The 115,343-nt window shown below is 61.6% G+C and carries 95 protein-coding genes, 2 tRNA genes and 1 riboswitch (2 of these 98 cut by a window edge); of the genes, 73 read left to right on the top strand and 24 right to left on the bottom strand.

Going from position 1 to position 115,343, the window contains the following annotated elements:
- From glnE to QCBJ_RS14900, 12 genes are all read left to right on the top strand, one after another.
- Positions 1-1,031: the end of a bifunctional [glutamate--ammonia ligase]-adenylyl-L-tyrosine phosphorylase/[glutamate--ammonia-ligase] adenylyltransferase gene (gene glnE / locus QCBJ_RS14845; protein ID WP_102061116.1), read on the top strand. The gene continues 1,909 nt to the left of window position 1, outside the view; the window shows 1,031 of its 2,940 coding nt (coding positions 1,910-2,940); its start codon lies beyond the left edge, outside the window; its stop codon occupies positions 1,029-1,031.
- 54 nt (positions 1,032-1,085) lie between these two features.
- Positions 1,086-2,120, top strand: a complete 1,035-nt coding sequence (gene waaF / locus QCBJ_RS14850; protein WP_102061117.1) for a lipopolysaccharide heptosyltransferase II — start codon at positions 1,086-1,088, stop codon at positions 2,118-2,120.
- Position 2,121: 1 nt separating this feature from the next.
- Complete coding sequence (waaC, locus tag QCBJ_RS14855; RefSeq protein WP_046033896.1) at positions 2,122-3,183, top strand: lipopolysaccharide heptosyltransferase I; 1,062 nt, start codon at positions 2,122-2,124, stop codon at positions 3,181-3,183.
- Positions 3,183-4,307, top strand: a complete 1,125-nt coding sequence (locus QCBJ_RS14860) for a glycosyltransferase family 4 protein (RefSeq protein WP_102061118.1) — start codon at positions 3,183-3,185, stop codon at positions 4,305-4,307. Before waaC ends, QCBJ_RS14860 begins: the two co-directional genes overlap by 1 nt.
- Entirely contained in the window at positions 4,304-5,110 is an 807-nt protein-coding gene (gene rfaP, locus QCBJ_RS14865) for a lipopolysaccharide core heptose(I) kinase RfaP (protein ID WP_012721865.1), read from the top strand. The genes QCBJ_RS14860 and rfaP overlap by 4 nt, the downstream gene beginning before the upstream one ends.
- Positions 5,110-5,844 carry a lipopolysaccharide kinase InaA family protein gene (locus QCBJ_RS14870; RefSeq protein WP_012721866.1) on the top strand — a complete coding sequence of 245 codons (735 nt, stop codon included), beginning with the start codon at positions 5,110-5,112 and terminating at the stop codon, positions 5,842-5,844. Before rfaP ends, QCBJ_RS14870 begins: the two co-directional genes overlap by 1 nt.
- Positions 5,841-6,593, top strand: a complete 753-nt coding sequence (locus QCBJ_RS14875; protein WP_102061119.1) for a lipopolysaccharide kinase InaA family protein — start codon at positions 5,841-5,843, stop codon at positions 6,591-6,593. The genes QCBJ_RS14870 and QCBJ_RS14875 overlap by 4 nt, the downstream gene beginning before the upstream one ends.
- Positions 6,593-8,044, top strand: coding sequence for a lipopolysaccharide kinase InaA family protein (locus QCBJ_RS14880; protein ID WP_102061120.1), 1,452 nt, complete (start codon positions 6,593-6,595; stop codon positions 8,042-8,044). The genes QCBJ_RS14875 and QCBJ_RS14880 overlap by 1 nt, the downstream gene beginning before the upstream one ends.
- 386 nt (positions 8,045-8,430) lie before the next feature.
- On the top strand, positions 8,431-9,411 hold the full coding sequence (locus QCBJ_RS14885; RefSeq protein ID WP_093542852.1) for a sugar ABC transporter substrate-binding protein: 981 nt from the start codon (positions 8,431-8,433) through the stop codon (positions 9,409-9,411).
- Positions 9,411-10,934 carry a sugar ABC transporter ATP-binding protein gene (locus QCBJ_RS14890; RefSeq protein ID WP_102061121.1) on the top strand — a complete coding sequence of 508 codons (1,524 nt, stop codon included), beginning with the start codon at positions 9,411-9,413 and terminating at the stop codon, positions 10,932-10,934. The genes QCBJ_RS14885 and QCBJ_RS14890 overlap by 1 nt, the downstream gene beginning before the upstream one ends.
- Positions 10,927-11,877, top strand: a complete 951-nt coding sequence (locus tag QCBJ_RS14895; RefSeq protein ID WP_102061122.1) for an ABC transporter permease — start codon at positions 10,927-10,929, stop codon at positions 11,875-11,877. Before QCBJ_RS14890 ends, QCBJ_RS14895 begins: the two co-directional genes overlap by 8 nt.
- Positions 11,874-12,800, top strand: coding sequence for an ABC transporter permease (locus QCBJ_RS14900; RefSeq protein WP_012721870.1), 927 nt, complete (start codon positions 11,874-11,876; stop codon positions 12,798-12,800). Before QCBJ_RS14895 ends, QCBJ_RS14900 begins: the two co-directional genes overlap by 4 nt.
- Before the next feature lie 6 nt (positions 12,801-12,806).
- Here the strand turns inward: QCBJ_RS14900 and QCBJ_RS14905 are convergent, their stop codons facing one another.
- Complete coding sequence (locus QCBJ_RS14905; RefSeq protein ID WP_102061123.1) at positions 12,807-14,195, bottom strand: hypothetical protein; 1,389 nt, start codon at positions 14,193-14,195, stop codon at positions 12,807-12,809.
- A gap of 75 nt (positions 14,196-14,270) precedes the next feature.
- On the bottom strand, positions 14,271-16,358 hold the full coding sequence (locus QCBJ_RS14910; protein WP_102061124.1) for a TonB-dependent receptor: 2,088 nt from the start codon (positions 16,356-16,358) through the stop codon (positions 14,271-14,273).
- 172 nt (positions 16,359-16,530) lie between these two features.
- On the opposite strand from QCBJ_RS14910, the gene QCBJ_RS14915 reads away from it, so the two are divergent.
- From QCBJ_RS14915 to QCBJ_RS14940, 6 genes are all read left to right on the top strand, one after another.
- Positions 16,531-16,902, top strand: a complete 372-nt coding sequence (locus tag QCBJ_RS14915) for a YceK/YidQ family lipoprotein (RefSeq protein ID WP_102061125.1) — start codon at positions 16,531-16,533, stop codon at positions 16,900-16,902.
- Positions 16,903-17,044: 142 nt separating this feature from the next.
- The gene (locus QCBJ_RS14920) at positions 17,045-18,802 is read left to right on the top strand and encodes a carbamoyltransferase (protein ID WP_003187998.1); all 1,758 of its coding nucleotides are present in this window, start codon (positions 17,045-17,047) and stop codon (positions 18,800-18,802) included.
- On the top strand, positions 18,803-19,699 hold the full coding sequence (locus QCBJ_RS14925; RefSeq protein WP_102061126.1) for an antimicrobial resistance protein Mig-14: 897 nt from the start codon (positions 18,803-18,805) through the stop codon (positions 19,697-19,699).
- Positions 19,696-21,096: a PIG-L deacetylase family protein gene (locus QCBJ_RS14930; RefSeq protein WP_102061127.1), complete on the top strand. Its 1,401-nt coding sequence runs from the start codon at positions 19,696-19,698 to the stop codon at positions 21,094-21,096. Before QCBJ_RS14925 ends, QCBJ_RS14930 begins: the two co-directional genes overlap by 4 nt.
- 59 nt (positions 21,097-21,155) lie before the next feature.
- The gene (locus tag QCBJ_RS14935) at positions 21,156-22,304 is read left to right on the top strand and encodes a glycosyltransferase (protein WP_093542843.1); all 1,149 of its coding nucleotides are present in this window, start codon (positions 21,156-21,158) and stop codon (positions 22,302-22,304) included.
- Complete coding sequence (locus QCBJ_RS14940) at positions 22,301-23,182, top strand: glycosyltransferase (protein WP_102061128.1); 882 nt, start codon at positions 22,301-22,303, stop codon at positions 23,180-23,182. The genes QCBJ_RS14935 and QCBJ_RS14940 overlap by 4 nt, the downstream gene beginning before the upstream one ends.
- A 54-nt stretch (positions 23,183-23,236) precedes the next feature.
- Here the strand turns inward: QCBJ_RS14940 and QCBJ_RS14945 are convergent, their stop codons facing one another.
- Positions 23,237-25,099 (bottom strand): bifunctional O-antigen ligase/aminoglycoside phosphotransferase family protein, encoded by a 1,863-nt coding sequence (locus QCBJ_RS14945; RefSeq protein WP_102061129.1) that lies wholly within the window; start codon positions 25,097-25,099, stop codon positions 23,237-23,239.
- Positions 25,100-25,258: 159 nt separating this feature from the next.
- Between QCBJ_RS14945 and msbA the strand changes: the two genes are divergently transcribed.
- The 3 genes from msbA (at position 25,259) to QCBJ_RS14960 (ending at position 29,659) form a co-directional block, all read left to right on the top strand.
- Positions 25,259-27,064: a lipid A export permease/ATP-binding protein MsbA gene (gene msbA / locus QCBJ_RS14950; RefSeq protein ID WP_012721879.1), complete on the top strand. Its 1,806-nt coding sequence runs from the start codon at positions 25,259-25,261 to the stop codon at positions 27,062-27,064.
- A 251-nt stretch (positions 27,065-27,315) separates the two neighbouring features.
- Positions 27,316-28,740 carry a bifunctional D-glycero-beta-D-manno-heptose-7-phosphate kinase/D-glycero-beta-D-manno-heptose 1-phosphate adenylyltransferase HldE gene (hldE, locus tag QCBJ_RS14955; RefSeq protein WP_012721880.1) on the top strand — a complete coding sequence of 475 codons (1,425 nt, stop codon included), beginning with the start codon at positions 27,316-27,318 and terminating at the stop codon, positions 28,738-28,740.
- The gene (locus QCBJ_RS14960) at positions 28,733-29,659 is read left to right on the top strand and encodes an NAD-dependent epimerase/dehydratase family protein (protein ID WP_012721881.1); all 927 of its coding nucleotides are present in this window, start codon (positions 28,733-28,735) and stop codon (positions 29,657-29,659) included. The genes hldE and QCBJ_RS14960 overlap by 8 nt, the downstream gene beginning before the upstream one ends.
- 1,192 nt (positions 29,660-30,851) lie before the next feature.
- Here the strand turns inward: QCBJ_RS14960 and QCBJ_RS14965 are convergent.
- The 4 genes from QCBJ_RS14965 to QCBJ_RS14980 are packed head-to-tail and all read right to left on the bottom strand — an operon-like array spanning position 30,852 to position 34,228.
- Positions 30,852-31,811, bottom strand: a complete 960-nt coding sequence (locus QCBJ_RS14965; protein WP_012721882.1) for a hypothetical protein — start codon at positions 31,809-31,811, stop codon at positions 30,852-30,854.
- Between the two features lie 41 nt (positions 31,812-31,852).
- On the bottom strand, positions 31,853-32,665 hold the full coding sequence (locus QCBJ_RS14970; RefSeq protein ID WP_012721883.1) for an aldo/keto reductase: 813 nt from the start codon (positions 32,663-32,665) through the stop codon (positions 31,853-31,855).
- Positions 32,662-33,837, bottom strand: a complete 1,176-nt coding sequence (locus QCBJ_RS14975) for an FAD-binding oxidoreductase (protein ID WP_093542837.1) — start codon at positions 33,835-33,837, stop codon at positions 32,662-32,664. The genes QCBJ_RS14970 and QCBJ_RS14975 overlap by 4 nt, the downstream gene beginning before the upstream one ends.
- A gap of 55 nt (positions 33,838-33,892) precedes the next feature.
- Positions 33,893-34,228 (bottom strand): multidrug efflux SMR transporter, encoded by a 336-nt coding sequence (locus tag QCBJ_RS14980; protein ID WP_012721885.1) that lies wholly within the window; start codon positions 34,226-34,228, stop codon positions 33,893-33,895.
- Positions 34,229-34,330: 102 nt separating this feature from the next.
- On the opposite strand from QCBJ_RS14980, the gene QCBJ_RS14985 reads away from it, so the two are divergent.
- Entirely contained in the window at positions 34,331-35,221 is an 891-nt protein-coding gene (locus QCBJ_RS14985) for a LysR family transcriptional regulator (protein WP_012721886.1), read from the top strand.
- Positions 35,222-35,244: 23 nt separating this feature from the next.
- Complete coding sequence (gene waaA / locus QCBJ_RS14990; RefSeq protein WP_102061130.1) at positions 35,245-36,522, top strand: lipid IV(A) 3-deoxy-D-manno-octulosonic acid transferase; 1,278 nt, start codon at positions 35,245-35,247, stop codon at positions 36,520-36,522.
- A gap of 122 nt (positions 36,523-36,644) precedes the next feature.
- Here the strand turns inward: waaA and QCBJ_RS14995 are convergent, their stop codons facing one another.
- Positions 36,645-38,084, bottom strand: a complete 1,440-nt coding sequence (locus tag QCBJ_RS14995) for a TolC family outer membrane protein (protein ID WP_012721888.1) — start codon at positions 38,082-38,084, stop codon at positions 36,645-36,647.
- Positions 38,085-38,280: 196 nt separating this feature from the next.
- A riboswitch (TPP riboswitch) is annotated at positions 38,281-38,386 on the top strand.
- A gap of 146 nt (positions 38,387-38,532) precedes the next feature.
- Here QCBJ_RS14995 and thiC point away from each other — a divergent pair.
- Both thiC and cytX read left to right on the top strand, forming a co-directional pair.
- On the top strand, positions 38,533-40,437 hold the full coding sequence (gene thiC, locus QCBJ_RS15000) for a phosphomethylpyrimidine synthase ThiC (RefSeq protein WP_012721889.1): 1,905 nt from the start codon (positions 38,533-38,535) through the stop codon (positions 40,435-40,437).
- A gap of 177 nt (positions 40,438-40,614) precedes the next feature.
- Complete coding sequence (gene cytX, locus QCBJ_RS15005) at positions 40,615-41,904, top strand: putative hydroxymethylpyrimidine transporter CytX (RefSeq protein ID WP_093542835.1); 1,290 nt, start codon at positions 40,615-40,617, stop codon at positions 41,902-41,904.
- On the opposite strand, the gene QCBJ_RS15010 is transcribed toward cytX, so the two are convergent.
- On the bottom strand, positions 41,873-42,619 hold the full coding sequence (locus QCBJ_RS15010) for an RsiV family protein (RefSeq protein ID WP_064053995.1): 747 nt from the start codon (positions 42,617-42,619) through the stop codon (positions 41,873-41,875). The two genes, cytX and QCBJ_RS15010, sit on opposite strands and share 32 nt — an antisense overlap.
- A gap of 193 nt (positions 42,620-42,812) precedes the next feature.
- Here QCBJ_RS15010 and QCBJ_RS15015 point away from each other — a divergent pair, with 193 nt between their 5' ends.
- From QCBJ_RS15015 to QCBJ_RS15055, 8 genes are all read left to right on the top strand, one after another.
- Entirely contained in the window at positions 42,813-43,430 is a 618-nt protein-coding gene (locus QCBJ_RS15015; protein WP_012721892.1) for an NUDIX domain-containing protein, read from the top strand.
- Positions 43,421-43,870, top strand: a complete 450-nt coding sequence (locus QCBJ_RS15020; RefSeq protein ID WP_012721893.1) for a DUF1249 domain-containing protein — start codon at positions 43,421-43,423, stop codon at positions 43,868-43,870. The genes QCBJ_RS15015 and QCBJ_RS15020 overlap by 10 nt, the downstream gene beginning before the upstream one ends.
- Before the next feature lie 98 nt (positions 43,871-43,968).
- On the top strand, positions 43,969-44,784 hold the full coding sequence (gene cpdA, locus QCBJ_RS15030) for a 3',5'-cyclic-AMP phosphodiesterase (RefSeq protein ID WP_102061178.1): 816 nt from the start codon (positions 43,969-43,971) through the stop codon (positions 44,782-44,784).
- 206 nt (positions 44,785-44,990) lie between these two features.
- Positions 44,991-45,599: a YqiA/YcfP family alpha/beta fold hydrolase gene (locus tag QCBJ_RS15035; RefSeq protein WP_064053993.1), complete on the top strand. Its 609-nt coding sequence runs from the start codon at positions 44,991-44,993 to the stop codon at positions 45,597-45,599.
- Positions 45,600-45,644: 45 nt separating this feature from the next.
- Positions 45,645-47,549 carry a DNA topoisomerase IV subunit B gene (gene parE / locus QCBJ_RS15040; protein WP_046033920.1) on the top strand — a complete coding sequence of 635 codons (1,905 nt, stop codon included), beginning with the start codon at positions 45,645-45,647 and terminating at the stop codon, positions 47,547-47,549.
- On the top strand, positions 47,549-48,544 hold the full coding sequence (locus QCBJ_RS15045; RefSeq protein WP_012721897.1) for an esterase-like activity of phytase family protein: 996 nt from the start codon (positions 47,549-47,551) through the stop codon (positions 48,542-48,544). The genes parE and QCBJ_RS15045 overlap by 1 nt, the downstream gene beginning before the upstream one ends.
- Positions 48,545-48,617: 73 nt before the next feature.
- The gene (parC, locus tag QCBJ_RS15050; protein ID WP_012721898.1) at positions 48,618-50,882 is read left to right on the top strand and encodes a DNA topoisomerase IV subunit A; all 2,265 of its coding nucleotides are present in this window, start codon (positions 48,618-48,620) and stop codon (positions 50,880-50,882) included.
- Between the two features lie 176 nt (positions 50,883-51,058).
- Positions 51,059-51,769 (top strand): membrane integrity-associated transporter subunit PqiC, encoded by a 711-nt coding sequence (locus QCBJ_RS15055; protein ID WP_043204688.1) that lies wholly within the window; start codon positions 51,059-51,061, stop codon positions 51,767-51,769.
- Positions 51,770-51,892: 123 nt separating this feature from the next.
- Here the strand turns inward: QCBJ_RS15055 and QCBJ_RS15060 are convergent, their stop codons facing one another.
- Positions 51,893-53,422, bottom strand: a complete 1,530-nt coding sequence (locus tag QCBJ_RS15060; protein WP_046033921.1) for an AhpA/YtjB family protein — start codon at positions 53,420-53,422, stop codon at positions 51,893-51,895.
- 133 nt (positions 53,423-53,555) lie between these two features.
- Between QCBJ_RS15060 and serB the strand changes: the two genes are divergently transcribed.
- The gene (gene serB / locus QCBJ_RS15065) at positions 53,556-54,770 is read left to right on the top strand and encodes a phosphoserine phosphatase SerB (RefSeq protein ID WP_012721901.1); all 1,215 of its coding nucleotides are present in this window, start codon (positions 53,556-53,558) and stop codon (positions 54,768-54,770) included.
- A gap of 122 nt (positions 54,771-54,892) precedes the next feature.
- Here serB and asd read toward each other — a convergent pair whose 3' ends face one another.
- From asd to QCBJ_RS15080, 3 genes are read right to left on the bottom strand one after another with little or no spacing between them, the layout of a single operon-like run.
- Positions 54,893-55,753: an archaetidylserine decarboxylase gene (gene asd / locus QCBJ_RS15070; protein WP_012721902.1), complete on the bottom strand. Its 861-nt coding sequence runs from the start codon at positions 55,751-55,753 to the stop codon at positions 54,893-54,895.
- Between the two features lie 16 nt (positions 55,754-55,769).
- Complete coding sequence (locus QCBJ_RS15075; RefSeq protein WP_012721903.1) at positions 55,770-56,585, bottom strand: rhodanese-like domain-containing protein; 816 nt, start codon at positions 56,583-56,585, stop codon at positions 55,770-55,772.
- A 57-nt stretch (positions 56,586-56,642) separates the two neighbouring features.
- Complete coding sequence (locus tag QCBJ_RS15080; protein WP_102061132.1) at positions 56,643-58,178, bottom strand: HDOD domain-containing protein; 1,536 nt, start codon at positions 58,176-58,178, stop codon at positions 56,643-56,645.
- A 166-nt stretch (positions 58,179-58,344) separates the two neighbouring features.
- Here QCBJ_RS15080 and motA point away from each other — a divergent pair, with 166 nt between their 5' ends.
- A complete protein-coding gene (gene motA, locus QCBJ_RS15085; protein ID WP_012721905.1) occupies positions 58,345-59,196 on the top strand; it encodes a flagellar motor stator protein MotA in 852 nt (283 codons plus the stop codon).
- Between the two features lie 3 nt (positions 59,197-59,199).
- Positions 59,200-60,219: a flagellar motor protein MotB gene (motB, locus tag QCBJ_RS15090; RefSeq protein ID WP_012721906.1), complete on the top strand. Its 1,020-nt coding sequence runs from the start codon at positions 59,200-59,202 to the stop codon at positions 60,217-60,219.
- 63 nt (positions 60,220-60,282) lie between these two features.
- On the opposite strand, the gene QCBJ_RS15095 is transcribed toward motB, so the two are convergent.
- Both QCBJ_RS15095 and rsgA read right to left on the bottom strand, forming a co-directional pair.
- Positions 60,283-60,678, bottom strand: a complete 396-nt coding sequence (locus QCBJ_RS15095; RefSeq protein ID WP_012721907.1) for a type II toxin-antitoxin system PemK/MazF family toxin — start codon at positions 60,676-60,678, stop codon at positions 60,283-60,285.
- Positions 60,679-60,964: 286 nt separating this feature from the next.
- A complete protein-coding gene (gene rsgA / locus QCBJ_RS15100) occupies positions 60,965-61,996 on the bottom strand; it encodes a small ribosomal subunit biogenesis GTPase RsgA (protein ID WP_003171340.1) in 1,032 nt (343 codons plus the stop codon).
- A 108-nt stretch (positions 61,997-62,104) separates the two neighbouring features.
- On the opposite strand from rsgA, the gene orn reads away from it, so the two are divergent.
- Positions 62,105-62,647, top strand: a complete 543-nt coding sequence (gene orn, locus QCBJ_RS15105; RefSeq protein WP_003171343.1) for an oligoribonuclease — start codon at positions 62,105-62,107, stop codon at positions 62,645-62,647.
- Positions 62,648-62,830: 183 nt separating this feature from the next.
- Entirely contained in the window at positions 62,831-63,445 is a 615-nt protein-coding gene (locus QCBJ_RS15110) for a trimeric intracellular cation channel family protein (RefSeq protein ID WP_102061133.1), read from the top strand.
- Here the strand turns inward: QCBJ_RS15110 and queG are convergent.
- The gene (gene queG, locus QCBJ_RS15115) at positions 63,442-64,506 is read right to left on the bottom strand and encodes a tRNA epoxyqueuosine(34) reductase QueG (RefSeq protein ID WP_012721909.1); all 1,065 of its coding nucleotides are present in this window, start codon (positions 64,504-64,506) and stop codon (positions 63,442-63,444) included. The genes QCBJ_RS15110 and queG overlap by 4 nt on opposite strands.
- Positions 64,507-64,569: 63 nt before the next feature.
- On the opposite strand from queG, the gene QCBJ_RS15120 reads away from it, so the two are divergent.
- From QCBJ_RS15120 to QCBJ_RS15175, 12 genes are all read left to right on the top strand, one after another.
- On the top strand, positions 64,570-65,430 hold the full coding sequence (locus QCBJ_RS15120) for an NAD(P)H-hydrate dehydratase (RefSeq protein ID WP_012721910.1): 861 nt from the start codon (positions 64,570-64,572) through the stop codon (positions 65,428-65,430).
- Positions 65,418-65,888 carry a tRNA (adenosine(37)-N6)-threonylcarbamoyltransferase complex ATPase subunit type 1 TsaE gene (tsaE, locus tag QCBJ_RS15125; RefSeq protein WP_046033925.1) on the top strand — a complete coding sequence of 157 codons (471 nt, stop codon included), beginning with the start codon at positions 65,418-65,420 and terminating at the stop codon, positions 65,886-65,888. The genes QCBJ_RS15120 and tsaE overlap by 13 nt, the downstream gene beginning before the upstream one ends.
- A 15-nt stretch (positions 65,889-65,903) precedes the next feature.
- The gene (locus QCBJ_RS15130) at positions 65,904-67,325 is read left to right on the top strand and encodes an N-acetylmuramoyl-L-alanine amidase (RefSeq protein WP_012721912.1); all 1,422 of its coding nucleotides are present in this window, start codon (positions 65,904-65,906) and stop codon (positions 67,323-67,325) included.
- Positions 67,325-69,241 (top strand): DNA mismatch repair endonuclease MutL, encoded by a 1,917-nt coding sequence (mutL, locus tag QCBJ_RS15135; protein WP_043204692.1) that lies wholly within the window; start codon positions 67,325-67,327, stop codon positions 69,239-69,241. Before QCBJ_RS15130 ends, mutL begins: the two co-directional genes overlap by 1 nt.
- A complete protein-coding gene (gene miaA, locus QCBJ_RS15140) occupies positions 69,241-70,212 on the top strand; it encodes a tRNA (adenosine(37)-N6)-dimethylallyltransferase MiaA (RefSeq protein ID WP_102061134.1) in 972 nt (323 codons plus the stop codon). The genes mutL and miaA overlap by 1 nt, the downstream gene beginning before the upstream one ends.
- Before the next feature lie 94 nt (positions 70,213-70,306).
- The gene (gene hfq / locus QCBJ_RS15145; RefSeq protein WP_003171355.1) at positions 70,307-70,567 is read left to right on the top strand and encodes an RNA chaperone Hfq; all 261 of its coding nucleotides are present in this window, start codon (positions 70,307-70,309) and stop codon (positions 70,565-70,567) included.
- Positions 70,568-70,579: 12 nt separating this feature from the next.
- Entirely contained in the window at positions 70,580-71,881 is a 1,302-nt protein-coding gene (gene hflX, locus QCBJ_RS15150) for a ribosome rescue GTPase HflX (RefSeq protein WP_012721915.1), read from the top strand.
- 96 nt (positions 71,882-71,977) lie between these two features.
- Positions 71,978-73,153 carry an FtsH protease activity modulator HflK gene (gene hflK / locus QCBJ_RS15155; RefSeq protein ID WP_012721916.1) on the top strand — a complete coding sequence of 392 codons (1,176 nt, stop codon included), beginning with the start codon at positions 71,978-71,980 and terminating at the stop codon, positions 73,151-73,153.
- Complete coding sequence (hflC, locus tag QCBJ_RS15160) at positions 73,153-74,019, top strand: protease modulator HflC (RefSeq protein ID WP_043204695.1); 867 nt, start codon at positions 73,153-73,155, stop codon at positions 74,017-74,019. Before hflK ends, hflC begins: the two co-directional genes overlap by 1 nt.
- 294 nt (positions 74,020-74,313) lie before the next feature.
- Positions 74,314-75,501, top strand: coding sequence for an ATP phosphoribosyltransferase regulatory subunit (locus QCBJ_RS15165; RefSeq protein WP_012721918.1), 1,188 nt, complete (start codon positions 74,314-74,316; stop codon positions 75,499-75,501).
- Positions 75,502-75,556: 55 nt separating this feature from the next.
- Entirely contained in the window at positions 75,557-76,846 is a 1,290-nt protein-coding gene (locus QCBJ_RS15170; protein WP_012721919.1) for an adenylosuccinate synthase, read from the top strand.
- A 139-nt stretch (positions 76,847-76,985) separates the two neighbouring features.
- Positions 76,986-78,920 carry a methyl-accepting chemotaxis protein gene (locus QCBJ_RS15175; RefSeq protein WP_012721920.1) on the top strand — a complete coding sequence of 645 codons (1,935 nt, stop codon included), beginning with the start codon at positions 76,986-76,988 and terminating at the stop codon, positions 78,918-78,920.
- A gap of 108 nt (positions 78,921-79,028) precedes the next feature.
- On the opposite strand, the gene QCBJ_RS15180 is transcribed toward QCBJ_RS15175, so the two are convergent.
- The 4 genes from QCBJ_RS15180 to QCBJ_RS15195 form a co-directional block, all read right to left on the bottom strand.
- On the bottom strand, positions 79,029-80,594 hold the full coding sequence (locus tag QCBJ_RS15180; protein WP_093542822.1) for an iron ABC transporter permease: 1,566 nt from the start codon (positions 80,592-80,594) through the stop codon (positions 79,029-79,031).
- Positions 80,594-81,619 carry an iron ABC transporter substrate-binding protein gene (locus QCBJ_RS15185; protein WP_012721922.1) on the bottom strand — a complete coding sequence of 342 codons (1,026 nt, stop codon included), beginning with the start codon at positions 81,617-81,619 and terminating at the stop codon, positions 80,594-80,596. Before QCBJ_RS15185 ends, QCBJ_RS15180 begins: the two co-directional genes overlap by 1 nt.
- Positions 81,620-81,777: 158 nt before the next feature.
- Positions 81,778-81,864 (bottom strand) — tRNA-Leu (locus tag QCBJ_RS15190).
- A 149-nt stretch (positions 81,865-82,013) separates the two neighbouring features.
- A tRNA-Leu gene (locus QCBJ_RS15195) sits at positions 82,014-82,100 on the bottom strand.
- A gap of 214 nt (positions 82,101-82,314) precedes the next feature.
- Here QCBJ_RS15195 and rnr point away from each other — a divergent pair.
- From rnr to QCBJ_RS15260, 13 genes are all read left to right on the top strand, one after another.
- Entirely contained in the window at positions 82,315-84,951 is a 2,637-nt protein-coding gene (gene rnr, locus QCBJ_RS15200; RefSeq protein ID WP_012721923.1) for a ribonuclease R, read from the top strand.
- Positions 84,948-85,703, top strand: a complete 756-nt coding sequence (gene rlmB / locus QCBJ_RS15205) for a 23S rRNA (guanosine(2251)-2'-O)-methyltransferase RlmB (RefSeq protein ID WP_012721924.1) — start codon at positions 84,948-84,950, stop codon at positions 85,701-85,703. Before rnr ends, rlmB begins: the two co-directional genes overlap by 4 nt.
- 307 nt (positions 85,704-86,010) lie before the next feature.
- A complete protein-coding gene (rpsF, locus tag QCBJ_RS15210; protein WP_003236224.1) occupies positions 86,011-86,433 on the top strand; it encodes a 30S ribosomal protein S6 in 423 nt (140 codons plus the stop codon).
- 28 nt (positions 86,434-86,461) lie between these two features.
- The gene (gene rpsR, locus QCBJ_RS15215; RefSeq protein WP_002551829.1) at positions 86,462-86,692 is read left to right on the top strand and encodes a 30S ribosomal protein S18; all 231 of its coding nucleotides are present in this window, start codon (positions 86,462-86,464) and stop codon (positions 86,690-86,692) included.
- A gap of 36 nt (positions 86,693-86,728) precedes the next feature.
- Positions 86,729-87,622 (top strand): hypothetical protein, encoded by an 894-nt coding sequence (locus tag QCBJ_RS15220; protein ID WP_012721925.1) that lies wholly within the window; start codon positions 86,729-86,731, stop codon positions 87,620-87,622.
- Positions 87,623-87,640: 18 nt separating this feature from the next.
- Positions 87,641-88,087: a 50S ribosomal protein L9 gene (gene rplI, locus QCBJ_RS15225; RefSeq protein ID WP_003171376.1), complete on the top strand. Its 447-nt coding sequence runs from the start codon at positions 87,641-87,643 to the stop codon at positions 88,085-88,087.
- Between the two features lie 110 nt (positions 88,088-88,197).
- Positions 88,198-89,595 (top strand): replicative DNA helicase, encoded by a 1,398-nt coding sequence (gene dnaB / locus QCBJ_RS15230; RefSeq protein WP_012721926.1) that lies wholly within the window; start codon positions 88,198-88,200, stop codon positions 89,593-89,595.
- Positions 89,596-89,691: 96 nt separating this feature from the next.
- Positions 89,692-91,995, top strand: a complete 2,304-nt coding sequence (locus QCBJ_RS15235) for a YgiQ family radical SAM protein (RefSeq protein WP_012721927.1) — start codon at positions 89,692-89,694, stop codon at positions 91,993-91,995.
- Between the two features lie 221 nt (positions 91,996-92,216).
- Positions 92,217-93,140, top strand: coding sequence for an NAD synthetase (locus tag QCBJ_RS15240; protein WP_093542818.1), 924 nt, complete (start codon positions 92,217-92,219; stop codon positions 93,138-93,140).
- On the top strand, positions 93,133-93,582 hold the full coding sequence (locus QCBJ_RS15245; protein ID WP_093542815.1) for a hypothetical protein: 450 nt from the start codon (positions 93,133-93,135) through the stop codon (positions 93,580-93,582). Before QCBJ_RS15240 ends, QCBJ_RS15245 begins: the two co-directional genes overlap by 8 nt.
- Positions 93,583-93,770: 188 nt before the next feature.
- A complete protein-coding gene (locus QCBJ_RS15250; protein WP_102061135.1) occupies positions 93,771-97,061 on the top strand; it encodes a DUF2126 domain-containing protein in 3,291 nt (1,096 codons plus the stop codon).
- Positions 97,062-97,219: 158 nt separating this feature from the next.
- Positions 97,220-99,706: a circularly permuted type 2 ATP-grasp protein gene (locus QCBJ_RS15255; protein ID WP_012721931.1), complete on the top strand. Its 2,487-nt coding sequence runs from the start codon at positions 97,220-97,222 to the stop codon at positions 99,704-99,706.
- Positions 99,706-100,596 carry a transglutaminase family protein gene (locus QCBJ_RS15260; protein ID WP_046033929.1) on the top strand — a complete coding sequence of 297 codons (891 nt, stop codon included), beginning with the start codon at positions 99,706-99,708 and terminating at the stop codon, positions 100,594-100,596. Before QCBJ_RS15255 ends, QCBJ_RS15260 begins: the two co-directional genes overlap by 1 nt.
- Before the next feature lie 46 nt (positions 100,597-100,642).
- Here QCBJ_RS15260 and QCBJ_RS15265 read toward each other — a convergent pair whose 3' ends face one another.
- Positions 100,643-100,831, bottom strand: a complete 189-nt coding sequence (locus QCBJ_RS15265; protein ID WP_043204701.1) for a hypothetical protein — start codon at positions 100,829-100,831, stop codon at positions 100,643-100,645.
- 332 nt (positions 100,832-101,163) lie between these two features.
- On the opposite strand from QCBJ_RS15265, the gene azu reads away from it, so the two are divergent.
- Entirely contained in the window at positions 101,164-101,610 is a 447-nt protein-coding gene (azu, locus tag QCBJ_RS15270; protein ID WP_010213586.1) for an azurin, read from the top strand.
- A gap of 195 nt (positions 101,611-101,805) precedes the next feature.
- Here the strand turns inward: azu and nadE are convergent, their stop codons facing one another.
- The 3 genes from nadE to QCBJ_RS15285 form a co-directional block, all read right to left on the bottom strand.
- A complete protein-coding gene (nadE, locus tag QCBJ_RS15275; protein ID WP_064053969.1) occupies positions 101,806-102,633 on the bottom strand; it encodes an ammonia-dependent NAD(+) synthetase in 828 nt (275 codons plus the stop codon).
- A gap of 3 nt (positions 102,634-102,636) precedes the next feature.
- Positions 102,637-103,851 (bottom strand): nicotinate phosphoribosyltransferase, encoded by a 1,215-nt coding sequence (gene pncB, locus QCBJ_RS15280; RefSeq protein ID WP_012721934.1) that lies wholly within the window; start codon positions 103,849-103,851, stop codon positions 102,637-102,639.
- A gap of 206 nt (positions 103,852-104,057) precedes the next feature.
- A complete protein-coding gene (locus QCBJ_RS15285; protein ID WP_012721935.1) occupies positions 104,058-104,948 on the bottom strand; it encodes a LysR family transcriptional regulator in 891 nt (296 codons plus the stop codon).
- Between the two features lie 153 nt (positions 104,949-105,101).
- Here QCBJ_RS15285 and QCBJ_RS15290 point away from each other — a divergent pair, with 153 nt between their 5' ends.
- From QCBJ_RS15290 to QCBJ_RS15340, 9 genes are all read left to right on the top strand, one after another.
- Positions 105,102-106,592, top strand: coding sequence for an aldehyde dehydrogenase family protein (locus QCBJ_RS15290; protein ID WP_046033931.1), 1,491 nt, complete (start codon positions 105,102-105,104; stop codon positions 106,590-106,592).
- 111 nt (positions 106,593-106,703) lie between these two features.
- Entirely contained in the window at positions 106,704-107,987 is a 1,284-nt protein-coding gene (locus QCBJ_RS15295; RefSeq protein WP_102061136.1) for an FAD-binding oxidoreductase, read from the top strand.
- Positions 107,988-108,362: 375 nt separating this feature from the next.
- Complete coding sequence (locus tag QCBJ_RS15300) at positions 108,363-109,496, top strand: branched-chain amino acid ABC transporter substrate-binding protein (protein WP_012721938.1); 1,134 nt, start codon at positions 108,363-108,365, stop codon at positions 109,494-109,496.
- A 259-nt stretch (positions 109,497-109,755) separates the two neighbouring features.
- Positions 109,756-110,670 carry a branched-chain amino acid ABC transporter permease gene (locus QCBJ_RS15310; protein WP_012721939.1) on the top strand — a complete coding sequence of 305 codons (915 nt, stop codon included), beginning with the start codon at positions 109,756-109,758 and terminating at the stop codon, positions 110,668-110,670.
- A gap of 2 nt (positions 110,671-110,672) precedes the next feature.
- Positions 110,673-111,950 carry a high-affinity branched-chain amino acid ABC transporter permease LivM gene (livM, locus tag QCBJ_RS15315; protein WP_025857341.1) on the top strand — a complete coding sequence of 426 codons (1,278 nt, stop codon included), beginning with the start codon at positions 110,673-110,675 and terminating at the stop codon, positions 111,948-111,950.
- Positions 111,947-112,822, top strand: coding sequence for an ABC transporter ATP-binding protein (locus QCBJ_RS15320; protein ID WP_012721941.1), 876 nt, complete (start codon positions 111,947-111,949; stop codon positions 112,820-112,822). The genes livM and QCBJ_RS15320 overlap by 4 nt, the downstream gene beginning before the upstream one ends.
- Complete coding sequence (locus QCBJ_RS15325; protein WP_012721942.1) at positions 112,819-113,535, top strand: ABC transporter ATP-binding protein; 717 nt, start codon at positions 112,819-112,821, stop codon at positions 113,533-113,535. The genes QCBJ_RS15320 and QCBJ_RS15325 overlap by 4 nt, the downstream gene beginning before the upstream one ends.
- Positions 113,536-114,276: 741 nt before the next feature.
- The gene (locus tag QCBJ_RS15335) at positions 114,277-115,044 is read left to right on the top strand and encodes an SDR family oxidoreductase (RefSeq protein WP_012721943.1); all 768 of its coding nucleotides are present in this window, start codon (positions 114,277-114,279) and stop codon (positions 115,042-115,044) included.
- A gap of 182 nt (positions 115,045-115,226) precedes the next feature.
- Positions 115,227-115,343 carry the 5' end (the start) of a cation diffusion facilitator family transporter gene (locus tag QCBJ_RS15340; protein WP_046033933.1) on the top strand. Its footprint extends 789 nt past the window's final position, so only the first 117 of its 906 coding nucleotides appear in the window; its start codon is at positions 115,227-115,229; its stop codon lies beyond the right edge, outside the window.

A 115,343-nucleotide genomic window follows, 5' to 3' on the forward strand; every position in this document is an offset into this window, starting at 1 on the left:
CCCTGCGTCACTTCAAGTTGGCACACCGCCTGCGCGTGGCCGCGTCGGAAATAGCCGGCAGCCTGCCACTGATGAAAGTCAGTGACTATCTCACCTGGCTCGCCGAGGCCATCCTCGAGCAAGTGCTGGCCCTGGCCTGGCGCCAGACCGTTGCGCGCCACGGCTCGCCGCAGCGGTTGGACGGCACGCTGTGCGATCCTGGGTTCATCATTGTCGGTTATGGGAAAGTCGGCGGGATCGAACTGGGGCATGGTTCGGACCTGGACCTGGTGTTTATCCATGACGGCGACCCGCAGGCTGAAACCGATGGCGCCAAGCCGATCGACGGTGCGCAGTTTTTCACGCGCCTGGGCCAGCGCATCATTCACCTGCTGACCACCCAGACCAACTCGGGCCAGCTGTATGAAGTGGACATGCGCCTGCGACCTTCCGGCGCGTCCGGGCTGTTGGTCAGTTCATTGGGCGCATTTGATCGTTATCAACAAAATGAAGCCTGGACCTGGGAACATCAGGCCCTGATCCGCGCGCGGGTGCTGGTCGGCAGCCAGGACGTGGGCCAGGCGTTCGAGCAGGTGCGGGCTAAAGTATTGGGGCGCGAAAGGGACTTGGCGAAGCTGCGCCAGGAGGTCAGCGAGATGCGCGCGAAAATGCGTGACAACCTGGGCACCAAGGCCACGACGGCCGGCACCGGCGCCAACGCCTTTGAAGCCACGGCGGCGTTCGACCTCAAGCAGGACGCCGGAGGTATCGTCGATATTGAATTTATGGTGCAATACGCGGCTTTGGCGTGGTCTGCGCAACATCCATCGTTGCTGCGCTACACCGACAATATCCGCATTCTGGAAGGCTTGGAGCAGGTGGGTTTGATGCCCGCCGCCGATGCCCATTTGCTGCGTGAGGTGTATAAGGCCTACCGTTCCGCTGCACACCGCCAGGCCTTGCAGAACGAGGCCGGTACGGTGGCCGGGGATCAGTTCGCCGACGAACGGCGCCAAGTGATGCGAATCTGGCAGGCGCTGGGGTTGAGCTGAAACACTATTAGGGCGGGGAGGCATAAGCCTCCCCGCATCGTTTGTGGAAACTACATGAATATTCTGATCGTTGGGCCCAGTTGGGTCGGTGACATGGTGATGGCGCAGACACTGTTCCAGTGTTTGCGTATGCGCTACCCGGACTGCCAGATCGACGTGCTCGCCCCCGAGTGGAGCCGGCCGATCCTCGAGCGCATGCCCGAGGTGCGCAAGGCCTTGAGCTTTCCGCTCGGCCACGGTGCCCTGGAACTGGCGACCCGCCGTCGCATCGGTAAATCCCTGGCGGGGCAATACGACCAGGCAATCCTGCTGCCCAACTCGCTCAAATCGGCGCTGGTGCCGTATTTTGCCGGCATCCCCAAACGCACCGGCTGGCGTGGCGAGTTTCGCTACGTGCTGCTCAATGATGTGCGCACGCTGGACAAAGCCCGCTACCCGCTGATGATCGAACGCTTCATGGCCCTGGCGTACGAGCCGGGTGCCGAGTTGCCCAAGCCGTACCCGCGCCCCAGCCTTCAAATTGACCCGCAGAGCCGCGACGCGGCCCTGGCCAAGTTCGGCCTGGCACTTGATCGTCCGGTCCTGGCGCTGTGCCCTGGCGCCGAGTTTGGCGAGTCCAAGCGCTGGCCGTCGGAGCACTACGCCAAGGTCGCCGAGGCCAAGATCCGCGAAGGCTGGCAGGTGTGGCTGTTTGGTTCGAAGAAGGACCACCCGGTGGGTGAAGACATTCGCCAGCGCCTGATCCCCGGTCTGCGCGAAGAAGCGGTGAACCTCAGCGGCGACACGTCCCTGGCCGAGGCCATCGACTTGTTGTCCTGCGCCGATTCGGTGGTGTCCAACGACTCCGGGCTGATGCACGTGGCTGCCGCGCTGAACCGCCCGCTGGTGGCGGTATACGGTTCCACCTCGCCGGGGTTCACCCCGCCATTGGCCGACCAGGTCGAAGTGGTACGCCTGGGCCTGGATTGCAGCCCGTGTTTTGATCGCACCTGCCGTTTCGGCCACTACAACTGCATGCGCCAGTTGCTGCCGCAGCCGGTGAACGAGGCCTTGCAGCGGTTGCAGGGCTCTGCGGTCGAGGTCCGATAGTTTGCGCGTACTGGTAATCAAGACCTCATCCCTGGGCGACGTGATCCATGCCTTGCCGGCACTGACCGATGCCGCGCGGGCGATCCCCGGCATTCAATTCGACTGGGTGGTGGAAGAAGGCTTCGCCGAGATTCCCACCTGGCATCCGGCGGTCGACAAGGTGATCCCGGTGGCGATCCGCCGCTGGCGCAAAAACCTCTGGCAGACCCTTAAAAGTGGCGAATGGCGGCGTTTCAAACAACGCATCCAGTCGACCAAATACGACTTGGTGATCGACGCCCAGGGCCTGCTCAAAAGCGCCTGGCTGACCCGCTATGTGCGAGCACCGGTGGCGGGTTTCGACAAGCACTCGGCCCGCGAGCCCATCGCCGCGCGCTTCTATTCCCGGCGCCTGGCCGTGGCCCGTGGGCAACACGCAGTGGAGCGCCTGCGCCAGTTGTTTGCCGTCGCCCTCGGCTACGACTTGCCCAAAGGCCTGGGCGACTATGGCCTGAGCGTCGACAAACTGCTCGGCCTGCCGCCGAAAAAACCGTTCGTGCTGCTGCTGCACGGCACCACCTGGGACACCAAGCATTGGCCCGAAGCCTATTGGCGTGAGCTGGCCGAACGCATGGGGCGACTGGGCGTGGACGTGAAGTTGCCGTGGGGCAACGCTGATGAAAAGGCCCGCGCCGAGCGTCTGGCCCAAGGCCTGCAAAACGCTGAAGTACTGCCCAAATTGAACCTGGCCGGTGTCGCCCGTGTATTGGCCGGCGCTCGTGCTTGTGTGGCTGTGGACACCGGTCTCGGTCACCTCGCTGCCGCGCTGGATGTGCCGACCATTTCCCTGTTCGGCCCTACCAACCCCGGGCTCACTGGCGCCTACGGCAAGGGCCAGATTCATCTGGCGAGTGACTTCCCCTGCGCACCGTGCCTGCAAAAACACTGTACCTACCAACCGACGGCCGACGACCTGCGTCGGTTCGACCTCAAGCGCGAGTCGCCCCTGTGCTTCACGCGCCTGAACCCTGAGCGTGTGGCCAGCCGACTGAGCACGTTGTTATTGGCTGAGGAGCTGCACTGATGCAACTGGCTTTTGTTCTGTACAAATACTTCCCCTTCGGTGGCCTGCAGCGTGACTTCATGCGCATCGCCCTGGAGTGCCAGCAGCGCGGCCATCAGATTCGTGTGTACACGCTGATCTGGGAAGGCGACATCCCGCCCGGCTTCGAAGTGCTGGTGGCGCCGGTCAAGGCGTTCTTCAACCATCGGCGCAATGAAAAACTCAGCGCCTGGATGGAAGCCGACCTGGCCAAACGCCCGGTTGATCGTTTGATTGGCTTCAACAAAATGCCCGGCCTGGATGTGTACTACGCTGCCGACGGCTGCTTTGAAGACAAGGCGCAAAACCTGCGCCACTCGCTCTACCGCTATTTTGGTCGCTACAAGCACTTCGCCGAGTACGAGCGTGCGGTGTTCGCCAAGAACGCCAAGACGGAGGTCTTGATGATTTCCGAAGTGCAACAGCCGCTGTTCATCAAGCATTACGACACGCCGCTGGAACGCTTCCACCTGCTGCCGCCGGGCATTGCCCAGGACCGCCGTGCGCCGCCGAATGCCGCCGAGATTCGCGAGGGTTTCCGCCAGGAATTCAACCTCGGCGACGACGACCTGCTGCTGGTGCAAATCGGCTCGGGCTTCAAGACCAAAGGCGTCGACCGCAGCCTCAAGGCCGTGGCCGCGCTGCCGTCTGAGCTGAAAAAACGCACGCGCCTGTTTGTAATCGGCCAGGACGACCCCAAAGTATTCCAACTGCAAAGCGCGACGCTGGGGCTGGGGGACAACGTGCAGTTCCTCAAGGGCCGCAGCGATATCCCGCGTTTCCTGCTGGGCGCCGACCTGTTGATCCACCCGGCGTACAACGAAAACACCGGTACTGTATTGCTCGAAGCCCTGGTAGCCGGGTTGCCGGTGCTGGTCTCTGCCGTGTGTGGGTATGCCCACTACATTGCCGAAGCCGACAGCGGCCTGGTGCTGGACGAGCCGTTCGAGCAGAACCAGCTCAACCAGTACCTGACGCACATGCTCACCGACACTGCACAGCGCGCGGCCTGGAGCCGCAATGGGTTGGCCTTTGCCGAGACGGCCGACCTCTACAGCATGCCGCAGCACGCTGCGGATGTGATTCTGGCGGAGCCAAAACGATGAAATTGATTCTTGCCGAACCGTTCAAGACGTTGTGGGCCGGGCTTGATGCCTTTGCCGAAGTCGAGAAACTGCAAGGCCAGGTCTTCCGTGAGTTGGCGGCGCGTCGCACGTTGCGCACCGAGGTCGCTGGCCGCCCGTATTTTGTGAAAATCCACCGCGGCATTGGTTGGGCGGAAATCTTCAAGAACCTGATCACCGCCAAGTTGCCGGTACTGGGTGCCGGCCTGGAGTGGGACGCCATCCACCGCTTGCAGGCGCTTGGCGTACCGACCATGACCGGCGTGGCCTTCGGCGAAAAAGGCAGCAACCCGGCAGACCAGCACTCGTTCATCATCACCGAAGAGCTGGCGCCGACCATCAGCCTCGAAGACGTGACCCTTAACTGGGTCGCCGAACCGCCAACACCTGCGTTGCGCCACGCCCTCACGGCCGAGTTGGCGCGCATGGTCGGCGACATGCACCGGGGTGGCGTCAATCACCGCGATTGCTACCTGTGCCACTTCTTGCTGGACACCTCCAGCCCCATCGACGCGAACAACATCAAGCTGTCGGTGATCGACCTGCACCGCGCCCAACTGCGTGCCCATCTGCCGTTGCGCTGGCGCGACAAGGACCTGTCCGCGCTGTACTACTCGGCGCTGGAGATCGGCCTGACCCGTCGCGACAAACTGCGCTTCCTCAAGGGTTACTTTCGCCAGCCATTGCGCCAGATCCTGGCCGAGCAATCGGCATCGTTGAGCCTGATGCAGCGCAAGGCCGACAAGCTGTATGCGCGCAAGCAACGTTATGGGGACGCGATCTGATGGCGGGTTGGAACCTGGAACCTGCTTACGCCACCCTGGCGGATGATTTTGGAAGCCTCGAAGCGGTATTCGCCCTGCAAGGCGAGCGGCTGACCCGCGACCCGTTGTCGGAAGTGATCCGCGTGGAGCGCGGCGGGATCAATTACTACGTCAAGCGCTACACCGGCGCCGGCAAGGGCCTGCGGCGTTACCTGGGCAAGCCGCGGGTCAAGTCCGAATGGCAGAACCTCAAGCGTTTCGCCAAGTGGGGCATTCCCACCGCTGACGTCGTGGCCTGGGGGCTGGAGCGTAAGGGCCTGGCCTACGAACGCGGCGCGATGATCACGCGCGAGTTGCCGAAAACCGAAGACCTTTCGGTATTGGCCGAGCGTAACGATGCACGCCTGCGCGACCCCAAGTGGGTCGACGCGGTGAGCCGCCAGCTCGCCGAATACACGCGCACCATGCACGATCACCGCTTTACCCATAACGACTTGAAGTGGCGCAACCTGCTGATCGACGACCAGTCCACGCTGTACCTGATCGATTGCCCCAACGGCGATTTCTGGCGCGGGTTCTGGCTCAAGTACCGTATCACTAAAGACCTGGCCTGCCTGGACAAGGTGGCCAAGTATCACCTGTCCGCCACCCAGCGCCTGCGCTTCTACCTGCAGTACCGTCAGAGCCGGCACCTGAGTGCGTCGGACAAACGGCGTATTCGCCACGTGGTGAAGTTTTTCGAGGGACGCGAATGAGTGATTTCCTGGCGGCTGAAGACCGTGCGCTGATGGAGCGCAACGGCCTGGCGACGTTCGACGCCTTGTGGGCCAAGCAGCTGGAGGCGGTGGACGAGCCCAATACCAGCCGTGGCGGCTGGAGCAGTGTGTTTCGCCTGGAGCTCGACGGCCACGGCTACTACCTCAAGCGCCAGAGCAACTACCTGACGCGCAGCCTGCACCGTCCGTTTGGCGAGCCGAGTTTTTCCCGCGAATTTCGCAATATCAGCCGTTACCGCACCCTTGGCATTCCAGCGTTGCAGGCGGCGTTCTACGGGGAGCGCAAGGTCGCTGGCGAGCACCGCGCGATGCTGCTGACCCGCGCGCTCGACGGTTGGAATGACCTGGATTCCTTGCTGGAGCAGTGGTCGCAACTGAGCGACGCCCAGCACTGTGCAATCCTGCTGGCCTGCGGCCAACTGGCACGCCGGCTGCACAGCGTCGGCCAGGTGCACGGCTGTTTTTACCCCAAGCATATTTTCCTGCAGGCGACCGGTGACGGTTATGCCGCGCAATTGATCGACCTGGAGAAAACCCGCCCGTTGCTGTTTGGCTGGCGTGACCGGGTCAAGGACCTCGAGCCGCTGTTGCGCCGGGCGCCGCAGTGGTCGGACGCGCAGGTGCGTCAGCTGTTGGCCGCTTACCTCGATCAGCCTGAGGACAGTGCACTGGTCGGCAGTTGGCTGCAGCGCCTGACGGCCCGACGTAGCCACAAGGAGAACCGTTGATGCGCCTGTCCGAGCTGAAAAGCGCCGGCCGCACCCCGAGCCTGCCCCTTACCCTGGACCTGGCGGATGCCGCAGGCCCTGGCCAACTGCAACTGCTCAGCCTGCTGCGCGTGTTGCCGGGCGAGCGGTATGTCGGCGCAGCGGTATGGCGCGGGCGTCCGGTACTGGCCAAGTTATTGGTGGGCAGCAAGGCCGCGCGGCACTTCCAGCGTGAACTCAGCGGCGTGCGTTTGCTGGCCGAGCAAGGCCTGACCACGCCATTGTTGTTGGCCGATGGCTTGCAGGAAGGCGAGGGTGGCTGGCTGCTGTTCGAATTCATCGAGGGCGCCGAGAGCTTGGCAGATGCCTGGCACGCCGTCGAAGCGTTGCCGCCGTTGGCTGACGAACAAACCGCCGTGCTGGCTGAAGCGCTGGGTGCGATTGCGCAGATGCACACCAAAGGGCTGTGGCAGGAAGACCTGCACCTGGACAACCTGCTGCGCCAGAACGGCAAGCTGTATTTGATCGACGGTGCCGGGATTCGCGTCGAAGAGGCTGGCAAGCCGCTGTCGCGCAACCGCGTGCTGGAAAACCTCGGGGTGTTTTTCGCTCAGTTGCCAAAAAACCTTGAGCCGTTTACCGAAGAACTGCTGGTGTACTACCTGCTGAGCAACGGCGAGCACGCCCTGCCGCTGGAAGCCCTGGAGAAACAGGTGCGCAAAGTCAGCGCCTGGCGCCTCAAGGACTTTTTGAACAAGACCGGCCGCGAATGCACGCTGTTCAGCGTGGTGCGTGGCGCCTTTGCTTTGCGCGCGATTCGTCGTGAAGAAGCGCCGGCGATGTTGCCGGTGCTTGAGCAGGCCGATGCGCTGCTGGACCAAGGCCATTTGTATAAAACCGGCGGCGCCGCCAGCGTCGCCAAAGTCGAAGTTGCTGGCCGGCCGCTGGTGATCAAGCGCTACAACATCAAGGGTTTTGCCCATTGGCTCAAACGTTTCTGGCGCCCGAGTCGAGCCTGGCATTCCTGGCGCGAAGGCAACCGCCTGGCGTTCCTCGGTATTGCCACGCCAAAGCCGCTGGCCGTGCTGGAGAAGCGCTTTTTCTGGCTGCGCAGCCGCGCGTACCTGATCACCGAATACCTGCCGGGCCCGGACATCATCGAACGCTTCGCGCCGTATGTTGAAAGCGGTGAAGCGCCGGAAAACGAACTGCAGGCGCTGGATCACCTGTTCGCCGAACTGATCCGCGAGCGCATCAGCCATGGTGACTTCAAGGGCCACAACCTGTTCTGGGACCAGGACCGCTGGTCGCTGATCGACCTTGATGCGATGTGCCAACACACCTCCGCCGCCAGCTTCGCCCCGGCGTATGCCAAGGACCGTGCGCGGTTCATGCGTAATTGGCCGCAGGACAGTGCGTTGTACCAACTGATTGATCAGCGCTTGCCTAAGCAGATCACCGGACCCCTGTAGGTGCCGCAGCAAGGCTCAAGGGCCTCATCGTCTACCACTGTAGTGAGCGGGCTTGCCCCGCGCTGGGTGGCGAAGCCGCCCTAATAAAACCGCCGCGTTTTTTCAGCAAGACCGAGGTGCTTGGGTTTGGGGCGGCTTCGCCACCCAGCGCGGGGCAAGCCCGCTCACTACAGGATGCTCGTGCTCCTATCAAAAGATGTGTAGGTACCTATGCTCATCGCCTGCAAGTGTTGCGTGAGCAACAGTCGGTGGGCAGTTGTGCCCAAGAACGACAGTCTATTTTCATCCAGGGTTTTTATATCGTTGATTTAATGCGATAAAAATCCTGGCACGGGCTCTGCAATGTCACTGGGTGAACCCTTTCACCGGTGGCTCAGGAGCCCTGTATGCCTTCCAGCCTTTCCTCGTTTTCCCGTTTGATCTGCCTCGGCGCCGCGCTGTTGTTGAGCGGCGCGGCCTATGCCGCAGACGGTGACGACACCGTGCCGTCCCTGGCCGGCAAGCGCATCGCTGTGAGCATGACCGGCACCAGTCACTACTTCGATATCAAGGCATTCCAGGCGCAGGTCGATGAGATCAAGCGCCTGGGCGGCACGCCGATCACCCTTGATGCCGGGCGCAACGACAAGAACCTGGTGACGCAGCTGCAAACCGTGGTCACCCAGAAGCCCGACGCGGTGATCCAGACCCTCGGCACCCTCAGCGTGATCGATCCCTGGCTCAAGCGCATCAGCAAGGCCGGCATTCCGCTGTTCACCATCGACGCGCCGTCGCAATACAGCCTCAACAACACCACCTCCGATAACGTCGCCACCGGCAAGGCGCTGGCCGATCAGTTGATCAAGGACGCCGGCGGCAAGGGCAAGATTCTGGTGTTCAACGGCTTCTACGGTGTGCCGGTGTGTGCGATCCGTTATGACCAGTTGAAGCTGGCACTCAAGGACCACCCGCAGTTGGAGATCATCCAGCCCGAGTTGCGCGATGTGATCCCCAATACCGTGCAGGATGCCTATTCCCAGGTGTCGGCGCTGCTCAACAAGTACCCGGCGGGCAGTGTTTCGGCGATCTGGTCGGCGTGGGACATTCCGCAGTTGGGTGCGAGCAAGGCGTTGATCGATGCCAAGCGTACCGAGATCAAGACCTATGGCGTCGACGGCACCCCCGAAGTGCTCGCGCTGCTCGGCCAGACGAACTCGCCGGTCGGTGCAGTGGTGGCGCAACAACCGGCGCTGATCGGCAAGACCGCCGTGCAGAACGTGGCGCGTTACCTGGCCGGGCAACGTGACTTGCCCAAGGAGACCCATGTGGCCACGTTGCTGACCACCGCCGACAACCTGGCGCAGGTCCAAGCACTGCGGGGTGACTGATGGCGGCGTTGCACCTGCAGAATCTGCACAAACGCTTTGGCGCCACGCTGGCACTGGACGATGCGAGCCTCAAGGTCGAGCGCGGCACCATCCATGGCCTGGTCGGCGAGAACGGCGCAGGCAAGTCGACGTTGATCAAGGTGCTGGCCGGCATCCACAAGGCCGATGCCGGGCAGGTGAGTATCGACGGTCAGTCGTACGCCGCACTGTCACCGCGTCAGGTCGACGCATTGGGTGTGCAGTTCATCCATCAGGAGCGCCTGTTGCCAGCGAGTTTTACCGTGGGCGAGGCGTTGTTTTTCGGCCATGAACTGCGCCGTGGGCCGTTTGTGGATCGGCGTCGACAGCAGCGTGAAGCCGATCGTTTGCTGGCCGAATATTTTGATGTGCAGCTGCCTGCCGGTGCGCTGGTGGGCGAGCTGAACAGCGCCGAGCGCCAGGTGCTGCAAATCACCCGGGCGTTGATTCGCCAGCCCAAGATCCTGGTGTTCGATGAACCCAGCGTCGCGCTGGTCAAGCGCGAGGTCGACCAGTTGCTGCGCATCGTCAAGCGCCTGCGCGACCAAGGCCTGTCGATTCTGTACATCTCCCATTACCTGCAGGAAATCGACAGCCTGTGCGATGAGGTCACGGTGCTGCGCAATGGCCGCGATGTGGCGGTGGTGCAGCCTCGGCATACGTCCAGCGCCGAGATTGCGCGGCTGATGGTCAACCGCGAGGTGCAGGAGATGTACCCCAAGGTGAAGGTCGAGCTGGGCGAGCCGTTGTTGCAAGTGCGCGGGTTGAGCCTGGCGCGGCGCTACCGGCAGATTGACCTTGAAGTGCGCCGCGGTGAAATCGTCGGCCTGACGGGGCTGGTGGGGTCGGGCGCCAAGGCGTTGTTCAAGACCCTGTTTGGCGTCGAGCAGGCTGACAGTGGCAGCGTTCATCTGCACGGGCGGTTGCTGCGCCTGCGCTCGCCAGGCCAAGCGATTGCCGAGGGCATTGCCTTGGTGCCCGAGGAGCGTCGTAGCCAGGGGATTGCGCCGGTTCTGTCGGTGTTGGAAAACCTCACACTGGCGGGGCTGGGCCGGTTCAGCCGCTGGGGCTGGTTGAGTCGCGCCAAAGAGCAGGCGGAAAGCTTGCGGCTGATGGAGGAATTGGCGATCAAGGCGCCGGGTCCGCACGCGGCGGTCAGCCAGCTCAGTGGCGGCAACCAGCAGAAGGTTGCCCTGGGGAAATGGCTGAGCCGTCGCTCGGCCGTGTACCTGCTCGATGAGCCGTGTGTGGGCGTGGATGTCGGCGCCAAAGTCGAGATCTATCGTTTGATCGGGCGCCTGGTGGAGGAGGGGGCGGCGGTGTTGGTGTTGTCGTCGGACTTGCCCGAATTGCTCGGGATCAGCGATCGCATCCTGGTGCTGCATCGCGGTGAGATGGCCGGTGAGTTTCGTGCGGGAGAAGCCGACAGCGACCAGTTGCTGGCGTGTGCCACCGGCGCTGTACCGGCCGCCGCTGCGCCGGTGCGGGAGGTCGAGCATGCTTGAAGCCATACTGCGACGAGGTTCGGTGGGGGTGTTTCTGGCGATTCTAGTGGGGTTTGCCGTGGCGGCGCCGAATTTCTTGTCGGTGGGCAACCTGGCGAATGTGTTCAGCCAGTCGGCGATTCTTGGTGTGCTGGCCTTCGGGTTGACCTGCGTGATCATCGGCGGAGGTTCGAACGTGGTCTCCGGTGGGCTCGACCTGTCGCTGGCGGCCAACCTGGGGTTGTGCGCGGCGGTATTCAGCCGTCTCAACAATGCCGGCCTGGAGCTCTGGCTGACCGTGCTGCTGACCCTGGGCTGCGGCCTGGCGGTCGGCCTGCTCAATGGACTGGCCGTGGTAGTGCTGCGTTTGCCGCCGCTGTTGGCGACGCTGGCGAGCATGAACGTGCTGGCCGGGCTGGAACTGGTGTTGACCGAAAACACCGTGGTGTCCACTGACTCGCCGCTGCTGGATGTGCTCAGTGGCGGCACTGGGTTAGGTGTGCCTGCCTTGGCATGGGTGCTGTTGGTAACGGCGGCGCTGCTGACCTTGCTGATCCAGCATTCGCCCTACGGGCTGCGCCTGCACGCCGTCGGCGAATACCCCCAGGCGGCCGAAGCGGCGGGCATTCGTGTGCCTGGCTATGTGCTGTCGAGTTACCTGCTGTCGGGACTGTCTGCTGCCGTGGCGGCGTTGTGCTCGGCGGCGTTTTTCAGCGGCAGTACCACCGGGTCGGGCGACATGCTGTTGTCGGTGGTGGCGATTGCGTTTCTTGGCGTGGTGTTTTCCCGCCGGCTGGTGGCGAGTATTCCAGGCACGTTGCTGGCGGCGCTGTTGATCGGGTTTCTGATCAATGGCTTTCAACTGCTTAACCTGTCGAACTTCTGGGTCAATGGTGTGCAGGGCGTGTTGATCTTGTTGGTGGTCGCGGCGTCCAGCGCGCTGAACCGGGGAGCGACGACATGAACCTGCGCGCCTGGTTACCGCTGACATTACCCCTGGTGTTCGCGCTGATCGTCGGCGTGTTTGCGTTGCAGGCGCCGGGCTTCCTCAGCGCCGGTAACCTGCAAAGCCTGGTGTTGAACAATTTCGTGTTGCTGGCGATTGTGGCCATCGGCATGACCTACGCCGTGGCGGCCGGCGGCATTGATCTGTCGGTGGGCACGGCGTTGGACTTCGCCAGTTTCAGCTTTGTGGTGCTGCTCAATGGCGGGCATGGCTGGGCGTTTGCCGCGACCGGTGCGTTGCTTGCCGCGCTGCTGGTGGGCCTGGTGAACGCGGGGCTGATCGCCGGGCTGCGGATCAGCCCGTTCCTTGCCACCCTGGGCACATTGTTCATCGGCACCAGCGCCCAGCAATTGCTCTCGGACGGGGGCCAGCCCATCTATATCGTCCAAGGTCTGAAACCTGAACTGACGGGGCTGGCGCCGTTGTCGATCGTGTTGGGGCTGGCGCTGTTCTACGGTGTGGCACTGGCGCGCGGACGCCTGGGGCGGGAGTTGCTCGCACAAGGTACGCAGCCGCTGCTGGCGTATTACTCAGGGTTGTCGGTGCGGCGTATCGTCACCGTCGTGGCCTTGGCCACTGCGTTGGCGTGTGGGGTGGGCGGGGTGCTGCTCAGCTCAACGGTCAGCGCCTATGTGCCGCTGTCCGGCAACGCATTTTTGCTCAACGCGATTGGCGCGGTGTTCATCGGCACAACCCTGAGCCGACAGGGTCGGGCGAATATTCCAGGGACCCTGCTGGGCGTGCTGTTCATCAATGTAATCGCCAACGGCCTGCTGCTGATTGGCTGGAATTTCTACTGGCAGCAGGTGGCGACCGGTGTGCTGATTTTCGGGGTGTTGACCTTCAGCTTTGCCAGTCGGCGCCTGCTTGAGCGCTATTGATCGGCGCTATTGTGCGTTGACCAGCGTCGTGCGGGTTGTGTATTTGCCCTTGACGACGTCCTGCTGGGTGAAGAAATACCCGTAGTCCTGCAGGTACATGACTGTGCTGGTCGCCTGGTAGTTATCACCCGTCGTGGTGCAATTGAGCGCCTTGGCAGTGCCACTCAGCGCCGAGTTGATGTCGCTGGCCGGCACTTCGCGTGCTACCACACACGTCGCGTCGCGGGACAGCACGCGGTCCTCTTCAGCCGTGTTGCGATTGAGCTCTTTGAGCTTGAACCCCAGCGTTGTCCCGATCGGCATGTGCTTCCAGTCGCCGCTGAAACTGAGTTGCTCAACCGTGCTGGCGGCCGAGACGTTCATCCCGCGCAGTTCAAATTCGCTTTGGAAGGTCAGGCTGAACAAGCCTCTGAATGTCGTGATCTTGGCACTTGAGGATGGGGTGGCACGGCGGAGTTTAAGCAGGTTGTTCCCCGCCCCGGGCTCAATGAACACCTCAGTGCGCAAGCTGGAGGAGCCCAATTCGCGCTTCTCCACAAGGTGGTGCAGAGGCTTGGCTGGGGCGGGCATGCCCAGTGCGGAGATCGCCTCCGTCACCGTTGCCGGGACAGGCGCGGGTGTCAGGGTTTGCATGAGCTTGGTGCGCGTAACGGCTACCGGCAGCTGCGCTGCTGTTGGCGAGCACGCGGCCTTGAGCAGGGTCCGGGTGTCCGCCTCGGCGGTGCTGAAGGGCTGGTCGATGGGAACGGCTACCACGTTGCCGAAGGTCACGGTGTTTTTCGGCGTGAGGCTGAAGGCGGCCAGGGTCCGATAGGTCTGGCGGCTGCAACTGACCTCCCAGTGCAGGCGGGTCTGGGCATACGGCATTTTTTTGAGTGTATTGATCAGAATGAGCGGCTCATCGTAGGCGCCCCAGAACTCGATTTTCTCGCCCACGGTCTTGAGGCTGGCACGGTCGATCAACAATTGGCGTTGGGTGTCTGTCGTGCTGACGAGGCGCCAGTCCGGGCGCGGCGTGCGGGCGCACGCGTCGGTAAAGCTGGCGTTCTGTTGCAGTTCGCCGATCACTTCCGGCGCCAGGTTGCGCATGACAGTGATGCGCGTGGGCTGGCCATCGGCACCTGGGGTGCCGGGGGCCTCCATATACAACAGGCTCCCGCTCGGGGTGGCACAGGACGCCTGAAGCTGTGCGATATCCGGCACGGCGACATTGTCGGTCAGCGTGACGTGAACCTGGTAACTGAGGTCGTCGCCGTCACGCATGACCGAGTCGGCCAGCAGCGGCTTCTTGAGCATGTCTTTATACGGGGCCTCGGCCGTGCCGCCGGGCTTCATGCCTTGCACGCCACAACCGCTGAGCAGGCCCAGGGCGACGATAACCGCGATGTGTTTCATGAGCGTTCCTTGCAGAGAGGACAGGTGATCAGGGGCTTTCGACCGCCCGCAGGCTTTTTTGTGCGGGCGCACTGATCAGAATGAGTACTCCGCACCGGCGCCTGCATACCAGGAACGCCCTGGCGCCGCTTCGTAGTAGCGGTTGTTGCCATCGCCGACGATCACTGAGCCGACGTACTGACGGTCGAGCAGGTTATCCAGGCGCAGGGTCTGGTGGAAGGTCCAGTGTTCGACCTTCTGTTCGAAACGGGCGCGCCAGTTGAATACGCTGTAGGCCGGTGCGGCGTGCTGGCTATTGGTGTCCTCGACGTAGACCTTGCTGCGGTACAGGCCTTCGATGGCAGTGCTGACCCAGTCGCGGGGTTTCCAGTTCAGCTCGGCGAACAGCGTGGTTTGCGGCACGCCGGGCAGGTAGTTGCCCTTGTCGACGGCGGTGCTGCCGCCGCTGACGAAGTCACTGTCGTAGGTGGCTTGCAAGCGGGTGTAGGCGAGGTTGGCGGACCACTGTTCGCTGAGTTGGCTTTCGACGCCCAGTTCGAAGCCGCGACGCAGGGTGCGGCCGGCGTTTTGGTAGCTGGTGCGGCCGCCCAGTGATTGGTTGACCACCAGTTCATCTTCGGTGGTGATCTGGAATACGGCAGCGTTGATTCGCGTGTTGTTGAGCTGGGCTTTCAATCCCACTTCATACTGGGTGCTTTCCGATGGCTTCAGACCGAAGTTGAAGCCCTCGACGCTGCCCGGTGCGTAGGCCAATTCGGCCTGGGTCGGCGTTTCGAAGCCTTTGCCGGCACTGACATAACCATGCAGCTGCGGCGTGAACGCATACATCACGCTCATCGACGGCGTGTTTTTTTGATAGGTCTTGTTGCCGCTTGAATCGCCGTTGCTGAGGAATTGGTCGTCAACGTCCAGCGCCATGGTGCTATGCCGAACGCCGGCTTGCAGGGTCCAGCGGTCGAGGGCCCAGTTGGCCTGGATGTAAGGGTCAAGACTACGCGCCGTGTCGATTTCATCGCGACGCAGCTGACCTTTTACGCCAAGGGTGTTGCCGCTGTAATTCTGATAGCCATGGCGGCTGTCTTCGCTCTGGTCGAAGTCCAGGCCGGTGATGATCATCAGCTCGCCGGGCGCGCGCTCGACAGGCTGCATCCAGCGCACGCTGCCGCCATAGAACTTGCGGTCGAATTGCACCACGCCGCCGCCGCGCTCGTTGGCGGGTGTGCCCTTGGGAATCGACAAATACTGAATCACACTCCGCCGCCCCGTATACCCATTCACCTGCAACGTCGCATCCCCGAAATAGCGGGCGTAATTCATGCCCAATTGCTGGTGATCGATGCTTTTACGCGTGTTGTACGTCAGCGCGTTGGCACTCACCGAGCGCGGATCAGCCTTGTACGCCGCCCACGTCTGCCCCAGCGGGTCCTGCGTGCCGTTCTGCTCCAGGCTGCTGTAGATCAGCGCCAGCTTGCTGTCGTCATCCGGGCGGAAGTTGAGCTTGGCAAAGGTCTGGTCTCGCCGCGCGCTGCTGTGGTCGCGATAGCCGTTGGTGTCCATCCGCGAGGCGTCCAGCACGAAACCTGCGCCGTTGGCGGCGCCTTCGGCGGTCAGGTGGTTTTTGTTCAGACCGTCGCTGCCTACCAGGGTCTCGGCGCCGATACGGGGCGAGCCTTCGCCGTCGCGGGAAAACATCTGGATCACGCCGCCGGCATTGCTGCCATACAAGGTGGCTGCCGGGCCGCGCAGCACTTCGATACGTTCGGCGGTGTCGAGGTTGAACGTGGCTGCCTGGCCCTGGCCATCCGGGGTGCTGGCGGGAATACCGTCGGCGATCAGCTTGAGTCCGCGCACGCCGAAGGCCGAGCGGGCGCCGAAGCCACGGGAAGAAATCTGCAGGTCCTGGGCATAGTTCTGACGGTTCTGCACCACCAGGCCGGGCACGCGGGACAGGGCTTCGGAGGCGTTGATGCCCAATTGGCCGTCGCTGATCTGCTCGTGGCTGATGCCGTCCACCGAGTAGGGCAGATCGAAGGTCGGGCTGGCGCTGCGCGAGCCGGTGACGACGCTGGGGTCGAGGATCAGGGCTGTGTCGTCTGCCTGGGCGGTGTCGCACAAGGCGAGCAGGCTGGGCAACAACAGGGTAAGACGGGTGAGGTTGTTCATGAGTCAGCCGGAATCCGTGGCGCTTAGTGTGTAAACGCGCAAAAGGTCGCGAGTTTAGTGAGTCAGGCGATTTTTATCATTTAGGAATCAGCCTACGGTGCGAATCGGTGCTTCGACACTGGGGCTCCAGGCCCGTCGATGTTAGCGTGAGCCGCTTCGTCGATAATGGCCGATGGGTCAAAAGGAGTGGTTCGTGAGGCGTGCATCGAACGTCCTGTGGCTGGTTGCCTGCCTGGTACTTGCCGGTTGCGGAACCATCAACACCGTTTTCCGTCCCGACGCCGTGGCCAGTCAGAACCTTAAGGATTCGCGCAGTCACTGCGAAAACGTGCCGCGCATCTACAGCGGGGTGATGTACGGGTTCTGTACGCTCAATGGCGAACCCAAGCCTGAAAAAAGCCTCAACGATGTAAGCCTGATAGACCTCGGTGCCGTCCCTATCATCGCCATCGAATTCGTGGCCTCCGGCGTGCTGGACACGCTGGTGCTGCCCTACACGATCTACCGTCAAAACAAGGACGGCAGCATCGAGATCTTCCGCTAGTCCCTCTTGACGCTTGCCGCTAACAGTTTCCCACCTCTTTTACGCTATAATCCCGCCCTTTAGCTGTTTCCTGCCCAGGCGGGAAGCACACTTTTTTCAGGCGCAACCCGCCTGCATGCAGACTAAAAGAGGCTAGACCCCTGTGGCATTGACGATTCTTGGCCTGTCCGGCGCCCTTAGCCATGATCCTTCCGCAGCCTTGTATATCGACGGCAAGCTGATCGCGGCCGCCGAAGAAGAGCGCTTCGTGCGCGACAAACATGCAAAGAACCGCATGCCCTACGAGTCGGCGAAGTTCTGCCTGGAGCAGGCCGGCATCAAGCCTTCCGACGTTGACGTGGTGGCGATCCCGTTCGCCCCGATCAGCCTGTTCGGCGAGGCGCGCTGGCACTACGCCAAACGTTACTGGTACGCCCCGGACCGCGCCCTCGACGCGATCCTGATGGGCAACCGTCGCTACAAGCGCTATCGCAACAAGATCGTCTGGTGCCTGGAGCAACTGGGCTTCGATCCGAAGAAAATCAAGATCGAGCCGGTTGAACACCACCTGGCCCACGCTTCCAGCGCCTACCACTGTTCCGGCTTCCAGGAAAAAACCGCGATCCTCGGTATCGACGGTAAAGGTGAGTACGCCACCACGTTCTTCGGCTACGGCGAAAACGGCAAGATCCACAAGATCAAGGAATTCTACGATCCGGACTCCCTCGGCGGCCTGTACGGCGCGATCACCGAGTTCCTCGGTTTCGAGATGCTCGACGGTGAGTTCAAGGTCATGGGCATGGCGCCGTACGGCGACGCCAGCAAATACGACTTCTCGCGCCTGGCCTCCTTTGAAAACGGCGAACTGGTGATCAACACCGACTACGCCAACGTCATCGGCCTGCGCCGTTATAAAGAGAAGGGCAAGGGTTTCTACTTCTCGCCCAAACTGATCGAGTGGCTGGGTCCGAAGCGCGAAGGCGATATCGCCGACGAACCGTACATCCACTACGCGGCCAGCATGCAGGCGCTGTTCGAGAAGCTGGCCCTGCAGATGATCGACCACTACCTGGGCGACATCCTCAAGGACACCGGCAAGCTGGCCTTCGCCGGCGGTTGTGCACTGAACGTCAAGCTGAACCAGAAGATCATCGCCCGTGACGACGTGAAAGAGCTGTTCGTGCAGCCGGCGTCCGGCGATGCCGGCACCGCGGTAGGTGCGGCGGCCTATGTGTCCCACGCCCGTGGTGTGCCGGTCGAGAAGATGGAACACGTCTACCTCGGCCCGTCCTACAGCAACGAAGACGTGATTGCCGCGTGCGCCAAGCACGAGAGCAAGCCGAACTGGCGCAAGATCGAAAACATGCCTAAGCGCATCGCCAAGATCATGGTCGACGGCAACCCGGTGGCCTGGTTCCAGGGGCGCATGGAGTTTGGCCCGCGTGCCTTGGGCGGTCGTTCGATCATCGGTTGCCCTAGCGCTACCGGCGTGGCTGACCGCATCAACCACCAAATCAAGTTCCGCGAGCGCTGGAGGCCTTTCTGCCCGTCGATGCTCGACACCGTGGCCCCGCAGATGATCAAGGTCGATCACCCGGCGCCGTTCATGACCTTCACCTTTGAAGTGTCGGAAGAGTGGAAAACCCGCGTGCCGGAAGTGGTCCACGAAGATGGTACCTCCCGCGCCCAGGTGCTCAAGCGCGAGTACAACCCGCGCTACTACGACATGATGAAAGAGCTGGAAGTACTGACCGGTAACGGCGTGTCGCTGAACACCTCGCTCAACCGTCGTGGCGAAGCGATGATCTGCTCGCCGACCGACGCGCTGAACATGTTCTTCGGCTCTGACTTGCAGTACCTGATCATGGAAGACATCCTGGTCGTCAAGGACGGCGTGGACCCTTATGACGCTGTGGTCTAAATGCTGAACCGCTTCCAGGCTTGGCGTGAGCGTGGCTGGGCGCCTGTCGAGGCCGAGGTTTACGCCCAGGCCTGGCAGCGGTTTGGCGGCAGCGTGGCGACCCATCCGCAGGTTGTCGAGCGGTTGGCGGACCTGGCGCAGATTCCGGTGCGTTACCTGGGCTGGGAACAGGACGGCGAACTCAAGGGGGCAATTGCCACCTGGGGACGCGACCTGGCCCTGTCCAAGGACGTGCTCAAGCGCAGCGGCAAGAAAGGCCTGTTTGACCTCGGCAATGCCGAGATCATCCTGCCGATCGCCGCCGATGCGCAGTTGCCGGTGCGCCATCGTGGGCGTTACTTGTCAGCGCTGAACGAGGGCCGCATCAGCACCCTCAAGCCGCAGGCCGAGCAGTTGGCCATGGCGCGCACCCCCGAAGACCTGTCGAAGAAATTTCGCTACAACCAGCGCCGCGAATTGCGTCTGCTGGAAGAGGCGGGTGGCGTGGTGCGGGCGGTGAATGAGTTTTCCAGCACGGAACTGGCGGCCATCTACTGCGATCTGTTCCAGCGCCGCTGGGGTTTCCCCGCCACCGGCGCCGAGCGCCTGGCTGAGGTGCTGGCGTTGCTCAAGGATTTCCTGATGGGCTCGGTGCTGTTTCTCAACGATGCGCCGATTGCCGTGCAGCTGGTGTATCGCGTCGAGTCGCCTGAGTGGGTCAGCATTGAATACGTCAACGGCGGTGTCGACCCTGAAACCCGTGCATTCAGCCCCGGCAGCGTACTGAGTTTTCTCAATACGCAAAGCGCCTGGGAACAGGCGCGGGCGGTGGAGAAACCGCTGCGCTTTTCCTTCGGGCGTGCCGACCGCGAGTACAAGGAGCGCTGGTGCAACCCAGTGCCGGTGTTCAGCGTATGAGCCGTAAACAGCAACTGCTCAAGCGCCACCGCCGCAATAAACGCATTGCGCTGCTGATCGGCCTGCTGGTGTTGATTGCGGCCGGTGTGCTGGTGGCCTGGTGGCTGCCGTTGATCCTCGCGATTGTGCTGTGGGTGGCCCATGAAGCCTGGTTTGCCGACCATCTGTTTTATTCGCCCAAGGATGACTACCACTACCGTTTTGCGTCGAGTGGCCAGCAGGTCGGCTTGCGTCTGGAAGGCGGCAAGTTGCTCGCCGATACGCCGCTCGAGCTGGCTGGCGATGAAACGCTGATCGTCGAAGTACAGCTCAAAAGCAACCTATGGGGCCGTTTCTTTGATCCTGCGGTTGAGTTTCTGGACGATCGCCAGGCGTTCGAGCGCGGCGTGGCCGGCAAGCGTTACCTCAACCTCACCGGTTCGGCGGCGGCATTGGCCGGCGGTGAACTGCGCCTGCGCGGTCGTTTTTGCCGCGTGATCGGCCAGCCTGTCTTGTGGGTCTTTCGTCAGCCGGACGCTGCCCGCCAGCGGGTGATGGTGATCGCGCCCCATGCCGACGATGCCGAACTGGCCGCCTTCGGCCTGTATGGCCAGGCCGATGAAAGCTGGATCGTGACCCTGACCGCCGGTGAAATCGAGGCCGAACACTATCAGCAGATGGGCATGCCCCCGGCTGTAGCGGCGCGGATCAAAGGGCGCCTGCGTGCCTGGGACAGCATTGCCGTGCCGCGTTGGGCCGGCGTGCCCGAGGCGCACTGCGTGCAGTTGGGGTATTTTTGCCTGCAGCTGCCGGCTATGCGCGACGCCCCCGATCAGCCCCAGGTCTCGCGCGAAGCGCAGTTGGACGATACGCGGCTGTTCCGCCAGTTCAATGCCTTGGCATTGCCGGGCGATGTGGACGGCGCGCCGACCTGGGACAACTTGATTGCCGACCTGCGCGCGGTGCTGCTCAAGGCGCGCCCCGAGGTGATTGTGTTGCCGACGCCGGTGCTCGACCCTCACCCGGACCATATTTGTGCACACACTGCGGTGGTGCAAGCGTTGCAGGGGCTTGAGTGGCAACCGGGTACCTTGCTCGGCTATGCCAACCATCTGCATGATAATGACCGCTGGCCCATGGGTGATTCAGGCGCCGGCATCGCTTTGCCGCCGCAGTTCGATGCCGCCCAGGTGCTTGAGCCTTATTGCCGGGTGCTGAGCCTGAGCCAGCAGCAAGACAAGGCCATGGCGTTGGGCATGATGCATGACCTGCAGCCCCGTGCGCCGTTCAAGCGTCGGGTACGTCGCCTGTTGCAGCAATTACTGGCGGGTCGTGGTCCATCGCCTTACGGCGAGAACGAATTTTTCCGCAAGGCCGTGCGCCGTCACGAGCTGCTTTGGGTGCTGAAGCAGGACTGAAATTGACTTTTTTCGTCGGGCTGCCCGCGTGTAGCAGCCCGATTGCCTCATGGAGTGATATGAAGCCTCGTTTCAAGGTTTTGCAGTTGCAGCCGGACTACAACGTCAAGCTCAATGATTTCGCCGACCTCGGCGAGCAGATCGTCAAGGCGCTGCCGACGGAGCGCTTTGAGGTGACGTCGGCCTTTCTCAGCGGGCGACCGCAGCCGGGCCAACCGTTGAGCGTGGCGGACCACTCCAAGTATTTCGAGTTTCCCGAGAAGGCGCTCAAGGGCATTCGCCTGGGCGCCATGTGGGAGATCTACAAGTATTGCCGCGAGCAGAAGTTTGACGTGGTCATCTGTAACCGCTTCAAATCAGTGAACATGATGCTGTCCCTCAACCGCTGGTTGAAGATCCCATTGTGCATCGGGATCTCCCATGGTTTTGGCGAGTACGAGCGCGCCTATCGCCGGCGTCAGACCCGCCGGTTGGTCAGCCCGGCCTGGCGGTTTGTCGGGGTGTCGGCGGCGGTCAGGGATTACCTGGTCGGCCTCAACTGCGGCTTCACCCGCGAGAACACCACCTTCGTCACCAACGCCATCGATATTCCCCAGGCCGAAGCCTTGCAGCTGCCGCGTGAGCAAGCGCGCCAGGCACTCGGGCTGCCGCTCGACGCACGGATCATCGGCGCGCTGGGGCGCCTGGTGCCGATCAAGGGCCATACGCACCTGCTGCAGGCGTTTGCCCGTCTCAAGGACAAATACCCCAATGCCCAGGTCGGCATCATCGGTTCCGGCCGTGCCGAAGCAGACTTGCGTGCGGACATCGAGCGCCTGGGCCTCACCGGCCGCGCGCACCTGCTGGGCTTTCGCGAAGACGGTCTCAAGTATGTGCGCGCCTTCGATATCTGGACCATGCCTTCCTTGCTTGAAGGCCTGGGCCTGGCGCTGCTGGAAGGCATGAGCGGGCGCTTGCCGGTGATTGCTTCCAACGGGCCGGCCATGCTGCCGCTGGTGGAAGGGGCGGGCGGGTTGTCCCACGAGCCCGGCAATGTCGAGCAACTGACAGTGGCCCTGGACACTTACCTGGCCATGAGTGACGAACAATTGCGTGCCAAGGGTGAACAGGTGTTCCGTTACCTGGAAGAAAACCACGCCCTGGCCGAATTCCAGCAAAAGTACCTGAACCTCATTGAAACCGGTTTGAAAGAAGTAGGTAGAGCATGACAGCGCAGCAACCCCTGGTCTCGGTGATTATCGCGTCCTACAACCACGGCCGGTATATCGAAGAGAGCATCCTCAGTGTGCTTGGCCAGACGTACCCGAATATCGAGCTGCTGGTGGTGGACGACGGCTCCAAGGATGACAGTGTCGAGCGCATCCAGCGGCTGCAGGCCGAGCACGGTTTTGATTTCCAGGTGCAGCAGAACCAGGGCCTCACCGCCACGCTCAATGGTGCCATCGCCCGCGCCAAGGGCAGCCTGATCGCCCCGTTCGGGTCGGATGACATCATGTTGCCGGACCGCATCGCCACCCAGGTGGCCTACATGGAAGGCAAGCCAACGGTGGGGATGTGTGCGGGTAACATCGAGCTGATCGATGGCGACGGTAACCTGCACCCGGAGAAAAAACAGCGCCGCGACGTGCCGTTCCGCAGCCTGGATTTCGACGACATGTTCATGGACCGCAAGCCTTTTCCGCCGGCGCCGACCATGCTGATTCGCCGGGAAGTGCTGGAGGAAGTCGGTGGGTTCGATCCGCAAATTCCCCTTGAAGACCTGCTGATCCAATTGAAAATCACCGCCGCGGGCTACACCATCGACGCCCTCGGCGTGGTGATGGCGCGCTATCGGCAGCATGCGGCCAACACCTACAAGAACCACCGCTACATGATCCAGAACATTCTCAAGACCTACGCCAAGTTCAGCGATCACCCGGCCTATGACGCGGTGCGCTACAACTTCCTGAACTCGATGTTCCTCAAGACGGCCGATCGTGATCGGCCACTGGCGCGGGAGATCCTCAAGCAGATCCCGCTGAAGTTCTGGGGGCGCAAGACCTTGCGCGGGTTGGTGCGGTTATATCTGGCGCCCCTCAAGAAGTGAGGTAGCGAGGGGAATGAAAAAGGCGACTATCAGCAGTGATAGTCGCCTTTTTTATCAGGCGGCGGGACTGGCCAATGCCAGCACTTGCTCACGGATCTTGGCTGTGGCGCCTTGGCTGGCAACGGACGCATAACCTTTGGCGAGCTGTTCGAAGTGTGTCTCGAACAACCAGGCGCGGTCCTGCGGGTAGCGTTGCATATGGCGCAGGTTGCGCTGGCGCAAAGCATTGCGCAGCGGCGACGGGAAGATGCGCAGGTCGGCGATATCGATCAGGCCGAACTCCCCGTCATCCATCAGCAGCACATTACCCAAGTGCAGTGAGCGGAAGTACACGCCGCGCTCATGCAGCTGGGCCATGAACTGGCCGAAGCGTTCGATCAGCGACTCGCGCAGGCTGCTGTCCAGGCTTTGCAGGGCCTGGCGCAGGGTCAGTCCGGGCAGTGGCGTGTAGCTGACGGCGCTGCTGGCGTCGCGCAGACCATAGAGGCCCAGGATCTGCGGTGTGGGGATGCCCAGGGTGCGCAATTGCTCGGCGTTGCTGGCAAACCGTTCGGAGTAGGGGTTGAAACTGCCCGAGGTGTACCAGCGGCGCGGACGGAAGATCTTCAGGAAGCGGCCGTCGGCCAGACGCAGCACCTTGGGCCCCAGGCCGTCGGCTTCAATCACTTGGGCATCGCTGCACAGTCGGTCGAAAGCCTCGGGCTTGAGCGTTTGCACCGGCATGCGCAGCACGCTGCGGCGGCGCTGGGCGATGCTCAGGCCGGCGATGATGGCCAGCGGGATCCACAGCAGGAACCAATGCTCCTTGGGCCGCGACAGGATGCCACCGCCCTCGGTCAGCCCGGCGCCGATACCGTAGGTGAGCAGGGAGGACGCCAGGATGAACAGTGGCTGGGCGCGTTCTTTCAGGCCTTTGTAGAGTCCCCAGCCGATCATGAAGATCCATGGGATAAAGCCGATGATGCCGACGTAATACAGCACGCCCAGGGCAAAGCTGTGCGGTTCGCGCAGTTCGTAGCCGTCGGCCAGGGTCAGGTACAGCTCGGAATCGTAGCTGTGGCCGATCCATGGGTGTTCGGCGATGCGTTGCAGTGACATGCCCCAGAGCTCGAAGCGGAACGAGCTGCCGCGGTTGGTGATCAGCTCCGGGTAGAACAGCAGGAGCCCCGCGGCGCCCAGGACCATGCCGGCGATCAGCAGGGCCGAGCGGCGGTTGCGGCTGACGAAGGTCATCCAGAGAATGGTCAGGGTCAGCGCGACCAGTGGCGTGCGAGAACCGGTGGCCAGCACCGTCAAGGTCATGATTGCCAGGGCTGGAATGCTGAACCACAGCACCTGCAGGCGCTGGGTGGTCATGCAGATGTACAGCCAGTAGACGCAGAAAAAGCCGAAAACGTGGGAGCTCAGTAGCGGGTTGTCGAGGGCGCCACGGCCACCGATCATGCGCATGCCCGTGCCGGGTTCAAAACCCTTGGAGAACGCCACGAGGTTGCACACGCACACCACCAGCGCAATCACGGCGGCGCTGAAGAAGACCGGCTTGAACAGCTCATTGCGGTAATGCAGCAATAGCCCGCAGCCGGCAAACAGCATGAAGGTGTGCAGTGGGCGCTTGAACAGGTCGGTGTCGGCGTGATGCTCCGGGCTCCACAGCAGGCTGGTCAGCGCCCAGGCGGAAAACACCAGGAACGCGATCGCCAGAGGCTCGCGCAGCAGCTCCTTGATTTCCCTGGGGCGCAGGCACAGCAGCAACAGGGTGGGAGCACTGAACAGGCCGTAGTAGAACTTGTGCAGCACATTGCGATTGGTGACGAAGAACAGCGAGCTCAGCAGCAACAACAAGCCAATGGGCAAAATCCACAGGACCAGGAAGTCGAAAACGCGATTTGAGCCATAGATCAGGCGCTTGGAGTGCATACAGTAAAAGCCATTCCAGATTGAGAAAGCCGACCATCTTAAAGTAGTGGCTATATAATGTCGCCGGTTGGATCCAACCGGGCTACGGGTCATGCAGGGTGCAAGTACAACAGAGAAGCTGTGCTAAAGTCAGCCTCCTTTTTCAAAACGCCGCGTGATATGACCGACTCCAGTCCGAGCGCAAGCCCTTCGAGCTTGAAAATATACTTCCGCCTGCTCAGTTACGTTAAGCCTTATGCCGGCTTGTTCGCATTGAGTATCGTCGGATTTCTGATTTTCGCGTCGACCCAGCCAATGCTGGGGTACATCCTCAAGTACTTCGTCGACGGCCTTTCCAACCCTGAAGCCGTGCTGTTCCCCAGCGTGCCATTCCTGCGCGACCTGCAATTGCTGCAAGCCGTGCCGCTGCTGATCATCCTGATTGCCGCCTGGCAAGGCCTCGGTTCGTTCCTGGGCAACTACCTGCTGGCCAAGGTTTCCCTGGGCCTGGTCCATGACCTGCGCGTGCAGTTGTTCAACAACTTGCTGACGCTGCCCAACCGCTACTTTGACAATCACAACTCCGGGCACCTGATTTCACGCATCACCTTCAACGTGACCATGGTCACGGGGGCGGCGACCGATGCGATCAAGGTGGTGATCCGTGAAGGCATGACGGTGATCTTCCTGTTCGCCTCGCTGCTGTACATGAACTGGCGTCTGACGCTGGTGATGATCGCCATCCTGCCGTTGATCGCGGTGATGGTGAGCACGGCCAGCAAGAAATTCCGCAAGCAGAGCAAGAAGATCCAGGTGGCCATGGGCGACGTCACGCACGTCGCCTCGGAAACCATCCAGGGCTACCGCGTGGTGCGCAGCTTCGGGGGTGAGGTCTATGAGGAAAAACGCTTCCTCAAGGCCAGCCAGAGCAACACCGACAAGCAACTGCGCATGACCCGCACCGGGGCGATCTACACGCCGGCGCTGCAACTGGTGATCTACACCGCCATGGCGGTGCTGATGTTCCTGGTCCTTTATCTGCGCGGCGATGCTTCGGCCGGTGACATGGTGGCCTACATCACCCTGGCCGGCCTGCTGCCCAAGCCGATTCGCCAGCTCTCGGAAGTCAGCTCGACCATCCAAAAGGGTGTGGCGGGTGCTGAAAGCATCTTCGAACAGCTGGACGAAGACGTTGAAATCGACAACGGCACCGTCGAGCGTGACAAGGTCAGCGGTCGTCTTGATGTGCGCAACCTGAACTTCACCTACCCCGGCACCGAACGCCATGTGCTCAAGGACATCAGCTTTACCGCCGAGCCTGGGCAGATGATCGCGCTGGTCGGGCGCTCGGGCAGCGGTAAATCGACCCTGGCCAGCCTGATCCCGCGTTTCTACCACCATGCCAGCGGTGAAATCCTGCTGGACGGCGTCGAGATCGAGGACTACAAGCTGCTCAACCTGCGCAAACACATCGCCCAGGTGACCCAGCACGTGACGCTGTTCAGCGACACGGTGACCAACAACATCGCCTACGGCGACCTGGCCGGCGCGCCAAGGGCGGACGTTGAAGCGGCAGCGGCGGATGCCAATGCCAAGGACTTCATCGACCAACTGCCCAAGGGCTTCGACACCCAGGTTGGCGAAAACGGCGTATTGCTGTCCGGTGGCCAACGCCAGCGCCTGGCGATTGCCCGTGCCTTGCTGAAGAACGCGCCGTTGCTGATTCTCGACGAGGCCACCTCGGCCCTCGACACCGAGTCCGAGCGGCACATTCAGGCGGCGCTGGACAAGGTCATGCAAGGCCGCACCACCCTGGTGATCGCGCACCGTTTGTCCACCATCGAGAAGGCCGACCTGATCCTGGTGATGGACGACGGCCGGATCGTCGAGCGTGGCACCCACAGCGAGCTGCTGGCGCAGAACGGCTACTACGCCCGCCTGCACGCCATGGGCCTGGATGCGCCGGTGTCAGCTGACATCACCTGATCCAATAGCTGCACAAGCCTCATGTGTGCGGGCTTCCTGTAGTGAGCGGGCTTGCCCCGCGCTGGGCTGCGAAGCAGCCCCATTGGATCTTCAATGTACCCGCCGGGAGGGGCCCGTCGAATCCTTGCCCCGCCCCTCACCACAGCAAGCCCGCTCCCCCATTTGACCCTCAGCGGATTCACTGCTCCACAAGCCTCCTGTAACCCTGTGCTAATATCGCGCCCCTGTTCATTTTGTATGTGGGTTGCTCCATGAAGTTGTCCATGCCGCGATTCGATCAAGCCCCTGTCTTGGTGGTCGGCGATGTCATGCTCGACCGTTACTGGCATGGCGGTACCTCACGGATTTCCCCTGAGGCGCCGGTACCGGTAGTCAAGGTCGAGCAAATCGAAGACCGTCCAGGTGGCGCTGCCAACGTTGCCCTTAATATTGCCGCCCTCGGCGCCCCGGCCTCCCTGGTCGGTGTGACCGGCGACGACGAAGCCGCCGAAAGCCTGGCCAACAGCTTGCGCGGTGCTGGCGTGCGCGCACTGTTCCAGCGCATTGCCCACCAGCCGACCATCGTCAAGCTGCGGGTCATGAGCCGTCACCAGCAATTGCTGCGTATCGATTTTGAAGAACCCTTCGCCACCGACGCCCTGGCCCTGAACGGTCAGGTCGACGAGTTGCTCGAAGGCGTCAAGGTGCTGGTGTTGTCGGACTACGGCAAAGGCGCCTTGAAGAACCACCAGGAACTGATCCAGGCCGCCAAGGCCAAGGGCATCCCGGTATTGGCCGATCCCAAGGGCAAGGACTTCTCGATTTATCGTGGAGCCAGCCTGATCACGCCTAATCTCAGCGAGTTCGAAGCCATCGTCGGCGGTTGCGCCGATGAGCACGACCTGGTGACCAAGGGCGCGGCGCTGATGGCCGACCTCGACCTGGGCGCCTTGCTGGTGACCCGTGGTGAGCACGGCATGACTTTGCTGCGCCCCGGCCACCCGGCCATGCACTTGCCAGCACGGGCCCGTGAAGTGTTCGACGTCACCGGCGCTGGCGACACCGTGATTTCCACCCTGGCCGCCTCGATTGCGGCGGGTGAAGAACTGCCCCACGCCGTGGCCCTGGCCAACCTGGCGGCGGGCATCGTGGTGGGCAAGTTGGGTACCGCCGCGATCAGCGCGCCTGAATTGCGCCGTGCGATCCAGCGTTCCGAAGGTTCGGAACGTGGTGTGCTGACCATCGAGCAACTGCTGCTGGCGATTGACGATGCGCGTGCCCACAACGAAAGCATTGTGTTCACCAACGGCTGCTTCGACATCCTGCACGCCGGTCACGTGACTTACCTTGAACAAGCGCGTGCCCAAGGCGATCGCCTGATCGTTGCGGTCAACGACGACGCTTCGGTGAGCCGCCTGAAAGGCCCTGGCCGCCCGATCAACAGTGTCGACCGGCGCATGGCCGTGCTGGCTGGCCTGGGCGCGGTAGACTGGGTGATCAGCTTCCCGGAAGCGACCCCGGAAAACCTGCTGGCCCAGGTCAAGCCGGATGTGCTGGTCAAAGGCGGCGATTATTCCGTCGACCAGGTCGTGGGGGCAGATATCGTCAGTGCCTACGGTGGCAAGGTCAAAGTACTGGGCTTGGTCGAGAACAGCTCGACCACCGCCATTGTCGAGAAGATCCGCAACAATGAGTAAGCAGGTTCTTATCACCGGCGGCGCCGGTTTTATCGGCTCGCACCTGGTCGATGCGCTGCTTGCCAAGGGCTACGGCGTGCGGGTGCTGGACAACCTGTCCACCGGCAAGCGCAGTAACTTGCCGTTGCACGATCCGCGCGTCGAACTGCTGGAAGGTGATGTGGCCGATGCCGATTTGGTAGCCCGTGCTGCCGTCGGCGCAACGGCTGTGGTGCACCTGGCGGCCGTGGCCTCGGTGCAGGCGTCAGTGGATGACCCGGTCAGCACGCACCAGAGCAATTTCGTCGGCACCTTGAATGTCTGCGAAGCCATGCGCAAAGCAGGCGTCAAACGCGTGGTGTATGCCTCCAGCGCTGCGGTGTATGGCAACAACGGCGAGGGTGCTTCGATTGACGAAGAGACCACCAAGGCGCCGTTGACGCCCTATGCGTCCGATAAGTTGGCCAGCGAGCACTACTTCGACTTCTACCGCCGCCAGCACGGTCTGGAGCCGGTGATCTTCCGCTTCTTTAATATCTTCGGGCCACGCCAGGATCCTTCATCGCCGTACTCCGGCGTGATCAGTATCTTCAGCGAGCGCGTGCAGCAGGGCGTGCCGATTGCCGTGTTTGGCGATGGCGAGCAAACCCGTGACTTCATGTACGTGGAAGACCTGGTGGATGTGCTGGTGCAGGCCATCGAAGCGCCAGCTGCGCCGCTGGGCGCAATCAATGTGGGTTGGAACCGCACCACTACGCTCAAGCAAGTGTTGCAGGCTTTGGAAGAAGTGGTGGGCACATTGCCGACTATCACTTACGGGCCGGCGCGCTCTGGTGATATCCGCCACTCGCGGGCGAATAACCAGCGCTTGCTGGCGAGCTTCACGCTGCCCGAGCCCACCCCGTTGAAGGTCGGACTGGAACGCTTGCTCAACGGCTGACGCAATGTGTAGTGAGCGAGCTTGCCTCGCGCTGGGTGGCGAAGCCACCCCAAACCCGACAACGCGGTGTGCCTGACACAATGAGGCGGCCCTGTTGGGGCGGCTTCGCCACCCAGCGCGGGGCAAGCCCGCTCACTACAGTCCTTAGCCCTTGGTTTGCGTAGCCAATCCCCTCACGGGCGAATAACCATCGCTTGCTCAACGGCTGACGCGATGTGTAGTGAGCGGGCTTGCCTCGCGCTGGGTGGCGCAGCCACCCCAAACCCGGCAACGCGGTGTACCTGACACAATGAGGCGGCCCTGTTGGGGCGGCTTCGCCACCCAGCGCGGGGCAAGCCCGCTCACTACAGTCCTTAGCCCGTGGTTTGCGTAGCCAATCCCCTCACGGGCGAATAACCAGCGCTTGCTCAACGGCTGACACGATGTGTAGTGAGCGGGCTTGCCCCGCGCTGGGTGGCGCAGCCACCCCAAACCTCACAACGCCGTGTGCCTGACACAATGAGGCGGTCCTGTTGGGGCGGCTTCGCCACCCGGCGCGGGGCAAGCCCGCTCACTACAGTCCTTAGCCCTTGGTTTGCGTAGCCAATCCCCTCACGGGCGAATAACCAGCGCTTGCTCAACGGCTGGCACGATGTGTAGTGAGCGGGCTTGCCCCGCGCTGGGTGGCGAAGCCACCCCAAACCCAACAACGCAGTGTGCCTGACACAATGAGGCGGCCCTGTTGGGGCGGCTTCGCCACCCGGCGCGGGGCAAGCCCGCTCACTACAGTCCTTAGCCCTTGGTTTGCGTAGCCAATCCCCTCACGGGCGAATAACCAGCGCTTGCTCAACGGCTGAGACGATGTGTAGTGAGCGAGCTTGCCTCGCGCTGGGTGGCGCAGCCACCCCAAACCCGGCAACGCGGTGTACCTGATACAATGAGGCGGCCCTGTTGGGGCGGCTTCGCCACCCAGCGCGGGGCAAGCCCGCTCACTACAGTCCTTAGCCCTTGGTTTGCGTAGCCAATCCCCTCACGGGCGAATAACCATCGCTTGCTCAACGGCTGACACGATGTGTAGTGAGCGAGCTTGCCTTGCGCTGGGTGGCGCAGCCACCCCAAACCTCACAACGCGGTGTGCCTGACACAATGAGGCGGCCCTGTTGGGGCGGCTTCGCCACCCGGCGCGGGGCGAGCCCGCTCACTACAGTCTGATTCAGCCCTTGGCTTTTTTCTTCGGCACGATCTTGCGCAGTACCCGCTGGGCCAGGCGCTTTAGTTTCGATTCTTTCTCAGGCGCTGCCAGGCCTTGCTGACGCAGCCAATCCTTCCAGCGAATCCGCTCCTCACGCACCAGCCAGCCTTCCTGCTGGGCGAAGCTTTCCGCCAGGTACAAACCCCGCGTGCTTGCTGGGTACAGCTGGTCTTTCTTGACCGTGTAGAGCTCAGCCTGGGGTTGGCCGTCTTTCAGCGGCATCAGGTACAGGTCGGGGCGCTGACGGTCGAGGCGGGCAACCAGTTGGTCGCCTTCCAGGCGCTCGTCCACATGGAACAAACTCAGGGATTTGGCTTCCTTGGGGACTTCAAGACGCAGGTCGTAAATCAATTGCAGCGATGCGGTGGGCAAGTGCACATAGGCGCGCGGGCGTTCGATCAACTGCGTGGTGGCGCATCGAACCGGGCGGGCTGCACCGGACAGCGGGCTGAGGCGAAAGGGCAGGGCTTCGCGGTAATGCAGCGCGGCCGAGTAGGGCGCCGGCAGCCACGTGTCGTTGAAGCGCCCGCTGAGCCAGCCTTCCGGGGTCTCCAGCAGGCATTCTTCGGCGATTTCCTGGATGGCGGTGTGCAGCGGCAGGTTCAGTTCATGGGCGGGCACGTAGCCGGAGATCAGCTTGAGCACCACGTCGCCACGGTCCTGCCGGCGCTGGCGCACCAGCACCCAGTAGTCCTTGTTTTGCCAATGCAGGGTGAGGCGCACCGACACGCCGAGGTTGGCCAGTTCCAGGGCGAAACGCTCGGGGTCGGCCACCTCCACCGGCTTGCGTCTTTGCAGGGTCTGGGCAAAGTTGAGCGGCATGCCAACGCTCTGATAGCTCAGGCCTTCGGGGGTGGCTTCGACGTGCAGCGGCAGTGTTTTAAAGTTGCTGGGGTTTTTTCTTATGAGCGTTCGCGGCATGTCGGCTCCTTCTTGCGACGGGGTCGGCCGCGTCGGCGGCATCAGAGTTGACGAATGACTTGGGCAGCGGTCGCCACGTTATGGGCCAGGTGCAGCGGATTAATGGTCCCGACAATAGCACTGGCGACGCCCGTTTGCGCAAACAACAACATGAAACTGGCACGAATTGGATCCATTCCCGGCTCCAGGCACACGTGACCGCTTGCCAGGGCTTTTTTCACCAGGATGCCCTTGCCGTGTGCCGCTGCATACTCAATGACGGCTTTCTCGGCCTGTTCGTTCAGATTGTAGGTGACCATGGCGCAATCGCCCTGTTCCAGAGCCTTCACGCCGCCCTCGACGGTTTTCCCGGAGAAGCCGAAACCACGGATCTTACCTTCCTGCTTCAGCGCCGCCAGCGTGTCGTACACCTCGCAGTCGTTGAGGATGTGCAGGTCGTTGCCGTCGGAGTGCACCAGCACCAGGTCGATAAAATCAGTTTCAAGTCGTTTCAAGCTGCGCTCGATGGACATCCGCGTGTGAGCGGCGCTGAAGTCGTGGCTGGACGCGCCATTCTCGAACTCTTCACCGACCTTGCTGACAATCACCCAGTCCTTGCGCTGGTCACGCAGCAGCGGTCCCAGGCGTTCCTCGCTCATGCCATAGGCCGGCGCGGTATCGATCAGGTTGATCCCCAGTTCGCGAGCCTGGCGCAACAGCATGCGGGCTTCGTCGTCACCGGGAATCTGGAAGCCACTGGGGTATTTGACCCCTTGGTCGCGCCCCAGCTTCACGGTGCCCAGGCCCAGCGGCGAGACCAACAGGCCGGTGCTGCCCAGGGGGCGATGCAGGTCGTGCAGGGTGGGTAGGCTCATGGCAACAGTTGCTCCCAGGCAGGTACGCCCATGGCGGGTTTTGGCAGGTCGGGCAACGGCTCGCTGGCGCTTGGGCGGATGCCGTCACGTTCAAGGCTGCCGATGACGCGATCAGCGAAGTCCGGTGCCAACGCCAGTTTGGTCGGCCAGCCCACGAGCAGGCGGTCTTGCTCGGCGAGGAAGGCGTTGTCGGGGCGGCTCAGGCCCGATTGCAGCGGCTCGGCACGGTCGACGCGCAGCGTGGCCCATTGGGTCTGGCTCATGTCGATCCACGGCAGCAATTGCGCCAGCTCTTTCTGGGCCGTGGCGATCTGTTCCTGCGGTGTGCGGGCCACGCCATCGGCCTCGGCGATGTCGCCGCCCATGTACCAGACCCAGTTGCCATCCGCCGCCGGGTGCGTGGTGACGGTGATGCGCGGCTTGGTGCCGCCGCCCAGGCAGTGCGCGTACAGCGGTTTCAGGCCGGGGCCTTTGGCGATGATCATGTGCAAGGGGCGCGTCTGCATGGCCGGCTGGCTCAGGCCCAGCGCGGACAGCAGATCAGCCGTGCCGGCGCCGGCACTCAGCACGATGCGCTGGGCGCGGATCTCGCGACCGTCGACCTTCAGGCCTACCAGTGCGTCGCCTTCGCGCAACGGTTCGATGTGTTGCCCGGCAAGCAAACCATCGCCGGCCAGTTGCGCCAGGCGATCAATCAGGCTCGGCACATCGATGACCAGCTCCGCCAGGCGATAGACCTTGCCCTTGAAGCGGCGGTCTTGCAGGGCCGGGGGCAGGTCGTCGCCCTTGACCTGGTCGACACGGCCGCGCACGGCCTTGCTGGCGAAAAAACTGGTGAGGTTGCCGGCGAGGGTGCCGGGGGACCACAGGTAATGCGCTTCGGACAGCAAGCGCACGCCGGACAGGTCCAGCTCGCCACTGCCCGCCAACGCTTCACGCCAGCGGCGCGGCATATCGGCAATGGCTTCGGAAGCGCCGGTGAGCGCGCCGTGCAGGGCGTATTTCGCACCGCCGTGAATAATCCCCTGGGACTTCACGCTTTGCCCGCCCCCCAAGGTGGCGCTTTCCACCACCACCGTGGAAAACCCCTGGCGGCGCAGGCGCGCATTCAGCCAGAGGCCGGCAACCCCGGCGCCGACAATCAGAACGTCGGTGGAAATAACGGATGGCATGGGCGACCTCAGTGTTCAAGACAAGAGGCGCAGTATACAGGCTGTTGAGAGGTGGTCAGTGCCCGGCGGTTTTCGAGAACAACTGAATCACTACCACGCCCAGCACAATCAGGCCCATCCCCAGCATCGCCGGAATATCCAGCTTCTGCCCGTAGATAAACAGCGCCGCGATGCTCACCATCACAATGCCCATCCCGGCCCACACCGCGTAGGCCACGCCCACCGGCACCGTGCGCACGACCAGCGTCAGCATCCAGAACGCCACGCCGTAGCCGACGATCACCAGCAGCAGTGGGATCGGCGTGCTCCAGCCCTTGATGGCTTTCATGGAAACGGTGGCGATCACTTCCGAGCAGATGGCAATGGCCAGGTAGCAGTAAGCGGCGTTCATGGGTCAATCCTCGGGGTAATGCAATCAGATAAGGCTGGCATTCTAGCCTTCAATCAGATGGGGTAAAGTCATTACCTATCCGAATTAGAGATGGGTTGAGCCATGAGCGTGCAATGGGATCTGGAGCAGATGCGCCTGTTTGTCAGCGTCGCCGAGCAGCGTTCGTTTTCGGCGGTAGCGCGCCAGCAGCGCAAGGCCCAATCGGCGGTCAGTAACGCGATTGCGATGCTGGAGACGGACCTGGGCGTGAGCCTGTTCGAGCGTAGCAGCGGCCGCCAGCCGCGGCTGACCGAAGCCGGCAGTGTGTTGCTGGAGGAAGCGCGCGAAGTGCTGCGCCAGTGCGAGCGGCTCAATGGCCGGGCGCTGTCATTGACACGCGGCGAGGAGGCTTGCCTGCGCCTGGCCCAGGATGAAGCGATGTTGTTCCAGCCGGTGCTCGATAGCCTGGAGGCACTGGCCGTGCAATACCCGTTGCTGGAGGTGCAACTGTCCAGCGCGGCCCAGGGCGATGTGGCGCGCAAACTGGTGGAGCGCCAGGCTGATTTAGGCTTGCTGTTCTACCACGACCAGATCCCCGAAGCCCTCGAGCGGCGGGTGGTCGGCAGCGTGGAGATGGTCACCGTGTGCGGCGTTAATCACCCGCTGGCCAAGGAAACGTACGTGACCTGCCAGCGCCTGGCGCAGTTCCGGCAGTTGCTGATGTCGACCCAGACCAGTGTCTACCCCGGCAGCGAAGCGGCCAGTCCGCTGGTGTGGCGTGCCGACAGTTTCTACGTGCTGGCCGAATGGTTGATGAGTGGGCTGGGCTGGGCCTGGCTGCCCCGGCATATCGTGCAGTACCCGACCTATCAGCAACAGATGGTGGAACTGGACAGCGAATGGACCCCGCCGGCCCTGGTGGTGGAGCTGGTGTGGCGGCGCGACGAGCATCTGGGGCCCGCCGCGCGCTTCCTGGCCAAACGATTTGCCGAGTGCTTGCAGGCGATCGACTGAAAAAGCCGATAAACTCCGCCGCCATGAATAGAACTCTCTACAGCTGTCTGTTTTACCTGGCGCTGCCCTTGGTGGCGTTACGTCTGTGGCTGCGCGCGCGCAAGGCGCCGGCCTACGCCAAGCGCGTTGGCGAGCGCTTCTCCTATGGCTTGCCGGTGATGCGGCCGGGCGGGATCTGGGTGCATGCGGTATCGGTGGGCGAAAGCATCGCTGCCGCGCCGATGGTGCGCGGGTTGCTGGAACGCTATCCGACGTTGCCGATCACCGTTACCTGCATGACGCCGACCGGTTCCGAGCGCATCCAGGCACTGTTTGCCAATGAACCTCGAATTCAGCACTGCTACTTGCCCTATGACTTGCCGTGCGCCGCCAAGCGTTTCCTTGATCGTGTGCAGCCGAAACTGGCGGTGATCATGGAAACCGAGCTGTGGCCCAACCATATCCACGCCTGCGCCCAGCGCGGCATTCCGGTGGCATTGGCGAATGCGCGGTTGTCGGCGCGCTCGGCCAAGGGCTACGCGCGCTTTGCCAAGCTGACGGCGCCGATGCTGTCTGAGATGAGCTTGTTCGCCGTGCAGACGCAGACCGAAGCCCAGCGCTTCCTGAGCCTCGGCGCCCGACCGGAAACCGTTGAAGTCACCGGCTCGATCAAGTTCGACCTGACCATCGACCCCCAGTTACCGGTGCGTGCGGCGGCGTTGCGCGAGCAATGGGGCGCCAGCGAGCGTCCGGTGTGGATCGCCGCCAGCACCCATGAAGGTGAAGATGAAGTGGTGCTGGCCGCCCATCGTCAACTGCTCGAAAGCTATCCTAACGCGCTGCTGATCCTGGTGCCGCGTCACCAGGAACGCTTCGGCCCGATGTTCGAACTGTGTGAGCAGCAAGGTTTTACCACGGTGCGTCGTTCCAGCGGCGAGCCGGTCACGGCGGGCACTTCGGTGTTGCTCGGCGACACCATGGGCGAGCTGCTGTTTCTCTATGCCTTGGCCGACAGCGCCTTTGTCGGCGGTAGCCTGGTGGCGACCGGTGGGCATAACCCGCTGGAGCCGGCCGCGCTGGCCAAGCCGGTGATGATGGGCCCCCACGTGTTCAACTTCCTCGAAATCACCGCGATGATGCGTGAAGCGGGTGCGTTGCGAGAAGTGGAGGACGCTGAAGGATTGGCTGAGGCCGTACGGCAGTTGTTCGAACTGCCGCAGGATGCCCGCAAGATGGCGCAGGCGGGGCTCAAGGTGATGCAGGCCAACCAGGGCGCGTTGAGGCGTTTACTGGATGGTTTAGGTCGACTGCTAGCTAACTGAATCACCACCTAACCAAATGTGGGAGGGGGCTTGCCCCCGATGGCGGTAGATCAGTCACCTATACAGTGCCTGACACTCTGCTATCGGGGGCAAGCCCCCTCCCACATGGGTTTGCAGTGGATTCAGTTGGCGGGGCGGGCCTTGAGCTGTTCGGCCGCCGCCTTGGCCAGGTCCGGCGGCAGGAAGTCGCGGTCGGGGTTGTAGTCAGCCTTGAGGTAGCGCGCCAAGTCCTGCAGGTCACCTGGGTTCAAGGTGCCCGCCGCCTGCTTCAAGCGCAGGTTGTCGAGGATGTAGTCATAGCGGCTGTTGTTGTAGTTGCGCACCGATGCGTAGAGCTGGCGTTGGGAATCCAAGACGTCGACGATGTTGCGCGTCCCCACCTGGTAACCGATTTCCGTGGCTTCCACCGCGCTCTGGTTGGAGATGATCGACTGGCGGCGTGCCTGTACCTGTTCCACATCGGTGTTCACCGCACGGTGCAGGTTGCGGGTGTTTTCCACCACCTGGCGGCGCAGGCCTTCGCGCTGTTGCTCGGTCTGGCCCAGGCGCGAGTAGGATTCACGCACTTGTGAACTGGTCAGCCCACCGCTGTAGAGCGGGATGTTCAGGCGCAGGCCGATGGTGCGTTGTTCCACATCGCCGCGATAGGGGGTGCCGAAGGCATTCGGGTTGCTGAAACCAAGGGCGTCGTTATCGCCTTTTTCATATTGCGCCACTGCGTCGAGCGTCGGGGCATGCCCGGCCTTGCGCTGCTTGAGGGTTTCTTCGGCGGCGGTAACGGCGTAGTTGCTGGCGAGCAGGTTAAGGTTCTGGCGGCCGGCGGTTTCAACCCAGGCCTTGGCGTCGTTTGGCAGCGGCGGTAGCACCGGCAGCGTGTGGACAATGCCCTGGATCGAGTTGTACTGGCGGTTGGTCAGGGTGATCAGTGCTTCAAAGGCGTCTTCCACTTGGCGCTGGGCCAGGATCCGATTGGCACGGGCAGTGTCGTAGCTGGCTTGGGATTGCAGCACGTCGGTCTTGTCCGACAGGCCCACGTCAAAGCGCTCGTTGGACTGGTCCAGCTGGCGCTTGAAGGCGTTTTCTTCGGCCTTGGTCGAGGCCAGGTTGTCTTGGGCGCGCAGCACGGCAAAGTAGCTTTCGGCGCTTTGCAGGATCAGGTTTTGTTCCGTGGCCGACAATTGCAGCGCGGCCTGTTCGTTGGTGGCCTCGGCAGCCTGCAACTGGAACCAGCGGTCGGCGCGGAACAGCGGCTGGCTCAAGGTCGCGCGCCAGGAATGCGCATCGCGGTTGGCGGTGGCGGCCGGGGTGTCGATCTGGGTGCGCACGTTGTTGATATCGGCACCGCCCGACAGGTTGGGCAGCAGCCCGGCACGGGCCTGGGGCACCACTTCTTTTTGCGCGCCGTACTGGGCGCGGGCAGCGGCCAGGTCGGCGTTGTTGTCCACCGCTTCCTGGTAGACGCTGACCAAGTCAGTTTTGGCGGACAAGGGCGCTTCAGCTGCCCAGACCATTCCGTTGGTCGCACAAGACACGGCGAGAGCCAGTGAAAGTTTGCGCAGCATGAGGCGATCCCTAGTTTGAATATTACGATTGTAATTTGGCGCTCAAGGCTAAGGCGGCGAACGCCTAGCGTCAAGGGCTTGAGCAGTCACCGAGTGTAGTGGCGCGATCACCACACAACAATCCTGCAAAAGAGCCATTCATCACGCTGAATGCACCGCCATTGGCAATTTCCCCATGGCATGGTCTAGACTGGCCGCGTTCTTGTCGGGGTGCCTTGTTGGAAGGCTGAGATCGGTAAATACCGGATCCCGTTGAACCTGATCAGGTTAGCGCCTGCGTAGGGAACAAGATTTCTCGTCACCCGGCGAGTCCTCTTGTGCTTCGTCCGGGATGCTGTTCGACCATCGAATAGCCCTCGTGCATAGCACAGCACTGGTTTCAGTGCGTCCATCCGTCACAGGTTCGCTCCGACAAAAATCCACCGCCTGGATAGTTGGAGAGCCCGTGATGAGCACAGAAATAAAAAGTACAAAACTGAAAAACACCGTGCACTTGAGTGAATCGGCCAAGGTCGACTCCGGTTCCGTGCAGCCGTTTACCCGCTCGCAAAAAATCTACGTGCAGGGCACTCGCCCGGACATCCGCGTGCCGATGCGCGAAATCAGCCTGGACGTCACCCCTACCGACTTCGGCGGTGAAATCAACGCCCCCGTGGTGGTCTATGACACCTCCGGCCCGTACACCGACCCGAATGTGATCATCGATGTGCGCAAAGGCCTGGGCGATGTGCGCTCGCCGTGGATCGAAGTGCGTGGTGACACCGAGCGCCTGTCCGGCCTCAGCTCGCATTTTGGCCAACAGCGCCTCAGCGACGCCGAACTGACCGCCCTGCGCTTCGCCCACGTGAAAAACCCGCGCCGCGCCAAGGCCGGTGCCAACGTCACGCAGATGCACTACGCACGCAAAGGCATCATCACCGCCGAGATGGAATACGTCGCCATCCGCGAAAACATGAAGCTGGAAGAAGCCCGCGCCAGCGGCCTGCTCGACCAGCAACACGCCGGCCATAGCTTCGGCGCCAGCGTGCCGAAAATCATCACCCCTGAATTCGTGCGCGAAGAAATCGCCCGTGGCCGCGCGATCATCCCGGCCAACATCAACCACACCGAACTGGAACCGATGATCATCGGCCGTAACTTCCTGGTGAAGATCAACGGCAACATCGGCAACAGCGCCCTGGGTTCGTCCATCGAAGAAGAAGTGGCGAAACTCACCTGGGGCATTCGCTGGGGCTCGGACACGGTGATGGACCTGTCCACCGGCAAGCACATCCATGAAACCCGCGAGTGGATCATCCGTAACTCGCCCGTGCCAATCGGCACCGTGCCGATCTACCAGGCCCTGGAAAAAGTCGGCGGCGCCGCCGAGGACCTGACCTGGGAGCTGTTCCGCGACACCCTGATCGAGCAGGCCGAGCAGGGCGTCGACTACTTCACCATCCACGCCGGCGTGCTGTTGCGCTATGTGCCGCTGACCGCCAAGCGCGTCACCGGCATCGTGTCCCGTGGCGGTTCGATCATGGCCAAGTGGTGCCTGGCGCATCACAAAGAGAACTTCACCTACACGCATTTCGACGAAATCTGCGAAATCATGAAGGCTTACGACGTCAGCTTCTCCCTCGGTGACGGCCTGCGCCCTGGCTCGATTGCCGACGCCAACGACGCTGCGCAGTTCGGCGAGCTGGAAACCTTGGGCGAACTGACCAAGATCGCGTGGAAGCACGACGTGCAAACCATGATCGAAGGCCCTGGCCACGTGCCGATGCAGTTGATCAAGGAGAACATGGACAAGCAGCTCGAGTGCTGTGACGAAGCGCCGTTCTACACCCTCGGCCCGCTGACCACCGACATCGCGCCGGGCTACGACCACATCACCTCCGGCATCGGTGCGGCGATGATCGGCTGGTTCGGTTGCGCCATGCTTTGCTACGTCACGCCCAAGGAACACTTGGGCCTGCCGAACAAGGATGACGTGAAGACCGGGATCATCACCTACAAGATCGCTGCCCACGCGGCTGACCTCGCGAAAGGCCATCCGGGCGCGCAGATCCGCGATAACGCCTTGAGCAAGGCACGCTTCGAGTTCCGCTGGGAAGACCAGTTCAACCTCGGCCTGGACCCGGACACCGCGCGTTCGTATCACGATGAAACCCTGCCGAAGGACTCGGCAAAGGTCGCGCATTTCTGCTCGATGTGCGGGCCGAAGTTCTGCTCGATGAAAATCACCCAGGAAGTGCGTGAATACGCGGCCAACCAACGGATTGAAGCGGTGGACGTGGAGGTGGCCAAGGGCTTGGCCGAACAGGCGGAGCGGTTCAAGCAGGAAGGCAGTCAGCTGTACAAAAAGGTCTGACCCTAGACCTGTGGCGAGGGAGCTTGCTCCCGTTGGAGTGCACAGCACTCCCCCTGCCTGCAAGGGTGTTTTTACTGACACGCTTCGGTTGCCGGTTGTGGGGCGGCTTCGCCACCCAGCGGGAGCAAGCTCCCTCGCCACAAGGGCTTACAACAATATTCCTCAGAGATAACCCCCTTGAGCATTCAACCCAGCACCTATTCCCCGGACATCGCGGTTCCCGCTGACAAACGCGTCTTCGGCGCCCGCGACCTGTTCTCCCTATGGTTCTCCCTCGGCATCGGCCTGATGGTCCTGCAGACCGGCGCGTTACTCGCGCCGGGCCTGGGGCTGTCCGGTTCGTTGCTGGCGATTTTGCTTGGTACCCTGGTCGGCGTGCTGCTGCTGGCCGCCGTCGGCGTGATCGGCAGTGATACCGGCCTGTCCGCCATGGCCGCGCTCAAGCTCAGCCTGGGCGCCAAGGGGGCGAGCCTGCCGGCACTGCTCAACCTGCTGCAGCTGATCGGCTGGGGCTCTTTCGAAATCATCGTGATGCGCGACGCGGCCAGTCTGTTGGGCACGCGGGCGTTCAGCGACAGTAGCCTGCTGGCCAGCCCATTGATGTGGACCCTGTTTTTTGGCGGCCTGGCGACCCTGTTGGCGGTCAGCGGTCCACTGACCTTCGTGCGCCAGATCCTGCGCAAATGGGGTATCTGGCTGCTGCTCGCCGCCTGCCTGTGGCTGACCTGGAACCTGTTCGCCAAGGCGGACCTCGCCGCTCTCTGGGCCCAGGCCGGTGACGGTTCGATGCCGTTCGCGGTGGGCTTTGATATCGCCATCGCCATGCCGCTCTCATGGCTGCCGCTGATTGCCGATTACTCACGCTTCGGCACGCGCGCAAAAAGCGTGTTTGGAGGGACGGCGTTGGGCTTCTTTATCGGTAACTTCTGGCTGATGAGCCTGGGCGTGGCCTACACCCTGGCGTTCGCGCCGAGCGGTGAGGTGAATGCGCTATTGCTGGCCTTGGCCGGTGCGGGCCTGGGCATTCCGCTGTTGCTGATCCTGTTGGATGAGTCGGAAAACGCCTTTGCCGATATCCACTCGGCGGCGGTGTCCAGCGGGATTCTGTTGCGCTTGAAGGTTGAGCACCTGGCACTGGCCATCGGTGTGATCTGCACCCTGATCGCCTGTTTGGCGCCGTTGGCCCAGTACCAGAACTTCCTGCTGCTGATCGGTTCGGTGTTTGCGCCGCTGTTTGGCGTGGTGTTGGTGGATCACTTCATCTTGCGTCGCCGTGGCCGAGGGGCGATCGCCGCTCTGCGTTGGCCGGCGTTGTTGGCCTGGCTGGGTGGCATCGCGACTTACCACCTGCTGGCCAATCTGTATCCGGACATCGGCGCGACCCTGCCGGCGCTGGTGCTGGCAGGGCTGTTGCAGCTCATCCTGGGGCGGGCCTTCAGCGGCGCGCCGGCACCAGCTCAGGCCTGAGGATGCCATCGAGGCGCGAGTAGGGGATCTGCAACTCGACATGGCCCAGGGCATACGGCGCGATGGTGCTGGTGGGGTACTTGAGGATCACGCCACCATAGGTCAGCGCCACGTTTGGGGTTTTCTGGAAGGGGTAGGTCTTCACATACTCCGGCTCCAGGCTCAGGCGGGTGCTGATCAGCCAGCTGTTGTGTGCCACTTGGGCGGCTTTCCAGAACGCGTCTTCCTTGCCGGGTAACAGCATATCGGTCAGGGTCAGGGCTTTTTGTTGCTGGCGCGAATAGTTGATGAAGGCACGGCCAGGCTCGCCGTGGGTGGCGCCCTGGTCCAGGTAACTGGACAGCTCGATGATCACCAAGCCGTCATGCTGCTCACGTACCTTGGCCTGCAAGTACATGCTGTTACGCGGGGCGGCGGTGCGCAGGAATTGCTCTCGGTAGGTGTCAAGGCTGGTCGGCAGCGGGTCGTTAGGGCTGGTGCTGGTCATTTCCAGCAGGCGCTGTTCGATCAGCGCATCGAGCTTGGGCTCCTTGGCAAAGTGCACCGTGTCGATATTCACCAGCGGGCAGTCGGCGCTGGCGCAGCCTGGCTTGCTTTGCTCGGTGGCGTCGCGAGTGGCTTCCAGCGGGGTCTTGAAGCTCGGTTGGAACAGGCTCTGGCAAGCGCCGAGGGTCAATGCGATGCAGGCCACGGAGGCGATTTTTAAAAGCGACATGTAAGTCCTTCGTCTATCGATAAGAGCGAAATTTGTGCAGCTTCGACTGCCAGCACGGCAGTCAGTTCGCCACTAAGCTGATTAGAGTGTGTTTGACGCCCGCCGTCTATCCCGGCAACCGGAAAGGGGCTGCGCCAAGGTGCAGGAGCGCGTTAGGATGGCGCCCATTGCGCAGGCTAAACGAGGATGGGACATGACGGACTTTGCAAAATCGACGCCGAGCAAGATCGAGATTGTTCAGCGCGAAAATGCCTACAAGGGCTTCTATAAGCTTGACCGTGTGCAGCTGCGCCACGAGAAATTCGATGGCGACATGAGCCGGGTGATCAATCGGGAAGTCTTCGTTCGTCACGACGCTGTGTGCGTGCTGCCCTACGACCCGCAGCGCGATGAAGTGGTGTTGATCGAGCAGTTTCGCGTCGGCGCCATGGGCCGCACCGACAACCCGTGGCTGGTGGAAATGGTCGCAGGCCTGATCGACAAGGACGAAGAGCCCGAGGAGGTTGCACACCGCGAAGCCGAGGAGGAAGCTGGGCTTACATTCTCCGCGCTGTGGCCGATCACTAAATATTTTCCATCGCCCGGTGGCAGTACTGAATTCGTGCATTTGTACCTAGGCCGTTGCGACAGCTCGGGCGCGGGTGGCGTCCATGGATTGGAAGAAGAAGCTGAAGATATCCGCGTCACCGCATGGGCCTTCGAAGACGCCCTGCAAGCGGTGCGTGACGGCAAAATTTCCAACGCAGCCAGCATTATCGCCCTGCAATGGCTTGCGCTTAATCGCGCGGAAGTGAGGGGGTTATGGCAGTAAAGGCACGGGAACGTTATCGAGTCGACCTGATCGGGCTGCAAGCGGCGTGCGAGGCCAACTATGCGCGGCTGATGCGCCTGCTCCCCGACATGCGCCACGCCCCCGAGGCGCGGCGCATCGGCGTCACCCATGGCGACCAGATGCTCGGCGTGCTGGCCCTGGAAGTCATCGTCAATTGCCCCTACACCACCACCCTGCGCGTGCGCCAGGAACACAGCCTGCCGTGGCTGCCGGTGCCGCAGCTGGAAGTACAGGTGTACCACGATGCGCGGATGGCCGAAGTGATCAGCGCCGAACATGCGCGACGCTTCCGCAGCATCTATCCTTACCCTAACGTGTTCATGCACCAACCCGATGAGAAAGCACAGCTCAATGTGTTCCTCGGTGAATGGTTGAGCCACTGCCTGGCCCTGGGCCATGAGTTCGAAGCTGTGCGGTAGATGTGAACTGCGTCTGCTTCCTGGGTTTCCCCTTTGTGTCCTGCCCCAGCATAATCACGCCAAACGACCCTTTACTGTGATTGCCTTGGGAGAGCGCCTTGCCGAGCGTATCCACTGTGAACCCCGACGGTTCAGCGTTGCTGGTGCAACTGTCCGACAGCCATCTGTTTGCCAAGGGCGACGGCACGTTGCTGGGCATGAACACCCGTGACAGCCTGCAAAGGGTGATTGAGTTGGCGCGCGCGCAGCAGCCGCGGATCGACCTGGTGCTGGCCACGGGGGATCTTTCCCAGGACGGCACACTGGAGTCGTATCAGCAGTTTCGCGATATGACTGCACCCATCGGCGCCCCAACGCGCTGGATTCCTGGTAACCACGATGAGCCGCAGATCATGGCCTATGCTGCCGTGCACAGCGATTTTCTGGAGCCGGTAGTCGATATCGGTCATTGGCGCATCACCCTGCTGGACTCCGCTGTACCCGGTTCGGTGCCCGGTTACCTTCAGGACAGCCAACTGCAACTGCTCGCCCAGGCCCTGAGCGAAGCGCCGAACCTTCACCACCTTGTGTGCTTCCACCATCATCCGGTGTCCATCGGTTGCGCCTGGATGGAGCCGATTGGCCTGCGCAACCCTGAAGCCCTGTTTGCCGTGCTCGATCGTTTCCCCCACGTGCGCGCGGTACTTTGGGGTCACGTGCATCAGGAGATCGATCGCGAGCGTGACGGCGTGCGCCTGCTGGCGTCGCCGTCCACCTGCATCCAGTTCGCGCCGGGCAGCGAGGATTTCAAGGTCAGTGAGCAAGCGCCGGGGTATCGCTGGCTGCGCCTGCATGCCGACGGACGGTTGGAGACGGGGGTGGAGCGCGTCCAAGACTTCGAATTTACCGTGGACTACGGCAGCAACGGCTACTAAAAGCTGTAAACACCGATCAAAAATGTGGGAGGGGGCTTGCTCCCGATAGCGGGGTGTCAGGCAATACATAGGCTGGCTGACCCACCGCTATCGGGAGCAAGCCCCCTCCCACATTGGATCTTCGGTGTATTGAAGGCTGAGGTCATCACACAAGGCTTGGATCCCTGTAAACTGCGCCTCTTTGGCTGAGTCATGGAGAGCCCGGCATGTCCGCTTCGATCCTGTATATCCACGGTTTCAACAGCGCGCCGGCGTCCAACAAGGCCAGCCAGCTGATCACCGTGATGGACAACCTTGGCCTGGCCGAGCAACTGCGCGTACCGGCCCTGCATCACCATCCCCGTCAGGCGATTCCTCAGTTGGAAGCGGCTATCGCCGAACTGGGGCGGCCACTGCTAGTCGGCAGCTCACTCGGCGGCTACTATGCAACCCATCTTGCCGAACGCCATGGCCTCAAGGCGTTGCTGGTGAACCCGGCGGTCAGCCCTCATCGGATGTTCGACGGTTACCTGGGCACCCAGAAGAACCTCTACACCGATGAAACCTGGGAACTGACCCACGACCACGTCACGGCGCTGGCTGAGTTGGAAGTACCGGCTCCCCAGGACGCCGCGCGTTATCAGGTGTGGTTGCAGACCGGCGATGAAACACTGGATTATCGCCTCGCCCAGCAGTATTACCGGGCCTGTGCCTTGCGCATCCAGGCCGGCGGCGACCATGGGTACCAGGGGTTCGCCCAGCAATTACCGGCCATGTTGAGCTTTGCCGGCATTGGCGCAGATCAGTATCAATCCTTCGATTTTTCTTCATTGTAAGAATCGCAGGTCATTATTTAATCGAACGACTCACGACGAGACCCCATGGCCACTCCCAGCGCTAGCTCTTATAACGCCGACGCCATCGAAGTCCTCTCGGGCCTCGACCCGGTGCGCAAACGCCCCGGCATGTACACCGACACCAGTCGGCCGAACCACCTTGCCCAGGAAGTCATCGACAACAGCGTCGACGAAGCCTTGGCCGGGCACGCCAAATCGGTGCATGTCATCCTTCACGCTGACCACTCCCTGGAAGTGTCCGACGATGGTCGCGGCATGCCGGTGGACATTCACCCGGAAGAGGGGGTGTCGGGCGTTGAGCTGATCCTCACCAAGCTGCACGCCGGCGGCAAGTTCTCCAATAAGAACTACCAGTTCTCCGGTGGCTTGCACGGTGTGGGTATTTCCGTGGTCAACGCCCTGTCCAACCACGTGCGGGTCAAGGTCAAGCGCGACGGCAACGAGTACGAGATGACCTTTGCCGATGGCTATAAAGCCACCGACCTGCAGGTGATCGGCACCGTTGGCAAGCGCAATACCGGCACCAGCGTGTACTTTGCTCCGGACCCGAAATACTTCGATTCACCGAAATTCTCCATCAGCCGCCTCAAGCACGTGCTCAAGGCCAAGGCCGTGCTGTGCCCGGGCCTGCTGGTGACCTTTGAAGACAAAGGCACGAACGAGAAGGTCGAGTGGCACTACGAAGACGGCCTGCGCTCCTACCTGGAAGACTCCGTCAGCGATTTTGAACGCCTGCCCAACGAGCCGTTCTGCGGCAGCCTGGCCGGTAATAAAGAAGCAGTCGACTGGGCGCTGCTGTGGTTGCCGGAAGGCGGCGACAGCGTGCAGGAAAGCTACGTCAACCTGATCCCTACCGCCCAGGGGGGCACCCACGTCAACGGTTTGCGCCAAGGTTTGCTGGATGCCATGCGCGAATTCTGCGAATACCGCAGCCTCTTGCCGCGTGGCGTGAAGCTGGCGCCGGAAGACGTGTGGGAGCGCATTGCGTTCGTGCTGTCGATGAAAATGCAGGAGCCGCAGTTCTCTGGCCAGACCAAAGAGCGCCTGTCGTCCCGTGAGGCGGCGGCGTTTGTTTCCGGTGTGGTCAAGGATGCCTTCAGCCTGTGGCTCAACGAGCACCCGGAATTGGGCCTGGCCCTGGCCGAGCTGGCGATCAACAACGCCGGCCGTCGTTTGAAAGCCAGCAAGAAGGTCGAGCGCAAGCGCATCACCCAGGGCCCGGCGCTGCCCGGCAAGCTGGCTGATTGCGCCGGGCAGGACCCGATGCGCTCCGAGCTGTTTCTGGTGGAAGGTGATTCCGCCGGCGGTTCCGCCAAACAAGCGCGGGACAAAGAATTCCAGGCGATCCTGCCGTTGCGCGGCAAGATCCTCAATACCTGGGAAGTCGACGGCAGCGAAGTCCTGGCCAGCCAGGAAGTGCACAACATCGCCGTGGCCATTGGCGTTGATCCAGGCGCGGCGGACATGAGTCAGCTGCGTTACGGAAAAATCTGCATCCTCGCCGACGCCGACTCCGACGGCCTGCACATCGCCACCTTGTTGTGCGCGCTGTTCGTCCAGCATTTCCGCCCGTTGGTGGATGCCGGTCACGTCTACGTCGCGATGCCGCCGCTGTACCGCATCGACCTGGGCAAAGAGATTTTCTACGCCCTGGACGAGGCCGAGCGTGACGGCATTCTCGACCGCCTGGTGGCCGAGAAAAAACGCGGCAAGCCACAGGTCACGCGATTCAAAGGCCTGGGTGAAATGAACCCGCCGCAACTGCGCGAAACCACCATGGACCCGAACACCCGGCGCCTGGTGCAGTTGACCCTGGATGACTTCGCCGCCACCTCGGAAATGATGGACATGCTGCTGGCGAAGAAGCGCGCGCCGGACCGCAAGTCCTGGCTGGAATCCAAAGGCAACCTGGCTGAGGTTCTGGGCTGATGCGCACAGGTTTCGCCCTGGCGATCCTGATAGTGAGCGGGCTGGTGACCACCCACGTGGTTGCCGCGCCCGTGGCTGAGCTCAAGCTGGTGTCCGAACACCCGGTGGACGGCATGCGCGGCGGAAACCTGTCGGGCCTGGCGCTGTGTGGCCAGGCATTGTGGACAGTCTCCGACCGTGATGACGACCAGATCTACCGCCTGGATATCAGCGCGCCGACCTGGCAAGCCGAAACGGTCAAGATCGACGTGCCGCCGGTGCCGGAGTCCGGGCTGCCTTGGGGCTTGCGTTCGCGCACCAAAGCCGCCTCGTTGATTCGCGGTGGCGACCTGGATTTCGAAGGCATCACCTGCGACGCCGCCGGCAACCGCTACATCGTCAGTGAAGCCCATGCGGCGGTGCTGCAAGTGCCGGTGACCGGTGCGCCGCAGTGGTTGAAGATTGCCCCGAGCATGGTCAGGGAGGCCCGGGCGAGCGGCATGTTGCTGCACTTCAACGCGTTGTTTGAAGGCCTGGCGATCAACCCCGAAGGCAATCAGATGTGGTTGGCGGCCGAGCGTGAGCGACGCGGGCTGATTTCGATCAAGCGTCCGCAAAGCCTGTGGGACTGTGACGGTCCGTGTGTGTTGTTGAGCGAGGCCGGCCAGGAAGTGCAGCCGGCCAAGTTCCCCAATGCCAAGGCGGTGTCCAAGGACTTCGCCGACCTGGCGCTGTTCAACGGCAAGCTGTTCACCCTTGAGCGCAATGCGTTCCAGATATGCCGGCGCGATGCGGCCACGGCCAAGGTCGAACTGTGCTGGTCGTTTGCCGATGAGACGTTGACGCCCGAGCGGCGTTACCCCCAAGCCTATGGCCTGGCCGAAGCCCTGGTGGTGGATGCCGAGGGTGCCTGGCTGGGTATCGACAATAATTTCGGCGCCCGCGCCGATGGTGAAAAACGCCCCGTGGTCTATCGTTTCGCCGCCCCTGCCGGCGGCTGGAGCGCCCAGCCATGAGCCCCGCTTTTTTTGAATTGACCCGGTGCAGCGGCAGTTCCGCTGCGCCTTACCAAACAATGATGAGGCCCGCATGAGTGACATCCTCGCAGACAGCTTAGACGGCGTAGAACGCCGGTCGCTGGCTGACTTCACCGAAAATGCCTACCTCAACTACTCCATGTACGTGATCATGGACCGTGCCCTGCCGCATATCGGCGACGGCCTGAAGCCTGTACAGCGGCGCATTATCTACGCCATGAGTGAGTTGGGCCTGGACGCCGATTCCAAGCACAAGAAATCGGCGCGTACCGTCGGTGACGTGCTCGGTAAGTTCCACCCCCACGGCGACTCGGCGTGCTACGAAGCCATGGTGCTGATGGCCCAGCCGTTCAGCTACCGCTACACGCTGGTGGACGGCCAGGGCAACTGGGGTGCGCCGGATGATCCAAAGTCCTTCGCCGCGATGCGTTACACCGAAGCGCGTCTGTCGCGTTACTCGGAAGTACTGCTGAGCGAGCTGGGGCAGGGCACTGCGGACTGGGGGCCGAACTTTGACGGCACTCTCGACGAACCGCTGGTGTTGCCGGCACGTTTGCCGAATATCCTGCTCAATGGCACCACCGGTATCGCCGTCGGTATGGCCACCGATGTACCACCGCACAACCTGCGGGAAGTCGCCACGGCCTGCGTGCGTTTGCTTGATGAACCAAAGGCCACGGTGGAGCAACTCTGCGAGCACATCCAGGGCCCGGACTACCCGACCGAAGCGGAAATCATCACGCCGCGTGCCGACCTGCTGAAGATGTACGAAACCGGCAAAGGCTCGGTGCGCATGCGTGCCGTGTACCACATCGAGGATGGCGACATTATCGTCACCGCGCTGCCGCACCAGGTGTCGGGCGCCAAGGTGCTGGAGCAGATCGCCGCGTTGATGCAGGCCAAACCGTCGAAACTGCCGCAGGTCGCCGACCTGCGTGACGAGTCCGACCACGAAAACCCATGCCGCATCGTGATCATCCCGACCAACAGCCGGGTCGACCACGAAGTGCTGATGCAACACCTGTTTGCCAGCACTGAGCTGGAGTCCAGCTACCGGGTCAACGTCAATATCATCGGCCTGGACGGTAAGCCGCAGCTGAAAAACCTGCGCAACCTGCTGGTGGAGTGGCTGGAGTTCCGGATCAATACCGTGCGCCGCCGCCTGCAATTCCGTCTGGATAAGGTTGAGCGCCGCTTGCACCTGTTGGACGGCTTGCTGATCGCCTACCTCAACCTGGACGAAGTGATCCACATCATTCGTACCGCCGAGCACCCGAAAGCCGAGCTGATCGCGCGTTTCGAGCTGAGCGAAATCCAGGCTGACTACATCCTCGACACCCGCTTGCGCCAATTGGCGCGACTGGAAGAAATGAAGCTGCGTGACGAACAGGACGCGTTGCTCAAGGAACAAGCCAAGCTGCAAGCGCTGTTGGGCAGCGAAGCCAAGCTCAAGAAGCTGGTGCGCAGCGAGCTGATCAAAGACGCCGAAACCTATGGCGATGACCGCCGTTCGCCGATCGTGCAGCGTGCAGAGGCGAAAGCGCTGACCGAAACCGAGCTGCTGCCGAACGAGAAAATTACCGTCGTTCTGTCGGAAAAGGGTTGGGTTCGTTCCGCCAAGGGGCATGATATTGACGCCACTGGTTTGTCGTACAAGGCGGGTGACGGGTTCAAGACCGCTGCCGCCGGGCGTTCCAACCAGTTTGCGGTGTTTATTGACTCCACCGGACGCAGTTATTCGGTGCCGGCCCACACCTTGCCATCGGCACGGGGCCAGGGCGAGCCGTTGACGGGGCGGCTTACGCCGCCGCCGGGGGCGAATTTTGAATGTGTGCTGCTGCCGGACGACGACGCGCTTTACGTGATCGCCTCCGACGCGGGTTACGGTTTTGTGGTCAAGGGTGAAGACCTGCAGGCCAAGAACAAAGCGGGCAAGGCCTTGCTGAGCTTGCCGAACAACGCCAAGGTGATCCTGCCGCGGCCAGTGGACGACCGTGAGAGCAACTGGCTGGCGTCGGTGACCACCGAAGGGCGTTTGTTGGTGTTCAAAATCAGCGACTTGCCGCAGTTGGGCAAAGGTAAGGGTAACAAGATCATTGGTATTCCCGGCGAGCGGGTGGCCAGTCGCGAAGAGTACGTGACCGACATCGCAGTGATCCCGGAAGGCTCGACCTTGGTGCTTCAGGCCGGGAAACGCACGTTGTCACTGCGTCCCGACGACCTTGAGCACTACAAGGGCGAGCGTGGTCGGCGTGGTAACAAACTGCCTCGGGGCTTCCAGCGAGTGGATGCGTTGCTGGTGGAAACGCCGGTTTAACGCGTTTTAGAGCCCTCGATCTACGATTTAACGCGTAGATCGACGCTTTGGCGCTGGAGTCATGGCGCATATTCACGGATGATATGGCCTTTCCAGCGCCGGCGTGGCCGAGCGTGTTTAGGTTATTTTTAGTATTACATTGTGGTTCGCCTTGTGGCAGCCACCTGGATGGGATGATGACTGCTCCACGCCTTCCTTTTATTTTCATGCTCGCTGGCCTTTTGGGCCTGGCGGGTTGCAGCACACACCAGCCGGTGTCGCTGTACCAGTTGGACAGCGGAAGTCCAGCTCAACCTGCGCAGACTGCCGGCATGGCGGTGTTGCTGGGCCCGGTGGTCGTCGCCGACTACCTGCAACGTGAAACCCTTCTGCAACGTCAGAACGACGGCAGCCTGCAAGGTTCCACCGATGGTCGTTGGGCGGGCAGTTTATCGTCCGACATCAACCAACTGATGTTGCGCCAGGTGGCGGGTCAGTTGGACAGTCAGCGTGTGGTCCTGGCGCCGGCGCCAGCCGGTTTTTCGCCGGATGTACAGGTCTTGCTGACCATTACCCGGCTCGACTCCGGTACGTCGCAACCGGCGATCCTCGATGCGCAATGGCGCTTGATCGACCGTCGTGGCCAGGTACGCGATAACCGCATCGTGCACCTGCAGGAAGAACACACCGGTAGCACCGCGTCCCAGGTCCAGGCACAGGGCGTGTTGTTGCAGCATTTGGCGCAGCAGTTGTCGGTGGCTCTCAAGCCATTGGCCAACCAACCGCCGATTGCCGAGGCGCCCCGCAAGCAGAGCGCCCCGGTACAGGCCAAGCCGGCAGAGCCGCAGAAGCCGAAGATGCCGATGGCTACGCCGATCCGTACGGACATGGAAGTGTTCAGGTTCTGATCTGAATCGCGCATAAAAAAGGCCCGCTGACTCAGCGGGCCTTTTTATTTGTGCGCGGTTTGAGCCACGCCGCGGACCCAATGTGGGAGGGGGCAAGCCACCTCCCACATGAGTTCTACCGTTTTATTTGGTGCGGGTCTCATGCATCCGCGCCAACTGCCGTTCCAGCATCGACGGGTACGGCTCCATCAACCGCTCCACGCAACTGGCACCCTCAGGGCTGGCAATCGGGCGGATGCGCGCGCGTTGGCGGATCAGCGTGTCTTCGCTGATCTTGCGCTCCACCAGCAGCAGGTTGCGGCTGTGTTGTGAGAGGGCCAATGCATCCTGGGCCATTTCGGTCAGCAACAGGTCGATCTGGCTCATGCCGAACAGGTCGTCGCCTACCGTCAGGCCGAGCTGCAATTGCAGGGTGATGCCGCTGTCGGCCACTTCGATCTGCAATTCATGGCCCAGGGCGCGCAGCAGCTCGCCGCAGCAAATCGCGTTGGTCAGGTAGTCTTCGCCGCTGTCTTCGCTGTGGAACAGCATCAACGTGCTGCCATCGTTCAGGGTATGCAGTTCGCTCTGGTACAGCGAAGCAGCCTGGTCGAGGCAGTCACGGTAGCGTTCCAGCAATTCGGTCAGGCGGGCGCGGGGCAGGCGGCGCAGTTGGTCCTGGGCGCCCAGTTGTACGGCGAGCACTGCACTGTATTGCGGCTCGGTGCTGCGTACCGGGGCCGGCTTGGGCGCAATGGCGCTGCTGTCGGCGGACGTATCACGCAGGTCGGCAAAGGGATCGTCTTCGTCCAGCTCGTCTTCTTCGGCCTTGAATGCATGGCGCGGCGCAGGCTTGAGGCCCGCCACCGGAGGGCGCTCGTCGAAACCCGGATCACGCAGGTTGCGTACTTCAAACTCCGGCTCTTGCTCGTAGTCGGTGTCGTCGAACTCCGGCTCCGGCTCAACTTCAGGCACCACGGGTTCCGGGGCAAAGCTGGCGTGTAACTGGCGGGCGAGGTCGCCGATTTCATCCTGGCGGTCGGTGGCCGGTGTGTGCTCGTCAATGTCCCGCAGCCAGATACGCAGTTGCATCAAGGGCGTGGAAATATGCCGACCCAGGCGTAAGCTCAAGGCCAGGGCCAATGCCAGCAGGATCGCGCTGAGGATCCCCATGCTCTGCAGGCTGATGGTCATCGGCTGCTGGAATTGCTGCATGTCCAGGCTGATGCGCAGTTGGCCGGCCTTCACATCCTGAAAGGTAATGTTGCTCTGGTAGAGGCCTTCGGCTTCACCCAGCAAGCCGTTTTTCGGGCGTTGCCCGGCCTCGGCCATGATCCGGTTGTCCACGCTGTAGATGGCGGCGTGGGCCACCAGCGGGTTCTTGGTCAGGTTGTTGAGCAGCACGTTGAGGCTGAGGATGTCGTTGGACACCAGCAGCTCAGTCGCCGAGGTGGCGGTCTGGGTGGTCAAGCTCTCGCCCAGGGCATCGGCTTGCTCGTGCATGGCCTGCTTGAACTGCAAACCCATCACGCAGGCGTAGATCACCAGGGCCAGGGCGACCAGGATCACGTTATGGCTGGCGATGCGTAATGCGATCGGTACACGGCGGTGGCGCAGTGCCCGGAAGATCAGCAGGAAGAAATTATCGGTTTTTACTGGCGTGGGCCGGTTCACTTGCGCTCGGCTCTTGGTCCGTGAAGTTGACGCGCAGTATAGCGACAGCCCTAGGACCGGCAAAGCGCTGGCTGTGCCCGATGGTCACTGAAAGTGGGTAGAATGCGGTTTTTTTCCAGCCTGGGGGTGCGCCTTGCGCGAAATTGTCCTGATTAACATCACTGGTGAAGACCGCCCGGGTCTTACTGCGGCTATTACGGGAGTGCTGGCCCAGGGTGGTGTGAACATTCTCGACATCGGCCAGGCGGTGATCCACGACACCCTGTCGTTTGGGATCCTGGTCGAGATCCCGAGCACGGAACAGGCGTCTTCGGTACTCAAGGACATCCTGTTTACGGCTTACAAGCTGGACCAGCAGGTGCGTTTCACGCCAGTGTCCGAAGAGGACTACCAGCAGTGGGTCGCCGGCCAGGGTAAGAAACGCCATATCGTGACGCTGCTGACCCGCAAGGTCACCGCCGAGCAACTGCAGCGCGTCAGCTCCATCACCGCGCACTATGGCCTGAATATCGACCATATCGACCGTCTGTCGGGTCGCATGCCGCTGGACACCCCGGCCGACAAGGGCAAGGGCTGCATCGAGTTCTCCGTGCGCGGTGAACCGGCCGACCCGCAAGCCCTGCGTGCCGAATTCCTCAGCGTGGCCCAGGAGCTGAACGTCGATATCGCCTTCCAGGAAGATTCGCTGTTCCGTCGCAACCGTCGCCTGGCGGTGTTCGACATGGACTCGACGCTGATCGAAGCTGAAGTCATCGACGAACTGGCCAAGGCGGCCGGCGTGGGCGAGCAGGTTTCCGCAATCACCGAGCGCGCCATGGCCGGTGAACTCGATTTCCGCGCCAGCTTCAAAGAGCGCCTCGCGCTGCTCAAGGGCCTGGACGTGAGCGTGCTGGACGCCATCGGCGCCTCCCTGCGCCTGACCGAAGGCGCCGAAACCCTGTTCGCCGAACTCAAGCGCCTGGGTTACAAGACCGCCATTCTGTCGGGCGGCTTCACCTACTTCGCCAAGCAATTGCAGGCCAAGCTGGGCATCGACTATGTGTTCGCCAACGAGCTGGAAGTGGTGGATGGCAAGGTGACCGGCGTGGCGGTGGAGCCGATTGTCGACGCCCAGCGCAAAGCGGACTTGCTGAAGGAACTGGCCCACAAGGAAGGTTTGCGCCTGGAGCAGACCATTGCGGTCGGCGATGGGGCCAATGACTTGCCGATGCTGGCGATTGCCGGGTTGGGCGTGGCGTTCCGTGCCAAGCCGCTGGTGAAACAGTCGGCCAAGCAGGCGATTTCGACGTTGGGGCTGGACGGGGTGTTGTATCTGTTGGGCTTCCGCGACCGCGATGGTCAGCTTTAACTGAATAAACGCAGTTCAAAATGTGGGAGGGGGCTTGCCCCCGATAGCGGTGTATCAGTCAGCAGATAAGTTGGCTGACACACCGCCATCGGGAGCAAGCCCCCTCCCACATTGAGTTTGCGTCAAGCTTTAGGCGCGGCGATGCCTTGGCCCATTTGCACCGGGCTGCCCGCCACCAATTCTTCCGCCCACTTCACCTGATCCGGCCCGAACAGCACGATCGCGGTCGAACCCAGTTTGAAGCGACCCAGCTCCGCACCCTTCTCCAGGTGAATCGGCGCACGTGCTGCTTCGTCATAGCGGAAGGTTTTCAGCTCGCGCTTCGGAGGCGTCACCAGCCCGGCCCACACGGTTTCAATCGACGCCACAATCATCGCGCCCACCAATACCACGGCCATCGGGCCGCGTTCGGTGTCGAAGATGCACGCAACGCGCTCGTTACGTGCGAACAGCTCGGGTACGTTTTCCGCGGTGGTCTGGTTCACCGAGAAGATACGTCCAGGGATGTAGACCATCTCGCGCAGAGTGCCGGCGAGTGGCATGTGCACGCGGTGGTAGTCTTTCGGCGACAGGTAAACGGTGGCGAAATCGCCGCCCATGAACGGCGCCGACAAGGCCGCATCGCCACCCAGCAGTTCCAGCACGCTGAAGCTGTGGCCTTTGGCCTGGAACACACGACCATGCTCGATCGGGCCAAGCTGGCTGACTGCGCCATCGGCGGGGCTCAACACCGCACCAGGGGTTTGATCCAGTGGGCGTGCGCCGTCTTTCAATGCGCGAGTGAAGAAGGCGTTGAAGTGCTCATAAGCGGTCAGGTCCTCAACCAGGGCCTGGGACATGTCCACTTGATAGCGCTTGGCGAACCAGGCGGTGAAGGCATTCTTGAACCAGCGCACGCGGCACTCGGCAATGCAGCCTGCCAGGCGCGACAGCAGGTGGTGCGGCAGCAAGTACTGGCTGAGGATAAACAACTGCTTTTTCATTTACTGTCCTTAAACCTTAAATCTCGACGGGGGTGTCGGGGTGGTTGCCCCATTCGCCCCAGGAACCGGCATAACCTTTGACTCGCGGATAACCGAGCGCCTTGGCCACCAGGTAGGTGAAGCCAGAGCGGTGGTGAGTCTGGCAGTGGGTGATGATTTCTTTGTCTTTGGTCAGCCCGAGGTCTTCGAGGATCTGCGGCATGTCGCGGCGGATACGCAGGTTGCGTGCCTTGTCCATGCCGGCCGTCCATTCGAAGTTCACCGCGCCGGGGATATGCCCGCCTTTGGCCGCCAGCACCTTCTCGCCGGAATACTCCAGCGGGCCGCGTGCGTCCCAGATGCCCAGGTCGGCCGCGCCCAGGCGGCTTTGCAGGTATTCACGGGTGGCGGTGGGGCCGTCGTGCAGCGTCAGGCTGACCGGGCCGCCGACTGGCGCGGGCACGTCGGTGGAGACCGGGTGTTTTTCGTCCAGCCACGCCAGCAGGCCGCCGTCAAGGTAGTGGTATTTCTGGTGGCCGATCACATCGAGCATCCAGATAAAACGCCCGGCCCAGCCGCCGCCTTCGTCGTCATAGACCACGTAGGTGGCGTCGGGGGTATGGCCCAATTCGCCGAACAGTGTTTCCAGGTCAGCTTTGTTGGGCAGCAAACCGGGCGCCGGCGCCTGGCCCAACTGGGTGCGCTTGGGGTCAACGAAATGCGCGCCGGGGATATGCCCTTCGGCGTAGCGGGCGGCACTGGTGAGGTCCACCAGAATCAGGTGTTCGGCCTCCAGGCGGCCGAGCAGGTCGCCGGATTCGATCACCAGCGGCAAGCCAGAGAAGTCAGGCATGTGAGGTCTCCTGGGCACAAATGTTGGCATTAAAGGACCGCGATTGTAGCGCAAGCATCAGGCGCTGCGGTTGGTAAAGCAGTGCAGGGCTTTCTCGATGCATTGGGCGGTTTTGCCGAAGGCCTGCACGGTGGTTTCCGAGAACGGCCCGCCACCCTGGTCGGCCACCATCAGCATCACCACCTTGCCATTGCAGCTCAGGGAGCGCAGCAACAGGTGTTCGCCAGTAAACAGGCGGCGCAGGATCGGCGGCAGCAGCGCCGAGAACTGCGCATGGTTGTCCGGTGTGAGGCGCACCTGGGCGGACTTTTCCAGCAGGCGTTGCAGCAGCGTGCTGTTGACCACGTCCAGGCTCAGGTTGGCTGCGTCTTTCGGCAGGCCGTCGACCTGGTGCACGCGCAACATGCTCTGCGCGCGATCGGTCATCAGCAGCATGACCCGCTGCATGCCGCTGGCCACCAAGGCCTCCTTGGCGCACGTGGTCAGGTGCATGGCGTTGGCAAAGCGGCTGGGCTCTACCAGCAGCTCGGTGCAGCGCTTGCGCCACACGGCCAGGGCCTCGGCGGTGGGCGGTGGCGCGGGTAGCAGGCCGCGATGAATTTTCTGCACATGCCAGGGCCAGATCAGCGACAGCGCCGGGTGCCAGAGGTCAGGCATCAACGTGTTGCGGGCGCTGGCGACGGCTTGCTGGTGAACCTGTTGTTGCACCTCGCCCAACGGCTGTTGCAGGTACAGCGCCGTGAGGCGCTGCCAGCGCTCGGTATGCGGGCAGGTCCAGGACTCCTGGGCCGACATCGCCAGGCCGTTGGCCAGCAACACCGTATTGGCCGGCTGGTTGAGCCAGCGGCGCAGGTTGGGTTCGGCGTCGAGCAATTGTTGATGGCGCAGGGAGTCATCTTCGCGGGCGATATGCAGCGCCTTGACCAGCAGACGCTGTTCGGTCAACAGCAGCTTGTAGCCCTGGGATACCCAGATCGGCAGGTGCCAGGCGTCGGTCAGGCCGACGCACAGGTCCAGCAGGCGCACGCCGAATAAGGCCTGTTCCACCTCGCGGGCCGAATGGCCTTTGTGGATCACCCGCAGTTCCCATTCTTCCAGGAGTTTGGGGTACGCGATCGCCATCGGCCACAGCGGCGACAGAAACAGCAGGCTACCCCAGTGAATGTCTTGCCACAGGCGCGCCAGGCGGCTGCCGAACAAACCGTTGGCTTGCTGCGAAGCGTGCTGGCTCACCAGCAACAATTGGCGCAGTGCCACGGGAATCTCGTTTTCGGGCACTGCGGGCAAGCGCGCCAGCAGTTCTTCGGCGCGCTTGAGGCCCAGGCGGTTAAGCGCCACTTCGAGATTTTCTGCCGGCTCAGCCAGGCTGCCGTGGGTGTGGCTGTTGGCCTCGCGCATCACGCTGAGCACTAGCGCCGGGCTGTCTTGCATCAGCTCGGCAATATCCCGCAATGAACTGCGGCTGTCGCGGATGCCCTTGCACACACGGTCGTGGCTGGCCTGTGGAACAGGCAGCAGCACATCGTCCAGGCGCTTGATCCAAGCGGCGAGAGAGGTAGGTTTAGCAGTTGGGACTGTCGTTTCATTAGCCATGATTGGGGCGCGATCATCACTTGCGGTCAACACACCCGGAGCGGGCCGAACTGGCTTTTCGCCTTAACGGGCTATAGTCTGGCGCAGTTTTGCCGATAAGAGGAACAAGAGTTTTCAGTTCCCCCCAATATGTCCATGAACCCGACGGCGCAAGTACTCATCTCCTATGGCTAAAATTATCGGCATCATTGTCGTCATCGCAAGTGTGCTCGGTGGGTACGTCCTGTCCCACGGTAAAATTGCTGCGCTGATCCAGCCCTTCGAAGTGCTGATCATCGGTGGTGCGGCATTCGGCGCATTCTTGCAGGCGAACCCCGGCTACATGACGATGCACGTGGTCAAGAAATCCCTGGGCATGTTCGGTTCACGCTTCACTCACACCTTCTATCTGGAGGTGTTGGGCCTGGTCTACGAGATCCTCAACAAGAGCCGCCGCGAAGGCATGATGGCCATCGAAGGTGACATTGAGGACGCTGCGGCCAGCCCGATTTTCGCCAAGTACCCGGCCGTGCTCAAAGATGAGCGCATGACCGCCTATATCTGTGACTACTTGCGCATCATGTCCTCCGGCAACATGGCTCCCCATGAGCTGGAAGGCCTGTTCGACATGGAGTTGTTCAGCCTTAAGGAAGAGCTGGAGCACCCGTCCCACGCCGTGACCGGTATCGCTGATGGTATGCCGGGTTTCGGTATCGTCGCGGCGGTACTCGGTATCGTGGTGACCATGGCCTCCCTGGGTGAAGGCGACCAGGCCGCCATCGGTATGCACGTCGGTGCGGCACTGGTCGGTACCTTCTTCGGTATTCTCGCGGCTTACGGCTTCTTCGGTCCGTTGGCCACCTCCCTGGCCCATGACGCCAAGGAAGAAATCAACCTGTACGAATCGATCAAGGCCAGCCTGGTGGCTTCCGCTTCCGGCATGCCGCCGTCGCTGGCGGTGGAGTTCGGCCGTAAAGTGCTGTACCCCAAGCATCGCCCAAGCTTCGCCGAGTTGGAACAAGCGGTTCGCGGTCGCTAAGCCATGGAAAACAACCAGCCGATAATCATCAAGCGCGTCAAGCGCTTCGCTGCGGGGCACCATGGTGGCGCCTGGAAAATCGCCTTCGCCGACTTTGCGACGGCGATGATGGCGTTCTTCCTGGTGCTGTGGCTGATGTCCACCGCCACGCCGGAACAGAAGATTGCCATCGCCGGCTACTTCAAAGACCCCATTGGTTTCTCGGAAAGTGGCACGCCCTTCGTGATCGACCTGGGCGGTTCGCCGCAGTTGGCGCCTGAGCGCACTATCAACCCGGAAGTCAAAACCGAAGCGCCTCAGGAAAAGATCCCGATCGAGCGCGATACCGTTGAGGCCATGGCGGAGCAGGTCGAGCAAGAACGGCTGGAACTGTTGCTGCAAGAACTGCAGACCAAGGTTGAGGAAAACCCGCAACTGCTGAAGTTCAAGGACCAGATTTCGTTCGAGATCACCCCGGACGGCTTGCGCATCCAGATCACCGATGCGGCCAACCGGCCGATGTTCGACTCCGGCAGTGCGCGCCTGAAGCCGTACTTTGAAGACATCCTGCTGGCCATGGCCGACACCATCAAGGCGGTGCCGAACAAGATCAGCATCAGCGGCCACACCGACGCCAAGCCGTATGCGGGCCAGGGCGACTTCGGCAACTGGGAGCTTTCGGCCAACCGTGCCAACGCCGCACGTCGCGCGCTGGTGGCCGGCAGCTACCCGGACCCGCAAGTGGCGCGGGTGGTGGGCTTTGCATCGTCGCAGCTGTTTGATCACAAGGACCCGTTCAACCCGATCAACCGCCGTATCGATATCGTCGTGCTGACCAAAAAGGCCCAGCGTGCGATTGAAGGTGATCAGCAGCCGGCTCCGCCGCCCACTCCGGGTGCAGGCGCACCGGGTGAGGTTCCGACCGATCCGAACGCCATTCCGCCAGGGCAAGAGCCATTGCCGGCGCATGAACTGCGCCAGAAGCTGAATCTGTTTGATGAGGGTGGGGTGAAGGATCCTACGGTGCCTAAGGCTGGGTCGTAAGCCACATCCTATAGGCACCACCCATTAAAACGCCCCGACTGATCGAGGCGTTTTAATTTCTGGTCAGAGCGGGAGATAGGCTTTGACACCGCTGATGACGCCTCGCATGTCCTCGGTGCAGAGGCGTGGGACGAAGTACTCGCGCCCTTTCGATCGGGTCTTCCTATGGAGTTTGTCGAGGCGCTCGAAGCTGACGGTATAAATCATGTCGCACTTCACCCACAGCGCCTTGTAGCCATCGGATTGAAGTGGATTTGTACGTAGCAAGTGGTGCCAGTCGTGCTGTATCTCGGGAGCGGTAGATGAGATCGGCACCACGGTGCAGAGTTTGCGATTATGGGTTGCAGTAGGGGATATCACGACGACCTTGCGGATCTTCAGCATCTCCGGGGCAACAAAACCTCGTGTGAAGTCGCAGAGCAGTACATCGCCTTGTTTGGGGTGATAGTAGAGAGCCAATCGTTAATTCCCCACAAAAAGCAAAGCCGCCCGAAGGCGGCTTCATTCGACGCGCAGTGGAGCTTGCTTCGCCCCTTCTGCGCCGCTGGATCAACCCCGAGAAGGATCCAGACTCCTGCCAGCTTGCGCTGGTGACGGAGAGATTATGAGCATCAGGGATTTCGAATTCAAGCTGGCTTGCGTCGACGAGCCACCCAGTTGTTTCGAATTCTTGATGCCAGCCCCCGTTAAATCAATGGACTAGCGCGCTTTGCGCCGCCATTTATATGTGTCAAGAAATGGCCGCTCAATAACTGCTTTCGGGCAAACTCGCAATAATCGACCGATAGCTATTCATCCGCTGCTGCTGCACACGCCCATCTTCCAAGGCCTTGAGCAGCGCACAGCCCGGCTCGCGGTCGTGTTTGCAATCGCGGAAGCGGCAGGTGCCGATCAGGTCGTTGAATTCGATAAAGCCCGCTTCCACGTCGCTGCGGCTGACGTGGCCGAGGCCGAATTCGCGGATACCCGGGGAGTCGATCAGCTCACCGCCGCCGGGGAAGTGGAACAGTCGCGCGGTGGTGGTGGTGTGAGTGCCCTGGCCGGACAGTTCCGACAGTGGGCCCACGCGGGTGTCGACTTCCGGCAGCAGGCTGTTGACCAGCGAGGATTTACCCACGCCCGATTGGCCGACAAACACGCTGATACGTCCGTCCAGCTGCTGTTGCAGCTGTTCCATGCCATTGCCGTGATGCGCCGACACTTCCAGCACTGGGTAGCCGAGGGTGCGGTACACCGCCAGCAAGGCGTTGAGCGCTGGGGCGTTCTGCTCGTCAATCAGGTCGAATTTGTTCAGCAGCAGCAGCGGACGAATGCCCGCGTGCTCGGCGGCGACCAGGTAACGGTCAATCAGGTTGGCATGGGGCTCGGGCAGCGGCGCGAACACAATGACGATCATGTCGACGTTGGCCGCTACCGGCTTGAGCTGGCCACGACTGTCCGGGCGACGCAGTTCGGTGGTGCGTGGCAACTGGGCGACGATCACGCCGATACCCTGGTTGCCGGCCCGCCATACCACTTTATCGCCGGTGACCAGCGCAGGAAGGTTGGCGCGCAGGTGGCAACGGGACACTGACCCTGCGAGTTCGCCTTCGAGCGCCTCGACTTCGACCTGCACACCAAAGTGCGCGATCACCAGGCCCGTCTGCTCGGGGCCCAGGTCGCCGCCCTCGAGCGCTTCCACGGCGGAGGATTCACGTTTGGCGGCGCGTGCGGCGCGTTCGCCTTGAATCTTTTCGATGCGCCAGTTTTGGCGACGGTTGAGCTGGCGTTTGGCCATTGGTGTTCCGTGTCGATAATGCAAAGGTTAGGTAAAACGGTCGCGAGTCTAGCACGCCCCTGCCTGCTAAACTGCGCAGCTACGCCAAGGTGCCAAGAGAATCAAGCCATGCAAAACCCACAGAACCTGATTTGGATCGATCTGGAAATGACCGGTCTGAACCCCGACACCGACGTCATCATCGAGATGGCGACCATTGTCACCGACAGCAACCTCAACACCTTGGCGGAAGGTCCGGTGATCGCCATCCACCACAGCGACGCCGTACTCGCCACCATGGACGAGTGGAACACCCGCACCCACGGCAACTCCGGCCTGACCCAGCGCGTGCGCGACAGTCGCATCAGCATGGCGGAGGCCGAGGCTGAAACCATCGCCTTCCTGGAAAAGTGGGTGCCCAAGGGCAAGTCGCCGATCTGCGGCAACAGCATCTGCCAGGACCGGCGCTTCCTTTATACGCACATGAAGGGGCTGGAAAGCTACTTCCACTACCGCAATCTGGATGTGTCCACCTTGAAAGAGCTGGCTGCGCGCTGGGCGCCGGAAGTCAAAGACAGCTTCCATAAAGGCAGCACTCACTTGGCGCTGGACGATATTCGCGAGTCGATTGCTGAGCTGCAGCATTACCGCAAGCATTTCATCAAGGCCTGAGTGTTTGGCGCCTGTATCGGCCTCATCGGGGGCACGCCCCCTTCCACACCTTGATGTGTGAACGCAGTCAAATGTGGGAGGGGGCTTGCCCCCGATGACGTGACGCGGTCTTTCGCCAAGCGCCCCCTTTTGGTGCCATCAGCAAATGATTAGACTGCCGGCCTCAATGCAAGGATCGCCCTCATGCTGCTGATGCTCTACCTCATCGCCATCACCGCCGAAGCCATGACCGGAGCGTTGTCCGCCGGGCGGCGTGGCATGGACTGGTTTGGCGTGGTGCTGATCGCGTGTGTGACGGCGCTGGGCGGCGGTTCGGTGCGTGACGTGCTGCTCGGCCATTACCCGCTGACCTGGGTCAAACACCCGGAATACCTGGTGCTGACCTCCGTTGCCGCGCTGGTGACGATCTTCATCGCCCCACTGATGCGCCATCTGCGCTCGCTGTTCCTGGTGCTCGACGCCGTGGGCCTGGTGGCCTTCACCCTGATCGGCTGCATGACCGCCCTGGAAATGGGCCACGGCATGCTCGTGGCGTCGGTCAGCGGGGTGATCACCGGCGTATTCGGCGGCATCTTGCGCGACATTTTCTGCAACGATATCCCGCTGATCTTCCGCCGCGAGCTGTATGCCAGCGTGTCGTTCCTCGCCGCCTGGTTCTATTTGCTCTGCCTTTATCTGGAGTTGCCCAGCGAACAAGCGATTCTGCTGACCCTGTTCAGCGGTTTTCTATTGCGCCTGCTCGCAATCCGCTTTCACTGGGAAATGCCCAAGTTTGTCTACAACGACGACGTGCACTAGCGCGAAGCGTGCTGGTTCAGCGCCCATTCCACGTGCTCGCGCACCAGCTCGGAGGGGTAATCCTGGCGTGCCTTCAAGGCTTCCAGCACCGGAATGCTCGACGGCGCGTTGCCCAGGCCTACCGCCAGGTTGCGTAACCAGCGCTCATAACCGGCGCGACGTAGCGGCGAGCCTTCGGTGCTGCTGAGGAATTTATCCTCGTCCCACATAAACAGTTCGGCCAGTTCCGCGTTATCCAGGTTGTGGCGTGGCTTGAAATCGCTTTCGGCGGTGGCGCCGGCGAAACGATTCCACGGGCAAACGATCTGACAGTCATCGCAGCCAAACACGCGGTTGCCGATCAACGGGCGCAAGTCTTCGGGGATCGCGCTTTTGAGCTCAATGGTCAGGTAGGAAATACAGCGCCTCGCGTCCAGCACATAGGGGCCGACGAAGGCATTGGTGGGGCAGATATCCAGGCACGCCGTGCAGCGCCCGCAGTGTTCGGTGCTGTGGGGCGGGTCCACTGGCAGCGGTAAGTCGACAAACAGTTCGCTCAGGAAGAAGTAACTGCCGGCCTTGCGATTGAGGACCAGGGTGTTTTTACCGATCCAGCCCAACCCGGCTTTTTCGGCGATGGCTTTTTCCAGCACCGGTGCGCTGTCGACGAAGGCGCGGAAACCAAAGGGGCCGATCTGCGCTTGAATGCGGTCGGCCAGTTGCTGCACGCGCTTGCGGATCAGCTTGTGGTAGTCGCGGCCCAGGGCGTAGCGCGAGATATAGGCTTTTTCCGGCTTGGCCAGCAGCTGCGCCATCTGCGTGTCGCCGGGCAGGTAGTCCATGCGCAGCGAGACCACGCGCAAAGTACCGGGCACCAGCTCTTCGGGGTGCGAGCGTTTGCTGCCATGGGCGCCCATGTACTCCATCTCGCCGTGGTAACCCGCGTCGAGCCAGCGTTGCAGGTGCTGTTCATGCTCGGCCAGGTCCAGGCCGCTGATGCCGACTTGTTGAAAGCCCAGCTCGCGGCCCCAGTCTTTGATCGATTGGGCGAGGGCAGGCAGATCGGTGGTGATGGCAGGCATGAGACAAGGGAAACCGCAGGTTAGATAGGTATAATTCTGCCAGACATCGGAGCTTGAAGACGCATGCCGCAGACAAAACACGCAATAACCGACGTACAGCCCCTGTTGCACGGCCACTTGCCGCAACTGGCCGCACGTTCCCCGGACGCCCATAAAGGCCAGTTCGGCCACCTGTTGGTCATTGGCGGTGACCGCGGCTTTGGCGGCGCAGCGCTGTTGAGTGCCGAAAGTGCCCTGCGCAGTGGCGCCGGCATGGTGTCCCTGGCGACCCGCCTGGAGCACGTTCCCGCGGCGTTGACGCGTTTGCCGGAGGTCATGTCCGTTGGGGTGAGCTCGGCCAATCAACTGATGAGCCTGTTGGAAAAAATCTCGGTCATTGTGATCGGTCCCGGCCTGGGCGATGCCGCTTGGGGCAAAAGCCTCTTGTCCGTTGCGGCCAACGCCAAGCAGCCGCAAGTCTGGGATGCCGACGCGCTGAATCAACTCGCCACCGGCAGCGTCGTCCTACCGGACAACTGCGTGATCACTCCGCATCCGGGGGAGGCTGCGCGCTTGCTGGGTATGTCGACAGCCGAGGTTCAGGCTGATCGTCTTAAGGTAGCGCGCGCGTTGAGCGAGAAATTCAACGCCGTGGCTATCCTCAAGGGGGCTGGCAGTTTGATTGCCAGCCCGGACGGACGTGTTTCGCGATGTGACCAAGGCCACCCGGCCATGGCCGCGGCGGGGCTCGGTGACGTGTTGGCCGGCCTGGTGGGTGCACTGCTTGCCCAAGGCATGCCGGCTTTTGAGGCAAGCTGCCTGGCCGTGTGGTTGCACGCCACCGCGGGGGATCGCCAGGGGACCTTTGGTCGCGGGCTGGCGGCAAGCGACCTGATACCCGCCATTCGTCAATTGCTGGAGGAGCAGTCGCCGTGTCTGAAGTAATCCTTTTCCTGGCCGATGAAGAGGCCATGGTTGCTTTCGGCCAGCGCATTGCCCAGGTCACCGCCGGGGCAGGGCTGATCTTTCTGGAGGGCGACCTGGGGGCGGGCAAGACCACACTGTCCCGGGGGATCATTCGCGGATTGGGGCACGCCGGGGCGGTAAAAAGCCCGACGTTCACCTTGGTGGAACCCTATGAAATTGGCGAGGTGCGGGCGTTCCATTTCGACCTCTATCGCCTGGTCGATCCCGAAGAGCTGGAGTTCATGGGCATCCGTGATTACTTCGATGAAGATGCGTTGTGCCTGATCGAGTGGCCAGATAAAGGCACAGGCTTTTTGCCAAAGCCGGACCTGACCATTACCATTACGCCGCATGAGCATGGACGTCAGCTGAAGTTGTTGCCCCAAAGCGCGCGCGGCCAGTCGTGGTGCGCCGCTTTGGCATTGGAATTCAAATAATTGGTGGGGTTAGGTATGCGCTTTCGCGCGTTGGTTGCTGTCGTAGGGGTGTTGCTTGCGGCAATGACTGTCAATGCTCTGGCTGCTTCACAGGTGAAAAGCGTTCGCCTGTGGCGAGCGCCGGATAACACGCGACTGGTGTTCGACCTGTCTGGCCCGGTCCAGCACAGCGTCTTTACCCTGACGGCGCCTGATCGCCTGGTGATCGACATCAACGGTGCGACCCTGGCCGCGCCGCTGAAAGTCTCCACCGCCAACACCCCGATCACCGCCATGCGCTCGGCCCAGCGTACGCCGACCGACCTGCGCGTGGTGATCGACCTGAAAAAGGTCGTGACCCCGAAAAGCTTCTCCCTGGCGCCAAACGCACAGTATGGCAACCGCTTGGTAGTTGACCTGTTCGACAATGCCGCCGATGCCGCACCGCCACCCGCGCCAACCCCAAGCGTCGCAACGGTGCCGGCCGTGCCGGTCAGCCCGTCGCAGCCGCAGGTCAAGCTGCCACCGCCGCCACCGGCTCCGGCCGGCAAGCGCGATATCATTGTGGTGATCGACGCCGGCCACGGTGGCGAGGACCCGGGGGCCTCCGGCTCGCGCGGCCAGCATGAGAAAGACGTGGTGCTGGCCATCGCCCGCGAGTTGCAGCGCCAGGTCAATGGCATGAAAGGCTATCGCGCGGAGCTGACGCGTACCGGCGACTATTTCATTCCATTGCGCGGGCGTACCGAAATCGCCCGCAAGAAAGGCGCCGACCTGTTTGTGTCGATCCACGCCGACGCCGCGCCTTCAGCGGCTGCCTTTGGCGCGTCGGTGTTTGCCCTGTCGGATCGCGGCGCTACGTCCGAGACTGCGCGTTGGCTGGCCGACAGCGAAAACCGTTCCGACTTGATCGGCGGCGCCGGCAATGTGTCCCTCGATGACAAGGACAAAATGCTCGCCGGCGTGCTGCTCGACCTGTCGATGACGGCCTCGCTGACGTCCAGCTTGAACGTTGGCCAAAAAGTATTGAGCAACATCGGCCGGGTGACCTCGCTGCACAAGCAGCGCGTGGAGCAAGCCGGGTTCATGGTGTTGAAGTCGCCGGACATCCCGTCGATCCTGGTGGAAACCGGGTTTATCTCCAACTCCAACGAAGCCTCGAAGCTGGCCAGCGCCAGCCATCAACAGGCGCTGGCACGCTCGATCAGTGCCGGTATTCGCCAGTTCTTCCAGCAGAATCCGCCGCCGGGCACCTACATCGCCTGGCTGCGTGACTCGGGCAAAATCGCCCAGGGCCCGCGTGATCATCGCGTGCAGCCCGGCGACACCCTGGCGATGCTGGCGGTGCGGTTCCAGGTCTCGGCCGCTACCTTGCGCAGTGCCAACAACCTGAAAACCGATGAGCTCAAAGTCGGCCAGGTGTTGACCATCCCCGGCACTGAATTGGCGGCACAGTAATGAGCGAATCAACCTTGAACAGTGGGTCGCGTATCGAGCTGCTCAGCCCGCGCCTGGCGAACCAGATCGCAGCGGGGGAAGTGGTTGAGCGTCCCGCATCGGTGATCAAGGAGCTGCTGGAAAACAGCATCGACTCAGGCGCCAAGCGTATCGATGTCGACGTGGAACAGGGCGGCGTCAAGCTGCTGCGGGTGCGTGACGATGGCAGTGGCATCTCCTCCGACGACCTGCCGTTGGCCCTGGCCCGTCACGCCACCAGCAAGATCCGCGACCTGGAAGACCTTGAGCGCGTGATGAGCCTGGGCTTTCGCGGTGAGGCCCTGGCGTCGATCAGCTCCGTAGCACGTCTGACCCTGACGTCACGCACCCGTGACGCCGATCAAGCCTGGCAAGTGGAAACCGAAGGCCGCGACATGGCGCCTCGAGTCCAGCCGGCCGCCCACCCGGTGGGGACGTCGGTGGAAGTGCGCGACCTGTTCTTCAACACCCCGGCGCGACGCAAATTCCTCAAGGCCGAAAAAACCGAATTCGATCACCTGCAGGAAGTCATCAAGCGCCTGGCCCTGGCCCGTTTCGACGTGGCCTTCCACCTGCGCCACAACGGCAAGACCATCCTCAGTCTGCATGAAGCCCATGACGACGCAGCGCGTGCTCGCCGGGTGTCGGCTATTTGCGGCGCGGGGTTCCTGGAGCAGGCGCTGCCGATTGAAATCGAACGCAATGGCCTGCGGCTGTGGGGCTGGGTCGGTTTGCCGACGTTCTCCCGCAGCCAAGCGGACCTGCAGTACTTTTTTGTGAACGGCCGTGCAGTGCGCGACAAGCTGGTAGCCCATGCGGTGCGCCAGGCGTACCGCGATGTGCTGTTCAATGGGCGGCACCCGACGTTTGTGCTGTTCTTCGAGGTCGACCCGTCGGTGGTGGACGTCAACGTGCACCCCACCAAACACGAAGTGCGCTTCCGTGATGGGCGCATGGTGCATGACTTCCTTTACGGCACCTTGCACCGCACCCTGGGCGATGTGCGTCCTGATGATCAGTTGTCTGCCCCAATCGTAACGGCAGTGGTGCGGCCGAGCGGCCCGGAAGCCGGTGAGTTCGGCCCCCAGGGCGAAATGAGCCTCGCGGCCAACCTGCTGCAATCGCCGCAGCCGCAACCGTCGTACACCGCGCCGGGTTCCGGTTCGGGGGCGGGTTATCAGTACCAATACACGCCGCGTCCGCAATCGGCGGTGCCGGTGGCCGAGGCCCAGGCGGCGTACCGCGAGTTTTTTGCGCCGCTGCCGGGGGCTGAGCCGGGTGCACCTGTCGCCTTGCCGGAGGGCGGTGGAGATATTCCGCCGTTGGGTTATGCGCTGGCGCAGCTCAAGGGTATCTACATCCTGGCGGAAAACGCCCATGGCCTGGTGCTGGTGGATATGCACGCCGCCCACGAGCGGATCATGTACGAGCGCCTCAAGATTGCCATGGCCAGTGAAGGCCTCAGTGGCCAGCCGCTGCTGGTGCCGGAATCCCTGGCGGTCAGCCAGCGTGAGGCTGATTGCGCAGAAGAGCACCACAGCGTGTTCCAGAAGCTGGGCTTTGAACTGCAACGCCTGGGCCCGGAAACCCTGGCCATCCGCCAGATCCCCGCACTGCTCAAGCAGGCCGAGGCCAATCGGCTGGTAGCCGACGTACTCGCCGACCTGATGGAGTACGGCACCAGTGACCGTATCCAGGCGCACATCAACGAATTGCTCGGCACCATGGCCTGCCACGGTGCCATCCGCGCCAACCGCCGCCTGGCGCTGCCGGAAATGAACGGCTTGCTGCGCGACATGGAAAACACCGAACGCAGCGGGCAATGCAACCATGGCCGGCCGACCTGGACCCAGATGGGCCTGGACGACCTGGACAAACTGTTCTTGCGCGGCCGTTGATGAGTGCCTTGCCCCCCGCGATCTTCCTGATGGGTCCTACGGCCGCCGGCAAGACCGACCTGGCCATCGAGCTGACCAAGGTGTTGCCATGCGAGCTGATCAGTGTGGACTCTGCCCTGGTTTACCGGGACATGGACATTGGCACCGCCAAGCCTTCCAAAGCGCTGTTGGCACAGTATCCGCATAAGTTGATCGACATTATCGACCCGGCCGAGAGCTATTCGGCGGCGGATTTCCGTACCGACGCGCTGGCCGCCATGGCCGAGATCACCGCGCGGGGCAATATTCCGCTGCTGGTGGGCGGTACGATGCTCTATTACAAGGCTTTGCAGGAGGGACTGGCGGATATGCCGGCGGCCGACGCCCAGGTGCGCGCCGAGCTTGAGGAAGAGGCTGCACGCCTTGGCTGGCAAGCCCTGCACGACCAGTTGGCGGCAATAGACCCGGTATCCGCCGCGCGCATTCACCCCAACGACCCCCAGCGCCTTTCACGGGCCCTGGAAGTCTGGCGTGTGAGTGGGCAGACCATGACTGAACACCGGCTGAAACAAAGTGCGCAAAGTGCTGACGCAGGCGCATCTGGGCAGTCACAATTGCCCTATACTGTGGCGAATCTGGCCATCGCTCCGGCAAATCGCCAGGTGCTGCATGAACGAATTGCACAAAGATTCACAATTATGTTGGAACAGGGGTTTGTGGACGAGGTCGTAGCACTGCGTTCAAGAGGTGACCTGCATCTAGGGTTGCCGTCGATACGTGCTGTAGGCTACCGCCAAGTCTGGGATCATCTGGATGGAAAGCTGACGTCAGCTGAGATGCAGGAGCGCGGCATCATTGCCACGCGCCAATTGGCGAAACGCCAGTTCACCTGGTTGCGCAGCTGGAGCGATTTACACTGGCTGGACAGCCTGGACAGCGACAATCTGTCACGCGCCTTGAAATACTTGGGAACGGTCTCCATATTGAGCTGAGTCCTTGCAATTGCCGTCTATCCTTGGGGGTGTGACGGCCATAAGCTATCTATTTTCCGATTTTTTATTATTGATCCTTAAAGGAGTGCGGCACATGTCAAAAGGGCATTCGCTACAAGACCCTTACTTGAATACTTTACGTAAAGAGAAAGTGGGGGTTTCCATCTACCTGGTCAACGGTATCAAGCTGCAAGGCACGATCGAGTCGTTCGACCAGTTCGTGATCCTGCTGAAAAACACCGTCAGCCAGATGGTATACAAGCACGCTATCTCGACAGTCGTCCCCGTTCGTCCAATCCGTCTGCCTAGCGCAGCAGGTGATGATGCAGCTGACGCTGAGCCAGGTAACGCCTGATAGGAGTCTCCTTTGTTCTTTGAGCGCCACGGTGGTGGTGAGCGAGTAATCCTCGTTCACTTGGATGGACAGGACCCTGAGGCGCGCGAAGATCCGCAGGAGTTTCAGGAGTTGGCAAATTCGGCCGGCGCCGAGACCGTTGCGTTTTTTAACGTGCCGCGTCATCGGCCAACCGCCAAATACCTGATTGGCAGCGGCAAGGTCGAGGAACTGCGCGACCTGGTCCACGCTGAAGAAGCCGATCTGGTGATCTTCAATCACACCCTCACGCCCAGTCAGGAACGTAACCTCGAACGTGTCTTCGAGTGTCGCGTGATCGACCGCACCGGTCTGATTCTCGATATTTTCGCCCAACGCGCCCGTACCCATGAAGGCAAGCTACAGGTCGAACTGGCCCAGCTTGACCACATGAGCACGCGGCTGGTCCGCGGCTGGACTCACCTTGAGCGTCAGGGTGGCGGTATCGGCATGCGGGGGCCGGGTGAAACCCAGCTCGAAACCGACCGCCGCCTGCTGCGGGTCCGCCTGCGCCAGATCAAGGGCCGCCTGGAGAAAGTCCGCAGCCAGCGCGAGCAATCGCGACGTGGCCGTTCGCGCGCAGATATCCCTACCGTGTCCCTGGTGGGCTATACCAACGCCGGCAAATCCACGCTCTTCAACAACGTGACGAAATCGGACGTGTACGCGGCCGACCAACTGTTCGCCACCCTTGACCCGACCTTGCGCCGTCTGGATCTGGACGACCTGGGGCCGATTGTCCTGGCCGATACCGTGGGGTTCATTCGTCACTTGCCGCACAAGCTGGTCGAGGCATTTCGGTCTACGCTCGAAGAGTCGAGCAATTCCGACCTGCTGTTGCACGTGATCGATGCGGCCGAACCGGATCGCATGTTGCAGATTGAACAGGTGATGCTGGTGCTGGGCGAGATTGGTGCCCAGGACTTGCCGATCCTCGAGGTCTATAACAAACTCGATTTGCTTGAAGGCGTTGAGCCACAAATCCAGCGCGACGAGAATGGCAAACCCCAGCGGGTGTGGTTGTCGGCGCGAGATGGCAGTGGTCTTGAGTTGCTTGAACAAGCGATTGCCGAGTTGCTCGGCGGTGATTTGTTCGTTGGCACCTTGCGCTTGCCCCAGCGTTTTGCTCGACTGCGTGCACAGTTTTTCGAGCTGGGCGCGGTCCAGAAAGAAGAACACGACGAAGAAGGTGTCAGCTTGCTGGCCGTTCGATTGCCGCGCTCGGAGCTGAATCGGCTGGTCAGCCGTGAAGGTGTGGTACCGACAGAGTTCATCGAACAACACACTTTGCAATAAAAGCCTCCGAAAGCGGTTGTGCCGCAGTGGCAGGCATTCTGTAGCATTGGTCGGCGCGCCGTGGGTGCGTCTTTGCTTTATCAGATGGAGAGCGCTATGGCTTGGAATGAGCCGGGTGGCAACTCGAATAATCAGGATCCTTGGGGTGGTAAACGCCGCAATAATGGCGACCGCAAGGGGCCACCAGATCTCGACGAGGCCTTCCGAAAGCTGCAGGAAAGCCTGAATGGGTTGTTCGGTGGTGGGAAAAAACGCGGTGGTGACGAAGGCGGTCGCACAAGCAAGGGCGGCGGCTACGGCCTGCTGGGCCTGGGTCTTGTCGTGCTGGCGGCCGTATGGCTGTACAGCGCCGTATACGTAGTGGACGAGCAGGAGCAAGCCGTGGTGCTGCGCTTCGGCAAGTACTACGAAACCGTCGGCCCAGGCCTGAATATCTACTTCCCGCCGATCGACAAGAAGTACATGGAGAACGTCACGCGTGAGCGTGCCTACACCAAGCAGGGCCAGATGCTGACTGAAGACGAGAACATCGTCGAAGTGCCGCTGACCGTGCAGTACAAGATCAGCAACCTGCAGGACTTCGTGCTGAACGTCGACCAGCCGGAAATCAGCCTGCAACACGCCACCGAAAGTGCCCTGCGCCACGTCGTCGGTTCCACCGCGATGGACCAGGTGCTGACCGAAGGTCGTGAATTGATGGCCAGTGAGATCAAGGAGCGTCTGCAACGCTTCCTCGATACGTACCGCACCGGTATCACGGTTACCCAGGTCAACGTACAAAGCGCAGCCGCACCGCGTGAAGTACAGGAAGCCTTCGATGACGTGATCCGCGCCCGTGAAGACGAGCAGCGTTCGCGCAACCAGGCTGAGACCTACGCCAACGGCGTCGTGCCGGAAGCCCGTGGTCAGGCCCAGCGCATCCTCGAGGATGCCAATGGTTACCGCGACGAAGTGGTCTCCCGCGCCAAGGGTGAGGCGGATCGCTTCACCAAGCTGGTTGCCGAGTACCGCAAGGCTCCAGAGGTGACGCGTGAGCGTCTGTACCTGGACACCATGCAGGAAGTCTTCAGCAACACCAGCAAGGTCCTCGTGACCGGCAGCAAAGGTGGGCAGAACAACCTGCTGTACCTGCCGCTGGACAAGATGATCGAAGGTGGTCGTAGCAGCACCAGCGCACCGTCCACCGGTTCCAATGCCGCTGCCAACGAAGCGAGCGCCCGTGCGGCCGCCGACTTGCTGCAACAGCAAACACGTACCAGGGAGAGTCGTTGATGAGCAATAAATCGCTGACCGCCCTGATTGTGGGCGTCGTCGTGGTCATCGCTGCCTGGAACTGCTTCTACATCGTGGCTCAGACCGAGCGTGCGGTGCTGCTGCAATTCGGTCGCGTGGTCCAGGCGGATGTCCAGCCGGGCCTGCATGTGAAAGTCCCCTACGTCAACCAGGTGCGCAAGTTCGACGCGCGCCTGATGACCCTGGATGCACCTACACAGCGCTTCCTGACCCTGGAAAAGAAAGCCGTGATGGTTGACGCCTACGCCAAGTGGCGCGTCAAGGATGCCGAGCGCTTCTACACCGCGACCTCCGGCCTCAAGCAGATTGCCGACGAGCGTTTGTCGCGCCGTCTGGAATCGGGCCTGCGTGACCAGTTTGGTAAGCGCACCCTGCACGAGGTGGTGTCCGGTGAGCGTGATGCGCTGATGGCGGACATCACGCGCTCGCTGAACACGATGGCGGAAAAAGAGCTGGGCATCGAGGTGATCGATGTTCGGGTCAAGGCTATCGACCTGCCGAAGGAAGTGAACCGCAGCGTGTTCGAGCGTATGAGCACCGAGCGTGAGCGTGAGGCTCGTGAGCACCGCGCCAAGGGTAACGAGTTGGCTGAAGGTATCCGTGCGGATGCCGACCGTCAGCGTCGTGTACTGCTGGCAGAGGCCTATCGCGAGTCTGAAGAGGCGCGTGGTGATGGTGATGCCCAAGCTGCGGCGATCTACTCCAAGGCGTACGGCCAGGACCAGGAGTTCTACGCGTTCTACCGTAGCCTGCGCGCCTACCGTGAAAGCTTCGCGAACAAAACCGACGTCATGGTGCTGGACCCAAGCAGCGAGTTCTTCCGCTACCTGGAAAAGTCCAAGTAACCGGCCTGTGATTCTGTAGGGCTCACTCCCGTCGGGCGGCTAAAACGCCTGGCGGGGTGATCCTTTCAGAAAACGGGTGTATGATGCGGCAGCCGGGAAATTCCCGGCTTTTTTGCGTCTGCATGTTTGATTCGGCAGGCGTGACAGGTTTTTCGAGGAAAGTGCCCGACGAGGCCGCTTGCAGGTCGTTCGTCACGTCGCTCTTGCGCGTGGTTTATGCAGGGGGCGGGTGTTTTCTGCTTCACTCAAGGCTCGGCCGAGGGCTGGCCGCCCGGATCATAGGGGAATGGCGTAATGGCAACGGTAGACCGCTGGCTGCTGCCAGATGGCATCGAAGAAGTACTGCCACCAGAAGCTGCGCGCATTGAAGTAGCGCGTCGCCAGGTGTTGGATCTGTTCCAGAGCTGGGGTTACGAGTTTGTCGTGACCCCCCATATCGAGTACCTGGAATCCCTGCTGACCGGCGCGGGCCAGGACCTGGATCTGCGCACCTTCAAGGTCATCGACCCGCAATCGGGCCGGCAAATGGGGTTCCGTGCCGATATCACGCCGCAAGTGGCGCGCATTGATGCGCACACCCTGCGCCGTGAAGGTCCGAGCCGCCTGTGCTATGCCGGCAGCGTGCTGCATGCGCAGCCGCGTGCATTGTCGTCTTCACGCAGTCCGATCCAGTTGGGCGCCGAGTTGTACGGTGACGCCAGCCCGAGCAGCGACGTGGAAGTGATCAGCCTGATGCTGGCCATGCTGCAACTGGCTGACGTGCCGGATGTCCACATGGACCTGGGTCACGTCGGTATCTACCGTGGCCTGGCCCGTGCGGCCGGGTTGTCCGGTGAAGTGGAGCAACAGTTGTTCGATGCCCTGCAACGCAAGGCTATCGATGAAGTTATCGCGCTGACCGAGGGCGTGCCTGCGGATCTCGCCGGCATGCTGCGTGCGCTGGTGAACCTGTGTGGCGGCCGTGAAGTGCTGGTAGCTGCGCGTGAGCGCCTGGCCAATGCGCCGGCGCCGGTACTGGCGGCACTGGACGACGTGCTGGCCATTGCCGAGCAACTGTCGGCGCGCTTCCCGCAGTTGCCGCTGTATTTTGACCTGGGTGAGTTGCGCGGCTACCACTACCACACCGGTGTGGTGTTCGCGGTATTTGTACCGGGTGTTGGCCAAGCCATCGCCCAAGGCGGTCGTTATGACGATATCGGCGCCGACTTCGGTCGTGCGCGTCCGGCCACCGGTTTTTCCACCGATTTGAAAACCCTGGTGACCCTGGGGCGTGCTGAGGTCGAGCTGCCGTCTGGTGGCATCTGGATGCCCGACAGTACGGACGCAGCACTCTGGCAGCAGGTTTGCCAGTTGCGCAGTGAGGGTCAGCGTGTTGTCCAGGCCTTGCCTGGCCAGCCATTGGCCGCCGCCCGTGAAGCGGACTGCGACCGGCAATTGATTCTGCAGAACGGGCTTTGGCAAGTATCGCCACTGGCTTCTTGAGTTTTCCTGCCGGCTCATTGCCGGCACCAAGTTTGCGCGAATGAGGACAAGTGTTATGGGTAAGAATGTCGTAGTCCTGGGCACCCAATGGGGTGATGAGGGCAAAGGCAAGATCGTTGATCTGCTGACCGAACATGCTGCCGCCGTAGTGCGCTACCAAGGTGGCCACAATGCTGGCCACACCCTGGTCATCGATGGCGAAAAAACCGTTTTGCACCTGATTCCGTCGGGCGTACTGCGCGAAGGCGTGCAGTGCCTGATCGGCAACGGCGTGGTGGTTGCACCTGACGCCCTGTTGCGCGAGATCACCAAGCTGGAAGAGAAAGGCGTACCGGTGCGCGAGCGCCTGCGTATCAGCCCATCCTGCCCGCTGATCCTGTCCTTCCACGTTGCGCTGGACCAGGCCCGTGAAAAGGCCCGTGGCGAGCTGAAGATCGGCACTACCGGTCGCGGTATCGGCCCGGCTTACGAAGATAAAGTTGCACGTCGTGGCCTGCGTGTGGGCGACCTGCTCAACATGCCGCGCTTTGAAGACAAGCTGCGTGAACTGGTGGATTACCACAACTTCATGCTGGTGGGTTACTACAAAGAGCCGGCCATCGAGTTTGAAAAGACCCTGGCTGAGTGCAAGGAATACGCTGAGCTGCTCAAGCCGCTGATGCTCGACGTGACGGCTGAGCTGCACGACCTGCGTCGCGCCGGCAAAGACATCATGTTCGAAGGCGCCCAGGGGTCCCTGCTGGACATCGACCACGGCACCTACCCGTACGTGACCAGCTCCAACACCACCGCGGGCGGCGTTGCGACCGGTTCGGGTGTTGGTCCGATGTTCCTGGACTACATCCTGGGCATCACCAAGGCTTACACCACGCGTGTGGGTTCGGGTCCGTTCCCGACTGAGCTGTTCGACGAAGTCGGTGCGCACTTGGCCAAGCAAGGTCATGAGTTCGGTGCGACCACTGGCCGTGCGCGTCGTTGCGGCTGGTTCGACGCGGTTATCCTGCGTCGCGCTATCGATGTGAACAGCATCTCGGGCATCTGCTTCACCAAGCTGGATGTGCTCGACGGTCTGGAAACCATCAACATCTGCGTCGGCTACAAAGACGCAGACGGTAACGATGTTGCCCCGACTGACGCTGACAGCTACGTGGGCTTGCAGCCGGTGTACGAAGAAGTGCCGGGCTGGACCGAATCGACCGTGGGCGCCAAGACCCTGGAAGAGTTGCCGGCTAACGCCCGTGCGTACATCAAGCGCGTTGAAGCGCTGATCGGCGCACCGATCGACATTATTTCGACGGGCCCGGACCGCAACGAGACCATCGTTCTGCGTCACCCGTTCGCTTAATAAGCTGTTGATGTAAAAAGCAAAGGGCTCCTTCGGGAGCCCTTTGTCGTATCTGTTCGCCAAGCGGCACGACCCTTGCTGTGTTTCTCTTTTTCGCGGTGCTATCAAATTAATGGCACCCGTGGTGGAGGGATTCCCGATGTCTGCCGTTCTCTCATTGTTACAAAGCCGTTTGTTGCGGCCGGTGTTCGTTACCCTAGGTATCGCTCTTTTAGTGCAAGTGCTGGTGGCCGTCGCTCTAACCCGGAGCACGGTCACGGCGTTGGAAGCGGATTTGGGCAATCGCCTGGGAATCGACAGCCAGAAGCTGTCCGGCGAATTGGCCCAGGCCGGCAAGGAAGTCACCTCCAGCCTGGACAGCCTGTCCACCAGCACCCGTCAGCGTCTGACGGCGGGGCTGTCGACCCGCCTGCAGGAAGAGCAGAAGCAACTGCGTGCGACCTTGGAAAAAGACCTGCAGGACTCCGCCAATGACATGGCGCAGTTACTGGCCTCAGTGGCGCCCCGCGCCATGTGGGACAGCGACGTGCCGACGTTGTCGGAGTTTGCTCGACGCGCCCAGCGCAATCCCAATGTGCTGTTTGTGGTCTACGACGACGCGGCTGGCGAGCACCTGACCCGCTACCTCAACCGTGAAAACCCGATCAATCAGGCGCTGCTGGCAAAGGGCGCCGGTGACCGTGCACTGGATAAAGTGCTGGATGCGGCTAAGAGCGACTCTTCTGTTTACTACGTGGAAGCATCCATCAGCCCCAATGGGGTAGAGATCGGCAAGGTGCGCATGGGCGTTTCGACCGCCTCGGTTGAAGCGGATCTGCAAGCGCTCGACAAGCGCTTCGCAGCCCTGATCGCCAGCGGTGATCAACTCGTCGGCGATAGCCTCAAGGGTGCGGCAGCCGACAGCGCTGCTGCCATGGGCGCCCGTTTGCAGTCCGCCCAAGCCACCGCCACCCAGATGACCGCCAACACCACCAGCGCCGTTCAGGACGCTGCTGGCACCTTGCGCTGGCGCATCGGCATGGGGCTTGCGCTGGTCGGTCTAGGCGTATTGCTGTTGATCGCCATCGTGCTGGGCCGCCGTGTGGTCAACCGCCTGAAGCTGCTGATCGCAGCCATGGATGATTTGGCGGCGGGCGAGGGGGACCTCACCAAGCGCGTGCAGATCAGCAGCAAGGACGAAATCGGCGATATGGCCTCGGCGGTCAATCGCTTTGTGGATAAGTTGCAGCCTATCGTGCGTGAGGCGGGAGATGTGGCCCAGCGTACCGGCGTGGAAATCGGTGCAATGACCTTGCGCAATGCCGGTGCTGACGCAGCGGCCGGCTTGCAGCGTGATGAGGTGGCTGAAAGCCTGCGCGCACTGTCGCAAATGGCCGACGAGGCGCAGGCCGAAAGCCATGCGATGCAGGCGGCGTTGCAGCAGGTGGTGGATATTCGCCAGGCCACGGATGAGAACTCGCGCACGTCAGCCGAAGTCGGCAGCCTGATCGAGGCGCTCGCGGGCCAGGTGCAGGCAGGCTCTCAGGTCATCGAGCGGCTGGCTCAACAAAGTGAGCAGATCGAGGTGGTGCTGACCGTGATTCACGGCATCGCCGAGCAGACCAACCTGTTGGCGCTCAATGCGGCCATCGAAGCAGCGCGTGCCGGCGAGACCGGGCGTGGTTTTGCGGTGGTGGCGGATGAGGTGCGTGCGCTGGCCAGCAAGACGCAAAGCTCCACGGGCGATATTCAGGCGCATATCGTGGCGTTGCAGCAGGGCGCGCGCGAGGCGGTGGAAACCATCGGTAAGGCCGGGCGCCAGGCCAGCGAAGGTTTGCTGGTGCTGCGCGACAGCGTGCGCCTGCAACAGACGGTGCAGGCTTCGGTGGAGCAGGTGCATGCGGCGATTGGCTTGGCGACGCGCGCGGCTGAGCATCAGGCGCAAGGTGCGCATGCGGTGCGTGGGCGGGTTGAGGTGATCCACGCCCAGGCCGAGCGGGCTGCGCAGGCGGTGGTGGAAACGACGGCCAGTGGCAAGGTGCTGGATGGGTTGGCAGCGCAGTTGAAGGCGAGCTTGGGGCAGTTTAGGGCCTAGTATCGCCTGTACCGACCTCATCGGGGGCAAGCCCCCTCCCACATTTACCTGCATTCCAGCGTTGGAACTCGGTCAACTGTGGGAGGGGGCTTGCCCCCGATAGCGGTTTCAGCGGCTCAAATACATCCGTGTCGTGAGCAGGTAAACCGGCAACCCCGACACCACTATCAACAGCGCCGCATACGGCGCCGCCGCCGCGAATTCCACATTCGAGGTGTGCGCCCACACCGCTGTCGCCAATGTATTCAACCCTGTCGGACTGAGCAGCAATGTCGCCGTCAATTCCTTCATCGCATCCAGGAACACCAGCGCAAACGCCGCGCCCAAGGCCGGGAAAATAATCGGCAAGGTAACCCGACAAAACGCGCTGAACGACGACGCCCCGAGCGTGCGTGCGGCCTCTTCCAGTTGCGGCGCCGCCTTGTTCAGGGCCGTACGAATCGGTGCCTGAGCCAGCGGTAGAAACAACAACGCATACGCGATCAGCAACAATGCCGACGTCTGATACAGCGCCGGCACGTAATGCAGTGCGAAGTACACCAGCGTCAGCGCAATCACCAAACCGGGCAGCGCGTGCAGCAAGTACGGCAGACGCTCGGCCCAGATCGCCAGTTGGCCTTTGTGGCGCACCACCAGCAGCCCCACCGGCACCGCCAATACCAGGCACAGTGCGGCGCCGCCGAGCGACAGCGCCAGGGAGGACAGCAGTGCCTCGCTGATCTCGGCGACCGGGAATGCGGCGGAAGAGCCCACCGCCAGCCAATAACCGAGCATCCCCAGCGGAATGCCACTGCCGATGATTGCCAGCGCCAGGCAATAGGCTTGGCCGAGCGGTGCCCACTTGCCCAGTCGCACCTGCTCTGCATGCCGCGCAGCGCCCTGGCCGATACGAACATGTCTGCCCTTGCCGCGTACCCGTAGCTCCAGCCATAGCAGGGTCAGGCACATCATCAGCAGCACTGCCGACAGCATCGCGGCATTGGCATTGCTGAATTCCAGCTCGAATTGTTGATAGATCGCGGTGGTAAAGGTCTGCAGGCCGATGATCGACAAGGCGCCGAACTCCACCAGCATATGCAAGGCGATCAAGAGGGCTCCCGCCAGTAGCGAAGGCCACAGCAAAGGCAGCGTAATCCGAAAAAACACGCCCCAGCGATTCAGTCCCAGCGTTCGTGCAGACTCCTCCAGGGATGGATCAAGATTGCGCAATGTCGCCGCCACCGGCAGAAACACCAGCGGGTACTTGGACAGGCTCATCACCAGGATGGCGCCGCCCAGCCCTTCGAAATGGGCGCTGAGCGACACCCAGGTAAAGCTGCTGACAAAGGCGGGTACCGCAAACGGCAGGCACAGCACCACGCCCCAGATACGTCGCCCCGGCAGGTTGCTGCGTTCCAGCAACCAGGCCAGGGACAGGCCGACCACGCCGCATACCAGCGTCACGCCGACCATCAATGCCAGGGTATTGCGCAGCAACCCGAACACATACGGCCGCCACAGCAGATGCACCGCCTCCGCCCAGCCGGCCTGCCAGGCCTTGAGTCCGACATACACCAGCGGCAGCAGGCTCAAGCCCACCAGGAACAGGACGGGCAGCACCAGCCAGATCGACGGGCGCTTGCGCCTTGGGCGCAACCCCCCGTGCAGGGCGGAAGCGGGTAGCGATGGGTTCATCAGTTCAAGCCAACGTCACGTTCCAGGTCCAGGGCTTCTTCGGCGTTGCCCAGGTCGGCGGGGGTGACTTTCGGCGGTTGCAGCTCACTGAAAGGCTTGAGGCCGCGGTTGGATTCCATGCCTTTACGCAGCGGGTATTCCGCCGAGGTGTTGGTAATCACGCGTTGGCCTTCTTCACTGGCCATGAATGCCAGCAGTTGCTGGGCTTCCTTGGGATGTTTGCTGGATTTCAATGCGGCGGCGGAGGACACGGTGATCAGGCCGCCAGCATCGCCGTTGGTGAAGTAATGCAGTTGGGAATCCAGGTTGGTTTTTTCCTTTTTCAGGGCAAACCAGTAATAGTTATTCACCAGCACAGTGGCCACTTCGCCATTTTCCACAGCCTTGAGGGCGACCATGTTGTTGCTGTACACCTTGCCGAAAGCGCGCAAACCGGTCAGCCATTCTTCAGCCGCCTCGCGACCGTGCAGCTTGATGATCGCCACGGCTTGTTCCTGGAAGGCGCCGCTGGTGGGGACAAAGCCGACTTTGCCTTGCCACTCGGGACCGGCGAAATCCAGAACCGACTTGGGCAAGTCTTTTTCAGCAATCAGTTTCGGATTAAAGGCCACGACGCGGGTGCGTGCGGTCACGCCCATCCAGTCGCCATGGGCGCCAACATAGTCCTTGGGCAATACGTCGAGTGTGCTGGCGTCAATCTTGGCCAGCAGGCCTTGCTCGCCGAGTTTGTTCAGCGGCGGCGACTCTTCGGTGTAGATCACGTCGGCGGGGGAGCGGTCGCCTTCTTCGACGACCTGGCTGGCCAGCTGGTTGCTGCTGCCTTTGCGCACGTTGACGTGGATACCGGTTTTGGCCTCAAAGGCCTTGGCGAGCTCGTCGCCGACCTCTTTGTGCTGGCCGTTGTACAGGGTCAATGAGACCTTGTCGGCGGAATAGGCGGTAGGCGAGAGCAGGGTCAGGCCGAGCAGGGTGATGGTCAGGCCACGCAGAAGGGATGTCTTGAGACGGGTATCGCGGATCATCATCCGGGGTGTTCCTCACTTGTATGCAACAAATACTTACAAGGATAAACGATAAAACTTCTCAAGTGCGGACGAGGGGCAAATCGCTGGGGAAGTTTCCACGCTGATTTTTTCAAACCCCAGAAACGAAAAAACCCGCTTTCGCGGGTTTGATCTAAATTTGGTGCCCAGGAGAAGACTCGAACTTCCACGACCTTGCGATCACCAGCACCTGAAGCTGGCGTGTCTACCAATTTCACCACCTGGGCATTATCAACGCTTGCGCTGTTGATGGAGCGAACTATACGGAGGGCTTTTTGATCTGTAAACCCCTGATTCAAAAAAATAAATCAAGTTTTCTGTTGAAAATCAAAGGCCTGAAACGAAAAAACCCGCTTTCGCGGGTTTGATCTGAATTTGGTGCCCAGGAGAAGACTCGAACTTCCACGACCTTGCGATCACCAGCACCTGAAGCTGGCGTGTCTACCAATTTCACCACCTGGGCAGCATCAACAACGTTGCCGTCGTCGATGGCGCGCACTATACAGAGGGGATTTTAAGCTGTAAACCCCCGCCATGAAAAAAGCCTGGAAAATTTCGCCAGTGGTCGTGCAAGGTGTGCGCTGGGGGCTTTAAAAGGCTTGTTGACGTCTGAAATTTCCCGTTTCAATACGCGTATGCCAAACTAACCCGCATATAGACAAGGTGAAAACTCTCTAATGGCCGATTGGCAGTCCCTCGATCCCGAGGCCGCTCGTGAAGCGGAAAAATATGAAAACCCTATTCCTAGCCGCGAACTGATCCTGGCGCACCTCGCCGATCGGGGTTCGCCTGCTAGCCGCGAGCAGCTGGTTGAAGAGTTCGGTCTGACCACCGAAGACCAGCTCGAAGCCCTGCGCCGCCGTTTGCGTGCCATGGAGCGCGATGCTCAATTGATCTATACCCGCCGTGGTACTTACGCGCCGGTGGATAAGCTCGACCTGATCCTGGGCCGCATTGCCGGCCATCGTGACGGCTTCGGCTTCCTGATCCCGGACGACGGCAGTGACGACCTGTTCATGAGCCCGGCGCAAATGCGCCTGGTGTTCGATGGCGACCGTGCCCTGGCACGCGTGTCGGGCCTGGACCGTCGCGGTCGTCGCGAAGGTGTGATCGTCGAAGTGGTGTCCCGTGCCCACGAGTCCATCGTCGGCCGTTATTTCGAAGAAGGCGGCATCGGCTTTGTGGTGCCGGATAACCCGAAGGTCCAGCAGGAAGTGCTGATTACCCCGGGCCGCAATGGCGCCGCCAAGGTCGGCCAGTTCGTCGAGGTGAAAATCACCCACTGGCCAACGGCACGCTTCCAGCCTCAAGGCGATATCGTTGAAGTGGTCGGCAACTACATGGCGCCGGGCATGGAAATCGACGTCGCGCTGCGCACCTACGATATTCCTCACGTCTGGCCTGAGGCTGTGCTGAAAGAAGCCGCCAAGCTCAAGCCGGAAGTTGAAGAGAAAGACAAAGAAAAACGCATCGACCTGCGCCATCTGCCGTTCGTCACCATCGACGGCGAAGATGCCCGCGACTTCGACGATGCGGTCTACTGCGAAGCCAAGCCTGGCAAGCTGCGCCTGTTCTCCGGCGGCTGGAAGTTGTTCGTCGCGATTGCGGACGTGTCCAGCTACGTGAAAATCGGTTCGGCCCTGGACAACGAGGCTCAGGTGCGCGGCAACTCCGTGTATTTCCCTGAGCGCGTGATCCCGATGCTGCCTGAGCAGCTGTCCAACGGCCTGTGCTCCCTGAACCCGAAAGTCGACCGTTTGGCCATGGTGTGCGAGATGACCATCTCGAAAACCGGCGAAATGACCGATTACCAGTTCTACGAAGCGGTGATCCATTCCCAGGCGCGCCTGACCTACAACAAGGTCAGCACCATCCTGGAACAGCCAAAAACCAGCGAAGCCAAAGCGCTGCGTGGCGAGTACGGGCATGTCGTGCCGCACCTCAAGCAGCTTTACGCTTTGTACAAAGTCTTGTTGGGCGCACGTCATGTGCGGGGTGCGATCGATTTTGAAACCCAGGAAACCCGGATTGTCTTCGGTTCCGAGCGCAAAATCGCCGCCATCACCCCGACCACGCGCAACGACGCACACAAACTGATCGAGGAATGCATGCTGGCGGCCAACGTGGCCACCGCTGAATTCCTGAAGAAGCACGAGATCCCTGCGTTGTACCGTGTACACGACGGTCCGCCGCCGGAGCGTCTGGAAAAACTGCGCGCGTTCCTCGGTGAGCTCGGCCTGTCCCTGCACAAAGGCAAGGACGGCCCGACGCCCAAGGATTACCAGGCATTGCTGGCGAGCATCAAGGACCGTCCGGATTATCATGTGATCCAGACCGTCATGCTGCGCTCCCTGAGCCAGGCGGTGTACAGCGCCGACAACCAGGGCCACTTCGGCCTGAATTACGAGGCGTACACCCACTTCACCTCGCCGATTCGCCGTTACCCGGATCTGCTCACGCACCGCGCGATCCGCAGCGTGATCCACTCCAAGCAGAACACGCCGCACGTCCAGCGCGCCGGTGCCATGACCATTCCGAAGGCACGGATCTATCCGTACGACGAAGCGGCCCTGGAACAGTTGGGCGAGCAGTGCTCCATGAGCGAGCGCCGCGCCGATGAAGCCACCCGTGACGTCGTGAACTGGCTCAAGTGCGAGTTCATGAAAGACCGCGTGGGCGAGTCGTTCCCAGGTGTGATCACCGCCGTGACCGGCTTTGGCCTGTTCGTCGAGCTGACCGATATCTACGTCGAGGGTCTGGTGCATGTCACCGCCTTGCCGGGCGACTACTACCACTTCGACCCTGTGCATCACCGCTTGGCGGGCGAGCGCACCGGTCGCAGCTTCCGCTTGGGCGACACGGTTGAAGTGCAGGTGATGCGCGTCGACCTCGACGAGCGCAAGATCGATTTCGGCATGCCTGACAAACCCGCCGAAGCGCCGAACAGCCGTAAAAAGCGTGGCAGCGAACCTGCTGCGCCAGCCAGCAAAGGCAAGGGCGCTCCTGCGAAAGCAGCGGCTGCCGAGCCTGCGCCGGCCAAGGCCGGTCGTCGTTCTTCTGCCAAGGACAAGGCCCCCGAAGCCTACCGCCCAAGCGACGCAGCGGCGAAGAACGCCGAACTGCGCAAGAGCCGTGAGTTGAAGCAGCAGTTGCTCAACGAAGCCAAAAGCGGTGGTAAAGCGGCGTCTGGGGGAAAGTCCCGCGAGGCGGAAAAACCGTCGAGCAAGCCAAGTAAACACCGTAAAGGCCCGCCCAAGGCGGGTTCGGCTCCCGCGAAAAGCGGCGGGTCGCGCAAACCTAAGGCCAAGTCATGAGTCTGGAAAAAATCTACGGCGTACACGCCGTAGAAGCACTGCTGCGTCACCACCCTAAACGCGTCAAGCAAGTGTGGTTGGCAGAAGGTCGCAGCGAGCCGCGCGTGCAAGCGCTGGTCGAGTTGGCCACCCAAAACAAAGTTGCCATCGGCCAGGCCGAGCGTCGTGAAATGGACGTGTGGGTTGAAGGCGTTCACCAGGGTGTGGTGGCGGACGTCAGTCCTAGCCAGGTCTGGGGCGAAGCCATGCTCGACGAGCTGCTCGACCGCACCGAAGGCGCGCCGCTGTTGCTGGTGCTGGACGGCGTGACCGACCCGCACAACCTCGGCGCCTGCCTGCGTTCGGCGGATGCTGCCGGCGCGTTGGCGGTGATCGTGCCTAAAGACAAGTCGGCGACCCTGACGCCGGTTGTGCGTAAAGTCGCCTGTGGCGCGGCCGAAGTGATTCCGCTGGTCGCCGTGACCAACCTGGCGCGCACCCTGGAGAAGCTCCAGCAACGCGGCCTGTGGGTCGTGGGTACGGCGGGGGAGGCTGAGGTCAGCATTTATGACCAGGACCTCACCGGCCCGACCATCCTGATCATGGGTGCAGAAGGCAAGGGCATGCGTCGCCTGACCCGCGAGCATTGCGACTACCTGGTGCATTTGCCGATGGCCGGCAGTGTCAGCAGCCTCAACGTGTCGGTCGCGACCGGCGTGTGCCTGTTTGAAGCCCGGCGCCAACGGGGTGCCAAGGCCAAGACCAAGAAGTAGTCAGGCCTGGCGCAAGACTCAATGTGGGAGGGGGCTTGCCCCCGATAGCGGTGTCTCAGTTGCATATAATGTGGCTGATCCTTCGTAATCGGGAGCAAGCCCCTTCCCACATTTGCGTTTGTGGTGTTTGGGGGGTTGTTCAAATAATCACCAATCACCTTGCGCGCTTCCTCCCCCTTCTCTACAATTGCGCCCCTTGCCTTCCTGGCGGGCACCGATGTGCCTCCCTGCGGCAAGATCCATAAGTGTCATTCACTCCTTGTCTGACCGTTTTTGAGCGGCAGGCTACAACCCGTAAGGAGCATTCATGCGTCATTACGAAATCATCTTTTTGGTCCACCCGGATCAAAGCGAGCAAGTCGGCGGCATGGTTGAGCGTTACACCAAGCTGATCGAAGAAGACGGCGGCAAAATCCACCGTCTGGAAGATTGGGGCCGTCGTCAACTGGCCTACGCAATCAACAATGTTCACAAGGCTCACTACGTGATGCTGAACGTTGAGTGCACTGGCAAGGCCCTGGCCGAGCTGGAAGACAACTTCCGCTACAACGATGCAGTGATCCGTAACCTGGTCATCCGTCGCGAAGAAGCCGTTACCGGCCAATCCGAGATGCTCAAGGCTGAAGAAAACCGCAGTGAGCGCCGTGAGCGTCGCGACCGTCCTGAGCACGAAGGCGCTGATAGCGCTGACAGTGATGACAGCGACAACAGCGATAACGCTGACGAGTAATCCACGGACCTTTTAAGGAGCCTATCAAATGGCACGTTTCTTCCGTCGTCGTAAATTCTGCCGCTTCACCGCTGAAGACGTGAAAGAGATCGATTACAAAGATCTCAACACTCTGAAAGCCTACGTATCCGAGACCGGCAAAATCGTTCCAAGCCGTATCACCGGTACCAAAGCACGTTATCAGCGTCAGCTGGCCACCGCTATCAAGCGCGCCCGCTTCCTGGCCCTGCTGGCCTACACCGACAGCCACGGCCGCTGAGACCGGGCAGTCGACAAGTAGTAAGGGATTGAATGCATGCGCGCCTTAGCTGAGTTCATCATGCGCGGTCGCGTGCAGGCCACTCTGGTAGTGGCTGGATGTGCAGCATTGCCGTTGTTGTATTGGTTGGGTGCTGCCGCTGGATGCCTTGTGCTCCTGCGGCGCGGTTTGCGGGACGCCTTTGGCGTCCTGGCCCTGGGATTGCTGGCCGCCTTGATTTGGTGGCTGCAATTGGGCGAACCCAAGGTACTTTTGGTACTGCTGGGGTCGTCGAGCCTTGCGTTGGTTTTACGCGCAAGTGAGTCCTGGGTCCGCACGCTGCTGGTCAGCGTGGCATTGGGGTTGGTGTTTTCGGTGTTGATTGACGCGGCTTTCCGCCCGCAAATCGAGGCGCTGTCGCAAGAGATCGTCAAGATCCTGCCGATGGCCCTCGGGGAACTCTACCAGCAGCTGTCGGTAGAAGAGCGAGCGCGACTGGCAACACTGATTGCACCGGCCCTGATCGGCCTGATGGCGGTAATGATGCAGATCGTCAGCGTGCTGAGCCTGATGCTTGGGCGATATTGGCAGGCGTTGTTGTACAACCCGGGTGGTTTTGGTCGCGAGTTTCGCAGTATCAGAATCCCCGTGGGCCCGGCGATGTTGCTGCTGGCTCTCATGGTTATCGGGCCGAACCTCGGTTCGCAGATGGCCTTGATGGTGCTGTTTTGCAGCGTACCGCTGGTGTTTGCCGGGCTGGCCCTGATTCATGGGCTGGTCGCGCAGAAGCGCCTGGCCAAGTTTTGGCTGGTGGGGATGTACGTAACGATGTTGCTGTTCATGCAGCTGATCTATCCGTTACTCGTGGTTCTGGCCATTGTCGACGGCCTGATTGATTTTCGCGGTCGTCTGGCGCCGAAAGACGCCGATAACGCGAACGGTGAAGGTTAAAAGTTAGAGGATTTTCACATGCAACTGATCCTTCTGGAAAAAGTCGCCAACCTGGGCAACCTGGGCGACAAAGTGAACGTTAAGGCCGGTTACGGTCGTAACTACCTGCTGCCATACGGCAAAGCCACCGCTGCAACCGCTGCCAACCTGGCTGCGTTTGAAGAGCGTCGTGCTGAGCTGGAAAAAGCAGCAGCAGACAAAAAAGCTTCGGCCGAAACTCGCGCTGCCCAACTGGCTGAGCTGGAAGTGACTATCACTGCCACCGCCGGTGACGAAGGCAAGCTGTTCGGTTCGATCGGCACCCACGACATCGCTGATGCACTGACCGCCTCCGGCGTTGAAGTGCAGAAGAGCGAAGTTCGTCTGCCGAACGGCACCATCCGCAACGTAGGCGAATTCGACGTAGCCGTGCACCTGCACGCCGAAGTTGAAGCCACCGTACGCGTTGTCGTGGTAGCAGCTTAAGCAGCACCTAACTGACTGGCACCTCGCGTGTCAGGCAGTTAACATCGGGCACGATCCTGTTTACAGGTCGTGCCTTTTGTTTTTCTACACACCCCTAATTCCAAGTGGCCATGAACGATATTTCAGCTCCTGAGCAATACGATCTGCAAACCGCTGCCCTGAAGGTGCCGCCGCATTCCATCGAGGCCGAACAGGCCGTGCTCGGTGGTTTGATGCTGGACAACAACGCCTGGGAACGCGTGCTGGATCAAGTCTCGGACGGTGATTTCTATCGTCATGACCACCGCCTGATCTTCCGGGCCATCGCTAAGCTGGCCGACCAGAACTCGCCGATCGACGTGGTGACGCTGGCCGAGCAGTTGGACAAGGAAGGCCAGACCTCCCAAGTTGGCGGCCTGGGCTATCTGGGCGAACTGGCGAAAAACACGCCATCTGTCGCCAACATCAAGGCCTATGCCCAGATTGTCCGTGAGCGGGCCACCCTGCGGCAGTTGATCGGCATCAGCACCGAGATCGCCGACAGCGCCTTCAACCCCGAAGGCCGCACCGCCGCCGAGATTCTCGACGAAGCCGAGCGCCAGATCTTCCAGATCGCCGAAGCGCGCCCGAAAACCGGCGGACCGGTCAGCGTCAACGACCTGCTGACCAAGGCCATCGACCGCATCGATACGCTGTTCAACACCGATGCCGCGATTACCGGTATTTCCACCGGTTATGCCGACCTGGACGAGAAAACCAGTGGCCTGCAGCCTTCCGACTTGATCATCGTCGCCGGCCGTCCGTCCATGGGTAAGACCACCTTTGCGATGAACCTGGTGGAAAACGCCGTATTGCGCAGCGACAAGACCGTCCTGGTGTACTCCCTCGAGATGCCAGGTGAATCGTTGATCATGCGGATGCTCTCGTCCCTGGGCCGTATCGACCAGACCAAGGTGCGCTCCGGCCAGTTGGAAGACGACGATTGGCCGCGCCTGACGTCGGCGGTCAACCTGCTCAACGATCGCAAGTTGTTTATCGATGACACCGCCGGTATCAGCCCCTCGGAAATGCGCGCGCGCACCCGCCGCCTGGTGCGTGAGCACGGCGACATCGCGCTGATCATGATCGACTACCTGCAGTTGATGCAGATCCCGGGCTCCAGCGGTGACAGCCGGACCAACGAAATTTCCGAAATTTCCCGGTCCCTCAAAGCCCTGGCCAAGGAATTCAACTGCCCGGTGGTGGCGTTGTCGCAGCTCAACCGTTCCCTGGAACAACGTCCCAACAAGCGCCCGGTGAACTCCGACTTGCGGGAATCCGGAGCGATCGAGCAGGACGCCGACGTAATCATGTTCGTGTACCGCGACGAGGTGTACCACCCCGAGACCGAGCACAAGGGCATCGCCGAGATCATCATCGGCAAGCAGCGGAACGGCCCCATCGGGTTTATCCGGCTGGCCTTCATTGGTAAGTACACCCGCTTCGAAAACCTTGCGCCGGGCAGCTACAACTTCGACGACGACGAGTAACCCGTCTGCTCAATTCCGACCATTACCGTCGGAATTGGTCAAAATTTGTGCTATATTCCGCGCCCGCGATTTTTCATCTCAACACCGGTCACCGTCATGCAAACAGCCAAGCCGTTATTTGACTATCCCAAGTACTGGGCCGAATGTTTCGGCCCTGCGCCATTCCTGCCGATGAGCAGGGAGGAGATGGATCAGCTTGGCTGGGATTCCTGCGACATCATCATCGTCACCGGTGATGCGTACGTTGACCATCCGTCGTTCGGCATGGCGATCATCGGCCGGCTGCTGGAGTCCCAGGGCTTCCGCGTCGGGATCATTGCGCAGCCGAACTGGCAGTCCAAAGACGACTTCATGAAGCTCGGCGAGCCGAACCTGTTCTTCGGTGTCGCGGCCGGCAACATGGACTCGATGATCAACCGCTACACTGCCGACAAGAAAATCCGTTCCGACGACGCCTACACCCCCGGCGGCATGGCCGGCAAACGCCCGGACCGCGCGAGCCTGGTGTACAGCCAGCGTTGCAAGGAAGCCTACAAGAACGTGCCGATCGTACTCGGCGGCATCGAAGCCTCCCTGCGCCGCATCGCCCACTACGACTACTGGCAGGACCGTGTGCGCAACTCGATCCTGATCGATGCCACCGCCGATATCCTGCTGTACGGCAACGCCGAGCGCGCTATCGTCGAAGTTGCCCAGCGCCTGTCGTGGGGCCACAAGATCGAAGACATCACCGACGTGCGCGGCACCGCGTTCATTCGTCGTGATACGCCTGCCGGCTGGTACGAAGTGGACTCCACGCGTATCGACCGTCCGGGCAAGGTCGACAAGATCATCAACCCGTACGTCAACACCCAGGACACCCAGGCCTGCGCCATCGAGCAGGAAAAGGGTCCGGTTGATGATCCGGAAGAAGCCAAGGTCGTGCAGATCCTGGCCAGCCCGCGCATGACCCGCGACAAGACCGTGATCCGCCTGCCATCGGTGGAAAAAGTCCGTGGTGATGCGGTGCTCTATGCCCACGCCAACCGCGTGCTGCACCTGGAAACCAACCCAGGCAACGCCCGCGCCCTGGTGCAGAAGCACGGTGAAGTCGACGTGTGGTTCAACCCACCACCGATTCCGATGACCACCGAAGAAATGGACTACGTGTTCGGCATGCCTTACGCCCGCGTCCCGCACCCGGCGTACGGCAAGGAAAAAATCCCGGCCTACGACATGATCCGTTTCTCGGTGAACATCATGCGTGGCTGCTTCGGCGGCTGCACTTTCTGCTCGATCACCGAGCACGAAGGTCGCATCATCCAGAACCGCTCCGAAGAGTCGATCATTCGCGAAATCGAAGAGATCCGCGACAAGGTCCCAGGTTTTACCGGCGTGATCTCCGACCTCGGCGGCCCGACCGCGAACATGTACCGCATCGCCTGCAAGAGCCCTGAGATCGAATCCGCGTGCCGCAAGCCGTCGTGCGTATTCCCTGGCATCTGCCCGAACCTGAACACCGACCACTCGTCGTTGATCCAGCTTTACCGCAGCGCTCGTGCCTTGCCGGGTGTGAAGAAGATTCTGATCGCTTCCGGCCTGCGCTACGACCTGGCCGTTGAGTCGCCGGAGTACGTCAAAGAGTTGGTCACCCACCACGTCGGTGGCTACCTCAAAATCGCCCCGGAACACACCGAGGAAGGTCCGCTCAACCAGATGATGAAGCCGGGCATTGGCAGCTATGACAAGTTCAAGCGCATGTTCGAGAAGTACACCAAGGAAGCGGGCAAGGAGCAGTACCTGATTCCTTACTTCATCGCCGCCCACCCGGGCACCACCGATGAAGACATGATGAACCTGGCCCTGTGGCTCAAGGGTAACGGCTTCCGCGCCGACCAAGTGCAGGCGTTCTACCCGTCGCCGATGGCCACTGCCACCGCGATGTACCACTCGGGCAAGAACCCGCTGCGCAAGGTCACCTACAAGAGTGACGCGGTGACCATCGTCAAGAGCGAAGAACAGCGCCGTCTGCACAAGGCCTTCCTGCGCTACCACGACCCGAAAGGCTGGCCGATGCTGCGTGAAGCGTTGACCCGCATGGGCCGCGCCGACCTGATTGGGCCGGGTAAGGACCAGTTGATCCCGTTGCACCAGCCGTCTACGGACAGCTACCAGAGTGCGCGTCGTAAGAATTCGACGCCGGCCGGCAGCCACAAAGTGGCCAAGGAAACGACGACCAAGATCCTCACCCAGCACACGGGCCTGCCACCTCGCGGCAGCGATGGCAGCAACCCGTGGGACAAGCGGGAACAAGCCAAGGCCGCGGCCCAGGCGCGCAACAAGCAGGCAGCCAAAGAGCGCACTGATGCGGCCAAGGGCAAGGGTGGCAAGCCTGCGCGCAAGCCGGTCGTGCCGCGTTGAGTCCAGCCTGAACCTGCCAAACGCCAGCCTCGTGCTGGCGTTTTGCTTTCTAGTCGATGGGTAGCCTGTTTGTTAAGGTGGCGGCCATTGAATCGCTATCGGGGGCAAGCCCCCCTCCCACATTCGACCGCATTCTCATGCTGGAACTCGGTCAACTGTGGGAGGGGGCTTGCCCCCGATGAGGCCCCACCGGCCACTATTACTTTCAAGGAAGAACACCCATGGGCAACCCCCTGGCCGGCATCGGCATGGACACCAACCGCTCGCAGTTCATGGCGCGCCAGCGCATTGAAAGCCAGATCAACCTGCCGCGCCTGTTCGCCGCCATCGATGCCGACCCCGGCATTGTTGGTGCGGGTGTTGTGTATATCGACGCCGATTTCAACGTGGTCACCCTGCGCGAATTCCAGCCGATCTGCAGCATTGCCCCCAAACGCATTATTTTGCGTGAAGCGCAGAAATACATCGCCCCGGCGCAGTTTGCGCAACAGGTGCAGGACAATCCCCGCGAATCGCGCCTGGTGGGAGAGGCGATCAACACCTCCCTATCCTGTGCAGGCGCGATCCTCGGTTGGCTTGTGGTGCTCAGCGGCACCGTCGCCGTGCCGTTCACGGCGGGCGCGAGCAGCGTGGTGACGGTTATCGGCTATACCGCTGCCACCGCCAGCACACTCCAGTGTTTTGCCAGTGGCTATCGCGTCAGCAATGAGATCAGTAATCCCGCCAAAAATGACAAGCTCGACAGCTCGGAGTGGTATCAGTACACGATGATCGCGCTGGATGCTGCGTCTTTGATCGGGGTCGGTGCCTCGACGTTGACCACGGTAAAACTGGTGCGGTTGAACCAGGCCACCACCGGTAAAAGCGTTAGGGAAGTGCTGCGCGGATTGAATCGGCAAGAGCGTGCCAAGCTGACGAAGGAGCTGCTCAGCATCCAGGATCCGCGCATGAGCGCCAAAATGCTCAAGTTGAAACAGCTGTCCGGCGAGGCGACCAAGCGTTTCACTCCGGCGCAGGTCAAGCATGCAACGGTGACCCAGATACAGGATGCCCTTGGCGCTGCCATCGGGTTTACCGGCAGTGCGCTTTCGGGGAATGTGCGCACCATTGCCGTGGGGTTGTATGAGGAAATGAGCGATGAATGAGCTGCCCAGCATTCGTAGTTTTCTGGCGCACTATTTTCCGGTCTTCATGGGCGCGATTTTCGCGGCCGTGTTTAGCCTGGTGTTTGCGGTGCCGCTGATTGTCGACAGTTATTTCCCACGCTTGCCGCTGGACGATAACCTCCAGTATTCCTTCTTGGGTGGCCTCGCGCTGACGTGGGGCATCGTGCAGTGCAATTTCATGATCGCGCGCGGGCGGCCGCAGTGGGTATGGCCGCTGGTGATGCTGCTCGCGCTTTGTGTTCTGGCGGCGCTGCCCACTATCGCCTTTGGTCCGCATTGGCTGTCCTATGGCTTGAGCGTGTTGTTCCCCCTGCTGGGATTGCTGTTGCTCAACAGCAGGCGTCACCGCGAAATGCGCCAGAAACTGGTTGAAGTGCGACGGCTGCGCCAAGCCATCATCGCAACGCAAAAAGCGCGCTAGCTGGGTAGATTCACCACTGATCCTCACACGCACGCCACAAATATGTGCGTTACTTGCACCATGGCACCCCCCGCTGGCGCCGTTTTGGTGCTGTACTGCACCGGGTCTTACGATAAAGCGCAACGACGGCCGCTCTGGCATAAGTCTTGCGCGGTTTGTGTCCATGCCCTGGCTCGCAGGAGGCCGCCGTGTCGATTCATGTCGCGTTGCACCACGTTACGCATTACCGTTACGACCGCGCGGTCGAACTCGGCCCGCAGATTGTGCGGTTGCGTCCGGCTGCCCATAGCCGTACGCGGATTTTGTCCTACGCACTGAAAGTGCTGCCCGAGCAGCACTTCATCAATTGGCAGCAAGACCCTCAGGGCAATTACCTGGCGCGCTTGGTGTTTCCGGAAAAGACCGATGAACTGCGCATTGAGGTCGACCTGGTCGCCGAGATGGCGGTGTTCAACCCGTTCGACTTTTTCCTCGAGCCCTATGCCGAAAAAATCCCCTTCCGCTACGCCGCCGATGAACAGCGTGAGCTGGCGCCGTACCTGGAAACCCTGCCGCTGACGCCGAAGTTTGCCGCGTACCTGGCGGGTATCGACCGCACACCTTTGCCGGCGGTGGACTTTCTGGTGGGCCTCAACCAGCGCCTGGCGGCCGATATCGGCTACCTGATCCGCATGGAACCGGGCGTGCAAACGCCGGAATTCACCCTCGAAAACGCCTCCGGCTCGTGCCGCGACTCGGCTTGGCTGCTGGTGCAATTGCTGCGCAACCTCGGGTTGGCGGCACGGTTTGTCTCCGGTTATTTGATCCAACTGACCGCTGACGTCAAAGCCCTTGACGGGCCATCCGGCACGGAAGTGGACTTCACCGACCTGCACGCCTGGTGCGAAGTGTATTTGCCCGGCGCGGGATGGATCGGCTTGGATGCCACCTCCGGGCTGTTCGCCGGTGAAGGCCATATTCCATTGGCCTGCAGTCCCGATCCCTCGTCTGCCGCACCGATCAGTGGGCTGGTGGAGCCGTGCGAGTGCGAATTCACCCACGAAATGTCGGTAGAGCGGATTTGGGAAGCCCCACGGGTCACCAAGCCCTACACCGAAGACCAATGGCTGGCGATCCAGGCCTTGGGCCGGCAGATCGACGGTGACCTGCTCAAGGACGACGTACGCCTGACCATGGGGGGCGAGCCGACCTTCGTGTCCATCGACGACCCCGACGGTGCCGAATGGAACACCGCTGCGCTCGGGCCGGATAAACGCCGCTTGTCTGCCGAACTGTTCCAGCGCATGCGCAAGCACTACGCGCCCAAGGGCCTGGTGCACTTCGGCCAGGGCAAGTGGTATCCCGGCGAGCAGCTGCCGCGCTGGTCGCTCAATTGCTACTGGCGCCGCGACGGTGTGCCGATCTGGCACAACAGCGCGTTGATCGCCGATGAACAGCAGGACTATGGTGCGGACGGCGCGCTGGCCGGGCGTTTCCTGGCCAGCGTCGCTGAACGCCTTAAACTGCCGGCGCGCTTTGTGTTCCCGGCCTTCGAAGACAATTTCTACTACCTGTGGCGTGAAGGCGCGCTGCCGCAAAACGTCACCGCCCAGGACCCGCGCCTGAGCGATGACCTGGAACGCGAGCGCCTGCGCAAAGTGTTCGCCCAGGGCCTGGATAAAATCATCGGCCAAGTGCTGCCCTTGGCGCGCACGGCGGCCAATGACCGCTGGCAAAGCGGGCGCTGGTACCTGCGCGACAACCATTGCCGCCTGGTGCCGGGCGACTCGCCGCTGGGCTACCGCCTGCCATTGGCCTCGCAGCCTTGGGTGACGGCGGCGGAATATCCATTTGTGCACCCGACGGACCCTAACCAGGACCAGCCGGAGCTGCCGACCACCTCCCAACTGCAAAGCCACGGCGAACCCGCGCCGTTTGATGAACGCGTGCCCAAGGTGGACGAGTCCGCCGATTGGCTGACCCGCACGGCCCTGTGCGCCGAAGCACGGGAAGGGCGCCTCTATCTGTTCATGCCGCCCCTGGAACGCGTCGAAGACTATCTGGAACTGGTGGCTGCTATCGAGGCGACGGCCGAGGAACTGCACTGTCCGATGTTGCTGGAAGGCTATGAACCGCCAGCCGACAACCGCCTGAGCAACTTCCGCGTCACCCCGGACCCCGGTGTGATCGAGGTCAACGTGCAGCCGTCCGCCACCTGGGATGAGTTGGTGGAGCGCACCGAATTCCTCTACGAAGAGGCCCGGCAAACCCGCCTCACCACCGAGAAATTCATGATCGACGGGCGCCACACCGGCACCGGCGGCGGTAACCACTTTGTGCTCGGCGGCGCGACGCCCAAGGACTCGCCGTTCCTGCGCCGACCCGATCTGCTGCGCAGTCTGATCAGCTACTGGCATAACCACCCGTCGTTGTCCTACCTGTTCTCCGGTCTGTTCATCGGCCCGACGTCCCAGGCGCCGCGTGTGGACGAGGCGCGCAACGATGCGCTGTACGAGCTGGAAATCGCTTTCGCGCAAATGCCCGAACCCGGTGAAGAATGCCCGCCATGGTTGGTCGACCGCCTGCTGCGTAACCTGCTGATCGACGTAACGGGCAACACCCATCGCGCCGAATTCTGCATCGACAAGCTCTACTCGCCGGATGGCGCCACCGGCCGCTTGGGCCTGCTGGAGCTGCGCGCCTTTGAGATGCCGCCCCACGCACGCATGAGCCTCACGCAACAGCTACTGCTGCGCGCCTTGGTCGCGCGCTTCTGGCGCGAACCCTATGCACCGCCGAAGCTGGCGCGCTGGGGCACCGAGCTGCACGACCGTTTCCTGTTGCCGCACTTTATCGAGCAGGACTTCGCCGACGTGATCGTCGAACTCAACGCGGCCGGCTACCCGCTGCGCGCCGAATGGTTCGCCGCGCACCTGGAATTCCGTTTCCCCAAGGTCGGCGACTATGCCGTCAGCGGTATCGAACTGGAACTGCGCCAGGCCCTGGAACCCTGGCATGTGCTGGGCGAGGAGGGCGCGGTGGGCGGCACGGTGCGCTATGTGGATTCGTCCCTGGAGCGCCTGCAAGTCAAATTGACCGGGCTGCCACCGCAACGCTACCTGCTGACCTGCAACGGCATCCCGGTGCCGCTGCACGCGACCGGGCGCGTGGGTGAGTTCGTCGCAGGCGTGCGTTATCGCGCCTGGCAGCCGGCCAACTGCCTGCAACCGACCATCGCGGTGCATGCGCCGTTGGTGTTTGATCTGCTGGACACCTGGATGCAACGCTCGCTGGGCGGTTGCCAGTACCATGTCGCCCATCCGGGCGGGCGCAATTACGACAGCTTGCCGGTGAATGCCAACGAGGCCGAAAGCCGGCGCATGGCGCGGTTTTTCCGCTTGGGGCACAGCCCAGGGAAACTCCCCGTGCCAAGCCTGGTGATCAACGATGAGTTGCCGATGACCCTGGATCTACGGCGTTTCCCCAATAAAAAAGACTAAACACGATACAAATGTGGGAGGGGGCTTGCTCCCGATTGCGCTGAATCAGCCGATACATGAGTTGACTGACTCACTGCCGTCGGGAGCAAGCCCCCGCCCACATTAGATTTCGGTGAATTTGAATTAAACTGAGCCCCCTTGCCCCTGCCGAGCGTTCCATGTCCGACTTGCTCGACCGTTACCCGCTGACCGCGGGCACCTATCACGAATTGCTGGACGACAGCGGTGCGGTACGTGCCCATTGGCGACGCCTGCTTGACCACCTGCAACGCAGCACCCCCGCGCAACTGGCCCAGCGTCAGGCGTTGCTGACGCGGCAGATCCAGGAAAACGGCGTGACCTACAACGTCTACGCCGACCCCAAGGGCGCCGACCGTCCGTGGGAACTGGACCTGCTGCCCCATGTGCTGGCCGCTGATGAATGGCGGCACCTGTCGGCCGGTATCGCCCAGCGTGCGCGCCTGCTCAATGCCGTGCTCGCCGACTTGTACGGCCCGCAACGCCTGATCAAAGAGGGCTTGCTGCCGGCCGAGCTGGTGTTCGGGCATAACAATTTCCTGTGGCCGTGCCAGGGCATCCAGCCGCCGGACGGTGCGTTCCTGCACCTGTACGCCGTGGACCTGGCGCGCACCCCGGATGGCCGTTGGTGGGTCACCGCGGACCGTACCCAGGCGCCGTCGGGTGCTGGCTATGCATTGGAAAACCGCACCATCGTGTCCCGTGCCTTTCCGGACCTGTACCGTGACCTGCAGGTGCAGCACCTCACCGGTTTTTTCCGCACGCTTCAGGAAACCCTGGCCCGCCAGGCGCCCAGTGATGACCAGCCGCCATTGATCGTGCTGCTCACGCCAGGCCGTTTCAACGAAAGCTACTTCGAACACCTCTACCTCGCGCGCCAACTCGGCTACCCGCTGGTGGAAGGCGGCGATCTCACCGTGCGCGACAGCACCGTGTTCCTGAAAACCCTCAGCGGCCTGCGCCGGGTACACGCGATCATGCGCCGCCTGGATGACGATTTCTGCGACCCGCTGGAACTGCGCACCGACTCGGCCCTCGGCGTGCCTGGCCTGCTCGATGCCGTGCGCCAAGGCAATGTGCTGGTGGCCAATGCCCTGGGCAGTGGCGTGCTGGAATCCCCGGGCTTGCTTGGCTTTTTACCCAAGATCAACGAATTCCTGTTCGGTGAAACGCTGATCCTGCCGTCTATCGCCACGTGGTGGTGCGGTGAAGCACCGGTGCTCGCCGAAGCCCTGGAGAAACTGCCGGAACTGCTGATCAAGCCCGCGTTTCCGTCGCAAAGTTTCGCCCCGGTATTTGGCCGTGACCTGAACGATGAACAGCGCCAGGCCTTGGCCGAGCGCATGCGCGCGCGCCCTTACGCCTACGTCGCCCAGGAACTGGCGCAATTGTCCCAGGCGCCGGTATGGCACACCGTGGATGACCACCTGCAGCACCGCGCCATCGGCATGCGCGTGTACGCCGTGGCCAGCGCCGAGGGTTACCGTGTGCTGCCTGGTGGCCTGACGCGGGTGGCCGCCGAGGCTGATGCCGAAGTGGTGTCGATGCAGCGCGGTGGGGCAAGCAAGGACACGTGGGTGCTGGGTGAACGCGCCGCCGGTGGCGAGCAGTGGCGCGCGCAGCGCGCGATCGGCGCCCACGACCTGGTGCGCCGCGATCCTTATCTGCCGTCCCGCGTGGTGGAAAACCTGTTCTGGTTTGGTCGTTACTGCGAGCGCTGTGATGACAGCGCGCGCTGGTTGCGCATCGTGCTGGCGCGCTATGTGGATGGCGACGATCCGTTGGCCTTGCAAGCGGCCGTCGAGCTGGGTGAAAACCTGCGCCTGCTGCCGGAGGAGGGCGAGTTGCCCGAACGCCTGCTGGCTGCGCTGCTCGGTGACGACTGGCCGTCGAGCTTGCGCGCCAACCTGCAACGCTTGCAGTGGGCGGCATCCCAGGTGCGCGGCAAGTTGTCCAGGGAGAACTGGCAGGCCTTGGTAGAGCTGCAGCGCGAAGCCATGGAGCTGGAAAGCGACACCCCGGACTTTGGCGAATTGCTGGATTTCCTCAACCGCCTGGTGATGTCCCTGGCGGCGCTGTCCGGGTTTGCCCTGGACGACATGACCCGCGACGAAGGCTGGCGCTTCTTGATGATGGGCCGGCGCATCGAGCGCCTGCAATTCCTCAGCAGCAGCCTCGCGGCGTTTTTACGTGGCGTGGCGGTGTTTGATCAGGCGGGGTTGGAGTGGTTGCTGGAGCTGGGCAACAGCAGCATCACCTACCGCTCGCGTTACCTGGCCGTGCCGCAGTTGATCCCGGTGCTCGACCTGCTGCTGCTGGACGAGCAGAACCCCCATGCAGTGTTGTTCCAATTGAAACTGGTGAGCCGCACCCTGCGGCGGCTCAACGATGATTTCGGCGTGCCTCGGGAAACCGGTCTCGCCCCGTTGATCGAACGTTTGGCGCGTTTCGACCTGGGCTGCCTGGAGAACCCGTTGTTTGGCGAGTCCAGTGTGCGTGCTGCGTTGGATGGCCTGGCGGACCTGCTGCAAGCGGTCGCCGATGAGAGTGGGCAAGTGTCGGATCGCCTGGCCTTGCGCCATTTCGCCCATGTGGATGATGTCAGCCAGCAAACGGTGTCGGTGTGATGAGTGCGCGCTACCAGATTTTCCACGATACCCATTACCACTACGACAGCGCGGTGTCCCTGGCCCAGCAGTTGGCGCACCTGTGGCCTCGGCCGTGCGCCTGGCAGCGCTGCAGTTCGCAGCAGTTGGAGATCAGCCCGCAGCCATCGTCACGTCGCGATGAGCTGGATGTGTTCGGCAACCCGATAACGCGCCTGGCCTTTGAGCGACCCCATGATGAATTGCTGGTGAACGCCGGGCTGACCGTGGAAGTGCTGGCGCGGCCGGCATTGGATTTCCGGCAGTCGCCGCCCTGGGACCAGACCCGCGATAGCCTCACCTACAGCAGCCAGGCCATGTCCGCTGAGCTGATCGAGGCTTGCCGCTACCGTTTTGAATCGCCCTACGTGCACCTGAAAAAAACCTTCGTCGAGTTTTCAGAAAGTTGTTTCCCGCCGGGCAAACCGTTGTTGCTGGGGGTGCAGGCGCTGATGGAGAAAATCTTCAGCGAGTTCACCTTCGATGCCGAAGCCACCCAGGTCGCCACGCCGCTGGTAGAGGTGCTGGAGCGACGACGCGGTGTGTGCCAGGACTTCGCCCACCTGATGCTCGCCTGCCTGCGCTCGCGCGGGCTGGCGGCGCGCTACATCAGCGGCTACCTGCTCACCCAGCCACCGCCCGGCCAGCCACGGCTGATCGGCGCCGATGCGTCCCATGCATGGGTGTCGGTGTATTGCCCGGTGTCGGGCTGGGTGGATTTTGATCCGACAAACAATGTGCAACCGGCACTGGAGCACATCACCCTGGCCTGGGGCCGGGATTTCTCTGATGTGTCGCCGTTGCGAGGGGTGATTCTGGGAGGGGGGAACCATGACCCGGAAGTGCGGGTGACGGTGATGCCGCTGGAATAACGGTTGATTGTGCCGAGCCGGAGGCGCCGGCTCAGCACAAAGGAAATTATTCAGCCGGATCTTTTGGTGTTTCGGTCGCGTCGCTCGTTACTTCAACATCACCCTCAGCATCCGGGTTCAGTGCGCCGGCTTCTTCATCTGCAGCGGCTTTCTTGCGTTGCAGTTTTTCCTCTTTCTTCTGTTCCTTGGCCAAGTCTCTCTGACGTTTGGCGAAGGAGTAATTAGGTTTGGCCATGGGCGATCCTCTAGGGTCGAAGGTGAGGGTGGCGGCACGCAGCTGCCTTGGGACGACATGGTAGCAGCTTCAAGGTGCGCTTGGCCTTCACTTACCGCAGGCGTAGGCAGCCAACAGGCCGTTGAACAGTTGATTGAGGTGCATGGCTCGGACTCCAGTGGGTGATGGGCCGATCATAGGCAGGTGGCAGTACTTTGGCTGGTTGATTGTGTTGATCAGTCTGATAGCCTAAAGTTGTATACAATCTGTTGATTCAGATCATAAGAATTTATGCCTGTATCAGGCACCCTTGTCGCATGACGTATTGTTTAAACCCTGCCTTGGAGATTCACATGTTTGCCAAACTCGTTGCTGTTTCCCTGCTGACTCTGGCGAGCGGCCAGTTGCTTGCTGCAGAGTGCAAGGTCACCGTCGACTCCACTGACCAGATGTCCTTCAACACCAAAGCCATTGAAATCGACAAGAGCTGCAAGACATTCACCGTCGAGCTGACTCACTCCGGCAACTTGCCGAAAAACGTCATGGGTCATAACTGGGTGCTGACCAGTGCGGCCAACATGCAGCCGGTGGCCACCGATGGCATGGCTGCCGGTATTGATAAGGACTACCTGAAGCCAGGTGACGACCGCATCATCGCCCACACCAAAATCATCGGTGCCGGCGAGAAAGACTCGGTGACCTTCGACGTGTCGAAGCTGGCCGCCGGGACTGACTATGCGTTCTTCTGCTCGTTCCCAGGCCACATCTCGATGATGAAAGGCACTGTGACGGTTAAGTAAGCCGACGCCGGTCGAAAAAAAAGCGCCCTGAAGGGCGCTTTTTTGTGGGCGGTCAGTTGAACCGAGTCATCGTTCATCGCAGGCAAGCCAGCTCCCACATTCCACCGCATTCTCATGCTGGAAGCCGGTCAACTGTGGGAGCTGGCTTGCCTGCGATAGCGGTCTAACAGTCAACGCCAGCCTATCTGGTTCACCTCACGGCGCAAACGGCATGACCCGCTTGTGCTCAGTCTTGCGGTACGTCTCGCAGATAATCTGGAACGCTTCCTCACGCACCGGCTCACCGTGCAGAAAGGCATCGATCTCGGCGTAGGTCACGCCATGGGACGCTTCATCCGGCTTGCCCGGCGACAAGTCTTCCAGGTCGGCCGTCGGAACCTTCTCCACCAGCGACTCCGGCGCCCCAAAGTGCCGTGCAATCGCACGCACCTGGTTCTTCACCAGCCCGCTCAACGGTGCCAAATCGCAGGCCCCATCACCGAACTTGGTGAAAAAACCCATCACCGCTTCCGCCGCATGGTCGGTACCGATCACCAGCCCACCCGCCGCGCCCGCGATGGTGTACTGCGCCACCATGCGCATGCGCGCCTTGGTGTTGCCCAGCACGAAATCGCGGGACACCGCCGCCTTGCCTTCGAACGCCGCCACTTCATTGGCCAGGGCTTTCACCGCTGGGCCGATGTTCACGGTGTGACGCTCGTCGGGCTCGATAAAGTCCACCGAGGCCTGGGCGTCGAGCTCATCGAACTGGGTTTCGTAGGGCAGGCGCACGGCGATAAAACGGTAGGCCTCATCACCGGTGCTGGCGCGCAGTTCCTGCATCGCGCGTTGGGCGAGCAGGCCGGCAGTCAGGGAGTCGACGCCACCACTGATGCCCAGCACCAACGTTTTGAGCCCGGAATTGCGCAGGCAATCCTGGATAAAGGTCACGCGGCGGGCAACCTCGGCCTCAAGGGCGGCCTGGTCGTTAAACGGCGCTTGGACCTTGAGCTGTTCAGCAATCTCACGCTGTACGGCTTGCATGATTCACTCCTTGCTAGAGATGGCAGGTACTTTGAAAACATGACGCAAATAGGCGACGAAATTCGGGTCGGTGCAGTGGGTCTTGCCCGCTTCATCGGAGATCTTCGCGACGGGCTGGCCATTGCAGGCGGTCATTTTAAGCACGATGCTCATCGGCTCGACACCTGGAATATCGCAGGTCAGGTTGGTGCCGATGCCAAAGCTCACATTGATCCGACCGCGCAGCGCACGGAATATTTCCAGGGCCTTGGGCAGCGACAGGCTGTCGGAGAACACCAGGGTCTTGCTCATCGGTTCGATGCCGAGCTTGTGGTAGTGGGCGATGGCTTTTTCCGCCCACTGCACCGGGTCGCCGGAGTCATGGCGCAGGCCGTCGAAAAGCTTGGCGAAGTACAGGTCGAAGTCGCCGAGGAACGCGTCGGTGGTGATGCAGTCGGTCAGGGCGATACCCAGCAGGCCACGGTATTCGCGGACCCAGCAGTCCAGCGCGGCGATCTGGCTGTCGATCAGGCGCGGGCCGAGCTGCTGGTGGGCCATGATCCATTCGTGGGCCATGGTACCCAGCGGCTTCATATCGAACTCGCGGGCCAGGTGCACGTTGCTGGTGCCGACAAAGCGCCCAGGGAAGTCATGCTTGAGCACGCTGACCACCTCTTCCTGCACCCGGTACGAGAAGCGTCGGCGCGTGCCGAAGTCGGCCACTTGCAGCTCGGACAGCTCGTCGCTGCTGGCGTTGGCGGTCAGCCAGTCGAACTTGCGGTACAGCTGTTCGCGGGCCTGTTCGAGGATCACGGTCTGGTAGCGGTAGCGGTTGCGCACTTCGCTGACGATGGCCAGCATCGGCACTTCAAACAGGATGACATGCAGCCACGGCCCGCGCAGGCGGATGAACAGCTCGCCGTTCTCGATGCCGGTCTGCACATAACGCAAGTTGAAGCGGAACAGCCCGAGGAACCGCAGGAAGTCCGGCTTCATGAAGCTGATGCGCTCCAGGAAGCCCAATTGATCCGGGCTCAGGCTCAGCTCGGCGAGGCGTTCGATCTGGTAACGGATCTCCGCCAGGTACGGGCGCAGGTCTTCGCTGTTGCGGCAACGAAACTCCCATTCAACTTCCACGTTGGGGTAGTTGTGCAGCACCGCCTGCATCATGGTCAGCTTGTAGAAGTCGGTGTCGAGCAAGTTCTGCACGATGCGATCGGCAAACACACTCTCGCTCATAACGGGAATCTCCAGACAGGTCGGCGATGGGTGCCGACCTTTACGCACAATTAAGGAAGGGGGCTAGTGGCGCATAGACGTGGGTCGGTTTGCCAGTGATTTTTTTGCCAAGGCCACCGGCGCCATCGGGAGCAAGCCCCCTCCCACAGTTGAAATGCATTCCAAATGTGGGAGGGAGCTTGCTCCCGATAGCGGTATTCCAGGCACTAAATAACTTGCTCCATCATCCACTTCACAAAATCCCGCACCTTGGGCACCTCCGCCGAATGCTCCGGGTAGGCCAGGTAATACGCGTCCTGGCTCGGCATCGCATGCTGCCAAGGAATCACCAACTTACCGTCGGCCAATTCCTCCTCCACCAGAAACCGCGGCAGCAGCGCGACACCACACCCAACTTGCGCGGCCCGAATGCACATATAGAAGGTGTCGAAACGCGGCCCGTGATAGCTGTGCTCGGTGTGGAAGCCCTGGCTGGCGAACCAGTCATGCCAGCCCTGTGGCCGCGAGGCGTTTTGCAGCAGCACCAGGTCGCTCAGTTGCGTGGGATCGGTGAACGGCTGCGCCGGCAAGCTCTCCGGCGCGCACACCGGCACCAGCTCCTCGCTGAAGAGTTTCAGGCTCTCGGTGCCGGGGCGTGAGCCCTGGCCGAAGTAGAAGGCCATATCGGCCTTGCCTTGCAGCAGGTCGTCCGCGTCCTGCTCGTTGCACAGGTCCAGATGGATCTGCGGATGACGCAGCCGCCAGCCCTTGAGTCGCGGCACCAGCCAGCGCGCGCCGAAGGTGTAGGGCGTGGAGACGCGCAACACTTCTGTCTCGCCGCCATAGGAGCGCAAATAGTGGGTGGACATCTCCACCTGCGTAAGGATCTTGCGCACCTCCACCAGGTACAGGTCGCCCGCCGGGGTCATTTGCAAGCGGCGGCGCACCCGACGAAACAGCAGGTGTTGCAGCAGTTCTTCCAACTGCGCCACCTGCTTGCTCACCGCGCTTTGCGTGAGGTTCAGCTCCTCGGCGGCGCGGGTAAAGCTGAGGTGGCGGGTCGCGGCTTCGAAGCACTGCAGGGCAGTGATCGAGGGCAAATGTCTTTTGTTCAGCACGGCACGCCTCTTTTTATTCTTTGCATGAATAAACGGAATGATATCTCGCCTAATCGTCGTTTGTTGGCAAGTCTTGGGCCAGCTACAAATAAGGCCTGGATCGCCGTGCGGGCCGCGGCGCAATTTTTTGTTTGCAGATTGAAGGAGTGACCCATGGTTGCCGCATTGCTTGATCGTCTCGGGGTAAACCCGGCGCTGTACCAGTCGGGCAAACAGCCTGTGCATTCGCCGATTGATGGCAGTCGCATCGGCGCCGTGGACTGGGAGGGCGCGGCCGAGGTGGAGCAACAGGTCAGTCGCGCCGAGCATGCATTCGAAGCCTGGCGCAAAGTGCCGGCACCGCGCCGTGGCGAATTGGTACGTCAATTTGGCGATGTACTGCGTGAATACAAGGCCGACCTGGGCGAGCTGGTGTCCTGGGAAGCCGGTAAGATCACCCAGGAAGGCCTGGGTGAAGTGCAGGAAATGATCGACATCTGCGACTTCGCCGTCGGCCTGTCGCGCCAGTTGTACGGTTTGACCATCGCCTCCGAGCGTCCGGGCCACCACATGCGTGAAACCTGGCACCCGCTGGGTGTGGTCGGCGTGATCAGCGCCTTCAACTTCCCGGTGGCCGTGTGGGCGTGGAACACCACCCTGGCCCTGGTGTGCGGCAACGCGGTGATCTGGAAACCGTCGGAAAAGACCCCGCTCACCGCCCTGGCCTGCCAGGCGCTGTTCGAGCGCGTGTTGAAGCAATTCGACGGCGCTCCCGAGTACCTGAGCCAAGTGATCATCGGCGGCCGCGACGCGGGTGCCGCGCTGGTGGATGACCCGCGCGTTGCCCTGATCAGCGCCACCGGCAGCACGCGCATGGGCCGTGAAGTGGCGCCGAAGGTCGCCGCACGTTTTGCCCGCAGCATTCTTGAGCTGGGCGGCAACAACGCGATGATCCTCGGCCCAAGCGCCGACCTGGACATGGCCGTACGCGCGATCCTGTTCAGCGCCGTCGGCACCGCCGGCCAGCGTTGCACCACCTTGCGCCGCCTGATCGCCCACGCGTCGGTCAAAGAAGAAATCGTCACGCGTCTCAAGGCAGCCTATTCCAAAGTACGCATCGGCCACCCGCTGGAAGGCAACCTGATCGGCCCGCTGATCGACAAGCATGGTTTCGACACTATGCAGGACGCCCTGGAGCAAGCCCTGAGCGAAGGCGGCAAGGTGTTCGGTGGCAAGCGTCAGCTGGAAGACAAGTTCCCCAACGCCTACTACGTGTCGCCGGCCATTGTGGAAATGCCCGAGCAAAGCGATGTGGTGTGCACTGAAACCTTCGCCCCGATTCTCTATGTGGTGGGCTACAGCGACTTCGCCGAAGCCCTGCGCCTGAACAATGCCGTGCCGCAAGGCTTGTCGTCGTGCATCTTCACCACCGACGTGCGTGAAGCCGAGCAATTCATGTCGGCGGTCGGCAGCGACTGCGGCATCGCCAACGTCAACATCGGCCCGAGTGGCGCGGAAATCGGCGGCGCGTTTGGCGGTGAGAAAGAGACCGGTGGCGGACGTGAGTCGGGTTCGGATGCGTGGCGCGGGTACATGCGTCGCCAGACCAATACCGTGAACTACTCGCTGGAGCTTCCTTTGGCTCAAGGCATCACCTTCGACTGATCCCTTAAGTTGGAGTGAGGTCAAAATGTGGGAGGGGGCAAGCCCCCTCCCACATTTGATCTCATTTACACATCAAGATTGTTGTTTGTTAGGTCTCATCGGAGTCTGGCAATGGCACTGCGCGAAACATGTTTGTGGGAACACCTCACCCCCAGCCGGCCGGATCGCGCTGCGCTCAGCGGCGAGGTCAAGGTCGATGTGTGCGTGATTGGTGCCGGCATCACCGGCCTGTCGGCGGCCATTCATTTGTTGGAGCAGGGTAAAAGCGTTGCCGTGCTGGAGGCCCATCGTACCGGCCATGGCGGTTCGGGCCGCAATGTCGGGCTGGTGAACGCGGGGATGTGGATCCCGCCGGACGAGATCGAAGCCGGTTTCGGCGAGGCGGTGGGCAGTCAGCTCAACCGGATGTTGGGCGCGGCGCCGTCGCTGGTGTTCAGCCTGATCGACAAGTACAACATTGATTGCCAATTGCGCCGCGAGGGCACCTTGCACATGGCGCACAACGCCCGTGGCGAGGCAGATTTGCGCAGCCGTGAACAACAATGGAAGCGTCGTGGCGCACCGGTGGAATTACTCACCGGCCAGGCCTGCGAGGACGCTACGGGCACGCGCAAAATCGCCGCCGCCTTGCTGGATAGACGTGCCGGCACCTTGAATCCGATGGCTTACACCAGCGGTTTGGCCAACGCGGCAGTCGACCTGGGCGGGCAGCTGTTCGACCATTCTCCCGTCACCCAACTTGAGCGCCAGGGTGCGCACTGGTCGGTGCAAACCGCGCAAGGTTCAGTGCAGGCTGCACAGGTGGTAATTGCATCCAACGCCTACACCGAAGGCGAATGGACCGAGCTGCGGCGTAATTTCTTCCCCGGCTATTACTATCAGGTCGCGTCGGCCCCGCTGATCGACGACGCCGCCAGGCAAATCCTCCCCGGCGGCCAAGGCTCTTGGGACACACGCCAGGTCTTGAGCAGCATCCGCCGCGATGCCGATGGCCGCCTGTTGCTCGGCAGCTTGGGCAACGGCAACCAGAAACCCGCCTGGTTCCTCAAGGCGTGGGCTGATCGGGTGCAGCGGCATTACTTCCCGTACCTCAAATCGGTGCAGTGGGAGTTCACCTGGACCGGTTGTATCGCCTTCACCCCGGATCACTTGATGCGCCTGTTCGAACCCGCTCCGGGACTGTTGGCCGTCACCGGTTATAACGGGCGCGGCGTGACCACTGGCAGCGTGGTCGGCAAGGCGTTTGCCGACTATGTGTGTCACCAGAATCCCCAGGCGCTGCCGATTCCATTTGCGCCGATGCAACCGTTGGCCGGCGTAGGCCTGCGTAGCTGTCTATATGAAGCTGGATTTTCGCTGTATCACGCCGGGCAATGCCTGAGGATCGTGATCTGATCAACGAAATACCGCTCAAAAGCCTGCATTTTCTTAGCAGCCTACTAATCTGTATTGGTGCAAGTCGTAGCAATCACGCACTGTAAATGTGCAGTTCCGTTACGCATGCTGTTACAGCTGTAGGAGCTGTCGTTTATCCCTCTGGTTGCAGGTGCCACCTTCCAGGGTTGTACTTTTTGCAGTCATTGGTTGCACCTCCGTGTGCCAGGCGGTTGCACGTCCTGGCAAAAAGGCGCCGAAACGCCTGCAATAACAATGACACCGTGTCTTTTTGAAGAATAAAAACCTAATGGCACGCGCTTTGCTCTGGGCTTTCAGTGAAAAGTTTGAACGCAAGTTGTCGTGCCAAAAATCAAAAATATCGGAGCACCACTCATGTCCCAGACGTTTTACAAGAAAGGTTTTCTGGCCCTCGCCGTTGCTGCGGCGCTGGGTGTTTCTACGTTTGTTCAAGCTGATGTGAAGATTGGCGTTGCGGGGCCGATGACCGGTGCCAACGCCGCTTTCGGTGAGCAGTACATGAAGGGTGCCCAGGCGGCAGCCGATGTGATCAACAAGGCCGGCGGTATCAACGGCGAGAAAATCGTGCTGGTTGCCGGCGATGATGCCTGCGAACCCAAGCAGGCCGTGGCCGTGGCCAACCGCCTGGCGGACCAGGACAAAGTGATCGGCGTGGTCGGGCACTTCTGCTCCTCTAACACCATTCCGGCGTCCGAGGTGTATGACGAAGCGGGCATCATCGCGATCACCCCAGGTTCCACCAACCCACAAGTGACCGAGCGCGGCCTGGGCGCCATGTTCCGCATGTGCGGCCGCGACGACCAGCAAGGCATCGTCGCCGGCGATTACATCGTCGACGTGCTGAAGGGCAAGAAAGTCGCGGTGATCAACGACAAGGACACCTACGGCAAAGGCCTGGCCGACGCCACTGCTGCCCAGTTGACCAAGCGCGGCGTCAAGCCGGTGCTGGAAGAAGGCCTGACCCGTGGCGAGAAAGACTTCAGCGCCCTGGTCACCAAGATCCGCTCCATTGGTGCCGACGTCGTCTACTTCGGCGGCCTGCACCCTGAAGCCGGCCCACTGGTCCGCCAGATCCGTGAAGCCGGTCTCAAGGCCGCATTCATGTCCGACGACGGCGTAGTGACCGACGAACTGGCGAAAACCGCCGGTGGCAACCAGTACGTCGATGGCGTCTACATGACCTTCGGTGCCGACCCACGCCTGTTGCCAGACAGTAAGGCGGTCGTTGACGACTTCCGTAAGGCCGGCTACGAGCCGGAAGGCTACACCCTTTACGCCTACGCCTCGGTCCAGGCCCTGGCCGCCGGCTTCAACGGTGCCAAATCCAACAAAGGCGAAGATGCCGCCAAGTGGCTCAAGGCTCACCCGGTGAAAACCGTCATGGGCGAGAAGACGTGGGATGCCAAGGGCGACCTGAAAGTCTCTGACTACGTGGTTTACCAGTGGGATAAAGACGGCAAATACCACCAGTTGGAAAAACAGAAGTAAGCAGAACGCCTGATCCCTTGTAGGAGCGGGCTTGCTGTGGCGAGGGAGCTTGCTCCCGCTGGAGTGCGTAGCACTCCCAAACCATTCAACGAGTTACACCTGGTGTATCTCGATCGCCCAGTTTGGGGCTGCTTCGCAGCCCAGCGGGAGCAAGCTCCCTCGCCACACAAGCGTGCTCCGACAGGAGCAAACCTCTGTTTTCCTCCAGAAGCGCCGCACACCCACCGGTGTGCAGGTGCTCACCGCGTGAGATTGCGTTATGGATGGTATTTTCCTGCAGCAACTGGTCAACGGCCTGACCCTCGGGTCGGTCTATGGCCTGATCGCCATCGGCTACACAATGGTCTATGGCATCATTGGCATGATCAACTTCGCCCACGGCGAGGTTTATATGATTTCCGCTTACCTCGCGGCGATCAGTCTGGCACTGCTGGCTTACTTCGGCATCGAATCCTTCCCGCTGCTCATTCTTGGCACTTTGGTCTTCACTGTCGTCGTCACTGGCGTCTACGGTTGGGTCATCGAGCGTGTCGCCTACAAACCACTGCGTAATTCCACCCGCCTGGCCCCGCTGATCAGCGCCATCGGTATCTCCCTGATCCTGCAGAACTACGCGCAGATCGCCCAGGGCGCGAAACAACAAGGCATTCCCACCCTGCTGGCCGGGGCCTGGCGTGTCGACATCGGCAGCGGGTTCGTGCAGCTCACGTACACCAAGGTGTTCATCCTCGTGGCGGCGTTTGCCGGCATGGCGCTGCTCACTTACATCATCAAGTACACCAAGCTCGGCCGTATGTGCCGCGCAACCCAGCAAGACCGCAAGATGGCCTCGATCCTCGGCATCAACACCGACCGGGTGATCTCCTACGTGTTCGTCATCGGTGCCGCCATGGCGGCATTGGCCGGTGTGCTCATCACCCTCAACTACGGCACCTTCGACTTCTATGCCGGCTTCATCATCGGCATCAAGGCGTTTACTGCGGCGGTACTCGGCGGCATCGGCTCCCTGCCTGGGGCAATGCTGGGTGGGATCATCCTCGGTATCTCCGAGTCGTTGTTCTCGGGGTTGATCAACTCTGACTACAAAGACGTGTTCAGTTTCTCCCTGCTGGTGGTGATTCTGATTTTCCGTCCTCAGGGCCTGCTTGGTCGCCCACTCGTGGCGAAGGTGTAAACATGTCTGCTGCCAAACCCATCGATATCAAGAAAAGTGTGGTTGATACGGTCCTCGCCGGGCTGATTTCGTTGATCGTGTTCGGTCCGATCGTCGGCGTTGTACTCGACGGCTACAGCTTCAACCTGGAACCGGCCCGCGTGGGCCTGCTGGTGGCCATCGTGATGGTTGGCCGCTTTGCCATGAGCCTGTTCCTGCAAACCCCCAAGGGCCTGAAGATCCTGCAGGGCTTCGAGAGCAGTGGCTCTGGCGTGCACGTGCTCGCCCCGGACTACAAGTCGCGACTGCGCTGGATCATCCCGGCACTGATCGTGATCGCCATCGTGTTCCCGATCTTCGCCAACAAGTACCTGCTGACGGTGGTGATCCTCGGGCTGATCTACGTATTGCTCGGCCTGGGCCTGAACATCGTGGTGGGCCTGGCCGGCCTGCTCGACCTGGGTTACGTGGCGTTCTACGCCATCGGCGCCTACGGTCTGGCATTAGGTTATCAATACCTGGGCCTGGGCTTCTGGACGGTGCTGCCACTGGCGGCCATCGCTGCGGCGTTGGCGGGGTGCATACTCGGGTTCCCGGTGTTGCGAATGCACGGTGACTATTTGGCCATCGTGACCCTGGGCTTCGGTGAAATCATCCGCCTGGTGCTCAACAACTGGCTGTCGTTTACCGGTGGTCCAAACGGCATGCCGGTGCCGTCGCCGACCTTCCTCGGCCTGGAGTTCGGCAAGCGCGCGAAGGATGGCGGGATTCCTTTCCATGAGTTCTTCGGCATCGACTACAACCCCAATATCAAATTTCTCTTCATCTACATCGTGCTGTTCCTGGTGGTGCTGGCCGTGCTCTACATCAAGCACCGCCTGACCCGCATGCCGGTCGGCCGCGCCTGGGAAGCCCTGCGCGAAGATGAGATCGCCTGCCGTTCCATGGGCCTGAACCACGTGCTGGTCAAGCTCTCGGCATTCACTATCGGTGCATCGACTGCCGGTTTGGCCGGTGTGTTCTTCGCCAGCTACCAGGGCTTCGTCAACCCGTCGTCGTTCACCTTCTTCGAATCGGCGCTGATCCTGGCCATCGTGGTGCTGGGGGGCATGGGTTCGACGGTGGGCGTGGTGATTGCGGCGTTCGTGCTGACCGTTGCGCCTGAACTGCTGCGCAGCTTCTCCGAATACCGCGTGCTGCTGTTTGGCGTGTTGATGGTGGTGATGATGATTTGGCGACCGCGCGGCTTGATCCGCATCAGCCGTACCGGTGTGACCCCACGTAAAGGAGTGGCGCCATGAGCAAGGAAGTCGTGCTCTCCGTGGAACACCTGATGATGCACTTCGGTGGCATCAAGGCCTTGAGCGATGTGAGCCTCAAGGTCGAACGCAACTCGATCTTCGCCCTGATCGGCCCTAACGGTGCCGGCAAGACCACGGTGTTCAACTGCCTCACCGGCTTCTACAAAGCCAGTGGCGGCAAGATCGAACTCAACATCCGTGGCCAGCAGACCAACGTGATCCAGCTGTTGGGCGAGCGCTTCAAGGCCATCGACTTCGTGTCACCCAAAAGCTTTTTCAGCCGCGTGTACTACAAGATGTTCGGCGGCACCCACCTGGTCAATCGTGCCGGTCTGGCGCGGACTTTCCAGAACATTCGCCTGTTCAAGGAAATGTCGGTGCTGGAAAACCTGCTGGTGGCCCAGCACATGTGGGTCAACCGCAATATGCTCGCGGGTATCCTCAACACCAAGGGCTACCGCAAGGCTGAAAGCGACGCCCTTGACCACGCCTTCTACTGGCTGGAAGTCGTCGACCTGGTGGACTGCGCCAACCGTCTGGCCGGTGAGCTCTCCTACGGCCAGCAGCGTCGCCTGGAAATCGCCCGCGCCATGTGCACCCGGCCGCAGATCATCTGCCTGGACGAACCCGCTGCGGGCCTCAACCCCCAGGAAACCGAAGCCCTCAGCGCGATGATTCGCCTGCTGCGCGACGAACACGACCTCACGGTGGTGCTGATCGAACACGACATGGGCATGGTGATGAGTATTTCCGACCACATCGTGGTGCTCGACCACGGCAACGTGATCGCCGAAGGGGGGCCGGACGCGATCCGCAACGACCCGAAAGTGATTGCTGCCTACCTGGGCGCCGACGAAGAGGAGCTGGTATGAGCGGACCTATCCTCGAAATGAAGGACCTGGACGTGTTCTACGGCCCGATCCAGGCCCTGAAAAAAGTCTCACTGCACATCAACGAAGGCGAAACCGTCAGCCTGATCGGCTCCAACGGCGCGGGCAAATCCACGCTGCTGATGTCGATCTTCGGCCAGCCACGGGCCGAGTCGGGGCAGATCCTCTACAACGGCGTGGACATTACTCACAAGTCGTCCCACTACATCGCCTCCAACGGCATTGCGCAGTCGCCGGAAGGGCGGCGGGTGTTCCCCGACATGACCGTCGAGGAAAACCTGCTGATGGGCACGATCCCCATTGGCGACAAGTTTGCCCAGGAAGACATGCAGCGCATGTTCGAGCTGTTTCCACGGCTCAAGGAGCGGCGTAACCAGCGTGCCATGACCATGTCCGGCGGCGAACAGCAAATGCTTGCCATCGCCCGTGCACTGATGAGCCGGCCGAAGCTGTTGCTGCTCGACGAGCCGAGCCTGGGGCTGGCGCCGATTGTGGTGAAGCAGATCTTTTCCACACTGCGTGAGCTGGCGTCCACCGGGATGACCATCTTCCTGGTGGAGCAGAACGCCAACCATGCGCTGCGCCTGTCGGACCGGGCTTATGTGATGGTCAATGGCGAGATTCGCCTGACCGGTACCGGTAAGGAATTGCTGGTGAACGAGGAAGTGCGCAACGCCTACCTCGGCGGTCACTGATCTAACTCATAATGCAGGACCCCTGTGGGAGGGGCGGTGCCCCTCCCACATTGAGCAGATCCAGATTTGTTTTTAAGGTGTCCACACGCGCTCCACCAAATTGTGGAAAACAAATCCAGCCCGCCTCCAAAGCGCGACATATAGCCGCCGCAAATCCCTGTTTTGTCACAGTTTTGACTTGTCCCCATCCACTGTGGAACCGGCTGTGGGTAACGTGGGAGTAGCTGGCTGAACGCCTTTAAAACCGTGGCTTTCAGCCTTGTGGTTGTTTTTTGATCAGTGGTTTTTTTGCGACCGGCCGAGGGGTTTGTCAACCTGTTTAAAGACACAGGTATGTGACCGGAAAAAGTCTGTTCATCCTGTGGATAAGTCTGTGACTAAACTCTGGAAAGACGGCCGCAGAGGCCGGAATGACTGGCCTGGAGCCATCGTCTGAAATTTCCCCCTGCCCATGGGCCTACATACGCTCCAGCCGAGGTCAAGCAAAAAACTTTCTAAAACCGCCTGTAGGCCTTGTGTATAGAGGCCTGAGGCTTTTTGCACTTGCCCCCAAAGACTGTGGGCGCAGTTGTGGATAACCTGCGCGCATATGGCTGCAAGCCACGGTTCATATGGCGTTGCTCGGGCCGATTAAAAAATGATCAGCTGGGCGTGGACGGGTGTGCGTAGCGGTTGCCGCAAGCGCCGCGTAAAGGCATTCTGCTGGCTGATTTTTTTCCCGATGCCCGCAAGGAGAACACCATGTCCGACACGCTGTTTATTACTGGCGCAACCTCAGGCTTCGGCGAAGCCTGCGCCCGTCGCTTTGCCGACGCCGGCTGGAAACTGGTGCTCACTGGCCGTCGCGCTGACCGCCTGAATGCGCTGGTCGAAGAGCTCTCCAAGCAGACCGAAGTGCATGGCCTGGTCGTGGATGTGCGTGACCGCAAGGGCATGGAAGACGCCATCGCCAACCTGCCGCCCTCGTTCGCCACGTTGCGCGGGCTGATCAACAACGCCGGCCTGGCCGTGGGCACTGACCCTGCGCCCAAGTGCAGCCTCGACGATTGGGAAACCATGGTCGACACCAACATCAAGGGCCTGCTGACCACCACCAGCCTGCTGCTGCCGCGCCTGATTGCGCACGGCCGTGGCGCCGGGATCATCAACCTGGGCTCCATCGCCGGCAGTTACCCGTACCCAGGCAGCCACGTGTATGGCGGCTCCAAGGCGTTCGTGAAGCAGTTCTCGCTGAACCTGCGCTGCGACCTGCAAGGTACCGGCGTGCGCGTCACCAACATCGAGCCAGGCCTGTGCGAGAGCGAGTTCTCGCTGGTGCGCTTCGGTGGCGACCAGGCACGGTATGACGCGACCTATGCGGGTGCCGAGCCGATTCAGCCGCAGGATATTGCGGACACGATCTTCTGGGTGCTGAACACACCGGCGCACGTGAATATCAATCGGTTGGAGCTGATGCCGGTGAGCCAGACGTGGGCTGGGTTTGCGATTGAGCGCGGTGCCAAAAGCTGAAATACCTTTCGGGGGTGAGCGGGTTGTTGTGGTGAGCGGGCTTGCCCCGCGCTGGGCTGCGTAGCGGCCCTAAAACCAGCGACATAGATCTGCCTGAAAGAAATACGGCGATCTTATGGGGCTGCTTCGCAGCCCAGCGCGGGGCAAGCCCGCTCACCACAAAGGTTTTGACAGGAGGAAATGTGAGTAACCGAGGTGAGCAGGCACTGCTCAAACAATCGACCATCCTGATGTTCGCCGTGGCGATCGCCGGGATTGTCACGGGTGTGGTATCCGGCGCCCAATCGATTCTGTTCGAC

The sequence above is a fragment of the Pseudomonas sp. QC2 genome (assembly GCF_002859085.1).
GTDB classification, from domain to species: Bacteria; Pseudomonadota; Gammaproteobacteria; order Pseudomonadales; family Pseudomonadaceae; genus Aquipseudomonas; species Aquipseudomonas petroselini.

Coding starts and splice junctions, on each gene's coding strand:
- QCBJ_RS14915 (WP_102061125.1), top strand. CDS start 16,531: ATGGGTCAAAAGGAGTGGTTCGTGAGGCGTGCATCGAACGTCCTGTGG.
- QCBJ_RS14925 (WP_102061126.1), top strand. CDS start 18,803: ATGCTGAACCGCTTCCAGGCTTGGCGTGAGCGTGGCTGGGCGCCTGTC.
- QCBJ_RS14935 (WP_093542843.1), top strand. CDS start 21,156: ATGAAGCCTCGTTTCAAGGTTTTGCAGTTGCAGCCGGACTACAACGTC.
- QCBJ_RS15130 (WP_012721912.1), top strand. CDS start 65,904: ATGCGCTTTCGCGCGTTGGTTGCTGTCGTAGGGGTGTTGCTTGCGGCA.
- QCBJ_RS15290 (WP_046033931.1), top strand. CDS start 105,102: ATGGTTGCCGCATTGCTTGATCGTCTCGGGGTAAACCCGGCGCTGTAC.
- hldE (WP_012721880.1), top strand. CDS start 27,316: ATGAAGTTGTCCATGCCGCGATTCGATCAAGCCCCTGTCTTGGTGGTC.
- rnr (WP_012721923.1), top strand. CDS start 82,315: ATGGCCGATTGGCAGTCCCTCGATCCCGAGGCCGCTCGTGAAGCGGAA.
- QCBJ_RS15035 (WP_064053993.1), top strand. CDS start 44,991: ATGTCCGCTTCGATCCTGTATATCCACGGTTTCAACAGCGCGCCGGCG.
- parE (WP_046033920.1), top strand. CDS start 45,645: ATGGCCACTCCCAGCGCTAGCTCTTATAACGCCGACGCCATCGAAGTC.
- QCBJ_RS15265 (WP_043204701.1), bottom strand. CDS start 100,831: ATGGCCAAACCTAATTACTCCTTCGCCAAACGTCAGAGAGACTTGGCC.
- QCBJ_RS15240 (WP_093542818.1), top strand. CDS start 92,217: ATGGGCAACCCCCTGGCCGGCATCGGCATGGACACCAACCGCTCGCAG.
- QCBJ_RS14895 (WP_102061122.1), top strand. CDS start 10,927: ATGCTTGAAGCCATACTGCGACGAGGTTCGGTGGGGGTGTTTCTGGCG.
- QCBJ_RS14940 (WP_102061128.1), top strand. CDS start 22,301: ATGACAGCGCAGCAACCCCTGGTCTCGGTGATTATCGCGTCCTACAAC.
- QCBJ_RS14905 (WP_102061123.1), bottom strand. CDS start 14,195: ATGAAACACATCGCGGTTATCGTCGCCCTGGGCCTGCTCAGCGGTTGT.
- QCBJ_RS15260 (WP_046033929.1), top strand. CDS start 99,706: ATGAGTGCGCGCTACCAGATTTTCCACGATACCCATTACCACTACGAC.
- rlmB (WP_012721924.1), top strand. CDS start 84,948: ATGAGTCTGGAAAAAATCTACGGCGTACACGCCGTAGAAGCACTGCTG.
- motA (WP_012721905.1), top strand. CDS start 58,345: ATGGCTAAAATTATCGGCATCATTGTCGTCATCGCAAGTGTGCTCGGT.
- nadE (WP_064053969.1), bottom strand. CDS start 102,633: ATGCAAGCCGTACAGCGTGAGATTGCTGAACAGCTCAAGGTCCAAGCG.
- QCBJ_RS14970 (WP_012721883.1), bottom strand. CDS start 32,665: ATGAGCCTACCCACCCTGCACGACCTGCATCGCCCCCTGGGCAGCACC.
- thiC (WP_012721889.1), top strand. CDS start 38,533: ATGAGCACAGAAATAAAAAGTACAAAACTGAAAAACACCGTGCACTTG.
- livM (WP_025857341.1), top strand. CDS start 110,673: ATGTCTGCTGCCAAACCCATCGATATCAAGAAAAGTGTGGTTGATACG.
- QCBJ_RS14885 (WP_093542852.1), top strand. CDS start 8,431: ATGCCTTCCAGCCTTTCCTCGTTTTCCCGTTTGATCTGCCTCGGCGCC.
- mutL (WP_043204692.1), top strand. CDS start 67,325: ATGAGCGAATCAACCTTGAACAGTGGGTCGCGTATCGAGCTGCTCAGC.
- QCBJ_RS15245 (WP_093542815.1), top strand. CDS start 93,133: ATGAATGAGCTGCCCAGCATTCGTAGTTTTCTGGCGCACTATTTTCCG.
- QCBJ_RS15320 (WP_012721941.1), top strand. CDS start 111,947: ATGAGCAAGGAAGTCGTGCTCTCCGTGGAACACCTGATGATGCACTTC.
- rsgA (WP_003171340.1), bottom strand. CDS start 61,996: ATGGCCAAACGCCAGCTCAACCGTCGCCAAAACTGGCGCATCGAAAAG.
- dnaB (WP_012721926.1), top strand. CDS start 88,198: ATGAACGATATTTCAGCTCCTGAGCAATACGATCTGCAAACCGCTGCC.
- QCBJ_RS15310 (WP_012721939.1), top strand. CDS start 109,756: ATGGATGGTATTTTCCTGCAGCAACTGGTCAACGGCCTGACCCTCGGG.
- rpsF (WP_003236224.1), top strand. CDS start 86,011: ATGCGTCATTACGAAATCATCTTTTTGGTCCACCCGGATCAAAGCGAG.
- QCBJ_RS15235 (WP_012721927.1), top strand. CDS start 89,692: ATGCAAACAGCCAAGCCGTTATTTGACTATCCCAAGTACTGGGCCGAA.
- QCBJ_RS15325 (WP_012721942.1), top strand. CDS start 112,819: ATGAGCGGACCTATCCTCGAAATGAAGGACCTGGACGTGTTCTACGGC.
- QCBJ_RS15175 (WP_012721920.1), top strand. CDS start 76,986: ATGTCTGCCGTTCTCTCATTGTTACAAAGCCGTTTGTTGCGGCCGGTG.
- motB (WP_012721906.1), top strand. CDS start 59,200: ATGGAAAACAACCAGCCGATAATCATCAAGCGCGTCAAGCGCTTCGCT.
- QCBJ_RS15185 (WP_012721922.1), bottom strand. CDS start 81,619: ATGATGATCCGCGATACCCGTCTCAAGACATCCCTTCTGCGTGGCCTG.
- hfq (WP_003171355.1), top strand. CDS start 70,307: ATGTCAAAAGGGCATTCGCTACAAGACCCTTACTTGAATACTTTACGT.
- QCBJ_RS15300 (WP_012721938.1), top strand. CDS start 108,363: ATGTCCCAGACGTTTTACAAGAAAGGTTTTCTGGCCCTCGCCGTTGCT.
- QCBJ_RS15165 (WP_012721918.1), top strand. CDS start 74,314: ATGGCAACGGTAGACCGCTGGCTGCTGCCAGATGGCATCGAAGAAGTA.
- QCBJ_RS14900 (WP_012721870.1), top strand. CDS start 11,874: ATGAACCTGCGCGCCTGGTTACCGCTGACATTACCCCTGGTGTTCGCG.
- QCBJ_RS15080 (WP_102061132.1), bottom strand. CDS start 58,178: ATGGCTAATGAAACGACAGTCCCAACTGCTAAACCTACCTCTCTCGCC.
- hflK (WP_012721916.1), top strand. CDS start 71,978: ATGGCTTGGAATGAGCCGGGTGGCAACTCGAATAATCAGGATCCTTGG.
- queG (WP_012721909.1), bottom strand. CDS start 64,506: ATGCCTGCCATCACCACCGATCTGCCTGCCCTCGCCCAATCGATCAAA.
- rpsR (WP_002551829.1), top strand. CDS start 86,462: ATGGCACGTTTCTTCCGTCGTCGTAAATTCTGCCGCTTCACCGCTGAA.
- orn (WP_003171343.1), top strand. CDS start 62,105: ATGCAAAACCCACAGAACCTGATTTGGATCGATCTGGAAATGACCGGT.
- parC (WP_012721898.1), top strand. CDS start 48,618: ATGAGTGACATCCTCGCAGACAGCTTAGACGGCGTAGAACGCCGGTCG.
- QCBJ_RS15045 (WP_012721897.1), top strand. CDS start 47,549: ATGCGCACAGGTTTCGCCCTGGCGATCCTGATAGTGAGCGGGCTGGTG.
- QCBJ_RS15075 (WP_012721903.1), bottom strand. CDS start 56,585: ATGCCTGACTTCTCTGGCTTGCCGCTGGTGATCGAATCCGGCGACCTG.
- QCBJ_RS15110 (WP_102061133.1), top strand. CDS start 62,831: ATGCTGCTGATGCTCTACCTCATCGCCATCACCGCCGAAGCCATGACC.
- QCBJ_RS14880 (WP_102061120.1), top strand. CDS start 6,593: ATGCGCCTGTCCGAGCTGAAAAGCGCCGGCCGCACCCCGAGCCTGCCC.
- QCBJ_RS15220 (WP_012721925.1), top strand. CDS start 86,729: ATGCGCGCCTTAGCTGAGTTCATCATGCGCGGTCGCGTGCAGGCCACT.
- QCBJ_RS15120 (WP_012721910.1), top strand. CDS start 64,570: ATGCCGCAGACAAAACACGCAATAACCGACGTACAGCCCCTGTTGCAC.
- QCBJ_RS14960 (WP_012721881.1), top strand. CDS start 28,733: ATGAGTAAGCAGGTTCTTATCACCGGCGGCGCCGGTTTTATCGGCTCG.
- hflC (WP_043204695.1), top strand. CDS start 73,153: ATGAGCAATAAATCGCTGACCGCCCTGATTGTGGGCGTCGTCGTGGTC.
- rplI (WP_003171376.1), top strand. CDS start 87,641: ATGCAACTGATCCTTCTGGAAAAAGTCGCCAACCTGGGCAACCTGGGC.
- QCBJ_RS15020 (WP_012721893.1), top strand. CDS start 43,421: ATGGCAGTAAAGGCACGGGAACGTTATCGAGTCGACCTGATCGGGCTG.
- QCBJ_RS14965 (WP_012721882.1), bottom strand. CDS start 31,811: ATGCCGCGAACGCTCATAAGAAAAAACCCCAGCAACTTTAAAACACTG.
- QCBJ_RS15055 (WP_043204688.1), top strand. CDS start 51,059: ATGACTGCTCCACGCCTTCCTTTTATTTTCATGCTCGCTGGCCTTTTG.
- QCBJ_RS14875 (WP_102061119.1), top strand. CDS start 5,841: ATGAGTGATTTCCTGGCGGCTGAAGACCGTGCGCTGATGGAGCGCAAC.
- QCBJ_RS14980 (WP_012721885.1), bottom strand. CDS start 34,228: ATGAACGCCGCTTACTGCTACCTGGCCATTGCCATCTGCTCGGAAGTG.
- QCBJ_RS14975 (WP_093542837.1), bottom strand. CDS start 33,837: ATGCCATCCGTTATTTCCACCGACGTTCTGATTGTCGGCGCCGGGGTT.
- QCBJ_RS15335 (WP_012721943.1), top strand. CDS start 114,277: ATGTCCGACACGCTGTTTATTACTGGCGCAACCTCAGGCTTCGGCGAA.
- QCBJ_RS15170 (WP_012721919.1), top strand. CDS start 75,557: ATGGGTAAGAATGTCGTAGTCCTGGGCACCCAATGGGGTGATGAGGGC.
- QCBJ_RS15015 (WP_012721892.1), top strand. CDS start 42,813: ATGACGGACTTTGCAAAATCGACGCCGAGCAAGATCGAGATTGTTCAG.
- QCBJ_RS15295 (WP_102061136.1), top strand. CDS start 106,704: ATGGCACTGCGCGAAACATGTTTGTGGGAACACCTCACCCCCAGCCGG.
- azu (WP_010213586.1), top strand. CDS start 101,164: ATGTTTGCCAAACTCGTTGCTGTTTCCCTGCTGACTCTGGCGAGCGGC.
- QCBJ_RS14995 (WP_012721888.1), bottom strand. CDS start 38,084: ATGCTGCGCAAACTTTCACTGGCTCTCGCCGTGTCTTGTGCGACCAAC.
- QCBJ_RS14860 (WP_102061118.1), top strand. CDS start 3,183: ATGCAACTGGCTTTTGTTCTGTACAAATACTTCCCCTTCGGTGGCCTG.
- QCBJ_RS15010 (WP_064053995.1), bottom strand. CDS start 42,619: ATGTCGCTTTTAAAAATCGCCTCCGTGGCCTGCATCGCATTGACCCTC.
- waaF (WP_102061117.1), top strand. CDS start 1,086: ATGAATATTCTGATCGTTGGGCCCAGTTGGGTCGGTGACATGGTGATG.
- msbA (WP_012721879.1), top strand. CDS start 25,259: ATGACCGACTCCAGTCCGAGCGCAAGCCCTTCGAGCTTGAAAATATAC.
- QCBJ_RS14890 (WP_102061121.1), top strand. CDS start 9,411: ATGGCGGCGTTGCACCTGCAGAATCTGCACAAACGCTTTGGCGCCACG.
- asd (WP_012721902.1), bottom strand. CDS start 55,753: ATGAAAAAGCAGTTGTTTATCCTCAGCCAGTACTTGCTGCCGCACCAC.
- QCBJ_RS14910 (WP_102061124.1), bottom strand. CDS start 16,358: ATGAACAACCTCACCCGTCTTACCCTGTTGTTGCCCAGCCTGCTCGCC.
- QCBJ_RS15180 (WP_093542822.1), bottom strand. CDS start 80,594: ATGAACCCATCGCTACCCGCTTCCGCCCTGCACGGGGGGTTGCGCCCA.
- pncB (WP_012721934.1), bottom strand. CDS start 103,851: ATGAGCGAGAGTGTGTTTGCCGATCGCATCGTGCAGAACTTGCTCGAC.
- QCBJ_RS14985 (WP_012721886.1), top strand. CDS start 34,331: ATGAGCGTGCAATGGGATCTGGAGCAGATGCGCCTGTTTGTCAGCGTC.
- QCBJ_RS15255 (WP_012721931.1), top strand. CDS start 97,220: ATGTCCGACTTGCTCGACCGTTACCCGCTGACCGCGGGCACCTATCAC.
- waaA (WP_102061130.1), top strand. CDS start 35,245: ATGAATAGAACTCTCTACAGCTGTCTGTTTTACCTGGCGCTGCCCTTG.
- QCBJ_RS14870 (WP_012721866.1), top strand. CDS start 5,110: ATGGCGGGTTGGAACCTGGAACCTGCTTACGCCACCCTGGCGGATGAT.
- miaA (WP_102061134.1), top strand. CDS start 69,241: ATGAGTGCCTTGCCCCCCGCGATCTTCCTGATGGGTCCTACGGCCGCC.
- QCBJ_RS14945 (WP_102061129.1), bottom strand. CDS start 25,099: ATGCACTCCAAGCGCCTGATCTATGGCTCAAATCGCGTTTTCGACTTC.
- rfaP (WP_012721865.1), top strand. CDS start 4,304: ATGAAATTGATTCTTGCCGAACCGTTCAAGACGTTGTGGGCCGGGCTT.
- QCBJ_RS14930 (WP_102061127.1), top strand. CDS start 19,696: ATGAGCCGTAAACAGCAACTGCTCAAGCGCCACCGCCGCAATAAACGC.